Annotated in this window: 99 protein-coding genes and 1 pseudogene (2 of these 100 cut by a window edge); 39 read left to right on the top strand and 61 right to left on the bottom strand. The window is 64.2% G+C overall.

Annotated elements, in window-relative coordinates; translation table 11 throughout:
- The 3 genes from WH303_RS02930 to WH303_RS02940 form a co-directional block, all read left to right on the top strand.
- On the top strand, positions 1–510 hold the end of the coding sequence (locus tag WH303_RS02930; RefSeq protein WP_312988040.1) for a solute carrier family 23 protein. It extends 783 nt beyond the left edge of the window; only the last 510 of its 1,293 coding nucleotides appear in the window; its start codon lies beyond the left edge, outside the window; the stop codon is at positions 508–510.
- Between the two features lie 237 nt (positions 511–747).
- Positions 748–2,268 carry an acetyl-CoA hydrolase/transferase family protein gene (locus tag WH303_RS02935; protein WP_339516875.1) on the top strand — a complete coding sequence of 507 codons (1,521 nt, stop codon included), beginning with the start codon at positions 748–750 and terminating at the stop codon, positions 2,266–2,268.
- Positions 2,269–2,499: 231 nt separating this feature from the next.
- Entirely contained in the window at positions 2,500–3,801 is a 1,302-nt protein-coding gene (locus WH303_RS02940) for an MFS transporter (RefSeq protein WP_339516877.1), read from the top strand.
- A 68-nt stretch (positions 3,802–3,869) separates the two neighbouring features.
- Here WH303_RS02940 and WH303_RS02945 read toward each other — a convergent pair whose 3' ends face one another.
- Complete coding sequence (locus tag WH303_RS02945; protein ID WP_339516879.1) at positions 3,870–4,850, bottom strand: YihY/virulence factor BrkB family protein; 981 nt, start codon at positions 4,848–4,850, stop codon at positions 3,870–3,872.
- A gap of 102 nt (positions 4,851–4,952) precedes the next feature.
- On the bottom strand, positions 4,953–6,800 hold the full coding sequence (locus WH303_RS02950; protein WP_339516881.1) for a flavin-containing monooxygenase: 1,848 nt from the start codon (positions 6,798–6,800) through the stop codon (positions 4,953–4,955).
- 281 nt (positions 6,801–7,081) lie between these two features.
- Between WH303_RS02950 and WH303_RS02955 the strand changes: the two genes are divergently transcribed.
- Positions 7,082–9,046, top strand: coding sequence for a sigma-54-dependent Fis family transcriptional regulator (locus WH303_RS02955; protein ID WP_339516883.1), 1,965 nt, complete (start codon positions 7,082–7,084; stop codon positions 9,044–9,046).
- A gap of 118 nt (positions 9,047–9,164) precedes the next feature.
- Positions 9,165–9,425, top strand: a complete 261-nt coding sequence (locus WH303_RS02960; protein WP_339516885.1) for a DUF7661 family protein — start codon at positions 9,165–9,167, stop codon at positions 9,423–9,425.
- Between the two features lie 180 nt (positions 9,426–9,605).
- Here WH303_RS02960 and WH303_RS02965 read toward each other — a convergent pair whose 3' ends face one another.
- Entirely contained in the window at positions 9,606–10,442 is an 837-nt protein-coding gene (locus tag WH303_RS02965; protein ID WP_339516887.1) for an aminoglycoside phosphotransferase family protein, read from the bottom strand.
- 300 nt (positions 10,443–10,742) lie between these two features.
- Between WH303_RS02965 and WH303_RS02970 the strand changes: the two genes are divergently transcribed.
- A complete protein-coding gene (locus WH303_RS02970; protein WP_339516889.1) occupies positions 10,743–13,145 on the top strand; it encodes a glucose/quinate/shikimate family membrane-bound PQQ-dependent dehydrogenase in 2,403 nt (800 codons plus the stop codon).
- Between the two features lie 107 nt (positions 13,146–13,252).
- Here WH303_RS02970 and WH303_RS02975 read toward each other — a convergent pair whose 3' ends face one another.
- The 6 genes from WH303_RS02975 to WH303_RS03000 all read right to left on the bottom strand — a co-directional run bounded on the left by WH303_RS02975 (position 13,253) and on the right by WH303_RS03000 (position 19,943).
- Positions 13,253–14,977 (bottom strand): acetyl/propionyl/methylcrotonyl-CoA carboxylase subunit alpha, encoded by a 1,725-nt coding sequence (locus WH303_RS02975; protein ID WP_339516891.1) that lies wholly within the window; start codon positions 14,975–14,977, stop codon positions 13,253–13,255.
- 179 nt (positions 14,978–15,156) lie between these two features.
- Positions 15,157–16,749: a 5-oxoprolinase subunit B/C family protein gene (locus WH303_RS02980; protein ID WP_339517146.1), complete on the bottom strand. Its 1,593-nt coding sequence runs from the start codon at positions 16,747–16,749 to the stop codon at positions 15,157–15,159.
- Positions 16,750–16,763: 14 nt separating this feature from the next.
- On the bottom strand, positions 16,764–17,540 hold the full coding sequence (locus WH303_RS02985) for a LamB/YcsF family protein (protein WP_021027881.1): 777 nt from the start codon (positions 17,538–17,540) through the stop codon (positions 16,764–16,766).
- Positions 17,541–17,562: 22 nt separating this feature from the next.
- A complete protein-coding gene (gene pcp / locus WH303_RS02990) occupies positions 17,563–18,231 on the bottom strand; it encodes a pyroglutamyl-peptidase I (protein ID WP_339516894.1) in 669 nt (222 codons plus the stop codon).
- 24 nt (positions 18,232–18,255) lie between these two features.
- Complete coding sequence (locus WH303_RS02995; RefSeq protein WP_339516896.1) at positions 18,256–19,212, bottom strand: DUF979 domain-containing protein; 957 nt, start codon at positions 19,210–19,212, stop codon at positions 18,256–18,258.
- The gene (locus WH303_RS03000) at positions 19,209–19,943 is read right to left on the bottom strand and encodes a DUF969 domain-containing protein (RefSeq protein WP_021027884.1); all 735 of its coding nucleotides are present in this window, start codon (positions 19,941–19,943) and stop codon (positions 19,209–19,211) included. Before WH303_RS03000 ends, WH303_RS02995 begins: the two co-directional genes overlap by 4 nt.
- A 315-nt stretch (positions 19,944–20,258) precedes the next feature.
- Here WH303_RS03000 and WH303_RS03005 point away from each other — a divergent pair, with 315 nt between their 5' ends.
- Positions 20,259–20,933, top strand: coding sequence for a GntR family transcriptional regulator (locus WH303_RS03005; protein ID WP_312987154.1), 675 nt, complete (start codon positions 20,259–20,261; stop codon positions 20,931–20,933).
- A 42-nt stretch (positions 20,934–20,975) separates the two neighbouring features.
- On the opposite strand, the gene WH303_RS03010 is transcribed toward WH303_RS03005, so the two are convergent.
- Positions 20,976–22,040 carry a homocysteine S-methyltransferase family protein gene (locus WH303_RS03010; protein ID WP_027011114.1) on the bottom strand — a complete coding sequence of 355 codons (1,065 nt, stop codon included), beginning with the start codon at positions 22,038–22,040 and terminating at the stop codon, positions 20,976–20,978.
- A gap of 354 nt (positions 22,041–22,394) precedes the next feature.
- Between WH303_RS03010 and recQ the strand changes: the two genes are divergently transcribed.
- The 8 genes from recQ to WH303_RS03050 all read left to right on the top strand — a co-directional run bounded on the left by recQ (position 22,395) and on the right by WH303_RS03050 (position 31,671).
- Positions 22,395–24,326 carry a DNA helicase RecQ gene (gene recQ, locus WH303_RS03015; protein WP_339516904.1) on the top strand — a complete coding sequence of 644 codons (1,932 nt, stop codon included), beginning with the start codon at positions 22,395–22,397 and terminating at the stop codon, positions 24,324–24,326.
- A 113-nt stretch (positions 24,327–24,439) separates the two neighbouring features.
- A complete protein-coding gene (locus tag WH303_RS03020; RefSeq protein ID WP_339516906.1) occupies positions 24,440–25,288 on the top strand; it encodes a hypothetical protein in 849 nt (282 codons plus the stop codon).
- A 140-nt stretch (positions 25,289–25,428) separates the two neighbouring features.
- Positions 25,429–26,058 carry an ABC transporter ATP-binding protein gene (locus tag WH303_RS03025; RefSeq protein ID WP_339516908.1) on the top strand — a complete coding sequence of 210 codons (630 nt, stop codon included), beginning with the start codon at positions 25,429–25,431 and terminating at the stop codon, positions 26,056–26,058.
- On the top strand, positions 26,055–26,858 hold the full coding sequence (locus tag WH303_RS03030) for an ABC transporter permease (protein WP_339516910.1): 804 nt from the start codon (positions 26,055–26,057) through the stop codon (positions 26,856–26,858). The genes WH303_RS03025 and WH303_RS03030 overlap by 4 nt, the downstream gene beginning before the upstream one ends.
- A 61-nt stretch (positions 26,859–26,919) precedes the next feature.
- Positions 26,920–28,650: an acyl-CoA dehydrogenase family protein gene (locus WH303_RS03035; protein WP_339516912.1), complete on the top strand. Its 1,731-nt coding sequence runs from the start codon at positions 26,920–26,922 to the stop codon at positions 28,648–28,650.
- A gap of 13 nt (positions 28,651–28,663) precedes the next feature.
- Positions 28,664–30,055, top strand: coding sequence for an L-serine ammonia-lyase (locus WH303_RS03040; protein ID WP_339516914.1), 1,392 nt, complete (start codon positions 28,664–28,666; stop codon positions 30,053–30,055).
- An 83-nt stretch (positions 30,056–30,138) separates the two neighbouring features.
- A complete protein-coding gene (locus WH303_RS03045) occupies positions 30,139–31,095 on the top strand; it encodes a LysR family transcriptional regulator (RefSeq protein WP_339516915.1) in 957 nt (318 codons plus the stop codon).
- Positions 31,096–31,242: 147 nt separating this feature from the next.
- Positions 31,243–31,671, top strand: a complete 429-nt coding sequence (locus WH303_RS03050) for a hotdog fold thioesterase (protein ID WP_339516917.1) — start codon at positions 31,243–31,245, stop codon at positions 31,669–31,671.
- Positions 31,672–31,679: 8 nt separating this feature from the next.
- Here WH303_RS03050 and WH303_RS03055 read toward each other — a convergent pair whose 3' ends face one another.
- Both WH303_RS03055 and WH303_RS03060 read right to left on the bottom strand, forming a co-directional pair.
- The gene (locus WH303_RS03055) at positions 31,680–32,411 is read right to left on the bottom strand and encodes an aspartate/glutamate racemase family protein (protein ID WP_339516919.1); all 732 of its coding nucleotides are present in this window, start codon (positions 32,409–32,411) and stop codon (positions 31,680–31,682) included.
- A gap of 79 nt (positions 32,412–32,490) precedes the next feature.
- Positions 32,491–33,375 carry an amino acid ABC transporter substrate-binding protein gene (locus tag WH303_RS03060; RefSeq protein WP_021027896.1) on the bottom strand — a complete coding sequence of 295 codons (885 nt, stop codon included), beginning with the start codon at positions 33,373–33,375 and terminating at the stop codon, positions 32,491–32,493.
- 224 nt (positions 33,376–33,599) lie between these two features.
- Here WH303_RS03060 and WH303_RS03065 point away from each other — a divergent pair, with 224 nt between their 5' ends.
- Positions 33,600–34,817 carry a D-amino acid dehydrogenase gene (locus WH303_RS03065; protein ID WP_339516922.1) on the top strand — a complete coding sequence of 406 codons (1,218 nt, stop codon included), beginning with the start codon at positions 33,600–33,602 and terminating at the stop codon, positions 34,815–34,817.
- A 29-nt stretch (positions 34,818–34,846) separates the two neighbouring features.
- On the opposite strand, the gene WH303_RS03070 is transcribed toward WH303_RS03065, so the two are convergent.
- Positions 34,847–35,746, bottom strand: coding sequence for a LysR family transcriptional regulator (locus WH303_RS03070; RefSeq protein WP_021027898.1), 900 nt, complete (start codon positions 35,744–35,746; stop codon positions 34,847–34,849).
- A 17-nt stretch (positions 35,747–35,763) separates the two neighbouring features.
- Positions 35,764–36,375, bottom strand: a complete 612-nt coding sequence (locus WH303_RS03075) for a cob(I)yrinic acid a,c-diamide adenosyltransferase (RefSeq protein WP_339516925.1) — start codon at positions 36,373–36,375, stop codon at positions 35,764–35,766.
- A 154-nt stretch (positions 36,376–36,529) separates the two neighbouring features.
- Here WH303_RS03075 and WH303_RS03080 point away from each other — a divergent pair, with 154 nt between their 5' ends.
- Positions 36,530–36,754 carry a hypothetical protein gene (locus WH303_RS03080; RefSeq protein WP_312987182.1) on the top strand — a complete coding sequence of 75 codons (225 nt, stop codon included), beginning with the start codon at positions 36,530–36,532 and terminating at the stop codon, positions 36,752–36,754.
- Between the two features lie 136 nt (positions 36,755–36,890).
- Complete coding sequence (locus WH303_RS03085; RefSeq protein ID WP_339516928.1) at positions 36,891–38,312, top strand: FAD-binding oxidoreductase; 1,422 nt, start codon at positions 36,891–36,893, stop codon at positions 38,310–38,312.
- Between the two features lie 108 nt (positions 38,313–38,420).
- Here WH303_RS03085 and WH303_RS03090 read toward each other — a convergent pair whose 3' ends face one another.
- Positions 38,421–39,725: an MFS transporter gene (locus WH303_RS03090; protein ID WP_339516930.1), complete on the bottom strand. Its 1,305-nt coding sequence runs from the start codon at positions 39,723–39,725 to the stop codon at positions 38,421–38,423.
- Between the two features lie 136 nt (positions 39,726–39,861).
- Between WH303_RS03090 and WH303_RS03095 the strand changes: the two genes are divergently transcribed.
- Complete coding sequence (locus tag WH303_RS03095) at positions 39,862–40,773, top strand: AraC family transcriptional regulator (RefSeq protein WP_339516932.1); 912 nt, start codon at positions 39,862–39,864, stop codon at positions 40,771–40,773.
- A 55-nt stretch (positions 40,774–40,828) separates the two neighbouring features.
- On the top strand, positions 40,829–41,443 hold the full coding sequence (locus WH303_RS03100; protein WP_182344297.1) for a flavin reductase family protein: 615 nt from the start codon (positions 40,829–40,831) through the stop codon (positions 41,441–41,443).
- 15 nt (positions 41,444–41,458) lie between these two features.
- Here WH303_RS03100 and WH303_RS03105 read toward each other — a convergent pair whose 3' ends face one another.
- From WH303_RS03105 to WH303_RS03120, 4 genes are all read right to left on the bottom strand, one after another.
- The gene (locus WH303_RS03105; RefSeq protein WP_339516940.1) at positions 41,459–42,088 is read right to left on the bottom strand and encodes an N-acetyltransferase; all 630 of its coding nucleotides are present in this window, start codon (positions 42,086–42,088) and stop codon (positions 41,459–41,461) included.
- Positions 42,089–42,233: 145 nt separating this feature from the next.
- Positions 42,234–45,233 carry a beta strand repeat-containing protein gene (locus WH303_RS03110; protein WP_339516942.1) on the bottom strand — a complete coding sequence of 1,000 codons (3,000 nt, stop codon included), beginning with the start codon at positions 45,231–45,233 and terminating at the stop codon, positions 42,234–42,236.
- A 118-nt stretch (positions 45,234–45,351) separates the two neighbouring features.
- Positions 45,352–46,728: a CsgG/HfaB family protein gene (locus tag WH303_RS03115; protein WP_339516944.1), complete on the bottom strand. Its 1,377-nt coding sequence runs from the start codon at positions 46,726–46,728 to the stop codon at positions 45,352–45,354.
- Positions 46,729–46,747: 19 nt separating this feature from the next.
- Positions 46,748–47,323 (bottom strand): hypothetical protein, encoded by a 576-nt coding sequence (locus tag WH303_RS03120; protein ID WP_182344305.1) that lies wholly within the window; start codon positions 47,321–47,323, stop codon positions 46,748–46,750.
- 368 nt (positions 47,324–47,691) lie between these two features.
- On the opposite strand from WH303_RS03120, the gene WH303_RS03125 reads away from it, so the two are divergent.
- The 3 genes from WH303_RS03125 to WH303_RS03135 all read left to right on the top strand — a co-directional run bounded on the left by WH303_RS03125 (position 47,692) and on the right by WH303_RS03135 (position 52,030).
- The gene (locus WH303_RS03125) at positions 47,692–48,345 is read left to right on the top strand and encodes a response regulator transcription factor (protein WP_021027159.1); all 654 of its coding nucleotides are present in this window, start codon (positions 47,692–47,694) and stop codon (positions 48,343–48,345) included.
- 83 nt (positions 48,346–48,428) lie between these two features.
- Positions 48,429–49,937 carry an ABC transporter substrate-binding protein gene (locus tag WH303_RS03130; RefSeq protein WP_339516950.1) on the top strand — a complete coding sequence of 503 codons (1,509 nt, stop codon included), beginning with the start codon at positions 48,429–48,431 and terminating at the stop codon, positions 49,935–49,937.
- Between the two features lie 17 nt (positions 49,938–49,954).
- Positions 49,955–52,030 (top strand): ATP-binding response regulator, encoded by a 2,076-nt coding sequence (locus tag WH303_RS03135; RefSeq protein WP_339516952.1) that lies wholly within the window; start codon positions 49,955–49,957, stop codon positions 52,028–52,030.
- A 75-nt stretch (positions 52,031–52,105) separates the two neighbouring features.
- On the opposite strand, the gene WH303_RS03140 is transcribed toward WH303_RS03135, so the two are convergent.
- The 7 genes from WH303_RS03140 to mnmG all read right to left on the bottom strand — a co-directional run bounded on the left by WH303_RS03140 (position 52,106) and on the right by mnmG (position 59,217).
- Positions 52,106–53,146: a peptidoglycan-binding protein gene (locus WH303_RS03140; protein WP_021027161.1), complete on the bottom strand. Its 1,041-nt coding sequence runs from the start codon at positions 53,144–53,146 to the stop codon at positions 52,106–52,108.
- Positions 53,147–53,355: 209 nt separating this feature from the next.
- A complete protein-coding gene (locus tag WH303_RS03145; protein WP_021027162.1) occupies positions 53,356–54,273 on the bottom strand; it encodes a ParB/RepB/Spo0J family partition protein in 918 nt (305 codons plus the stop codon).
- A gap of 3 nt (positions 54,274–54,276) precedes the next feature.
- Complete coding sequence (locus WH303_RS03150) at positions 54,277–54,840, bottom strand: RBBP9/YdeN family alpha/beta hydrolase (protein WP_445228250.1); 564 nt, start codon at positions 54,838–54,840, stop codon at positions 54,277–54,279.
- A gap of 175 nt (positions 54,841–55,015) precedes the next feature.
- Positions 55,016–55,789: a ParA family protein gene (locus tag WH303_RS03155; RefSeq protein WP_021027164.1), complete on the bottom strand. Its 774-nt coding sequence runs from the start codon at positions 55,787–55,789 to the stop codon at positions 55,016–55,018.
- Between the two features lie 22 nt (positions 55,790–55,811).
- Positions 55,812–56,426 carry a LysE family translocator gene (locus WH303_RS03160; protein WP_021027165.1) on the bottom strand — a complete coding sequence of 205 codons (615 nt, stop codon included), beginning with the start codon at positions 56,424–56,426 and terminating at the stop codon, positions 55,812–55,814.
- Positions 56,427–56,584: 158 nt separating this feature from the next.
- Entirely contained in the window at positions 56,585–57,241 is a 657-nt protein-coding gene (gene rsmG / locus WH303_RS03165; protein ID WP_339516958.1) for a 16S rRNA (guanine(527)-N(7))-methyltransferase RsmG, read from the bottom strand.
- Positions 57,238–59,217 (bottom strand): tRNA uridine-5-carboxymethylaminomethyl(34) synthesis enzyme MnmG, encoded by a 1,980-nt coding sequence (gene mnmG / locus WH303_RS03170; RefSeq protein ID WP_339516960.1) that lies wholly within the window; start codon positions 59,215–59,217, stop codon positions 57,238–57,240. The genes rsmG and mnmG overlap by 4 nt, the downstream gene beginning before the upstream one ends.
- 221 nt (positions 59,218–59,438) lie before the next feature.
- On the opposite strand from mnmG, the gene gstA reads away from it, so the two are divergent.
- From gstA to cueR, 3 genes are all read left to right on the top strand, one after another.
- Entirely contained in the window at positions 59,439–60,041 is a 603-nt protein-coding gene (gstA, locus tag WH303_RS03175; RefSeq protein ID WP_339516962.1) for a glutathione transferase GstA, read from the top strand.
- A gap of 154 nt (positions 60,042–60,195) precedes the next feature.
- The gene (locus WH303_RS03180; RefSeq protein ID WP_021027169.1) at positions 60,196–60,390 is read left to right on the top strand and encodes a heavy-metal-associated domain-containing protein; all 195 of its coding nucleotides are present in this window, start codon (positions 60,196–60,198) and stop codon (positions 60,388–60,390) included.
- A gap of 2 nt (positions 60,391–60,392) precedes the next feature.
- Positions 60,393–60,869: a Cu(I)-responsive transcriptional regulator gene (cueR, locus tag WH303_RS03185; protein WP_339516965.1), complete on the top strand. Its 477-nt coding sequence runs from the start codon at positions 60,393–60,395 to the stop codon at positions 60,867–60,869.
- A 75-nt stretch (positions 60,870–60,944) separates the two neighbouring features.
- On the opposite strand, the gene WH303_RS03190 is transcribed toward cueR, so the two are convergent.
- On the bottom strand, positions 60,945–62,024 hold the full coding sequence (locus WH303_RS03190) for a recombination-associated protein RdgC (RefSeq protein ID WP_339516966.1): 1,080 nt from the start codon (positions 62,022–62,024) through the stop codon (positions 60,945–60,947).
- A gap of 311 nt (positions 62,025–62,335) precedes the next feature.
- Here WH303_RS03190 and WH303_RS03195 point away from each other — a divergent pair, with 311 nt between their 5' ends.
- Together WH303_RS03195 and WH303_RS03200 are read left to right on the top strand one after the other, a co-directional pair.
- Entirely contained in the window at positions 62,336–62,890 is a 555-nt protein-coding gene (locus tag WH303_RS03195; protein WP_339516967.1) for a Spy/CpxP family protein refolding chaperone, read from the top strand.
- Positions 62,891–63,097: 207 nt separating this feature from the next.
- Positions 63,098–63,628, top strand: coding sequence for an acyloxyacyl hydrolase (locus WH303_RS03200; RefSeq protein WP_312987206.1), 531 nt, complete (start codon positions 63,098–63,100; stop codon positions 63,626–63,628).
- Positions 63,629–64,297: 669 nt separating this feature from the next.
- Here WH303_RS03200 and WH303_RS03205 read toward each other — a convergent pair.
- The 4 genes from WH303_RS03205 to WH303_RS03220 all read right to left on the bottom strand — a co-directional run bounded on the left by WH303_RS03205 (position 64,298) and on the right by WH303_RS03220 (position 69,002).
- Positions 64,298–64,606 carry a hypothetical protein gene (locus WH303_RS03205; protein ID WP_339516970.1) on the bottom strand — a complete coding sequence of 103 codons (309 nt, stop codon included), beginning with the start codon at positions 64,604–64,606 and terminating at the stop codon, positions 64,298–64,300.
- 2,608 nt (positions 64,607–67,214) lie between these two features.
- Complete coding sequence (locus WH303_RS03210; RefSeq protein ID WP_021027174.1) at positions 67,215–67,577, bottom strand: HPF/RaiA family ribosome-associated protein; 363 nt, start codon at positions 67,575–67,577, stop codon at positions 67,215–67,217.
- 278 nt (positions 67,578–67,855) lie between these two features.
- Entirely contained in the window at positions 67,856–68,416 is a 561-nt protein-coding gene (locus tag WH303_RS03215) for a GNAT family N-acetyltransferase (RefSeq protein ID WP_339516973.1), read from the bottom strand.
- Positions 68,417–68,531: 115 nt separating this feature from the next.
- A complete protein-coding gene (locus tag WH303_RS03220; RefSeq protein ID WP_021027176.1) occupies positions 68,532–69,002 on the bottom strand; it encodes an FKBP-type peptidyl-prolyl cis-trans isomerase in 471 nt (156 codons plus the stop codon).
- A 199-nt stretch (positions 69,003–69,201) separates the two neighbouring features.
- On the opposite strand from WH303_RS03220, the pseudogene WH303_RS03225 reads away from it, so the two are divergent.
- The 3 genes and pseudogenes from WH303_RS03225 (at position 69,202) to WH303_RS03235 (ending at position 73,476) form a co-directional block, all read left to right on the top strand.
- A pseudogene (locus WH303_RS03225) lies at positions 69,202–69,974 on the top strand (3-hydroxybutyrate dehydrogenase).
- A gap of 311 nt (positions 69,975–70,285) precedes the next feature.
- Entirely contained in the window at positions 70,286–72,961 is a 2,676-nt protein-coding gene (locus WH303_RS03230) for a transglycosylase domain-containing protein (RefSeq protein ID WP_445228252.1), read from the top strand.
- Between the two features lie 41 nt (positions 72,962–73,002).
- The gene (locus WH303_RS03235; protein ID WP_339516975.1) at positions 73,003–73,476 is read left to right on the top strand and encodes a lysozyme inhibitor LprI family protein; all 474 of its coding nucleotides are present in this window, start codon (positions 73,003–73,005) and stop codon (positions 73,474–73,476) included.
- Between the two features lie 13 nt (positions 73,477–73,489).
- Here WH303_RS03235 and WH303_RS03240 read toward each other — a convergent pair whose 3' ends face one another.
- The 7 genes from WH303_RS03240 to WH303_RS03270 form a co-directional block, all read right to left on the bottom strand.
- Positions 73,490–74,332, bottom strand: coding sequence for a siderophore-interacting protein (locus WH303_RS03240; protein WP_339516977.1), 843 nt, complete (start codon positions 74,330–74,332; stop codon positions 73,490–73,492).
- 285 nt (positions 74,333–74,617) lie between these two features.
- The gene (locus WH303_RS03245; protein WP_339516979.1) at positions 74,618–75,328 is read right to left on the bottom strand and encodes a hypothetical protein; all 711 of its coding nucleotides are present in this window, start codon (positions 75,326–75,328) and stop codon (positions 74,618–74,620) included.
- Positions 75,329–75,438: 110 nt separating this feature from the next.
- A complete protein-coding gene (locus WH303_RS03250; protein WP_339516981.1) occupies positions 75,439–75,843 on the bottom strand; it encodes a VOC family protein in 405 nt (134 codons plus the stop codon).
- Between the two features lie 129 nt (positions 75,844–75,972).
- On the bottom strand, positions 75,973–77,688 hold the full coding sequence (locus tag WH303_RS03255; protein WP_339516983.1) for an FAD-dependent oxidoreductase: 1,716 nt from the start codon (positions 77,686–77,688) through the stop codon (positions 75,973–75,975).
- A gap of 45 nt (positions 77,689–77,733) precedes the next feature.
- Entirely contained in the window at positions 77,734–79,221 is a 1,488-nt protein-coding gene (locus tag WH303_RS03260; RefSeq protein WP_339517148.1) for a polyamine aminopropyltransferase, read from the bottom strand.
- Between the two features lie 353 nt (positions 79,222–79,574).
- Complete coding sequence (locus tag WH303_RS03265; protein WP_021027983.1) at positions 79,575–79,793, bottom strand: DUF350 domain-containing protein; 219 nt, start codon at positions 79,791–79,793, stop codon at positions 79,575–79,577.
- Positions 79,794–79,861: 68 nt separating this feature from the next.
- Positions 79,862–81,421, bottom strand: coding sequence for a DUF4178 domain-containing protein (locus tag WH303_RS03270; RefSeq protein ID WP_339516987.1), 1,560 nt, complete (start codon positions 81,419–81,421; stop codon positions 79,862–79,864).
- Positions 81,422–81,774: 353 nt separating this feature from the next.
- Here WH303_RS03270 and WH303_RS03275 point away from each other — a divergent pair, with 353 nt between their 5' ends.
- Both WH303_RS03275 and WH303_RS03280 read left to right on the top strand, forming a co-directional pair.
- Entirely contained in the window at positions 81,775–82,035 is a 261-nt protein-coding gene (locus WH303_RS03275; protein ID WP_339516988.1) for a DUF2061 domain-containing protein, read from the top strand.
- Positions 82,036–82,103: 68 nt separating this feature from the next.
- Positions 82,104–82,403 (top strand): hypothetical protein, encoded by a 300-nt coding sequence (locus WH303_RS03280; protein ID WP_339516989.1) that lies wholly within the window; start codon positions 82,104–82,106, stop codon positions 82,401–82,403.
- Here the strand turns inward: WH303_RS03280 and WH303_RS03285 are convergent, their stop codons facing one another.
- From WH303_RS03285 to WH303_RS03325, 9 genes are all read right to left on the bottom strand, one after another.
- Complete coding sequence (locus WH303_RS03285) at positions 82,404–83,210, bottom strand: peptidoglycan DD-metalloendopeptidase family protein (protein ID WP_339516990.1); 807 nt, start codon at positions 83,208–83,210, stop codon at positions 82,404–82,406.
- Complete coding sequence (locus tag WH303_RS03290) at positions 83,207–83,842, bottom strand: FMN-binding negative transcriptional regulator (RefSeq protein ID WP_339516991.1); 636 nt, start codon at positions 83,840–83,842, stop codon at positions 83,207–83,209. The genes WH303_RS03285 and WH303_RS03290 overlap by 4 nt, the downstream gene beginning before the upstream one ends.
- A 12-nt stretch (positions 83,843–83,854) precedes the next feature.
- Complete coding sequence (locus WH303_RS03295; protein WP_339516992.1) at positions 83,855–85,291, bottom strand: amidase; 1,437 nt, start codon at positions 85,289–85,291, stop codon at positions 83,855–83,857.
- A gap of 89 nt (positions 85,292–85,380) precedes the next feature.
- A complete protein-coding gene (locus tag WH303_RS03300; RefSeq protein ID WP_339516993.1) occupies positions 85,381–86,943 on the bottom strand; it encodes an ABC transporter substrate-binding protein in 1,563 nt (520 codons plus the stop codon).
- Between the two features lie 51 nt (positions 86,944–86,994).
- Complete coding sequence (locus WH303_RS03305; protein ID WP_339516994.1) at positions 86,995–87,858, bottom strand: alpha/beta hydrolase; 864 nt, start codon at positions 87,856–87,858, stop codon at positions 86,995–86,997.
- Positions 87,859–87,886: 28 nt separating this feature from the next.
- Positions 87,887–89,563: an ABC transporter ATP-binding protein gene (locus tag WH303_RS03310; RefSeq protein WP_339516995.1), complete on the bottom strand. Its 1,677-nt coding sequence runs from the start codon at positions 89,561–89,563 to the stop codon at positions 87,887–87,889.
- On the bottom strand, positions 89,560–90,378 hold the full coding sequence (locus WH303_RS03315) for an ABC transporter permease (protein ID WP_116925370.1): 819 nt from the start codon (positions 90,376–90,378) through the stop codon (positions 89,560–89,562). The genes WH303_RS03310 and WH303_RS03315 overlap by 4 nt, the downstream gene beginning before the upstream one ends.
- Positions 90,375–91,319, bottom strand: a complete 945-nt coding sequence (locus WH303_RS03320; protein WP_182326223.1) for an ABC transporter permease — start codon at positions 91,317–91,319, stop codon at positions 90,375–90,377. Before WH303_RS03320 ends, WH303_RS03315 begins: the two co-directional genes overlap by 4 nt.
- Positions 91,320–91,324: 5 nt before the next feature.
- Entirely contained in the window at positions 91,325–92,476 is a 1,152-nt protein-coding gene (locus WH303_RS03325; RefSeq protein WP_339516996.1) for a C45 family peptidase, read from the bottom strand.
- A gap of 242 nt (positions 92,477–92,718) precedes the next feature.
- Here WH303_RS03325 and WH303_RS03330 point away from each other — a divergent pair, with 242 nt between their 5' ends.
- Positions 92,719–93,594: a GntR family transcriptional regulator gene (locus WH303_RS03330; RefSeq protein ID WP_339516997.1), complete on the top strand. Its 876-nt coding sequence runs from the start codon at positions 92,719–92,721 to the stop codon at positions 93,592–93,594.
- A 9-nt stretch (positions 93,595–93,603) separates the two neighbouring features.
- On the opposite strand, the gene WH303_RS03335 is transcribed toward WH303_RS03330, so the two are convergent.
- The 12 genes from WH303_RS03335 to WH303_RS03390 form a co-directional block, all read right to left on the bottom strand.
- Positions 93,604–94,350, bottom strand: a complete 747-nt coding sequence (locus WH303_RS03335; RefSeq protein ID WP_339516998.1) for a siderophore-interacting protein — start codon at positions 94,348–94,350, stop codon at positions 93,604–93,606.
- Between the two features lie 150 nt (positions 94,351–94,500).
- Positions 94,501–95,490: a 2-hydroxyacid dehydrogenase gene (locus WH303_RS03340; protein ID WP_339516999.1), complete on the bottom strand. Its 990-nt coding sequence runs from the start codon at positions 95,488–95,490 to the stop codon at positions 94,501–94,503.
- Between the two features lie 23 nt (positions 95,491–95,513).
- Positions 95,514–96,464, bottom strand: coding sequence for a sugar kinase (locus tag WH303_RS03345; RefSeq protein WP_339517000.1), 951 nt, complete (start codon positions 96,462–96,464; stop codon positions 95,514–95,516).
- A gap of 49 nt (positions 96,465–96,513) precedes the next feature.
- Positions 96,514–97,326 carry a sugar phosphate isomerase/epimerase family protein gene (locus tag WH303_RS03350; RefSeq protein WP_339517001.1) on the bottom strand — a complete coding sequence of 271 codons (813 nt, stop codon included), beginning with the start codon at positions 97,324–97,326 and terminating at the stop codon, positions 96,514–96,516.
- A gap of 191 nt (positions 97,327–97,517) precedes the next feature.
- On the bottom strand, positions 97,518–98,273 hold the full coding sequence (locus WH303_RS03355; protein WP_021027999.1) for an amino acid ABC transporter ATP-binding protein: 756 nt from the start codon (positions 98,271–98,273) through the stop codon (positions 97,518–97,520).
- Between the two features lie 142 nt (positions 98,274–98,415).
- Complete coding sequence (locus WH303_RS03360) at positions 98,416–99,207, bottom strand: transporter substrate-binding domain-containing protein (protein ID WP_373449255.1); 792 nt, start codon at positions 99,205–99,207, stop codon at positions 98,416–98,418.
- A 181-nt stretch (positions 99,208–99,388) separates the two neighbouring features.
- Positions 99,389–100,030 carry an amino acid ABC transporter permease gene (locus WH303_RS03365; RefSeq protein WP_116925378.1) on the bottom strand — a complete coding sequence of 214 codons (642 nt, stop codon included), beginning with the start codon at positions 100,028–100,030 and terminating at the stop codon, positions 99,389–99,391.
- Positions 100,031–100,046: 16 nt separating this feature from the next.
- Positions 100,047–100,718, bottom strand: coding sequence for an amino acid ABC transporter permease (locus tag WH303_RS03370; RefSeq protein ID WP_116925379.1), 672 nt, complete (start codon positions 100,716–100,718; stop codon positions 100,047–100,049).
- Positions 100,719–100,836: 118 nt separating this feature from the next.
- Entirely contained in the window at positions 100,837–101,955 is a 1,119-nt protein-coding gene (locus WH303_RS03375) for a LacI family DNA-binding transcriptional regulator (protein WP_339517002.1), read from the bottom strand.
- Between the two features lie 313 nt (positions 101,956–102,268).
- Positions 102,269–103,255, bottom strand: a complete 987-nt coding sequence (locus tag WH303_RS03380; RefSeq protein WP_116925381.1) for a LysR family transcriptional regulator — start codon at positions 103,253–103,255, stop codon at positions 102,269–102,271.
- 214 nt (positions 103,256–103,469) lie between these two features.
- Positions 103,470–104,642: an NADH:flavin oxidoreductase/NADH oxidase gene (locus WH303_RS03385; protein ID WP_339517003.1), complete on the bottom strand. Its 1,173-nt coding sequence runs from the start codon at positions 104,640–104,642 to the stop codon at positions 103,470–103,472.
- Between the two features lie 321 nt (positions 104,643–104,963).
- Positions 104,964–105,869, bottom strand: a complete 906-nt coding sequence (locus WH303_RS03390) for a hypothetical protein (RefSeq protein WP_339517004.1) — start codon at positions 105,867–105,869, stop codon at positions 104,964–104,966.
- A gap of 426 nt (positions 105,870–106,295) precedes the next feature.
- On the opposite strand from WH303_RS03390, the gene WH303_RS03395 reads away from it, so the two are divergent.
- The 4 genes from WH303_RS03395 (at position 106,296) to WH303_RS03410 (ending at position 110,440) form a co-directional block, all read left to right on the top strand.
- Positions 106,296–106,838: a cysteine hydrolase family protein gene (locus WH303_RS03395; RefSeq protein WP_339517005.1), complete on the top strand. Its 543-nt coding sequence runs from the start codon at positions 106,296–106,298 to the stop codon at positions 106,836–106,838.
- Between the two features lie 249 nt (positions 106,839–107,087).
- The gene (locus tag WH303_RS03400) at positions 107,088–108,044 is read left to right on the top strand and encodes a sulfurtransferase (protein ID WP_339517006.1); all 957 of its coding nucleotides are present in this window, start codon (positions 107,088–107,090) and stop codon (positions 108,042–108,044) included.
- 91 nt (positions 108,045–108,135) lie between these two features.
- The gene (locus WH303_RS03405; protein WP_339517007.1) at positions 108,136–109,407 is read left to right on the top strand and encodes a YeeE/YedE family protein; all 1,272 of its coding nucleotides are present in this window, start codon (positions 108,136–108,138) and stop codon (positions 109,405–109,407) included.
- Positions 109,408–109,576: 169 nt separating this feature from the next.
- A complete protein-coding gene (locus tag WH303_RS03410) occupies positions 109,577–110,440 on the top strand; it encodes a methylglyoxal synthase (RefSeq protein ID WP_312414666.1) in 864 nt (287 codons plus the stop codon).
- 18 nt (positions 110,441–110,458) lie between these two features.
- Here the strand turns inward: WH303_RS03410 and WH303_RS03415 are convergent, their stop codons facing one another.
- Together WH303_RS03415 and WH303_RS03420 are read right to left on the bottom strand one after the other, a co-directional pair.
- The gene (locus WH303_RS03415; protein WP_339517008.1) at positions 110,459–110,863 is read right to left on the bottom strand and encodes a VOC family protein; all 405 of its coding nucleotides are present in this window, start codon (positions 110,861–110,863) and stop codon (positions 110,459–110,461) included.
- 150 nt (positions 110,864–111,013) lie between these two features.
- Complete coding sequence (locus tag WH303_RS03420) at positions 111,014–112,621, bottom strand: alkaline phosphatase D family protein (protein ID WP_339517009.1); 1,608 nt, start codon at positions 112,619–112,621, stop codon at positions 111,014–111,016.
- Positions 112,622–112,926: 305 nt separating this feature from the next.
- On the opposite strand from WH303_RS03420, the gene WH303_RS03425 reads away from it, so the two are divergent.
- A protein-coding gene (locus tag WH303_RS03425; RefSeq protein WP_339517010.1) for an aspartate aminotransferase family protein crosses the window boundary here: on the top strand, positions 112,927–114,257 show its 5' portion. The gene runs 31 nt beyond the window's last position; 1,331 of the gene's 1,362 nt are visible here — the first part of the coding sequence; the start codon lies at positions 112,927–112,929; its stop codon lies off the right edge, out of view.

The raw sequence follows: 114,257 nt of genomic DNA on the forward strand, positions 1-114,257 counted from the left end.
AACCTGGGCCACATCAAGGCCGTGACGGCCATGACCGGCCGCAACCTGGACCAGTACATGGGCCGGGCCTTCATCGGTGACGGCGTGGCCACGATGGTCAGCGGCGGCGTGGGCGGCACGGGCGTGACCACCTATGCAGAAAACATCGGTGTGATGGCGGCCACCCGCATCTACTCCACCGCGGTGTTCATGGTCGCAGGCCTCATTGCACTGCTGCTGGGCTTCTCGCCCAAGTTTGGCGCGCTGATCCAGGCGATTCCGCTGCCCGTCATGGGCGGTGTGTCCATCGTGGTGTTCGGGCTGATTGCGGTGGCCGGCGCCAAGATCTGGGTGGAAAACAAGGTGGATTTCTCGCAGAACAAGAACCTGATCGTCGCGGCCATCACCTTGATCATCGGCACCGGTGACTTCACCCTGAAGTTCGGCAGCTTTGCGCTGGGCGGCATCGGGACCGCGACCTTTGGCGCGATCATCCTCTACCAGCTGCTCAACCGCAGCGACAAGCGCTGAGCGGCACGCCAACGCCTCCCCAAGCCCGGTTGTCCCGGGCTTTTTTGTTGCGCTAAATTGTTGCAGTGCAACAATAAATTGCCAATGCAGTAGCACTTATCCACAATCGGGTATTCCCGGATCCTCAATGGTTTCGGGTGCAACGACTGCTAAGATTTGCCCGCCTCGCAGCCCGGCCATTGCCGCCGGGCAGCATCTGTAGACAATAACGAAAACACCTTCCTGGAGTCTCCCCCCATGTCGTTGAATGACCGTGTGCGCTGCAGCGCGCTGCACTCCCGCATCATGTCCGCAGCCGACGCGGCCGCCCTGATCCCTGCTGGCGCCAATGTAGGCATGAGCGGCTTCACCGGCGCAGGCTATCCCAAGGCCCTGCCCCAGGCCATCGCAGCCCATGCCAAGGCCGAGCATGCCGCCGGCCGGCCCTACAAGATCAATGTCTGGACGGGCGCCTCCACCGCTGCAGAATGCGACGGCGTGCTGGCCGAGGCCGCTGCCATCGGCCAGCGCCTGCCCTTCAACACCGACCCGATCGCGCGCAAGTCCATCAATGCCGGCGACATCGACTTCATCGACATGCACCTGTCCCACGTCGCCCAGCACGCCTGGTTCGGCTTTCTGGGCCACATGCATGTGGCGGTGGTCGAAGTGCTGGGCATCACCGCCGATGGCCTGCTGATCCCGTCAACCGCCGTGGGCAACAACATGACCTGGCTGGAGATTGCCGACAAGGTGATCCTGGAGGTGAACACCAAGCCGCCCGCCAAGATGGAAGGCATGCACGACATCTACTACGGCACCGCCATCCCGCCGCGCCGCGTGCCCATCCGCATGACCCATGCCGATGACCGCATTGGCGAGGGCTACCTGAAGGTGGACCTGGACAAGGTCGTCGCCGTCGTCGAGACCCACAAAGGCGACCGCGACAATGTGTTTGCTGCGCCGGACGCCAACTCCAACACCATTGCCGCCTCCATCATCGACTTTCTCTCGCACGAGATGAAGATGGGGCGCCTGCCCCAGGAGATGCTGCCCATCCAGTCGGGCGTGGGCAATGTGGCCAATGCGGTGCTGGCCGGCCTGCTCACCGGCCCTTTCGACAACCTGCTGGGCTTTACCGAAGTGCTGCAGGACGGCATGCTGGACCTGCTGCGCACGGGCAAGATGGCGCGCGCCTCGGCCACCTCCATCTCGCTGTCGGCTGCTGCCTACCGCGATTTCGAGGAGAACATCGACTTCTACCGCGAACGCATCATCCTGCGCCCGCAGGAGATCTCCAACCACCCCGAGCTGGTGCGCCGCCTGGGCGTGATCGCGATGAACTCGATGATCGAGGCCGACATCTACGGCAACATCAACTCCACCCATGTGATGGGCTCGAGCATGATGAACGGCATTGGCGGCAGTGGCGACTTTGCGCGCAACGGCTACCTGTCGTTCTTCGTCACGCCCTCGGTGGCCAAGAACGGCCATATCTCCTGCATCGTGCCCATGTGCTCGCATGTGGACCATACCGAGCACGACACGCAGATCATCGTTACCGAGCAGGGCCTGGCCGACCTGCGCGGCCTCTCGCCCCGGCAGCGCGCCAAGCTCATCATCGAGCGCTGCGCGCACCCGGACTTCCGCCCCATGCTGCAGGACTATGTGGACCGCGCGATGCACCAGTCGGCCGGCCTGCACACGCCCCATATCCTGACCGAGGCGCTGTCCTGGCACCAGCGCTACCTGGATACCGGATCGATGAAAACCGCCTGATTCCGGACCCTGACCCCGTTTCCATGCCCTGCCAGCCCTCGCTGCGCGGGGCTTTTTGCATCTGTCTCCGACGCAATAGCGGCAGCGGGCGCTGCGGCGCACAATAGCGGCGATCCATGGCATATGCTATGGAAAATACCGCAGCAGCCGTTGATAAAGCTGAACATACAGCTATCAAAAGCGAAGCACCTTAGCCACCCGTCCTACCCATAACAGCATCGGAGACCAAATATGGACACCCTGGAACAGCGCACCATCTCCAAGATCAGCTGGCGGCTCTTGCCGCTGCTCATGGTCTGCTACTTCATCGCCTACCTCGACCGCGTCAATATCGGCTTTGCCGGGGCCAGCATGTCCAAGGACCTGGGGTTCTCGGCAGCGGTCTTTGGCAGCGCGGCCGGTATCTTCTTTCTGTCGTACTTTCTCTGTGAAGTGCCCAGCAACCTGGCGCTGGAGAAGTTTGGCGCGCGCAAATGGATTGCCCGCATCATGTTCAGCTGGGGCGTGCTGTCGGCCGCGCAGGCCTGGGTGGACAGCGCCACCAGCTTCAATGTGGTGCGCTTTCTGCTGGGGATTGCCGAGGCGGGTTTTTTCCCCGGCGTGATCTTCTACATCACCCTGTGGTTCCCGGCCGCCTACCGGGCGCGCATCGTTGGCTGGTTCATGTTCGCCATTCCTATCTCCACGGTGATCGGCGCGCCCATCTCCGGCTTTATCCTTGATATGGACGGCATGGGCGGCATGCACGGCTGGCAGTGGCTGTTCATTCTGGAGGCGCTGCCCGCCATCTTCCTGACCTTTGTCGTGCTGTTCTACCTGCCCGATGGCCCGCAGGATGCCAAGTGGCTGAGCGATGAAGAGCGCGCCTGGCTGGCCCAGACCCTGACGGCCGAGCGCCAGAACCGCGAATCCATCCACAAGATCTCCTGGAAGCAGACCCTGCTCAACCCCAAGGTGATCGCGCTGGGCTTTGTCTACATGGGCATCACCGTGCCGCTCTACGGCCTAGGCTTTTTCCTGCCGCAGATCATCAAGGGCTTTGGTGGCCTGTCCAATGTGCAGGTGGGCTTTATCAACGCCTTCCCCTACCTGGTGGGCGCGATCGCGATGATCTTCTGGACGCGCGGCTCCGACCGCATGAAGGAGCGCAAATGGTTTGTGCTGATTCCGCTGGCCTGCATCGTGGCCGGCCTGCTGATCGCCGCCAACACCGCCGCACCGGTGCCCAAGATGGCGGCGGTGACCCTGGCTGCCTTTGGCATCTTCAGCGCGCTGCCCACCTTCTGGACCCTGCCCACCGCCTTTTTGAGCGGCACCGCCGCCGCTGCGGGCATCGCCTGGATCAACTCCATCGGCAACCTGGGCGGCTACATCGGCCCCACGATCTTTGGCACGCTCAAGGACAAGATGGGCAACGATGTCTACGCCGTCATGTTCCTGGCATCGCTGGCCGTCGTCGCCTTTGCGCTGGTGTTCTTCATGCGCCATGACACCCGCGCCGAAGGCTTTGATGTGAAGGCCCAGGCCCACTGAAGAACGGCCGCGCCGCACCCCAAAAAACAATGCGCCCTCGGGCGCATTGTTGTTGCTGCGGTGGATTCTTAAATCTGGAAATCCACGGTGGCGGCCTGCCCCGCCGATGGCCGCAGGCGCGTACTGTCCTCCTCGGCCCCGCCTCCGCCCTTGCCATGCAAGGCAATGTCTGCGCTGTTCAGCGCGCGGGCGCAGCTGGCGGCAAACAGCAGGATGGCCGACGAGAAATAGATCCACATCAGCAGCACCACCAGCGAGCCGGCCGCGCCATAGGCCGAGACCACGGCAGCGGTGGACAGATACCAGGCCAGCACCTGCTTGCCAATGGTGAAGAGGAAGGCGCCAATCGCAGCGCCGGCAATCAGAAAACGCAGCCGGGGCTTGGTGCCGGTGCCGATGCGCATCATGCCGACAAACAGGGTGACGGTGATCAGGAAGGACACTGTTTCGTTGATGACGCCCAGCAGCATGCCAGGGGCTTCGACATGCAGCACGGCACCCGCCCAGCGCGTGGTCATGCTCAGCATCGTCGTGAGGACCAGCGATATCAGCATCAAAAAGCCCAGCACCAGGATATAGCCCAGGCCCCGCACGCGCTGCACCAGCGAGTACCACCAGGGCGTGCCGCTCTTGTCGACCTTCTCGCCATGGTTCCACAGGCGCTCGAGCGAAGTCTGCAGTTCCACAAACACGCCGGTCGCGCCCGACAGCAGCATCACAAAACCAATCGCCGAGGCGATCAAGCCCTGCGACTTGGTCTGCGCGCTCGACAGCGCACCGCGCACCACATCGGCCACTTGCGAGCCCATGATGTCTTCGACCTGGTGGATCAGGTTGCTCTCGATATAGGACCGATCGAGCCACCAGCCCAGCACCCCCACCAAGAGCAGCAGCAACGGCGCCAGGCTCAGCATGCCGTAGAACGACATGGCCGCGCTCATGCGCAAGCCATCGGCTGCCAGCCATTGCTCGGCCGCATGGTAGAAGGGGCGGAAAGGATTGAGCTTGCGTTGCACCCGCTGGGCGAGCGTCGAGTCTTGTGTCACCATCGCCCGATTCTGGCATTGATGGGCGGCCCGCCGGTGTCAGCCATCGGCCATAGCTGGCACCCGGTGCCAATTCCTGACATTCTGCGATCCGCCCAGGCACCCTCAGCGCAGATGGTGCACCGGCTGCAGGCCATAGACGGGGGTCGCCAGCCCTTCCTGCCGCGCCTTGAGCTGCAGCGCCAGGTACAGCGAATAGTGGCGCGACTGGTGCAGGTTGCCACCGTGGAACCACAGCTGCGGCTGCTGGGTGGGCTTCCACATATTGCGCTGCTCGCCCTCCCAGGGGCCCGGGTCCTTGGTGGTGTCCGATCCCAGGCCCCAGACCTTGCCCACCTTGTCGGCCACCTCCTGGCTGATGAGCTCGGCCACCCAGCCATTCATCGAGCCGTAGCCGGTGGCATAGACCACCAGATCGGCGGGCAGCTCGGTGCCATCGCTCAGCACCACGGCGTTCTCGGTCAGGTGGCTGATGCCCTTGTTCTCGCCCGCCTGCAGCTTGATGCTGCCGTCGATCACCAGGTCGCAGGCGCCCACATCGATGTAGTAGCCCGAGGCGCGGCGCAGGTACTTCATAAAGAGGCCCGAATCGTCATCGCCAAAGTCCAGCATGAAGCCCGCCGCTTCGAGCTGGCGGTAGAACTCGGCATCGCGCTCGCGGATACGCTCATACAGCGGCACCTGGAAGTCGGCCATGATGCGGTAGGGCAGCGAGGCAAAGACCAGATCCGCCTTCTTCGTGGTCATGCCGCTGGCCACCGCGCGCTCCGAGTACAGATCGCCCAGGCCAATGTCCATCAGCGAATCGGAGCGCACGATGTGCGTCGACGAGCGCTGCACCATGGTCACCTCGGCGCCATGCTCCCAGAGCGCCGCGCAGATGTCGTGGGCCGAGTTGTTGGCGCCGATCACCACCACCTTCTTGCCGGCATAGGCCTCGGGCCCGGAATGCTGCGACGAGTGCTGCTGCTCGCCCCGAAAGCGCTCCTGGCCTTCGATGCGGGGGATGTTGGCCTTGCCCGACATGCCGGTGGCAAACACCAGCTGTTGGGGGCGCAGCACCATCTGGCGGCCCTCGCGCTCCACCGTCACTTCCCACTCCTGGGCCGCCTCGTCATAGCGCGCACCCAGGCATTGGGTGGATGACCAGTAGTTCACCTCCATCACCCGGGTGTACATCTCCAGCCAGTCGCCAATCTTGTCCTTGGGCGCAAACACCGGCCAGTGCTCGGGAAAGGGGATGTAGGGCAGGTGGTCGTACCAGACCGGGTCGTGCAGGCACAGCGATTTGTAGCGGTTGCGCCATTGGTCTCCCGGGCGCGGCTGCCGGTCGATGACGATGTGCGACACGCCCAGCTGGCGCAGCCGCGCGCCCAGCGCAATACCGCCCTGGCCGCCGCCAATCACCAGCACATAGGGCTGGCGGCTCTCGCCCAGGGTCTCGGCCTCTTCCTGCTGCCGGTCTAGCCAGGTCTTGCGGCCCCGGCGTATGCCGTGCTCGGCCCCCATCGGCCGGCGCAGGCCTTGCGCCTCTTCAAAGCCCTTGAGCTCCTGGATCGTGGTCAGCAAGGTCCAGATACGCCCATCGCGAACACGCAGGTGGCCCAGGCCCCGCGCGTGGCGCGCATCAACCACCAGCCAGGCGCTCAGCACGCCATCGGCCTCGGTCACTTCCTCCTTCGGATCGAGCTGCAGCACCAGGGGCGCGGCAGCATCGAGCTGCGCGGCCAGCATGTCGGCCACCTGCGCCGGGCCCTCGCAGGTCTTGAGGTTCCAGGTCAGCAGTACCAGGTCGCGCCAGAAGCAGTCCTGGGCAAACAGCTGGCTGGCCGCCGCAAAATCGCGGGCGGCCAGCGCCTGGTTGAGCTGGTCCAGCAGGGCCTGGGCGCGGGCGGTGGGGGTGCCGGCCTCAGCGGGCCTGGCATTCGGGGCAGCGGTGGTAGCGGTTGTCATGGCTTGTCTCCTTTTTTTGGGGATATCGCAGCGGCTGAGCGGCCGCAGCTGGGCTGTTTTTGCAAGCCCCATGCCAAGCGCCCATGCTGCACTGCAACCTCCTTCCACCAGGGGCGCGCGTTGCGGGTTTGCCAGCAGCGGGCTGGCAGCGGCACTGCCGCAGCCGATGCAACACCTGTTGCATGCGCCCTTTTGCACTGCAGCATCTGTTGCGGGTTAGCCTGATTGGCAGCGCCGGGGCGCGGGCACAGAATCAGCCCGGTGATTGCAGGAGACCCGCCATGCCCATCCACAGCTATACCGCCCATGTCCAGGAGCTCGAAGCCTTTGGCATGGGCTACCCGCTGCAGGGGGAGGCGCGCGACCGGGCCGTGCTGGGCAGCTGGCGCCGCTGCATCGACCAGCACCGGCTGGACCCGAGCCGCACCAGCGAAGCCCATATCGTCCCCGCCGGCCAGCTGCGCGCCCACCGCGAAGAGTCCGAGCCGCTGATCCGCATTGCCCGCAGCGGGCTCGAGCGCCTCTACCAGCAGCTCAAGGGGCTGGACTATGTGCTGCTGCTGGCCGACCGCCATGGCGTGGCGGTGGATTTTCTGGGCCATGACAGCCACGCCAGCGACCTGCGCAGCGCCGGCCTCTACCTGGGCGCGCAGTGGCGCGAGGATGTCGCCGGCACCTCGGCCGTCGGCACCTGCCTGGCCACCGGCGAGGCGCTGACGGTGCACCAGAGCGACCATTTCGACTTCACCCACACGCACCTGTCGTGCACCGCCGCGCCCATCTACGACCTGCAAGGCCAGCTCGCTGCGGTGCTGGATCTGTCCTTGCTGCGCTCGCCCGCCGCCCGCGCCAGCCAGCAGATGGCGCTGCACCTGGTCACCGCCGCCGTGCGCCGGGTGGAGCTGGCCAACCTGATGGCCCAATCGGGTAGCGACTGGGTGCTGCGCCTGGCGCAGTCGCCAGACTTTCTGGATGTCGATGCTGACGCCGCCCTCAGCATCGATGCGCGCGGCCGTATCCGCGCCATGACCCATGCCGCCAGCCGCATGCTGGCCGCCATTGCCGGGCTAAACTGGCGCCAGCACCCGCTGCTGACCGGCCAGCCCCTGGGCCGCTTTTTTGACACCGACCTGCAGGCCCTGCCACAGCTGATGCGCAACCGCCCCGCGCAAGAGCGTATCCTGCGCGCCCGCGACGGCAGCATCTGGTTTGCCCATGCGCTGCCGCCCCAGCCGCGCAGCAGCGCGCAGCCCATCCCGCGCCCCACATTGCCAGCGCCGCTGCAGGCGCTGAACACCGGCGATGCCGCCATGGGCCGGGTGCTGCACAAGGCCGCGCGGCTGGCGCCGCAGGACCTGCCGGTGCTGCTGCAGGGCGAGACCGGCAGCGGCAAGGAGTTTCTGGCCCGCGCGCTGCATGCGGCCAGCGGCCGCAGCGGTGCCTTTGTCGCCATCAACTGCGCAGCCATCCCCGAGGCGCTGCTCGAGAGCGAGCTGTTTGGCTACCTGCCCGGCACCTGGACGGGAGGCGCGCACAAAGGCCGCACCGGGCTGATCGAGGCCGCCCACCAGGGCAGCCTCTTTCTCGACGAAATCGGCGACATGCCGCTGGCCCTGCAGGCCAAGCTGCTGCGCGTGCTGTCCGAGTCGGAGATCACACCCTTGGGCGCGCGTGCGCCGCGCAAGGTCGATATCAGGGTCATCTCGGCATCGCACCGGCCACTGGCCGAGCTGGCCCGCAGCGGCCAGTTCCGCGCCGACCTGCTCTACCGCCTGAACGCCGCCGAGCTGCCGCTGCCCGCCTTGCGCGAGCGCAGCGATCTGCCGGCCCTGGCCGAGCACATGCTCACCGCCATGGGCTGCAGCCTGCGCCTGAGCGAGGCCGCACAGGCCGCCCTGCGCGCCCACCCCTGGCCCGGCAATCTGCGCGAGCTGCACAATGCGCTGCGCTATGCCGCCGCGCTGGCCGAGCAGCAGATCGACCTGGAGCACCTGCCCGATGCGCTGCAGCGCAGCCCCGCTGTGGCGCAGGGGCGGGACACGGTCAGCGATGGCGCATTGGCAGATACCGCGTTGGATGGCCCTGCCTTGCGCAACGCCACGCTGGAGCAAGTCCTGGCCCAGTGCCAGGGCAATGTCTCCGAAGCCGCCCGCCTGCTGGGCGTCAACCGCTCCACCATCCACCGCCGCATCCAGCGCCAGCAGCTCAGCCGGGTGTTTGCCAGGCAGGACGGAGAGCGGCCTTAGGCCCTTGTTCACAGCCTCATCGCGCCCCGCACGCAACACGCAAGAGCCCCGCTACGGCAACGGCCTGCGCCGCCTCGGTTAGGCTGGTGCCACCACCCCCTTTCCGCATTGCCTGCCCATGCCCCGATACCGCTTTAATGTCTTTGGCCGCATCCTTGATCTGGAACCCGTCAGCACCGGCTGGCGCTGCTATGCCGTCGGGCAGGACGGCAAGCGCGCACCTGTGCAACTGGCCGTCCCCGCCGATCTGCCCGCCAGCGAGCTGGCCCAGTACCTCTACGACATCTACCATGAGATGGCGACGGGCAGCAGGGGCGATGTGACGGAGATAGGGGTGACGGGTGCGGGGGATGCATCCAGGAACGCAGGCACTCCCTGAATGGGTTTGTCCGCAGCCACCGGGAATAGGGCTGGCATTCTGGTTGGCATTCGGGCGGTGCCCGAAGGGATGGCCTGCCACCCCACACCATCACGGCGCTTGCCTGGACAGCTGCGCAGCAGCTTCAGCACCTGCAACGATGCCACTGCGGTGAGGCGCGAGCTGCCCACCCTGAAAGCCTCAGGCCAAGGCCTGGCGAGCGAGATGCGCCACGGCCAACTCCTGGCGGGCCTGGCTGCGCAATCCATCCTCTAAAAACCAGGCAGCAGATAAAGCGGCGTGGGCCATCACCCATCGGAGCAGGCGCTGGCGCTCCAGTCCCGCCACCTCGACAATGACCGCCAACTGGCGCGCAAAGCGCAGCGGGTCGGTGCAGCTTGGCAGCTCCGGGTTGCACAGCACATTCACATAGTCGTAATAGCGTTCACCGCTGACGCGCTTGGGATCTATCGCCAGCCATCCGCGCTGCCCGAAATCAAGAATATTGCGGTGGTGCGCATCGCCATGCAAAACGACCTGCTCACGCTGATCTAGCAAGAGCGCCTGGGCGACCATGGCGCAGTCGGCCATCAGCCCCCCTTCCCGCTGCGCCATCGGCGCCAGCGACCTGAAAAAATCCGCCAGCGGCAGCAGATGTTCAGGGGGGTCCGATGCGCGGTGGGAATGCAGCTGGGCCAGGGTGTGGCAGATGCAGGCCGTCGCAGCATCATCCTCGCCTGCCAAGGCCATGCGCAGCAAATCCTGGGAGCCCATGGCACGCTCCATCAGCAGCGCGCCTGACGCTGGATCACAGGCATAGACCCGCGCCGCGCCATGGCCACCCCACCATTGCAGCACCTGGCCGCCGATGCGTTCGTCAACATCTCGCGCCACCTTGATCATCGCCGGCAGGCCTGCTTGTGACCCGCTCAGGCTGACCGGCAGAAGATCACTGGTCGCCGTGACCACGGGCTTGCCAGCAGCGCTTGCACCCCAGCGCTGGAGATAGATATTGAAGGGTTCGAGGTCGGAGGACATGCACCGCATTGTCATAGACGTCCATGTGCCTGCCTGGAAATCCTGGCGCACCACCCTGGCCGGCCGCTGATGGCTGCTGCGCACATCAAAAGCAAGACGGCGCCTATTCGGGTGCCCGGGCTTTTCAGCTGCTGCGAGGAAAACACCGTATTTGGCTGACAGACACTGCCATCGTCTGGTGCTGCAATGGTTGCCGACTCATCCAATTCAGCGGCCCAGAGACGAGAACGTTTAGCGACTGCTCCAATGGGTAGAAGTCTTCCGTTCAACCTTGGGCCCGATGGCCTGAAAGTGGAAGCAATGACGCAATCGCATGGCAAACCCATCGCTAGAAACATCACCGTAGCGATCCTGGTCCTGGTGACCTTGTTTCTGGTGGCGGGCGGGGGGTGGCTGATCGCACTGGGGGGCTCGGCCTACTACCTGGTCGCAGGCCTGGTGATGGTCGTCATCACCTGGTGGTATGCGCGCGATCGCGTAGCTAGCCTGTGGCTCTATGCCGTGCTGCTGCTTGCCACCATCGCATGGGGCATCTGGGAGTCGGGGACCGATTTCTGGGCGCTGACGCCGCGACTGGATATCTGGTTTGTGCTGGGCCTGTGGCTGCTGCTGCCCTGGGCGAGCCGGCGGCTGGGCCAAAGCGCGGGCGCGAAATCGCTGCTCTCGCTCGGCCTTGTGGCGGTGCTCGCCGTGCTGGGCACGAGCTGGTTCAATGATCCGCAAGAAGTCAATGGCAGCCTGGCGCGCGCGCCATCGGCGCAGAAGACGCCGGTCGCCGGCGTGGCCGATGCCGACTGGCCCGCTTATGGCCGCACCCAGGCGGGTGTGCGCTACTCGCCGCTGGCGCAGATCAACGATGGCAATGTGAGCAAGCTCCAGCTGGCCTGGAAGTACCAGACCGGCGACTTCAAGGGCGATGACGACTCGGGCGAAACCACGGCGGAGCTCACCCCTATCAAGGTGGGCAACCGCATGTTCATCTGCACCACGCACCAGTTCCTCGACGCGCTCGACCCCGCAACCGGCAAGCGCCTCTGGCGTTTTGACCCCCAGCTCAAAGCCGACCGCACTTTCCAGCATCTGACCTGCCGAGGCGTGTCCTACTACGACAGCGCCAACGTCGAGGGCAATAGCGCCAGCGTGCAAAAGAACCTGACCCAGGCCTCTGCCGAGTGCCCCCGCAAAGTGATCCTGCCGGTGAACGATGGGCGCCTGTTCGCGGTGAACCCGGACACCGGCAAGCCTTGCAGCGACTTTGGCAACCAGGGCCAGGTCGACCTGCAGGCCAATATGCCGTTCCCCTACCGTGGCGGCTACAACCCCACCTCGCCCCCGGTGGTGACGGGCTCGACGATCGTGATTGGCGGCTCGATCACCGACAACCTGTCCAACGCAGAGCCCTCGGGCGTGATCCGCGGCTATGACGTCAATACCGGCGCGCTGCGCTGGGTGTTTGACACCGGCGCCGAGGACCCGAACCAGATGCCGGGCGAGAAAGGCGAGTTTGTGCACAACTCCCCCAATGCCTGGGCACCGCTGGCCTACGACGCCAAGACCGACATCGTCTACGTGCCGACCGGCGTGGGAACGCCCGATATCTGGGGCGGCGACCGGACCGAATTGAAAGAGCGCTATGCCAACTCGATGCTGGCCCTGGATGCCAGCACCGGCAAGCTGGTCTGGAACTTCCAAACCACCCACCATGACCTCTGGGACATGGATGTGCCCTCGCAGCCCTCGCTGGTCGACCTCAAGCGCCCCGATGGCACCACGGTGCCCGCCATCTATGTGCTGACCAAGACCGGGCAGCTGTTTGTGCTCAACCGGCTGAACGGCGAAGCCATCCTGCCGGTGACCGAAAAACCGGTGCCGCAAAGCGTCAAGCGCGGCCCGCAAACCAAGGGTGAGCATTATTCGCCGACGCAGCCCTTCTCGCCGTTGAACATGGGCCCGCACGAGAACCTGACGGACAAGAACATGTGGGGCGCCACCATGTTCGACCAGCTGATGTGCCGGGTGATCTTCCACCGCCTGAACTACGAGGGCATCTACACGCCGCCGTCGGAAAACGGCACCTTGGTGTTTCCCGGCAACCTGGGGATCTTTGAATGGGGCGGCATGTCGGTGGACAGTGATCGCCAGGTCGCGTTCATGAACCCGCTGGGCCTGCCCTTTGTCTCGCACCTGATCCCTGCAGACCCGAACCGCCCACGCACCGAAAAAGGCGCCGGCACCGAGCAAGGCGTGCAGCCCATGTACGGCACGCCGTATGGCGTGGAGCTCAATGCCTTTCTGTCACCGCTGGGCCTGCCCTGCAAGGAACCCGCATGGATGACCGTCGCTGGTGTGGATCTCGCCACCCATGACGTCGTGTGGAGAAAGCGCGTGGGCACCATCCGCGACAGCCTCCCCAAGCTGATGCAGCTGCCGCCCATCAAGGCCGGTGTGCCCGGCCTGGGCGGCCTGATCTCCACCGGCGGCAATCTGATGTTCATCGGTGCAACGCAGGACAACTACCTGCGCGCCTTCAACGCCAGCAATGGCGATCTGCTCTGGCAGGCACGCCTGCCAGCGGGCGGCCAGGCCACCCCCATGACCTACGACATCGGCGGCAAGCAGTATGTGGTCATCATGGCCGGCGGGCATGGCTCGTTCGGCACCAAGATGGGCGACTCGCTGATGGCCTATGCGCTGCCGGATTGATGGGCAGACGGATGGGGAGCCGTCGCCAAAAGCAGCGCTCCCCAACGCATAAAAAAGGGCCGCGCAACCCATGGCTGCGCGGCCCTTTGCATTGGTAAAAATGCGGCTTAGTCGATCCGTGCAATCACGGCACCGGCCGCCTGGTAGCTGCCTGCGTCCACCTTCAGGCTGATGCGGCCAGCGCGGGGGGCGTTGATCTGCATTTCCATCTTCATGGCTTCCATCACGGCGATCAGCTCGCCCTCCTGCACGCTGGCGCCATCAGCGACCTTCCAGGTCGTGAGGGTGCCGGCGGAGGCGGCGGTGACGGCCTTCTCATCCACGGCCGCTTCCACAGGCGCTGGTGCAGCGCCAGGGGCCGACAGGCCCGACAGCAGGGAAGCGGGCAGGCCCAGCATCACGCGGCGGCCGTCGAGCTCAATGGCGACGCGTTGCAGGCCAGCGGTGGCGGCAGGCTGGGGACGGGTTTCGGGCTGGGCATCCCACTGGGGCATCAGCTGGGTTTCGATCCAGCGGGTGTGCACGCCAAAGTGCTCGCCGTTGATGAAGTCGGCATGCGCCATCACCGCTTCGTGGAAAGGCAGCACGGTAGGCACGCCTTCGATCTTGAACTCCTTGAGCGCGCGGCGTGCGCGTTGCACGGCCACTTCGCGGCTGGGGCCCCAGACGATCAGCTTGGCCAGCATCGAATCGAACTGGCCCGCCACTTGCGAGCCGGATTCCACACCGCTGTCGACGCGCACGCCGGGGCCCGATGGGGCTTCGAAGCGGGTCACTAGGCCAGGGGCGGGCAGGAAGCCACGGCCCACGTCTTCGGCATTGATGCGGAACTCAAAGGCATGGCCGTGGGGTGCAGGCACCGTGGTGTCGGCCAGCACTTCGCCTTCGGCCACGCGGAACTGCAGGCGCACCAGGTCGGTACCGGTGGTCTCTTCGGTCACCGGGTGCTCCACCTGCAAGCGGGTGTTGACCTCCAGGAACGAGATCGCGCCGCTTTGGCTCAGCAGGTATTCCACCGTGCCGGCACCCACGTAGCCCGCAGCCTGGCAGATCTCGCGGGCCGATTGGTGGATGCGCTCGCGCTGCGCATCGGTCAGGAATGGCGCTGGTGCTTCTTCGACCAGCTTCTGGTTGCGGCGCTGCAGCGAGCAGTCGCGCGTGCCCAGCACCCGCACATTGCCGTGCTGGTCGGCCATCACCTGGGCTTCGATGTGGCGGGGCTTGTCCAGGAACTGCTCGACAAAGCATTCGCCACGGCCAAAGGCGGTGACCGCCTCGCGCACCGCCGCACCATACAGCTCGTCGATGTCCTCGGCCTTCCAGATCACCTTGATGCCACGGCCACCACCGCCGAACGCGGCCTTGACCGCAATCGGCAGACCATGGTCACGCGCAAAGGCATGCACCTCGGAGACATCCTTGACCGGCTCGGGCGTGCCTGCCACCAGCGGGGCCCCGACGCTCAGCGCCAGCTTGCGCGCCTGCACCTTGTCGCCCAGCTGCTCAATGGCCGAAGGCGGTGGTCCCACCCAGGTCAGGCCGGCACCGATCACGGCGCGGGCAAAGGCGGCGTTTTCGGACAGGAAACCATAGCCCGGGTGCACCGCATCTGCGCCGCTTTTTTGCGCCACTGCAATCAGCTTGGCGATGTCCAGATAGGTCTCTGCCGGGCGCTGGCCTTCGAGCGCATAGGCCTCATCGGCCATGCGCACATGCAGGGCGTCGATATCGGCATCGGCATACACCGCCACGCTCTTGAGGCCGTGGTCCGTGCAGGCACGGATGATGCGGACGGCGATCTCGCCACGGTTTGCAATCAATACTTTTTTCATGGCTGAGACTCCGAGCAACCAAACAACGACAGGGAAGCGAGATCGCCGCAGCCTGCTGCGCAGGCACTGCAATGTAGAGAAACCGCCGCTGCGCGTCGGTTTTCGCCACGGTTTGCAATCAACACTTGATTCATAGCTATATCCATTCAAGAACGGGGCGCGCAGGCCCTGTTCCACATTCAGCCCACCATGTCCGCAAAGGGCGCCAGGGGGCGGAATTGCAACCAGCCACCGACGGGCACTTGCGCGGCCAGGTCCAGGTGGTAGGAAGCAATGCAGGCGATGACCGGGTAACCACCGGTCAAGGGGTGGTCGGCCAGAAACAGCACGGGCTGGCCACTGGCGGGCACCTGGATGGCGCCCAGGGCCGTGCCCTCGCTGGGCAGCTCCTGGGTTTGGCTGCGCACCAGAGCCGCTTCACCGGCCAGGCGCAAGCCCACGCGGTTGGACTGGGGGGTAACCTGCCAGCGCTGCGCAGCAAACAGGGCCACGGCCTCGGGGGTGAACCAGTCGGTGCGCGGGCCCATGACGACATCGAGCACCACGGTCTCACCGGCCTTGGGCAGCGCAGGCGGGTTCTCATCAGCGGCTTCCACGGCTGCGGCATCGCGCGCATCGCCCACGGCCAGGGTCTGGCCGGTGGCCAATGCGGCGGGGCCAATGCGGGCCAGGGTATCGGTGCTGGTGCTGCCCAGCACGGGCTCGACCAGCCAGCCGCCGCGCACTGCCACATAGCTGCGCACGCCGCTGTCGGGCTCGCCCAGCTGCAGCACATCGCCATCGTTCAAGGCAATGGCCGCATTGCGTGCGGCCTGCCAGGCAGCGCCGCTGGCGCTGCGCACGGTCAAGGGGCCGGTGGCGCCAGTAACGGCCACCACGGTGGCACCCAGGCTTTGCAATTGCAGGCCTGCGGCGACCGATTCGAGCACCGACAGCCGCGCAGCGTTGCCCACCAGGCGGTTGGCACGGCGCATCGCGCCCTGGTCCAGCGCACCGGCGGCCGATACGCCCTGGCCGGCCTGGCCGGCACGGCCGGCATCCTGCACCAGGGTTTGCAGGCCGGTGGCACGCACGCGCATGCCGGCGCCGGTGTGCTCCGTCGCTGCCGGGACCTGGGCTTGCACAGCGGATTGCTGCTGGAGCAAGGCCTGGCCCGCAGCGGTGCTGGCGTCGACAAAGCGCACCAGCATGCCCGGCTGTAGCAACGCAGGCGGGTTGCGCAGCAGGTCCCACATGGGCACATCGGTGCGGCCCAGCAGCTGCCAGCCGCCGGGGGTGTCATTGGGGTAGACGGCGCTGAAGGTGCCGGCAATGGCCACCGAGCCCGCAGGCACCTTGGTGCGCGGCGTGCTACGGCGCGGCACGTTCAGGCTCGGGTCGCCCCCGGTCAGATAGGCAAAGCCGGGCGCAAAGCCGCAAAAGGCCACGCTGTAGTCGCTGCCGCTGTGGCGGCGAATCAGCTCGGGCACATCAATGCCCAGGATCTGCGCCACATCGGCCAGGTCCTCGCCGTCGTAGTGCACCGCAATCTCGACACGCTGGCCGGCGCTGCGCGCCTGGCGGCCCAGCTGCAGCGCAGCCATGTGGCGCTGCAGGTCGGCCGCGCTGGTCTGCCAGCGGTCAAAGGCGATCAGGATCGTGCGCGCAGCGGGCACCAGCTCCTGCACGCCAGCGGGCAGCTCGGCCTGCAAAGCAGCCAGCAGGTCCAGGGTGTGCTCCAGGTCCTGCAGCTCCACCAGCATGCTCTGGTCGCTCACCGGCAAAAAGCGCATCGTGCGTTCGTCGCTCATGCGCCCGCCTTGTCCATGAAGGAGCGGATCTGCACGCCAGCGGCCTGCAGGTGCTCACGCACCGCCTGGGCCATCGCCACCGCGCCGGGGCTGTCGCCGTGCACGCAGATGGAATCGGCCTGCACCTCGACCACCGAGCCATCATTGGCCTGCACCGTGCCCTGCTGCACCAGCTGCAGCATGCGCTGGGCAACCATCTCCGGGTCGTGCAGCACGGCACCGGGCTCGCGGCGCGATACCAAGGTGCCTTGCGGGGTGTAGCCCCGGTCGGCAAAGGCCTCGGCGATCACCGTCAGACCTGCGTCACGCGCCCATTGCATCAGCGGCGAGCCTGCCAGCACCACCAGCGCCAGCTGGCCGCCCACGGCCTGCATGGCCTCGATCACGGCAGCGGCCTGGCGGCGGTCCTGGGCGATGGTGTTGTACAGCGCGCCATGGGGTTTGACATAGCGCACCGTCGTGCCTGCCGCAGCGGCCAGGCCTTGCAGCGCGCCAATCTGGTAGATCACATCGCTCACCAGGTCGGCATGAGCCACATCCATGTTGCGGCGGCCAAAACCGACCAGGTCGCGGTAGGCCACATGGGCACCAACCACGACATTGTTGGCCTTGGCTTTTTTCAAGGTATCGAGAATGCCAGCCGGATCGCCTGCATGAAAACCGCAGGCCACGTTGGCGCTGCTGACGATGGACAGCATGGACGCATCGTCGCCCATGGTCCATGCACCCAGGCTCTCGCCCAGATCGCTGTTCAAATCCATGGTGAGGGACATGGTGCTACCTTTCTTGTTTCTATCAATGGAGTTGGCCTGCGCTCAGCTGCAGATCCTGCTGCTCTGGATCATGCCGCAGCACGGCCGCAATCAGCGCTTCAATACCCTTGCACTGCGTCTCCACCGCCATGCTGGGGGCGCCCGGCAGCGCTGCGGCCATCTCGGGCAGGTAGGGCACATGCACAAAGCCGCCGCGCGTCTGTGCCCAGGCGGGCACGGTGTTCAGGCGGTGCATCAGGCCGTAGAAGACATGGTTGCAGACAAAGGTGCCTGCGGTGTTGCTCACCTCGGCGGGCACACCGGCTGCGCGCATCGCAGCCACCGCCTGCTTGATGGGCAGGCGCGCAAAATAGGCCGCAGGGCCATCGGCGGCCACCGCCACATCAATGGGTTGCTGGCCGGCGTTGTCGGCAATGCGGGCATCATCGACATTGATGGCCACGCGCTCGATCGACAAGGCCGTGCGGCCGCCAGCCAGGCCCAGCGCAATCACCAGGCTGGGCTGGTGCTGCTGCAAGGCGGCGTCCAGCGCCTCCAGCGCTTTGCCAAACACACAGGGCAGCTGCACGCCGACGATGCGCGCAGCGCCGATTGCCTTGCCATCGAGCCTGCGGGTCACTTCCCACGCGGGGTTGAGGGGGGCTTTGTCAAAGGGCTCAAAGCCCAGCACCAGTACGGTTGCGTCAGTCATGCAGAAGTCCTGTGGTTGCGGCGATCAGTGGTTCATCAAAAAGTACAGCAAAAACACATTGCAGACCAGGATGCCCAGTGCCGTGGGCACCTGCGCCTTGATCACCGCATTGCGGTCCGGCAGCTCCAAGAGCGCCGCCGGCACAATGTTGAAGTTCGCCGCCATCGGGGTCAGCAAGGTGCCGCAGTAGCCCGAGAGCATGCCAATGGCCGCCATGATGGCCGGGTCACCGTGGTACACATTGATCAGCACCGGCACGCCCACGCCGCCCGTCATCACCGGGAAGGCGGCAAAGCCATTGCCCATGATGACCGTGAACAGCGCCATGCCGACAACGTACACCACCACGGCCACAAAGCGCAGGTCCATGTTGATGTAGGTGGTGGTCACATGGGCCACGGCCTTGCCAACGCCGGCGTCCGAGAACACCAGACCGAGCATGCCCAGCATCTGCGGCAGCACCATGGCCCAGCCCATCGCATCGACCAGGCGGCGCGATTCGCGCAGCGATTGCACCGGCGATTCGCGGGTCATCTTGCAGGCCATGGCCGCACCGATGATGCAGCCCAGTGCCAGGCTTACCAGGGTGGCGTTCTTGGGGTCGATCAGGAAGTTGCCGCCGATCTTGAAGTCCTTGAGCAGCACGCTGCCGATCACGGTCACCACAGGGATGGCCAGCGCCGGCACAAACAGCTTGTTCTTCAGGCGCAGAGCGCTTTCCTTGTTCTCGGCATCGCTGCGCACTTGCGGCTTGCCGCCGCCCACGCCCTTGACCAGCACGATGAGCGCCAGCACGATCACGCCGGCACCGACCACTTCAGGCGGCATCTTGTCGCCCAGCAGGAACATGACCGCGTACAGGCCCCAGAACAGGCCGGTGGTCCAGCGCTTGGGGTTGCTGGCATCGAGCAGGTTGAAGACGGCCACGGCCGCCATGACCAGGCCGGCGAGCCAATAGACTTGGGTGATGCTGAAAATCATGCTGCACCTCCTTCACGGGTGGTCGATGCTGCGGCAGGCGCGTTGGCCATTTCCTTGGCGATGTACTGGTCCAGACGACGCAGGCGGTAGGCATGGATCAGGAACGCGCAGATCGCCGTAGGGATGCCCCAGACGGCCACATGGATCGGCTCGACATCGATGCCCGCTTCATGCAGGAAGGTGGTCATCAGCACAATCGCACCGAAGGCCACAAAAATGTCTTCACCAAAGAACAGGCCGACGTTGTCGGTGGCGGCGCTGAAAGCGCGCAGGCGGTAGCGCAGCGCTTCGGGCAGCTTGCCGTAGCGGGTTTCGGTCGCACCTTCAGCCATGGGGGCCAGCAGTGGGCGCACCATCTGGGGGTGGCCACCCAGGCTGGTCAGGCCGATGGCGGCGGTCAGCTGGCGCGCGCCCAGGTAGACGATCAGCAGGCGGCCGGTGGTGGCCGACTTGATGTGGCCGATCCAGTTTTGCGCATGTTGGCGCAGGCCATGGCGCTCCAGCAGGCCGATCACGGCCAGCGGCAACACCAGGATGAGCGGCAGGTTGCGGGTTTTGACAAAACCCGTGCCCAGCTCGGCCAGCACTTTTTGCAAGGGGAAACCCGCCAGCGCAGCGGTGACGAGCGCCGTCACGACCACCACCACAAAGGGATTGAAACGCAGGACGAATCCCACGATGATGACGGCTACCCCGAGGAGCGGCCAGAGGTTGACGATTGAGCTGTCCATGACAATACAAGGTTTGTTATAGGCACGGTTCCCAAGGACTGGGTACCGCATAGTTTTTGTTCAACAACCCATCAATTTCATCAATGCGAAATTTTAGTTTGTTGAACAATACAAAAGTTTAGCCAAACAAAACAAGCTTTCTTATCGGGAAAACCCGTACACATCTGCTTTCAAATAGCGATGTAGGCGAAATTCTCGTCTTTATGGCGAAGAAAATCGCCACAGTGACCGATTCAGGCGCTGGGGGCAATACGCTGGGCCGGGCCACAGGCCGCCGCTATCATGTGTGTCAATCTCTGACTACCTGCGATCGCCATGAATGTTGCACTGCCTACTCTCTCGCTCAATGACCGCGTGGCCGAGCAGATTCGCGACCGCATCGTGCGTGGTGAATTCCAGCCCGGATCACGCCTCTCGGAGGTGGCGCTGAGCGAAAGCCTGGAGATCTCGCGCAACACCTTGCGCGAGGTGTTCCGCCTGCTGACCAAGGAAGGGCTGCTGCGCCATCTGCCCAACCGGGGCGTGTTTGTCGCCATACCGTCGATGGCCTCGATCATGGACATCTACCGCGTGCGCCGCATGATCGAGTGCCAGGCGCTGCAGCAGGCCATCCCGCAGCACCCGGCGCGCAAGGAAATGCGCGAAGCCGTCGCCGCGCAAAAGCAGCTGCGCGAGGCTGGCCGCTGGGTGGAGGTGGGCACCGGCAATATGCGCTTTCACAAAGGGGTGGTGGCGCTGGCCGACAGCGAGCGGCTCAACACCATGTTCTCGCACCTGCTGGTGGAGCTGCGCCTGGCTTTTGGCATGCTGGGCGATGCCGAGTTCATGCATGCGCCCTACATCGACCTCAATGCCCACATCCTGGAGCGCTTCGAGGCCGGGGAAATGGAGCAGGCGGCCAAGCTGATGCATGACTACCTGACCCACTCCGAGCGTGTGCTGCTCAGCGTCTATGCCCGCCGCATGAGCGATGCGGGCATGGTGCTGTAAGCACAGCCGCTTTAAAAGCCGCCCCTGGGTGGGGCGCCCCGTTCAGGCCTCTGCAGGGTAGAACAGCTTGCGCGCCGTGGCGCTTTGCACCGCCTGGGCGATGGCGCCAATGTGGTCGGGCGTGGTGCCGCAGCAGCCGCCCACGATGTTGACCAGGCCTTCAGCGGCAAACTCGTGCACCAGGCGGCTGGTGATCTCCGGCGTCTCGTCAAAGCCGGTATCGCTCATCGGGTTGGGCAGGCCGGCATTGGGGTAGCAGCTGATGAAGGTGTCGGGCGCGGCCTTGGCCAGCTCCTGCACATAGGGGCGCATCAGGGTGGCGCCCAGCGCGCAGTTCAGCCCGATCGACAGCGGGTTGGCATGGCGCACGCTGTGCCAGAAGGCCGTCACCGTCTGGCCCGACAGAATGCGGCCCGAGGCATCGGTGACGGTGCCGCTGATCATGATCGGCAGCAGCTCGCCGGTCTGCTCAAAGGCCTCGTCCACCGCAAACAGCGCTGCCTTGGCGTTGAGCGTGTCAAAAATCGTCTCGACCAGGATCACATCGGCGCCGCCTTCGATCAAGGCCAAGGTCTGCGCCAGGTAGGCCTGGCGCAACGCCTCAAAGGTCACATTGCGCGCGCCCGGGTCGTTCACATCGGGGCTGATGGAGGCGGTCTTGGGCGTGGGGCCCAGCGCGCCGGCCACATAGCGCTTGTGGTCCGGGGTGCTGTACTTGTCGCAGGCCGCACGCGCCAGCTGGGCGCTCTTGAGGTTCATCTCATAGGCCAGGTCGGCCATGTGGTAGTCCTCCTGGGCAATCGTCGTCGCACCAAAGGTATTGGTCTCGATCAGATCGGCGCCAGCGGCCAGGTATTTCTCGTGGATGTCGCTGATCACATCGGGGCGGGTCAGCGACAGCAACTCGTTGTTGCCCTTGACGTCGTAGGCAAAGTCCTTGAAGCGCTCCCCCACGCTGCCCGGGCCGCTATAGCCTTCACCCCGGTACTGGGCCTCGCCCAGCTTGAAGCGTTGGATCATGGTGCCCATCGCGCCATCGAGAATGACGAGGCGCTTGGCCAGGGTGGCGGGCAGTTCTTGGGCTCGGGTATAGCGGGGCAGTGACATGGCGGCCATTGTAGGGCGGCCGCCCGCCAGGCGTGGCGCCCAGGCGTTATTTGCCATACCGGCGCTGGTTGTATGGCGCCCGGTTGCTGCGGGGCCTCTACAGCACATCTACAGCACATCTACAGCACATCTACAGCACATCTACAGCGCAATTGCAGGGCATCCGCGCCACAAAACCGCCCGTTACCGCCCCACAAACCCCGCCCTGCCGTTGCTGCGCCCCAAAACGCGCACAATAGCGCTTTGCGCCTGCGCCCGGGCTCCGTGTCTGGGCGACTGCTTCTGGCCCGTTGACGATACCCCGCTTGCGCGGCCCTCCCAGGGGGCTGGCACAGCTGCCTTCTCTAGCAATTTGTGACTTCCCTCGCCCACACCGTCTTGCAAGATGCCTTTGGCTATGCGCATTTTCGCGGCTCGCAGCAAGCCATTGTTGACCATGTGATTGGCGGCGACGATGCGCTGGTGCTGATGCCCACCGGCGGCGGCAAAAGCCTGTGCTACCAGATCCCGGCCATCGTGCGCCAGCAGCAGGGCCACGGCACCACCATCGTCATCTCGCCGCTGATCGCGCTGATGCACGACCAGGTCAGCGCCATGCACGAGATCGGTGTGGACGCGGCCTTCCTCAACTCCACGCTGGATTACGACCAGACCCGCGATGTGGAGCTGCAGCTGATGTCGGGCGGCATCACCTTGCTGTATGTGGCGCCCGAGCGGCTCAACACGCCGCGCTTTCTGGGCCTGCTCGATGAGCTGCATGCCATGGGCAAGCTGGCCCTGTTCGCGATTGACGAGGCCCACTGCGTCAGCCAGTGGGGGCACGACTTTCGGCCCGAGTACCGCGAGCTGACCGTACTGCACCAGCGCTATGCCGGCGTGCCGCGCATTGCGCTCACCGCCACGGCCGATGCGCTGACCCGCGCCGACATCGTCGAGCGCATGCAGCTCGAATCGGCGCGCGTCTTCATCAGCAGCTTTGACCGCGCCAACATCCGCTACACCATCGTCGAGAAAAAGGACGCCACCGCCCAGCTGCTGCGCTTTATCGAGCGCGAGCACGATGGCGACGCCGGCGTGGTCTATTGCCTCTCGCGCAAGAAGGTCGAAGAGGTCGCGCAATCGCTGTGCGATGCCGGCATCAACGCCCTGCCCTACCATGCCGGCCTGGGCGCCGAGCTGCGCCAAAAGAACCAAAGCCGCTTTCTGCGCGAAGAAGGCATTGTGATGGTCGCCACCATCGCGTTCGGCATGGGCATCAACAAGCCCGATGTGCGCTTTGTTGCCCATGTGGACATGCCCAAGAACATCGAGAGCTACTACCAGGAAACCGGCCGGGGCGGGCGCGACGGCCTGCCCGCCGATGCCTGGATGGCCTATGGCTACCGCGACGTGGTCAGCCAGCGCAGCATGATCGACGAAAGCCCGGCGGGCGACGCCTTCAAGCAGGTGATGCGCGGCAAGCTCGATGCGCTGCTGGGCCTGGCCGAAGCCACCGACTGCCGGCGCGTGCGCCTGCTGGCCTATTTTGACGAGGTCTACGGCCAGGGCGGCGACTACGACTCGGCCCACCCCGAGGCCTCCGCCGCATCCGCCGAGAAGGCGCCGCGTTATCGCTGCGGCAACTGCGACAACTGCCTGAGCCCGCCCAAGACCTGGGACGGCACCGATGCCGCGCGCAAGCTGCTGTCCACCATCTACCGCGCCCATTCGGCCAGCCAGATCACCTTTGGCGCCAGCCATATCCTCGACATCGTGCGCGGCAAGGAAACCGACAAGGTGCGCCAGTTCGGCCACCAGCAGCTGAGCACCTTTGGCCTGTGCCAGGACTACACCGAGCCCCAGCTGCGCGGTGTGCTGCGCCAGCTGCTGGCCATTGGCGCCCTGGCCACCCACAAGGTGCAGACCGAGGCTGGCTACAGCTTCGAGACCCTCACCCTGTGCGACGGCTCACGCGCCGTGCTGCGCGGCGAGCAAACCGTGGAGCTGCGCGAAAGCACCGCCGAGCGCAGCCCCAGCAAACGCCAGCGCAGCACCAAACCCGCCGTCGCCGCGCAAAACCTGGGCCCCGACGAGCAGGTCCGCTTCATCAACCTCAAGGCCTGGCGCACCGAAGTGGCCAAGGAGCACAACGTGCCCGCCTACGTGGTCTTCGCCGACGCGACCTTGGCGGCCATCGCCCAGCGCAATCCGCAGAGCCTGGATGAGCTGCAGGGGGTTAGCGGGATTGGGGTGAAGAAGCTGGAGGCTTATGGGGAGGCGGTGTTGCGGGTGTGTAGCAGCCTCTAATCTCAAACATTGTTGTTGCAATGCAAACAAAGTAAAACCCAAGCTTCCATTTTGTAAAGCCATGCTCTAATGCCGTTTTAATTGTTGAAAACTATTAACCAACGGACGGACATATGCTGAAAAAATGGATTGCGATCGGCGCCCTGCTGGGCTCCAGCCTGGCCCAGGCCTATATGCCCCAATCGGGCACCTGGGTGGTTACCAGCGAACTCAATGGCAAGCCCGGTCGCGGCCTGGCCATCGATGTGCAGAACCAGACCCTGGTCATGCAAATGTATGCCTACGACGCCAGCGGCAATGCCACGTTCTACCTGACCTCCGGCGCCTACAAGAACAACCAGTATTCCGGCACCTTGAACAAATACCGGGGCGGCCGCTACCTGGGCAGCAACGAACGCATCGGCCAGGACAATGGCAACGATGGCGTCGTGTCGATGCGTTTCGAGTCTGGAACCAAGGGCTACATCAAGTTCCCGGGCGAAGCAGAAAAGGAAATCTCGCGCTTTAGCTTCGGCTATGACAACAGCCCGCAGAGCCTGTTTGGCATGTGGCTGTTCACGCCGTTGGGAACCAGCAATCCCCGCTCGGATGTCGTCTATCTGGAAAAGCAGGCTGCAGGAAGCGGCTACGGCACCGGCTTTGTCACGACCGCCGACAACCGTTTCGCTTGCGAAAATGTGACCAGTGGCCCGAATGCAGGCTTGGTGGTGTGCATCAAGTTCAACATCGCCGATCGCGTCGAACAGGTCTATTACTTTGATTACAAGGTCAATGACGGCGAGGGCTATACCGGAACCTCGGCAGCCACCGCAACCAACCTGCTGATTGTGCGCCGCCTGACCACCAGCAATGATGACGGTACCGGGATCACGTTCAAGAACGCAGAAAGCACGGCACCCGCAGATCTCGATGCACTGCGCCAGGCTTTTGAAGCTGTCGTGGCTGAGCCTATCGAGCAATAATTCCCAACAGCACTTCTCATCTTAAGAAGCCAGCAGCCACCCAGGCAGGGTGCTGCTGGCTTTTTTGCTGGCGAGCAAATCGCTCATCCATCGCATCGCGATGACTCGCGACTACCAGCCCAGCGCTACACTCAGCCCCCATGCCCCCCACCGCCCCTGCCCGCCTGTCCATCCGCGCCCTGGAAAGCCCCATCAGCGGGCCCTGCTCGCTGGAGCTGGCAGCCGGCGAATGCGTGGCGGTGATGGGGGCATCGGGGGCGGGTAAATCGGTGCTGCTGCGGCTGATTGCCGACCTCGACCCGGGCAGTGGCGAGGTGCTGCTCAACGGCCAGCCGCGCAGCGCCTTCAGCGGCCCGGCCTGGCGCCAGCAGGTGATGTACCTGGCAGCAGAGCCCGCCTGGTGGGGGCCAACGGTGATGGAGCATTTCCCGCCGGGCTCGCAGGCGGCGCTGCTGGAGATGGCCAGTGCGCTGGGGTTGCGCCAGGGCTTTGTCGATATTCCGCTGACCCAGCTGTCGACCGGTGAGCGCCAGCGCCTGGCCTTGCTGCGCGGGCTGTTGCGCAGGCCCCAGGTGCTGCTGCTCGATGAGCCCACGGCGGCGCTCGATGAAACATCGGTGGCTGCGGTAGAGCAACTGCTGCAGCGCTGCCAGCAGCAGGGCCTGAGCCTGCTGTGGGTGACCCATTCGCAGGCGCAGGCCGCGCGCGTGGGCCAGCGCTGCATGCAATTGCTAGACCACCAGCTGCGGCCGATGGAGGCCGCGCAATGAACACGGCGATCCATCTGCAACCCAGCGATTTGCTGGTGGGCGCAGCACTGGTGCTGGCCGCCGCTGCCGCATCCTGGGCCATGCGCCTGCAGCTGCAGCGCCAGGTGCTGTGGGCATCGCTGCGCATGGCCGTGCAGCTGCTGCTGGTGGGCTATGTGCTGCGGCTGGTGTTCCAGCAGGCGCACCCGGGCACCACCCTGGTCGTCGTGCTGGTGATGATTGCCGCTGCCGCGCGCGAGGTGGCGGTGCGGCCGCACCAGCGGCTGGCCGGCGGGGGCAACTACCGCATTGCCGGGCTGGTGGTGGCGCTGGCCAGCCTGTCGACCGTGGTGCTGGCGCTGATGACCGCCGTGCGGCCCGATCCCTGGTTTGATGCGCGCTATGCAATACCGCTGATGGGGATTGTGCTGGGCAGCGTACTCAATGCCGCCAGCCTGGGGCTGGACAGCTTTTTTGATGGTGTGCGCACGGGCCGCGCTGCGATCGAGGCCCAGCTGGCATTGGGTGTGTCCTTCCGCCGCGCCCTGGCACCGCACACCCGCGCCGCTATCCGCCGGGGGCTGATCCCCATCATCAACCAGATGTCGGCTGCGGGATTGATCACCTTGCCGGGCATCATGACCGGCCAGATCCTGGGCGGCATGGACCCGCTGGAAGCGGCCAAGTACCAGATCCTGTTGTTGCTGCTGCTGACCTTTGCCGGCGCGCTGGCCGCAGGCGGCAGCGTGCTGCTGGCCGCCCGTGCGCTGGGCGATGAGCGCCAGCGCCTGCGGCTGGACCGGCTGAACACCACGCCCTGATCGGCTTTGCCATGGGCTGGCTCCATTCATAGAATGGGCAAGCACATCTGGGAGAGCAGCCATGGCAGAGCGCGACAAGGACAACCTGGTGGATGAGCTGGTCGACTACGACCCGCTGGGCAGCGATCCGGCGTTGCAGGCCGCCCTGGCACGCGCGCAGGCCCAGGCCTGGCTGCCGGGCCTGCAGCAACACGCCCGCACCGTGGGCAGCAGCGCCTTTGCGCAATGGGCCGACCAGGCCAACCGCCACCCGCCGCAGTTGCAGCCCTGGGATGCACGGGGCCGGCGCATCGGCCAGGTGGAATTTCACCCCGCATGGCACCAGGTGCTGGCGCACTACCGCGCGCAGCAACTGATCGATATGCCATTTGCCGGCACACCCGATGCCGATTCACCTGCAGCCGCCCCACGCGGCCGCTGGAGCGCCTGGGCCGCCGGCTTTTACCTGCATGGCCAGGCAGAAGCGGGCAGCCTCTGCCCCGCAACGATGACGACGGCGGCGATCCCGGTACTGCGCAAGGAACCGGCACTGTGGGCGCAGATAGAACGCGGCATCACGAGCGCCAGCCATGACGCGCGCGATGCGCCGCTGGCAGACAAGACGGCCCTGTGGGTGGGCATGGGCATGACCGAAAAACAAGGCGGCTCGGACGTGCGCAGCAACACCACCGTGGCCTACCCGCTGGATGCCACAGGTGGCGGGCGCGGCGCGGCCTACCGGCTGCAAGGCCATAAATGGTTTTATTCGGTGCCCATGGCCGATGCGCACCTGGTGGTGGCGCGCATGGCCAGCAGCGCCGCCGACGCCCAGGCACTGCAGGCACCGCTGGCCTGCTTTTGGGTGCCGCGCTGGCAGCCCGATGGCACACGCAACCATGTGCTGGTGCAGCGCCTCAAGGACAAGGTCGGCAACCGCAGCAATGCCAGCAGCGAGGTGCTGTTTGACGACGCCTATGGCGTGCTCGTGGGCGAGGAAGGCCGGGGCATTGCCACCATCATGGAGATGGCCACGGTCACGCGGCTGTGCTGCGTGCTGGGCAGCAGCGCGCTGCTGCGCCAGTCCACTGTGCAGGCGCTGTGGTCGGCCCGGCACCGCCAGGCCTTTGGTGCGGCTTTGGTGGAGCAACCGCTGATGCAGTCGGTGCTGGCCGACCTGGCGCTGGAGAGCGAGGCAGCGCTGCTCTTGGCCATGCAGCTGGCGCAGGCCTTTGAGGGCAGCAGCGCCCCGGGCCAGACGACCGCACAGGCCTGGCAGCGCGCCATGACGCCAGCGGCCAAGTTCTGGGTCTGCAAACGCACCATTGCCTGCAGCGCCGAGGCCATGGAAGTGATGGGCGGCAATGGCTATATCGACAGCTCGGCGCTGGCGCGCATCTACCGCGAAGCGCCGGTCAATTCGATCTGGGAGGGCTCGGGCAATGTGATGTGCCTCGATGTGCTCAAGGCCCTGCAGCGCGAGCCTGACATGCGCGACGCGCTGTGGCTGGACTTGCAGCGCATGGCAGCCGATGACGCCCCCATCCAACAAGCGCTGGCGCGCCTGCAAGGCCAGTGGCAGGCGATGGCGCAAGACGCCTGGGCGCAGCAGGCGCAGGCGCGCCAATGGGTGCAGCAGCTGGTGCTGGTGGCGCAGGCGGGCCTGATGCGGCAGCACGCAGCGCCCGCCCATGCCGATGCCTTTGTCGCCAGCCGCCTGGGGCCGCATGCCTGTTTGGGCGTGCTCGGTGCTTCTCCGCTTGCCAGGGCGCAAATCAGCGCTATCCTCAGCGCCAGTCTGCAGTTGCAAAAATGATCGGAAAGTAGCCATGGCAGTCAGCGTGTTTGATTTGTTCAAGATCGGTATCGGGCCCAGCAGCTCACACACGGTCGGCCCGATGCGCGCCGCGCATGCCTTTGTGCAGCGCCTGCAACGCCAAGGCCAGCTTTCGCAGGTGGCCCGCCTGCGCTGCCAGCTGTTCGGCTCCCTGGGCGCCACCGGCATCGGCCACGCCAGTGACCGTGCGGTGATCCTGGGCCTGGCCGGCCATGCGCCCGATACGGTGGATGTGAATGCCATCGATGCGCTGATTGCCGAAGTCCACAGCACCGGGCAGCTGCTGCTCAATGGCGAGCAGCGCATCGTGTTTGACCCGGCCACCGACCTGCTCTTGATTGGCGAGGTCAGCCTGCCCTTCCACCCCAATGGCATGCGCTTGGAGGCCTGGGATGCGCAGCATGGGCTGGTCGACGCGCAGGCCTACTACTCGGTGGGCGGGGGCTTTATCGTCAGCGAAGAGGCCGCCTACGATGCCGAGCGCCAGCAGGCGATTGCGCCCGACACCGAGGTACTGCCCCTGCCCTTTCACAGCGCCGCGCAGCTGCTGCAGCTGGCGCAGGACCAGCAGCAGCCGATTGCGCAGATCATGCGCACCAATGAACGCCACTGGCGCGCCGATGCCGACATCGACAGCGGCCTGCTCAAGATCTGGCAGGCCATGCAGGACTGCGTGCAACGCGGCTGCCGCACCGAAGGGCGGCTGCCCGGGGGGCTCAACGTCAAACGCCGTGCGGCCGGCTTTTACCAAGGCCTGACCCAGCATGCCCACGGTGCCAGCACCGATCCGCTGGAGGTGATGGACTGGGTGAACCTGTTTGCACTGGCCGTGAACGAGGAAAACGCCGCCGGCGGCCGGGTGGTGACCGCGCCCACCAATGGCGCCGCAGGCATTGTGCCGGCCGTGCTGCACTACTACTGGCGCTTTGTGCCCGGCGCCAGCGAGGCCGGCGTGGTGGACTTTTTGCTGACCGCAGGCGCGATCGGCATGCTGTACAAGGAAAACGCCTCGATATCGGGCGCCGAAGTGGGCTGCCAGGGCGAGGTGGGCGTGGCCTGCTCGATGGCGGCAGCGGGCCTGTGCGCGGTGATGGGCGGCAGCCCAGCGCAGGTGGAGAATGCCGCCGAGATCGGCATGGAGCACCACCTGGGCCTCACCTGCGACCCGGTTGCCGGCCTGGTGCAGGTGCCCTGCATCGAGCGCAATGCGCTGGCCGCCGTCAAGGCCATCAATGCCGCCCGCATGGCCTTGCGCGGCGATGGCTCGGATGTCGTGAGCCTGGACAACGTGATCGCCACGATGCGTGCCACCGGCGCCGACATGATGAGCAAGTACAAGGAGACCTCGCTGGGCGGGCTGGCCGTGCACATCGTCGAGTGCTGATCTCAAGCGACGGGCACCAACCTGGGTGACAAGCCGGGCCTTGCGCACGGGGGGTGGCCGACCCCAGCGCCTACAATCGCGCCATGGCTATGCATTTTGACTTGGTAGATCTGCGCCTCATGGTGCATGTGGCAGACGCGAACAGCATGACGCGGGGGGCCGAGCTGTCGTTCATCTCGCTGCCGGCGGCCAGCACCCGCATCAAGAACCTGGAAGAGAGCATGGGCGTCAAGCTCCTGTACCGCACCAGCCAGGGCGTGACCCTGACCCTGCCGGGCCAGGCCTTTGTGCAGCATGCGCGCACCGTGCTGGGCCAGATCGAGCACTTGCGCGGCGACATGCAGGAGTACGCGCGCGGCATCAAGGGCCATGTGCGCGTGTTTGCCAACACCACGGCGCTGGGCGAGTTCCTGCCCCCGGTGCTGCGCGCCTACCTGCGCAAGCACCCCGATGTGGACATCGACCTGCGCGAGCGCCTGTCCAACGACATCATCCGCGCCGTGGGCGAAGGCCAGACCGATATCGGCATCGTCGCCGGCCAAGTGCGCACCGAGAGCCTGGTCGCGATGCCCTACCGGCGCGACCGCCTGGTGCTCGTCGTCTATGCCGACCATGCCCTCGCCCGCCGCAAGGCGGTGGCCTTTGGCGACACCCTGGAGTACGACTACATCGGCCTGCATGAATCGAGCGCCATCCACGCGTTCTTGCGCCAGCACAGCGACCTGCTGCACCGCCCGATCAAGCAACGCATCCAGGTGGGCAATTTCGAAGCGGCCTGCCGCATGATCGAAGCGGGCGTGGGCATCGGCATCCTGCCCGAATCGGCTGCCCGCCGCCATGCGCGCAGCATGGACATCCGCATCATCAGCATCTCGGACGAATGGTCCAACCGCGAGATGCAGATCGTCGTGCGCAACCTCGAATCGCTCCCCTCCTTTGCGCGCGAGCTGGTGGAGCTGCTGGTCGAAGATGGTGCCAGCGGCGACGAAGGCCTGGGCGATACGGACAGCGACAACGAACAGGTGCCCACCAGCAACTAAAAGGGCGCAAGGGGCCCGCACTGCGTCAAAAGCTGCCACAAAGCTCACGCCAGTGCGCGGCTTCGCCTGGCGCGTCATGCAGGCGGTAGGCAGCGGGCCTGCGCAGCGCTATGCTGTGGCATCCCTTTTGTTGAGCCTGGACACCCCATGACTGCTATCTGGAAAAAGCCCATTTCGCTGGATGCGCTGCGCGACAAGGCGCGCAATACGGCGATTGAACACCTGGGCATCGAATACCTGGAAATCGGCGACGACTACCTGGTCGGCCGCGTGCCGGTGGACCACCGCACGCACCAGCCCTTTGGACTGCTGCATGGCGGCGTCAGTGTGGTGCTGGCGGAGACGCTGGGATCGGTTGGCGCGCTGTTCTCGTCGCCCGAAGGCTGGCGCTGCGTGGGGCTGGACATCAATGCCAACCATATCCGCGGTGTGCAAAGCGGCTGGGTCACCGGCACCGCCAAGCCGGTGCATATCGGCCGCATGACCCAGGTCTGGCAGATCGACATGGTCAACGATGAGGGCAAGCTGACCTGCGTTTCGCGCATCACGATGGCGATGCTCGAAGACGCCGCTTAAGGCCTTCTTCAGTTGCGGTAGGCCACGCGCGCCAAGGCCCGCGCCAGCTCCCAGGCCGGGTCGACCAGCGGCAGGCCTTGCACGCTGGCCGCGCCTGGCAGCGCCAGCGGTATTTCGGTGCAGCCCATGATGAGCGGCACATCGCCATGGCGGGCGCGCATGGCCTGGGCCACGGCGGCAAAATCGGCGCGCGCCTGGTCCATGCGGTCGGCCTTCACACCCTGGTAGATGCCGCGCATCAGCAGTTCGCGCTCAGCCTCTTGCGGCAGGTGTACGGTGATGCCGCAGGCGGCCAGCGCCTGGTCGTACAGGCCGATGCGGTAGGTGCCTTGTGTGGCCAGCAGCATGCAGGCCTGCTGGCCTTGCTGTTGCAGGCCCTCGGCCACTACGCGCGCAATGTGCAAGAGCTGCAGCTGCGGGTAGGCCTGCTGCAGGCGCCCATGCCAGGCATGGGCAGTATTGCAGGCCACGGCCACCGCCTGGGCGCCCACCGCCTGGAGCTTGTCCAGGCCCTGGCACATCATCGCGAAGGGGTCTTCTGCAGACTCGGGCGCCAGCAGCGCGGCGCTGCGGTCCGGTACCGGCAACTGGGCCAGCCAATGCGTGGGGTAACCCTGGTCGGTAACAGCGGCGCCGCTGGCCCGCAAATGGTCTGCGCAGGCCTGTACAAACAGGCGCACAAAATCAGCGCCCGCTGCCGGGCCCATGCCGCCCAGAATGCCTACGGTGGAAAGCGTCATGCCGAACTCCAGAGAAAATGAAAAATGGCCCGTTGCCGGGCCATTGCAGTGCGTGCCGTGCACGACACGGGATTGTCCATCAGATCGCAGGCTTGTCGCTTTGCGCCGTCAGATTGTCCTTGAGTTCCTTGTTCATCGGCAGACCCAGCGCCTGGTTCTTCGGTGGGATGGGTTGCATGAACCACTTGTCGTACAGCTTGGTGAACTCACCGGACTTCATCATGCCGCCGATGACGCCATCGACGATCTTCTTGAAGGCAGGATCGTCCTTGGGCAGCATGCAGGCATAGGGCTCGACTTGCAGCGCATCGGCCACCACTTCGTAGGCAGCAGGGTCCTTGGAGTTGGCCTTCAAGCCGTACAGCAGGATGTCATCCATCGCAAAGCCGGCAGCGCGGTCGTTTTCCATCAGCAAGAAGCCGTCGGAATGGTCCTTGGCCAAGGTGATGTTGATGTCCAGCTTCTGGTCGGCGCTGTACTTGCGCACCACAGGCAGGTTGGTGGTGCCGGTGGTGATCGCCAGCGTCTTGCCCTTCAGGTCGGCCCAGCTGTTGATGCCCGAGCTCTTCTTCACCGCCACGCGGGTGCCGGTGTAGAAGTAGTTGATCGCGAAATCCACGTCCTTGTTGCGGGCGCTGTTGTTGGTGGTGGAGCCGCATTCGAGCACGATGGTGCCGTTCTGGATCAGCGGAATGCGGTTGGCCGAGGTGACCGACTGCCATTTCACTTTCAGGTCGGGCTTGCCGATTTCCTTGCGCACGGCATCGGCCACGGCGTTGGAGATGTCCACCGAGAAGCCAATGGCGTTCTGGCCACCGGAGAGGTAGCTGAACGGCACCGAGGATTCGCGGTAGGCGAACGTGATTTCGCCCGAATCCTTGGCCTTGGCCAGCACATCGGCAAAGGCCGAGGGCAGGCAGGCAACGGCAGCGGCAGCACAGACCAGCGACTTAACAAACTTCATGGTGAACCTCCTTGAATCAATCAATGCAAACAGTGTAGAAACCAGCGCTTTGTTCCAACAATGCCTTTTTGGGACAGGCCCATAACGCTTGGTTATGGTGCATGGCATACCGCAAAGGTGAAGAACCGCTGTACCTATAAGCAAACGGCATGCCTGTTGCCCATTTTGCTATGCGACAGCCTGAATTCAAGCGCCTATATTTAAGGGTTTTCAGGGGGTGTTCCATGCAGGTATGCATTCTGGGTGCGGGAATTGTGGGTTTGGCGGCCGCCTATGAGCTGCACCAAGCTGGGCACCAGGTTACGGTGGTTGACAAAGCCTCACATGCGGGCAGTGGCACCAGCATGGGCAATGGTGCGCAGCTGAGCTACAGCTATGTGCAACCCTTGGCCGACCCTGCCATCTGGAAGCAGCTGCCCAAGCTGCTGTTCAGCAGCGACTCGCCGCTCAAGTTCCGCCTGCAGGCCGATCCCCAGCAGTGGAAATGGGGCCTGGCTTTTCTGGGTGCCTGCAATGCCGACCGGTCTGCGGCCAGCACCCGCACATTGCTGCAGTTGGCGGCCGTCAGCCGCCAGCGTTTTGAGGCCATGCAGACCGAGGTGGGCGGCGACTGGGACTACAGCAGCACCGGCAAGCTGGTGCTCTACCCCAGCGATGCCGCCGTGCAGTCGGCGCGCCACCAGCTCGAGGTGCAAAGCCAGCTGGGCAGCGCGCCCCAGCGCATCGTCAGCGCCGATGAAGCTGTGGCGCTGGAGCCCGCGCTGGCCGCCTACCGCAGCCAGTTTGCCGGCGCCGTGCACACGCCCAGCGAGTGCGCCGCCGATTGCTACCAGGTCTGCCGCCAGCTCGAAGACTGGCTGCGCCAAAAAGGGGTGAAGTTCATCATGGACACCTCCATCCAGCGCCTGCGCCGTGAGGGCGACCAGATCGTCGCGCTGGAGACGGCGCAGGGCGACATCGTGGCCGACCACTTCATCGTGGCGCTGGGCGTGGACAGCGTGGCGCTGTGCAAGCCGCTGGGCGTGGATCTGCCGGTCTACCCGCTCAAGGGCTACAGCATCACCCTGGATGTGGCAGCAGCCGGCCACAAGGCACCGACGGTGAGCATCACCGACAGCGCACGCAAGGTGGTGTTTGCGCGCATTGGCGAGCGCCTGCGCGTGGCCGGCATGGTGGAGCTGGTGGGCCACGACCTGCGCATTCCGCAGGACAAGATCCAAAGCCTCTGCGCCTCCACCGAAGCGGTGTTTCCCGGCTGCAGCGATTTTGTGCAGGTCCAGCCCTGGGCCGGCCTGCGCCCTGCCACGCCGACTGCCGTGCCGATTGCGCAATCGGCAGGCGCGGGCAATCTGTGGATCAACACCGGCCACGGCGCGCTGGGTTTTACCTTGGCGTTTGGCACGGCGGCACAGCTGGCTTACGAGATCGGCCAGGCTGCCTGAACCGCACAATCGCGCAATGGCGCTGCGGCCTACAGCTGCGCCGCCAGCACCTTCTGCATCTCGCGCGTGATCGCCTTGACCAGCAGTGATTGCGGCTGCGAGACCGCGCGGATCGCATTGACCGGCACCTGCAGGCCGGGCACCAGCGGCAGCACATCGACCTTGCTCGCATCGGCCGACAAGGCGGTGCAGCCATCGACCATGGCCACACCCAGGCCGTGGTGGGCCATGGCCAGCGCCGTGTGGTAGGTCTGCACGGTCACATAGTGGTTCAGGCCCGCGCTCGATTCCCGCGCCAGCTGGCTCAGCAGCATGCCAATCGGGTCCTGCGCATCGAGGCTGATGGTGGGCACACCGGTCAGGTCATCGAGCGAGAGGCTGCCCGCGCGCAGCTTGAAGGGCGGCAGCATGCCCTTGGGCACCACGCAGACCATGGGCACGCGGGCGAGGTTCTCCTGCTGCAGGCTGGCCTGCTGCACATTGCTCAGCACAAAGCCGACATCGGCCTCCTGCATCATCAGCGCCGAGACGATCTGCGGCGAATGCAGCGACTGCAGGCTGACGCTGACATGCGGGTGCTTTTGCTTGAACTGCGCCAGCGCCCGGGGCAGCACCTCGTGGCCCAGCGCCAGCACGCTGGCAATGCGCAGCGAATCGCTGTCGCGGCCCTGGCGCAGGCTGTCAGCGAGGCGCTGCACCTCTTCGAGCTGGGCAAACAGCTTTTCCATATGCGGCAGCAAGGCCAGTGCTTCGCTGGTCGGCGCCAGCCGCCCCTTGCTGCGCTGGAACAGCGCAAAGCCCAGCTGCAGCTCCGCATGCTGCAAGGTGCGGCTGACGGCCGGCTGCGAGATGTTGATGAGGCGCGCCGCAGCGCTGACGCTGCCGGTGTGCATCACCGCGTTGAAGACTTCGATATGGCGCAGGCGCATGGGCGGGGCCTCGGGGGTCAGCGGCCCGCGCCGATGTTGTTGTCGCCGTGGCTGCCGTGGCCATCATCGGCCTGCATGCGCGCCAGCCGTGCGCTCTTCCAGTACACATCGTCACCGCCATCAACGCGGTTGAGCACGCGGGCCAGCACGAACAGCAGATCGGACAGGCGGTTGAGGTACTGGCGCGGCGCGGGGCGCATGGCCTCGCCCTGCTCCAGCGCCACCACCATGCGCTCGGCGCGGCGCGCCACGGTGCGGCAGACATGGGCCTGCGCCGCCGCACGCGTGCCGGCGGGCAGGATGAATTCGGCCAGGCGCGGCAGCTGCGCGTTGTAGTGCGCCAGTGCAGTGTCGAGCTGCAGCAATGCATCGTCCTTGAGCAGCTCGTAGCCGGGCATGGACAGCTCGCCGCCCAGGTTGAACAGCTGGTGCTGGATATCGATCAGCAGCTCGCGCACATCGGCGGGCAGCGGCTCGCACAGCAGCAGGCCGATGTGGGAGTTGAGCTCGTCGACATCGCCCATCGCCTGGGGCCGGCCGCTGGCCTTGGAAACGCGGCTGTTGTCGCCAAGACCGGTGCTGCCATCGTCACCGGTTCTGGTCGCAATTTGGGAGAGACGGTTGCCCATGGGTAATCCTTGTAAAGCAGCGGTGAACCAGCGCCTATTTTCTGTTACCGGCACAGGAAATATGTAGCCGAGGCAACACTAAGCAAAAATGATAGCAAAACCGGCCGATTCCGGGTTCAATAGAGCCATGTCTGAATGACGAAAGGATCTACAGATGTCTGGCAAGTTTTTCGCCCATTCCTTTGACGCCCGCAGCGTGATGCTGTTTGCATCGATTGCGGTCACATCGGCGATGGCCAGTGCCCAGCCGCTCAATAGCAGCCAGCAACGCATCGGCCAGGCCGCCAGCGGCAGCCGCATTATCCAGGTTGAGCGCCAACTGGGCACCCATGACCCACGCCGCCACCAGGCGCGCCAACCGGTCAAAAAGGCGCTCTGATCCGGCAGCCACTGCCGGTTTTTCCGAACTCTCCCCCTCCCCGCTACGGCGGGGTTTTTTCATGCCCGGCTGCAGCGCAGCGGACAGCCATGAAAAGCCGGCGGTGCTATTCTTGGCTCCCGCCCTGGAGAACCCGATGAACGCGCCCACCTCCCCCCACATTCTGGCTGCTGCGCAGCGCCCCATTCCCGATGCCTTCATGGCAGCGCTCAGTGCCCGTTTTGGCAGCCAGTGCGTCACCTCGCAGGCCGTGCGCGAGCAGCATGGCCGCGACGAAGGCTCCATCACTGCGCCGCCTCCGGCCGCCGTGGTCTATGCCCAGTCCAGCCAGGATGTGCAGGATGCCGTGGCGCTGTGCCACCAGTACGAGGTGCCCGTCATTGCCTACGGCGCCGGCTCGTCGCTCGAAGGCCATCTGCTGGCCGTGCAAGGCGGCATCAGCATCGATGTGAGCCGCATGAACCAGGTGCTGTCCATCGACACCGAGGACCTGACCATCACCGTGCAGCCGGGCATCACCCGCAAGCAGCTCAACGAGGCGATCAAGGACACGGGCTTTTTCTTCCCGATCGACCCGGGCGCTGACGCCTCCATCGGCGGCATGGCATCGACCCGTGCCAGCGGCACCAATGCCGTGCGCTACGGCACCATGCGCGAGAACGTGCTGGCGCTGGAGGTGGTGACCGCCAGCGGCCAGCTGATCCGCACCGGCAACCGCGCCAAGAAAAGCGCAGCCGGCTACGACCTGACGCGGTTGATGGTGGGCAGCGAAGGCACGCTGGGCATCTTTACCGAAATCAGCCTGCGCATCTACCCGCTGCCCGAAGCGGTGAGTGCCGCGATCTGCTCGTTCCCGACGATTGAAGCGGCCGTGCGCACCGTCATCGAGACCATCCAGATGGGTATCCCGATTGCGCGCGTGGAGCTCATCGATGTGAATGCGGTGCGCATGGTCAATGCCTACAGCAAGCTCGATTTGCGCGAGGAGCCGATGCTGCTGATGGAGTTCCATGGCTCGCCCACCGGCGTCAAGGAGCAGGCCGAGATGGTGCAGGACCTGGCGCGCGAGCATGGCGGCAATGCCTTTGAATGGGCCGAGCGCCCGGAAGACCGCACGCGCCTCTTCACCGCCCGCCACAATGCCTACTTTGCGGCCGTCTCCAGCGTGCCGGGCTGCCGCTGCATTACCACCGATACCTGCGTGCCCATCAGCCGCCTGGCCGATGCGCTGCTGCAGTGCGTGACCGAGGCCGATGCCAGCGGCATCCCCTACTTTCTGGTGGGCCACGTGGGTGACGGCAACTTCCACTTTGGCTACCTGATCGACCCGGACAACGATGCCCAGCGCGCGCAGGCCGAGCAGCTCAACCACCAGCTGGTGCAGCGCGCCATTGCGCTGGGTGGCACCTGCACCGGTGAGCACGGCATCGGCGTGCACAAGCAGGGCTTTTTGCTGGAAGAGGCCGGCGAAGGCGCCGTCGCGATGATGCGCGCCATCAAGCAGGCGCTGGACCCCAAGAATATCCTCAACCCAGGCAAGATCTTTCAGCTGGGCTGATCGCCACCATCCCCTTAGCCAAAGGCCCGTGCAACCAAGCGGTTGCGCGGGCCTTTTTACGCCTTGTGGCGGGTTTTCTGCGGGAGCCCAGGGGGTACAGCGTCTTGCTCAGGCAGGCACCACAGCGGCCTTTTCCTTTTGCTTGCGCGCGGCCACTCCGGCGCCGACAAAGCCGGCCGACACCACGCTCAGCACCATGCCCACGGCCGCACCAAAGAACACACCGGCGTTCATGTGGTGGTCCAGCATGTAGCCAAACACCGGGGCGGCCAGGCAAAAGCCCAGGTCCAGCCCCGAGTAGACGGTGCCATAGACGCGGCCGGTGGCGCCCGGCGGCGCGGCGCGCTTGACCAGCATGTCGCGCGAGGGGCCGGCCAGGCCGGTGCCGATACCGGCGAGCGCCGCCACACCCAGGGCCACATAGCCGGGCAACCAGCCGGTGCCCACCAGCGCCAGCAAGATGCCGGAGAACAGCAGGCAGGCGGAGATGACTTTCTCCAGCCGCTCCACCCGGCCCACCAGAAAGCCGCCTAGCACCATGCCGGCGGCGCCAAACAGCATATAGCCGGTGACCACATAGGCGGTGATGCTGGCCGGCAGCCCGTAGAGCTGCTGCAGCGCCGGGCTGGAAAAGGACTGGATGGCGCTCATCGCGCAGGTGGTCCAGAAAAAGAACGAAAAGCACAGCCAGACCGAGGGCAGCTTCAGGAAGGCCATCGGGTGCTCCTGCTTGCCGGCTACCGCCGCCTTGGCAGGGGCCGCGCCAGGCAGGCTGACACGGTCATCGAGCGCATCGCGGTTGATGACCATGATGGCCAGGATGATGGCCGCCAGCGCGGCGCCGCAGAGGCAGGCAATGCGCCAGGAGCCGGTGGCCGAGGTGATGCCGGCCATGAACACCGGCGCTGCCGCCCAGCCCAGGTTGCCCGAGAGCCCATGCACCGAAAACCCATGGCCCAGGCGCTGGGGCGAGAGGCGCTTGTTGAGGATGGTGAAATCCACCGGGTGGAAGGGCGCGTTGCCCAGGCCCGCAAAAATGGCGGCCAGCATCAGCTGCGCATAGCTGTTGGCGGTGCCGGCAATGACACCGGCCACCGCAAAGCTGCTGAGCGCGGCAAACATGATGGGGCGGGCGCCAAAGCGGTCGACCACAAAGCCGGCCAGCGCCTGGCCCACGCCCGAGACGATGAAAAAGGCCGACACCAGCACGCTGAGCTCGGAGTAGCTGAAGCCGAAGTCCGCGATCAGCCAGGGAAACAGCGGCGGCAGCAGCAGGTGGAAGAAGTGCGAGGAGCCATGGGCCAGGCCCACCAGGCCGATGGTGCGTGAATCCTGCCGCAGGCTGCCCAACGCTTTCGGGTCGGGTGCGCCAGGGTCCGGTGCGGCAGTCGATGTTGTTGTGCTGGTTGTCATGGCAGCGATGTTAGCCAAAGCCCTGTCGGCATGTATGCGACAGAGAGACGATTACTATCGCCAATGTGCCAAGCTGCGATGCTTGGCCCCTTCTTGCGCCACCATTACCGCCGCCAACCGCCTAGCCCCTGCCGCCATGCCTTCTGCCGTGACTGCCCCCTTGCCCCCACCGGCACGCGCTGCCGCCGGTGGCGACGCTGCCAGTGCCCGCCGTGCCTGGCAGTATGTTGATTCGCTCACCCCGCATCTGTTTGTGCCCACCGCCGAGCGGCCGGTGCGCGCCAAGCTGCGCGAGCTCAGTGGCGACACCCGCGTGCTGCCCCACCAGCATGCCTGGGCGCAGCTGGCCATCTCGGTCACCGGCACGGTGCACCTGCGCGTGCCATCGGCCACCTTTGTGGTGCCGCCCCGGCGTGCGCTCTGGATTCCGCCCGGTGTCGAGCATGCGGTGACCCTGGTGGAGACGGCCGAGCTGCGCACCCTCTACATCTACCAGGCCGAGGGCCAGTGCGGCCCCGGCCCGGGTGACAGCGCTGCCAACCTCTGGCGCCGCTGCCGCGTGCTGGAGGTCTCCGAGCTGATGCGCGCGCTTGTCTGCGATCTGCCCACCCTGCCCGACGATGCACCCGCGCCCAGCGCCGCGCAGCTCGCGCGCGAGCGCCATGTCAGCGCGCTGCTGCTCGATGAGCTGCGCCAGGCCACCCAGCTCGATCTGCGGGTGGACATGCCGCGCGACAAGCGCCTGCACAGCCTGTGCCAGGCCGTCCTGGACGACCCGCTGGCCCATGACAGCCTGCAGGCCTTTGCCCACAACAGCGGCGCCAGCCCACGCACCATTGCGCGCCTGTTCCGCCAGGAGCTGGGCTGCACCTACCTGCAGTGGCGCCAGCAGGTCATTCTGGCCAAAGCGGTGGAGCTGGGTGCCAGCGGCCTGGCCATTGGCCAGATAGCTGCCGAGCTGGGCTATACGCCCAGCGCCTTCAGCGCCATGGTGCAGCGTGCCTGCGGCCTGTCACCGGTGCGTTTTCTGGGCATGCAGACCCGCTAGAAATCTGCGCAATCTGCCGCCGTCTACCGCTTTCCCACTCAGTCATTGCCCCACCATGCCCCTGCACAGCTACGAACCCCGCCAAGGCCACCGCCTGCCCCATGACCCCTTCAATGCCATCGTCGGCCCGCGCCCGATTGGCTGGATCTCCAGCACCAGCAGCAGCGGCGTGCTGAACCTGGCGCCCTACAGCTTTTTCAACGCCTTCAACTATGTGCCGCCCATCGTCGGCTTTGCCAGCGTGGGGCGCAAGGACAGCCTGAACAACATCGAGGCGACGGGCGAGTTTGTCTGGAACCTGGCGAGCGAATCGCTGGCCGAGGCGATGAACCAGAGCTGCGCGGCCGTGGGCCCCGAAGTCAATGAATTCGAGCTGGCCGGCCTGGCCACCGAGCCCTCGACACTGGTGCGCCCGCCGCGCGTGCAGGCCAGCCTGGTGACGATGGAATGCCGCTGCACCCAGATCGTGCAGCTGCAGACCGCGCAAGGCACGCAGGTGCCCACCTGGCTGGTGCTGGGCGAGGTGGTGATGGTGCATATCGACGAGCAGCTGCTGCAAGGCGGCGTGTACCAGACGGCAGCGGGCAAGCCGCTGCTACGCGGCGGCGGGCCAGGCGACTATTTCACGATCAGCGAGGCGGGCAAGTTCGTGATGCGCCGGCCCGCGTGATGCCGCGCGGCATCGTCAATCGCAGCGCATGCCGGTGGCTGCGGCAAAGCTGCCCAGCGACCAGCCCTGCCCCAGCAGAAACATGCGGGTGCTGAGCGGATCGAGCCGCTCGGGCGCCATGCGCTCGCCCAGGTAGTGCATTTTCTTGTTGTGGATATCGACATAGCCCAGGCGGTGGCTGGCAGCGAGCTTGTGCCACAGCGCATGCGCGCCCGGTGACTGGCGCGCGCCTGTGACCAGGCACAGGCCGGCATCGAGCGCCCAGCGGTAGATGCAAGAGGCCAGGCCCTTGCGCTGGTAGGCGGGGTCAAAGCGGCTGTGCGGGCCGCGTATGTAGCGGTCGGCGCGCTTGTCCAGCTCGATCAGGCGGTTGAAGACGGTAAAGCCCGCAATGCGGTGCTCCAGCTGGTCTTCGACATAGACATAGAACTCGCCATCGGCGCTGCGGTAGCGGATGGCAAAACGGGGGTCGGACAAAGGAATCTCGGGCAGGCCATGGAGCCGGTCGCCGGGGGTGTGGATGCGATCGTGGATGGAGGCGCATTCGCCTTCGATTTGATGGGGTGGAATCGGGCTCACATCGATGCGCAACTCCACCGGCCGGTACAGCCAGGATGCCCAGAAGGGGGGTATCGCGAGGTTCATACCAAAACTCCTGCAGTTGAAAACCCGGCAGGTTAGCCCCGGCAGCATTTCGCACGCAAAGGGTGCGATATGCCCCGCTGCTGGCAGACACAAAAAAGCCCGCCTGGGGGGCCAGGCGGGCTGTCAAAGTGCAAGGCCTTACGGCTTATTGCACACCCAATGTCATCGACGAAGTGGCACGGTTGCCAATCGCCACGGCAGACGAGCGGTTGCCCGATACGTTGATGCCGCTGGTGCTTGGTACACCGGAGGCGCTGTAGCTGCCGCTGACCACCGCCGATACGTTGCCGCTGTTGATCTGGGTGGAGGTCAGCTGCGCGCTGGCCATTTGCTGGCCAGGCAGAGCCGACACGTTCACGACGTTCTCCGCGTTGTTGCCCACGGCCGTGGCGCTGGCCGTGTTGCCGCTCAGGTTGAGCGAGCTGCCACGGCTGAAGCCATCGGCGTTCAGGGTTGCGGTGGCCAACACGTTGCCGCTATTGGCCTGCGCGTTGAGCAAGCCCACGCCCGAGCCGCTGTTGAGCGCCGTGCCGGCACCTACCTGCACGCTGTTGAGGGACGTATTGCCTGCCGCTACGGCCAGCGCCTGGTTGCCGGTGGTGGTGATGTTGCCATCAAGCCGGTTGGCGGCACTGCCACCGGCCAGCAGGCTGGTGGTCGAGGTGACGGCACCCACGTTGCCCTGGGTATTGGCCAGCAAGGCGAACTGGTCGCTCGCCTGCGTGCCGGCAGCCAGGGTCAGCTGGTTGTTGGCGACGTTGGCACGCGCCATGCTGCTGGCCTGGTTGCCCGTGATGGTGGTATTGCCGCTGGCATCGGTAGCCACACTGTTGCCGCTGAGGATGTCCATCCGCGTGGTCGCCGAGGTGTCGCCTGCCGAGGTCTGCACGCTGCCCAGCAGTGCCGGCTGCAGGCCGCCCGTTCCCAGCGTGCTGACGGCGTTCATCTCCAGGCTGTTGACGGCCTGGTTCTGGCTGGCATTGGCGCTGAACTGGTTGTTGCTCACCACCAGCTCATGGCCACCGGCACGCGTGGTGTCTGCCACGGTGTTGCCATCTACCCCCAGGTTGACCCAGGTGAGCGATTGTGCATTGCCCGACGACACGTTTTGTGCGTTGTAGAGAATGGCCGCGGAGCTGCCATCGATGCGGCTGCCGGCCATCGAGACCTGGTTGTTCGCCTGGTTGACGATGGCATCCGAGGCGCCCTGGTTGCCGGTGACGGTGAGGCTGGCGCCCGAGGCCGTGTCGGCACGCAGGCCGATCAGCATCGGGGCTGGCTGAGGCGAAGGGCTGACGTTGATGAAGTCTGCGACCGTGGCACCGACATTGCCGGCCTGGTGGTCCTGCACATTGACCACGATGGCGCCAGAATCAACCACGCCATTGGTGGCATTGATGCGGGCCAGGTTGTCGGCCTTCTGGCTGGCAGCGCTGGCGCTGAACTGGTTGCCGCTGACCACCAGGGTGGCATTGGTCGCGCTGGTAGTCGCTGCGCCCACCAGGTTGGAGCTGGCGCTGGCCTCCACTGGGCCAGTGGCATGGCCCTGCGTGTTCATCACCACGGCGGCCGATTGCGTCACCGTATTGTCGGCACCCAGTTGGGCATCGTTGGTGGCGGAGGCGGCCGTGGCCTCTGCGCTGACCTGGTTGCCGCTCACCGTCAGGCTGCTGCCCGACAGGCTGGTCGAGCTGCTGCCGATGCGCGCTGCGCCTGCACCAGCCGAAACGGCACCGCCCGCATTCACCTGGGTATTGGCCGTGGTGGCCAAGCTGCCAGCAATGTTGCTGGCCCCTGCACGGGTCTGGTTGCTGGCGCTGGAGCCCTGGGCCTGGGCTTGTACCAGGTTGCCGCTGACGCTCATGGTGTCGTTGCTGCTGTCCAGGGTCTGCACGCCCAGCGATAACACACTCGCACCAGCGGTGACGACGGGCGAGACCAGGGTCTGGGAATTCGTGGTCTCCAACACCGCACCGTCGATACTGCCTGCAGCAGCCACAGCCGTGCGGTTGCTGCCGCTGTTGCCATCGGCTTGGGCGCTGACGCTGTTGCCCGCGACGCTGTAGCTGTTGTTGGCCGAGCCAGGCTTCTGGTTGTCGATGCCCAGGGTGGTTGCCGAGCCCGAGGCGATGACAACACCGCCATTGCCCTGGGTCGCCGTGGTGGCCAGAACCGTACCGGGCGCCTGCACCACATCACCCGATGCCGTGATCTGCAGGTTGCTGGTCTGTTGGTTGCCGCCAGCGGAGGCTTGCACCTGGTTGCCGCTCACGCTCAGGGTGCTGTCCGTCATGGGCTGGTTGGGGGTGCCCTGAACCCGGATACCCAGCAAATTGCCGACCGAGCTGATGCCAAAAACAGGGCCCGTGGCCACTTGGTCAACGGTACTGCTGGCATCGGCCCCCACATTGACGCTGCTGCCCTGCACCTGGATACCCGCCTGGGTGGTATTGGCCTGGGCACTGGCATCGATCTGGTTGCCCGAGACACTCAGCCCCAGGTTGTCCATGGCATTGGCGGGGTTGGCGCCGCCGGTCTGGTTCAGGCGGATACCTACCTGGGTCAGGGAGGTGGTGCCAAACACCGCGCCCGTTGCCGTCTGGCTAACCGCCGCCGTCGCCGGGGTGCTCATGTCCACCGCTGTGCCGGTGATCTGCATGGTGCCTACCGCCGTGCTGCCGATCGCGGTGGAGGTGGCTTCGTTGTTGCTCACGCTGGCGGTATCACCATCGTGGTTGCCGATCACATTGGCGGCATTGACGCCGATCAGTCCAGAGGTGGTGCTGATGACGGTGCCGCTGACCTGCTGGGCAATATCCACCGTGGGCTGCGTCAGCGGCTGGTTGTTGATGGTCAGGGCGGCAGCCGCACCGGTGGCAAGCCGGTGCTGGTTGCCAATGGCCAGCGCATCCACGCCATTGCCGTTCACCACGCCATTGCTGGGGAAGTTGGTGTACTGCGCATTGCTGCTGTTTTGGGCGTTCACCACCCCGTTGCTGGTTTGGTTGGCCGAGGGTCCGGCCACCGGAGCGCTTCCATTGCTCTGCGCCAGCGCCACACCGGAGGTGGCAGCGATCAGCGCAGCCGCAGCGGCCAGCGGAGCCAGGCGTGCCCGGCGAAGAAAGGTTGGGTGCTTGTGGGACATGACTGTCTCCTAGTCGTACAGGGAGAAAAACTAGACGTGATTTGGGTGTTTTATGCTCTTAGTGCCCGTCTATAAAGCGCTACAAGCTATGAAATTGGTAGCTTTGGAACGATGCCGGTCAAGGCTTGACCTGCAGCCGCGCCAGCAGGCGGTAGCCCGCGCCGTAGCGGTGCACCGTGGTGTCGCCGGGCGTGGGGCGCCACAGCACCTGCACCTGGCCAGGCGGGATGCCGTGCTGGGCCAGTTCAGCGCGCAGCGCCTGCAGGCGCTCGTCGGTCAGCGCATCGCGGCGGGCGGGGTTCTGGTCGTTCTCGTTCTCGCGTGCCAGCAGCGCCATGCGCACGCCCTGGCCGGCGCGCAGGCGCGTCGCCACGGTCTCTGCGGCGGTGGCCGATTGCTGCGCGATACGGGTGTTGTTCTCTTCAAAGACCACGTCCAGCGAGGTCATCGCGGCCTTGGTTTTTTCGGGCATCGGCTCGGTGGCTGCAGCGACAGGAGCAGCTGACGGTACAGGCGCAGGTACCGGTGCTGCAGGTTCGGCGGGAGCAGGCGTTGGCGGTACGGCAGCGGGCTCGCCTGCTGCCGTCTTGGCGCCTTCCATGCAAGGGCTGGCCGGGGTCTGCGTCACCGTGCTGATCAGCTCGAGCACGCCCTGCTCCAAGGTGGTACGCACGCCCAGTTGCACGGGCTCCAGGTCCTTGCTGCCGGCGTTGATGTCAAACAGGTTGCTGCCAAAGAAGCGGAAGATACCCGCACCAATCTCGCGGCCCACGATCTGCTTTTGCAGGCTGACGGCACGCACCACGCGCAAGGTCTTGGTCTCGACGATGCGCAGGTCGGCGCCCACGTTCATCGTGAAGACGCGGTAGCGCGGGCCGATCTGGTTGACCTGGGCTTCGATGCCGCCGGACTGGATGTTGTAGTTCACCTCGGTGAGGCCACCGATGATGTAGTAGTCCGAGCGCAGGATGGAGCCGCCGTAGTACGGCAGCCAGGGCACCGCGCGCTGGCCCTTCTCATCGGCCAGCGCATGCTGGTTGCCATCGCCCAGCTGGCGCCGGTCGGTGTAGGCCAGCTCCAGCTCGGCCACGCGGGTGTCAAAGCGCTCGCGCACATCGATGGCGCCGCCGAGCTTGCCCAGCGCCGAATAGACCATCAGCGATCCGCCCTGGGTGACGACATTGCCATCGCCCTGGGAGTACTTGCCGGTGTAGTCCTTGATGTCGCCCACGGCAATCGACAGCGGGGCGCGGCCATTGCGCTGCTCGACGATGCGGTGCGACAGGCAGGCAAAGCTGTTGTCCAGCGGGGTGCCATTGTGGCGCGGGCCGGGGCCTTGCATCACGGGCGCTTCGTCATCGGCCATGCGCACCTGCTGGTAGGTGGGCAGCGCGCAGCCGCTCAGCAGCAAGGTGGCGGCCAGGGCCGACAGGGTCATCGTGCGGCGGGGCAGCGGACCGCGCGCGAACAGGGGGTAAAGGTTCAGGGCGTGCATGGTGTCCTCCGTCCGCGCTTTAGTTGATGGCACCGCTGGCGCCGAACTGGCAGGCCGAACTGCCGCTCACGTTGGTGCTTTGGTTGCCGCTGTTGTTCTGCGCGACCTGCATGTCCTGCTGGCCATGGGCGTTTTCGCTGTTGATCGGCGCCATCGTGGTCGTCGATGGGCTGCCCTGCACGCCACTGCTGATGGCGCCGCTGTTGCTCTGGTTGTTGTTGGCCACGCCACCACGGCCCAGGTTGTCGCTGCTGTCGCTGGCGCTGCCGGTGCTCGATGCGCTGTTGCCTGCCGATGCATTGGTCTGCGGAGAGGCGACCTGGTTGGCCTGGTCGGCCGAGCTGCTGTTGCCGGCGGCGGTGGGCTGGAAGTTGCAGTTCACCTGGCGCTCGATATTGGTGATGTAGGTGCTTTTGAAGGCGTCGTAGTAGCCGCCTTTTTTCTTCTCTATGAGGTCGTTGGTAAGGGCCCGGTTGGCCCGGTCGGCGCTGGTCTGGAACTGCCAGGGCACCGATTCGCCAAGCCAGCCCTGGGCATGGCTGGAAGCGGCTGCCGTCAGCAGGGCTGCGGCAAGGTAAATGGCGCTGTGTTTCATGTCGTCCTCACAGTTGGGTGTTGTGCTGTTCATGGGCAAAACAGATGGAGCGACGACAGGCATCCCATGGCGGCCAGCCATCGCATGGAAGGCATGTTCGGCTGGCAGTAAGCAATTGTAAATAGACCAAATGTACTAGCCTAGAGACCGTTTTGCGGCCTAAGACCTCTGAAAAACAGAGCCTTGAATTCTCAATAAATCCATAAAAATCATTGGACTTTTTTCAACACAAGCAGATACTCCGAAACTATCAAAGCGGCGGTGAGGCGCACTAGTTCATATGGACTATTGGTTGCTTCGGTAAATAGATGTAAGGTACGGGCCATGAAGAACTGCGCCCCCCATGCCGCAAGAAGGAGCCTGCGGATATGACACTGCCCCTGCCATCGGTCATGCTGGTGGATGACCATCCCCTGTTCCGCCAGGGCCTGCGCATGATGCTGCTGAGCAGCAACATGCTGCAGGCCGATATCCACGAAGCTGGTTCGGTCACCGATGCGGTGGCGCAGGAACACTGGGTCAACCTGGTCATGCTCGACATCAGCATGCCCGGCTGCGATGGGCTCGAAGGCATTGGCCAGATCCGCAAACGCTGGCCCGGCGCCTATGTGGTGATGCTCTCGGGCCATGACCACCCCGAGCTGATGCGCGATGCAGTGCGCCAGGGCGCCTCGGGCTTTATCTCCAAGGCGCTGGAGCCTGAGGCCATCTGCGCGCAGGTGCAGCACTGGTTGCTGCGCAGCCTGGGCATGGAGCACAACATCCACAAGGCCAGCGGCCGCAGCCTGGAGCCCGCTGCCAAGCCCAGCGCCGAGGTGCTGCCGCTGCGCCAGTACGAGGTACTCAAGATGCTGGCCAAGGGCTTTAGCAACAAGGCCATTGCCAAGCATTTCGGGCTGAGCGAACATACGATCCGCAACCAGGTGGCGTCCATCCTCAAGCACCTGGGGGCCGATACCCGCACCCAGGCGGTGCTGGTGGCGCAGCGCAACGGTATCCTGCCCGCTACGGCCATCAAATAAAGCTGCCGCTGTCGCCGCCCAAGCGCCAGCGCCATGCCACCAGCCGGCCCGATGCCAGGCAGGTGCACAACGAGGAAGCCATGATGGACACAGGCCCCCAAGACAAGCCCCAGTGGATGCGCTGGGCACTGGCCGTTTTGCTGCTCTGCTGCCTGGTGGGCCTGGCGCCCGCCAAGGCCGCGTCCGAGCGCCTGCGCATCGGCATACCGCTGGAGCCCGCGTCGTTCGACATCACCAGCACATCGGCGGCCACCGCCAGCGAGATCACCTACGCCAATGTGTTCGAGGGCCTGACCATCATCGACGGGCAAGGTCAGATCAAGCCGCGCCTGGCGCAGAGCTGGACCGTGAGCCAGGACGGCAAGCAGGTCGATATGGTGCTGCGCCGCCATGTGCGCTACCACGATGGCAAGCCCTTCAATGCCGCCACGGCCGCCTTCAGCCTGCAACGCCTGCTGCAGATGAAGAACACCAATGCCTACCTCGAATGGTTCGACAAGCTCGTCTCCGTCGAGGCCATGGACGAGTACCTGCTGCGCATCCGCCTGAGCGAGCCCGATGCGCTGCTCAGCTATGCGCTGGCCATGCCCGGCGCGGTGATGGTCCACCCCGACAGCGCCGCGAGCAATGCCAGCGCGCCGGTGGGCACCGGCCCCTACCAGGTCGAAAAATGGACCAAGGGCAAATCGATCACCTTGCTGCGCAACGAGCAGTGGTGGGACAGCAAGAAGCCCGCCATCCGCATGGCCGATTTCCTCTTCATGTCGAGCGCAGCGGAGACCGAGAACATGCTGGCCGAAGGCCGCATCGATGCGCTCAGCTCGGTCACGCGGCTGACGGCCTCGTTCATGGCGCGCACCGACTATGTGATGGGCCAGCGCGGGGTGGAAGGCAAGCTGCTGATCGCGATGAACAATGCGCGCGCGCCCTTGAACGATATCCGCGTGCGGCGCGCCATCAACCATGCGCTCGACCGCAGCCGCTACCAGGACATCTATGGCGGCTCCATCGAGGTGCTGCCCATTGGCAGCCACTTCTCGCCCCACCACCGGGCCTATGTCGACCTCGTACAGCGCTACCCCTACGACCCGGCCCAGGCCAAGGCCCTGCTCGCCCAGGCCCAGGTGGCCCCGGGCACCAGCCTGCGCCTGGCCGTGCCGCCCACCGACTATGGGCGCTACGGCAGCCTGATCGTGGCCGCACAGCTCGAAGCCATTGGCCTGCAGGTCGAGATCATCCGCATGGACTGGCCCACCTGGCTGGACCAGGTGATGAAGCGCAAGGACTATGACCTGAGCCTGATCATGCATGTGGAGCCGATGGACATCGGCATCTATGCGCGCGATGACTACTACTTCCAGTACAACAACCGCGTGTTCAAGAAGATCTGGGAAAAGCTGCGCGCCTCCGCATCGCCCCAGGAGCTCGATGACTGGCTGGGCCAGGCGCAAAGGCAGCTGGCCGAGGATGCGGTCAACGCCTTCATCGTCGTGCGGCCCGAGCGCAACTTCATGCGCAAGGGCCTAGTGGGCATGTGGTCCCAGTGCCCGATCCCGACCTTTGCGCTGGAAGACCTGCGCTGGCAGAACTGAGAGCGATGGCAGACCCTATGGCAAACAGCCCATCACCACCAGCAGCGCCTGCCGCGCAGGCCGCACCGGACAAGCGCAGCTTTCCGATGTCGGTGACCTCGCGCATCTTGCTGATGCTGGTGATTCTGGCCGTGGGCATTGCCGTGGTGTTTGCCTTGACCTTGCAGGGCCTGCGCCGCACCAACCAGGCCCTGCAGCAGCTGTCCAGCGTGGAGATGGAGCAGCTCATTGCCAGCACGCGCGTGATGCAGCAAAGCGAGATGATCGGCAGCTATGCGCGCCTGGTCGCCATCACCAATGACATGGGCGAGCGGCGGCTGAACATGGTGGAGCTGACCGACCGCATGGGCTGGCTCGACAAGCTGCTCGGCGAGATGACGCAGACGCGGCTCGATGGCGCGATCGACCCGCTGATGCAGTCCAAGCGCAATGCGCTCAACGCCAATGTGCAGCAGCTGAGCCAGGCAATCTTTCAGCCCGCGCAGCATGGCCTCGATGACCGCGCCGTCTTCCACCTGGTGGCCGAGAACCAGATGCTGGCCACCGACATGTCCTTGCTGGCCAGCCGCGCTGCGGCCGACCTGCGGCGCCAGCTCAACGAGCGCAGCGTGCAGCTCTCGCGCGATGTGGCCGCGCAGCAGACCAACCTGAACTGGCTGGTGGCCGTGCTGATCCTGTGCGTGGCGATGGCGGGCATCTACATGCATGCCTCGGTCTCGCGCCGCCTGGTGGCGCTGCGCCGCGAGGTCAGCAATGACGAGTTTGGCGGCATCTACGCCGTGCCCCAGCAGTGGGGCGACGAGATCGACCAGCTGGGCCGGGCCATTGCGTCGTACAAGAAACATCTGAGCGACCATGCCCGCTCGGCCCAGAACGCGGTGCGGGCCAAGAACCGCTTTCTGGCCGGCGCCAGCCATGACCTGCGCCAGCCGGTGCAGGCGCTCAACCTGTTTCTGGAGACCTTGCGCGGCTCGGGCCTCAACAGCCAGCAGGCGGTGGTGCTCGAACACGCACGCGCTGCGCTATCGGCCAGCCGCGAGATGCTCGACACCTTGATGGATTACTCGCGCATCGAGGCCGGCGTGCTGGACCCCAAGTTCCAGCCGGTGGCCATTGCCGGCTTCTTGCGCCGGCTGGAGAAGGAGTTTGGCCCGCAGGCCGATGCCAAGAACCTGGTCTTCCGCGTGCGCGACAGCGAAGACTGGATCTACACCGACCAGTCGCTGCTCTTTATGCTGCTGCGCAACCTGGTGTCCAACGCGCTGCGCTACACCGACCACGGTGGCGTGCTGCTGGGGGTGCGCAAACGCGGCCTGCAGCGCGTGATCGAGGTCTGGGATACCGGCGTGGGCATCGATGACGAACACCACGACCTGATCTTTCAGAAGTTCCGCCAGGTGGCCGAAGACCAGCACATGGGCACCAAGGGCCTGGGGCTGGGGCTGGCGATCGTGCGCGAGCTGGCCGATATCCTGAATGTGAAGGTCGCGCTGTCATCGATCCCGGGGCGCGGCAGCGTGTTCCGCGTCAGCCTGATGGCCGAGGCCGTGCCTGCCGGCGGCTATGGCCTGGTCACCGGCCTGTGGGAGCAGCCCGACGATGGCGACTACTCGTCGCTGCACGGCCTCAAGGTGCTGGTGGTCGATGACGAGCCACTGGTGCGCGTGGGGCTGGCCAGCATGCTCGAGCAATGGCATTGCCAGGTGATGAGCGCGGCCAATGTGGACCAGGTGCGGCGCCTGATCGACCACATGCAGGAGAGCAACAGCAAGCCCTTCGATGTGGTGCTGACCGACCTGCGCCTGTCGGCCACCGAGGACGGCAGCATGGTCGTCATGGCCGTGCGCGATGCCACGGCCGAGCATCTGCCCTGGCAGCAGATGCCGCCCCACTACGTGATCCTGACCGGCGACACGGCCCCCAAACGGCTGCAGATGGCCAACAGCCTGGGGGCGACCTTGATGCACAAGCCCATCGATCCGCGCCAGCTGCACAAGCTGCTGGCCCGGGAGCTGCAGCTGCGCTGCGACATCGAGGAGTTCATGGAAACCCAGCCGCCTGCCGATATCGACGAGGCCATCGACAGGGCATGAAAAAACCCGCCGGGGTGAGCGGCGGGTCATGCGGCGGATCGGTGGCCTGGCAAGGCTGCGATCAACGCAGAAGGTTTATTCCGCCAGCTGGCGCATCGTGGCCTGGTCCAGGCGCCCCGTCACCGACAGGCCCTGGTCCTGCTGGAAGGAGCGCAGCGCGTTCTGCGTGCGTGGGCCGGAGGCGCCATCGGGGGTGCCCACATCGTAGCCCAGCTCGTTGAGGCGCTGCTGCGCTTGCTTCATGCTCAGGCGCACATTGGTCTTGGCGCCAGGTGCCGAGGTCTGGCTGGGCGCTGCAGCGCCATCCACACCCAGGCGACCGCCACCGCCCAGGCCCTGGCCCTTGACGGATTGCGCGCTGTAGTTGCGCAGCGCCTGCACCATCTGGTTGTAGGCATCGACGAAAGCGGCCGACACGACCTTGCCTTGCGAGGTGTTGGAGTAGCCACCCATGCCGGCACCGGCTGCGCCACCGAACAAGGTGCCAAAGCCACCCCAGTCGGTCTTGCTGGCGTTACCGGTCGACGAGGACACCTGCACGCCCGAGCGGTTGTCCACCAGGGTCAGCATGGCCGAGGCTTCACGGGTCTTGCTGCTGGCAGCCACTCCGGCCACCGCGCTGCCGCCACGGCCGCCCAGGATGCCGCCCAGCGCCGCGCCAAAGCCGCCGGCATTGTCTTCGCTGAAGGTCACCTCAGGCGTCAGACCGTAGTCCGATGCGACGACCTGGCCCTTGCCGAAATTGCTGCCCTTGCGCATTTCGCCGTTGTCCATCATCGCGCGCTCGCGGTTCATCGCGTTCATGCCGGCAGCGCTGCGCTCCACCACCACAAAGCAGTTCGATTGCTGGATCAGCACGCGCAGCAGATTGGCGGTTGGTGGCAGGCGGTATTCGTTGCGCAAAATGGTGTACCAGCCCGCTTGCTGGTTCTCGACCAGGGACACGGTACCCACGGGCGAATCACATTTTTCGAGTTGGCTGTTTTCGCCCTGGCTGCTGCCCCCTGCTGCGCCACCGGTCACCATGTTGTTGGTGCCGCCGCCCAGCTTCATACCGGTGCTTTCGCAGCCTGCCAATGCCAAGACGGCCAGTGCCGCCAATGCTGCCTTTTTCATGTCGCTCTCCCGCAAATCATTCAGTTGTTCATTCAAAGCGAGCCCGGAATTCCTCCCAGGCTCGATTACTTCGATTTCGTATTTTTGCTTTGCGCTGCTGACACGGGAATCACCTGCTTCCAGGAACCTCGGCGGAGCGTTGTCTGCTCTTAGGCGAAGTTGTTAGTAAATGTCACCCAAATCACGACGTGCAGCACATGGCCGGTGCATTATCCACGTAATTTATCAATCAATCCATTCAGGGCATCCAGTGAACCAAACTGGATTACCAATTCCCCCATCTCTTCGAGTTTGCCGGCGCGTTTGACGCGCTTTTTCACGCGCACTTCCACTTCAGCCATCAACAGGTCTGACAGCTCTTCTTCGACGCGCTTCAAATCGCGCGATTTCGCTGGTTTGGCCTTGACCGGCGTTTCGCCCGAGAACTCGGCACTGACCTTTTTGACCAGGCTCTCGGCCTCGCGCACGCTCAGTTTGCGGGCATTGATCTGGTTGGCGGCGGTGATCTGCGCGGCGCGGTCCAGCGCCAGCAAGGCACGCGCGTGGCCCATGTCCAGATCCCCTGCCATCAGCATGGTTTGCACGGGTTCGGCCAGGTTCAGCAGGCGCAGCAGGTTGGACGCTGCCGAGCGCGAGCGGCCCACCGCCTGCGCGGCCTGCTCATGCGTCATCTGGAACTCACCCACCAGGCGCGAGAGGCCCTGGGCCTCTTCCAGCGGGTTGAGGTCTTCGCGCTGGATGTTCTCGATCAGCGCCATCGCCGCGGCCGACTCGTCCGGCACATCACGGACCAGCACCGGCACCTCGGCCAGCCCGGCGATACGCGCGGCGCGAAAGCGCCGTTCGCCGGCGATGATTTCGTACTTGCCGGCGTGGTCGCCCGAGGCCAGCTTGCGCACCAGGATGGGCTGCATGATGCCCTGGGCCTTGATGCTTTCGGCCAGCTCGTACAGCGCGCCCTCGTCCATGCGCGTGCGCGGCTGGTAGACGCCGGGCACCATGTCATCGAGCCGCAACTGGTGGGGCAGCTGGCCCTTGTCGTCGCTGGCGGGCGCAGCGTCCTCGACCTTGGGGCCCAGCAGTGCTTCGAGGCCGCGTCCCAGACCCTTGGGTTTCTTGGTAACCATGTCTTAATTCACCTTTGTTGGTTCGGCCATCAGCTCGGCCAGCAGCGCCTGGCCCAGCGGCCAGTCGCCCAGCCCCGATTCGGCATTGATATGGCCGCAGGCGCCCTGGTCCACCCAGCGCGCGCCCCAATTGCTGGCCAGCCACTGCGCGCGCTCGGCGCTGCAATAGGGGTCGTTTTGGCTGCCCACCAAGATGGCGGGAAAGGGCAGTTTTTGCAGCGCGATCGGCGACCAGCCAGGGATCTGTTCGGCCAGGTCGGCGCGCTCGACATCGCCCGGTGCCACCAGCAGCGCGCCGCGCACCTTGCTGGCCGCCTGGGGCGAATGCGCGGCCCACCAGGCCGTCAGAATGCAGCCCAGGCTGTGGGCAACCAGCACCACGGGCTGGGGCGCATCCAGCACCACATCCTGCAGGCGCGCCGTCCAGTCACCGCGTTTGGGGTGCATCCAGTCGTGCTGCTGCACGCGCTCATACCCCAGTTGCTGCTCCCACACCGTTTGCCAATGGCCCGGCCCGCTGTTTTGCCACCCCGGCAGCAGCTTGATGGACGAGGATTCAATGCTCATTTTTTAATAGCAAAAAAGCGCCACCGTACTGCGCTGTTTCAAAGAAATGCAAACCCTTATTGTGCCCGAATGCTTGCCATACGCAACGCGGGCGCCCGCAGCGCGCAGGCCGCCATGAAAAAGACCTCCGCATGCCAGGCAGCGGAGGTCGGTCGGGCAGCGGCGGGGCCGGCTGTCACTTCATGCGTTTGATGCGCTTGACCATCTCTTTGGCGAACTCGACAAAGGCCTTGCTGCCCTTGGCGGCCGGGTCGAACACGACGCCGGGCAGGCCGTAGCTGGGGGCTTCGGCCAGGCGCACATTGCGGGGAATCACCGTGTCGAACACCTTGTCGCCGAAATGCTCGCGCAGCTGGTCGCTCACCTGCTGCTGCAAGGTGATGCGCGGGTCGAACATGACCCGCAGCAGCCCGATGATCTCCAGATCGCGGTTCAGGTTGGCATGCACCTGCTTGATGGTGTTGACCAGGTCGGTCAGGCCTTCGAGCGCAAAGTACTCGCACTGCATCGGCACGATCACGCCATGGGCCGAGCACAGGCCGTTCAAGGTGAGCATGGACAGGCTGGGCGGGCAGTCGATGAGCACAAAGTCAAAGTCGGCGTCGCTCGCCTCCAGCGCGGCCTTGAGGCGCTTTTCACGGCGCTCGAGCTCGACCAGCTCCACCTCGGCGCCCGACAGCTCGCGGTTGGCGCCCAGCACCCAGTAGCCGCAGCGCTCGGAATGGACAGCCGCCTCCTTGATGGTGCTCGATTCGAGCAGCACGTCGTAGACCGAGGTCTCCAGTGCGCGCTTGTCGATGCCCGAGCCCATGGTGGCATTGCCCTGGGGATCCAGGTCAACCAGCAGCACACGCTGCTTGATCTTGGCCAGACCGGCCGCCAGATTAACTGCGGTGGTGGTCTTGCCGACGCCGCCTTTTTGGTTGGCGATACAGAAAATTTTTGCCATGAGAACTCGCTTGTCCACTAACTTATTTGGTCAGGGCCAGCTTAAGGCCAAAACCAATCAAAAACACACCCGCCGTTTTCTCCAGCCATTTGACCAGGGCCGGATTGGCGCGCAGGCGCTCGGCCAGCATCCTGGTGAGCAGCACCACGACCGTGCAATAGGCCAGGCTGATCACCGCAACGGTCGCTGCCATCACTGCAAAAGTGGGCAGGCCCCGGTGGGTGGCCGGATCAACAAACAGCGGGAAGAACGCCATGTAGAACACGATGGCCTTGGGATTCATCATGGTGATGAGAAAGCCTTGCCTGAAATAATGCCGGGGCGCAATCTTGATGACCGGCTGGTCGCCAGGTCGGGCTGTTATCAGCTTGTAGCCAATCCAGGCCAGGTAGGCTGCGCCCAGCCACTGCACCGCCTGAAAGGCTGCCGGGTACGCGCTCATCACCGCGGCCACGCCGGCAACGGCCAGCCACATCAGCACCTGGTCAGCGGCCATGCAGCCCGCGCATACGGCCAGACCAGCCTGGATGCCGCCCTTGCCCGTGGAGGTGATCAGCGCCAGGTTACCGGGCCCGGGAATCATCAAGAACAGGAGCACGGCGAAGACAAATGCACCATAGTCAGAAATGCCAAACATGTGCCGCCTCTGCGATGGAAACTTTGAGTGTAAACGACGGCCCTGCTTGCAAGCCAGCAAAAGCGCGTTGTTACCGGCGCAAGCGTCAGCAAAAAGCCCCGAAAAATCGGGGCTGGTAGATGGTCGAGGTGACGCGGCCTGCGATCCGCAATGCAGCGCTATGCCGCCTGCTGCCGCATCCAGACAATGCAGCGCTCGGCATCGAGCCCGGGCACCTGAAGCGGCTCGATGTTCAGCACCTGCACCGAGGCGGGCAACAGCGCCAGCTCGTCGTCAGGCCGCTTGGCCTTCATCGCCAGCCAGATGCCATCGGCCTTCAAGGTCTGGGCCGACCAGGCGGTGAAATCCTGCAAGGCGGCAAAGGCACGGCAGCTGACCACGTCGTACTGCTGGCTCAGCTGCTCGACGCGCGACTGGATGCCATGCAGGTTGCGCAGGCGCAGCGCGGCAGTCGCTTGCTGGATAAAGGCCACCTTCTTGCCCACGGTATCCACGCAGCTCACATCCAGCTGCGGCAGGCAGATGGCGAACACCACAGCGGGCAGACCGCCACCCGAGCCGACATCGAGCAGCTTGGGGGCTGGCAGGCCAACCCCCTCCAGATGGCGCACCAGCGGCGGCACCGCCGCCAGGCTGTCGAGCAAATGGTGGGTCAGCATCTCCTGCGGGTCACGCACCGAGGTCAGGTTGTAGACCTTGTTCCACTTCTGCAGCAGATCCAGAAACGCCATCAGCTGAGCAATTTGCTCATCGCTCAGCGACAGGCCCAGTTGTTGTACGCCGTCACGCAGTGGGACTTCCAATGGTGCGCTCATGCAGTCGTTACCTCTTGTGCAGTGCTGAAGCCTTTGAAGCCACCTTTTTTCAGGTGAACCATCAGCAAGGAAATGGCAGCGGGCGTGACACCGGAAATACGCGATGCCTGGCCCAGGGTTTCGGGGCGGTGGGTCTGCAGCTTCTGGCGCACCTCAAACGACAGTGCCGTTACCTGCATATAGTCCAGCTCGGCGGGCAGGCGCAGTTTCTCGTAATGGGCTGCGCGCTCCACTTCGTCCTTTTGGCGGTCGATATAGCCCGAGTACTTGGCACCGATCTCCACCTGCTCAACCACGGACTCGCTCAGTGCACCCAGTGTTTCACGTGAAACGTCGCTGGTCTGGTAGGCGCCTTCGTTCATGCTCATCAAGGTGGCGTAGTCCACACCAGGGCGGCGCAGCAGATCGAACAGGTTGTACTCCCGCTCCATGGCCTTGCCCAGTACACGTTCGGCTTCTTGCGCAGCGACGATGCGTGGGTTCACCCAGGTGGCCTTGAGGCGTTCTGTTTCACGTGAAACAGCATCGCGCTTGCGGCTGAAGGCATCCCAGCGTGCATCGTCAACCAGGCCCATTTTGCGCCCCTCTTCGGTCAGGCGCATGTCGGCATTGTCTTCACGCAGCTGCAGGCGGAACTCTGCCCGGCTGGTGAACATGCGGTAGGGCTCGGTCACGCCCTTGGTGATCAGGTCATCGACCAGCACGCCCAGGTAGGCTTCATCGCGGCGCGGCGTCCAGGGGCCTTCGCCCCGGCATTGCAGTGCGGCGTTCAGGCCGGCAAACAGGCCTTGGGCTGCCGCTTCTTCGTAGCCGGTCGTGCCATTGATCTGGCCGGCAAAGAACAGGCCCTGGATCTGCTTGGTCTCAAAGCTGTTCTTCAAGGAGCGCGGGTCGAAGTAGTCGTACTCGATCGCATAGCCCGGGCGCAGGATGTGGGCGTTCTCCAGGCCCTTCATGCTGCGCACCAGTTCGTACTGCACGTCGAACGGCAGGCTGGTCGAGATGCCGTTGGGGTAGTACTCGTGGGTGGTCAGGCCTTCGGGCTCCAGAAAGATCTGGTGGCTTTCCTTGTCGGCAAAGCGGTTGATCTTGTCTTCCACGCTTGGGCAGTAGCGCGGCCCTACCCCTTCGATCTTGCCGGTGAACATCGGGCTGCGGTCAAAGCCGCTGCGGATGATCTCGTGCGTGCGCGCATTGGTGTGGGTGATGTAGCAAGGCATCTGCGCCGGGTGCATCTCTGCATTGCCCATGAAGCTGAACACCGGCAGCTGGCCTTCGTTGACGCCGCCGGGCATGCCGTCGCCCGGCTGGGTCTCACACTGGCTGAAGTCGATCGAGCGGCCATCGATGCGCGGCGGGGTGCCGGTCTTCAGGCGCCCCTGGGGCAGCTTCAGCTCTTTGAGACGCGCCGACAGGCTGACCGCTGGCGGATCACCGGCACGGCCGGCAGCATAGTGGTTCAGGCCCACATGGATCTTGCCGTCCAAAAAGGTGCCCGCCGTCAGCACCACGGTGCGGCTGCGAAAACGGATACCCACCTGGGTGACGGCGCCCACCACGCGGTCGCCCTCCACCATCAGGTCATCGACCGCTTGCTGGAACAACCAGAGGTTGGGCTGGTTCTCCAGTGTCTCGCGGATTGCTGCCTTGTACAGGATGCGGTCGGCCTGGGCACGGGTGGCGCGCACGGCCGGGCCCTTGGAGCTGTTGAGGATGCGGAACTGGATGCCACCCTTGTCGGTGGCCAGCGCCATGGCGCCGCCCAGTGCATCCACTTCCTTGACGAGATGGCCTTTGCCAATGCCGCCAATGCTGGGGTTGCAGCTCATCTGGCCCAGGGTTTCAATATTGTGGGTCAGCAGCAGCGTCTTGCTGCCCATGCGGGCAGCGGCCAGCGCTGCCTCGGTGCCGGCATGGCCGCCACCGACAACGATGACATCAAATTCTTGCGGATAGGTATAGGGGGTTTGGCTCATACGGCCTCGTTCCAGGGCTCGCAAGGCAGCTGCCTTGCATGCAGTCATGCCCTTCTGCAGCCCTTTGACAGAATGGCGAATAGTCGGTTTTGCCCGCTATTTTAATGACTTGGGGGTTTACACGCGGTCAGCCGTGTTATTGCGCCGCAGCCACCTGGCTGCAAAGCTTTGTCAAAAGAGATAGCATGGTTTGGCTTTCACCTTTCACTGGAGATTTGTTGATGAAGCTGTATTTCTCTCCCGGCGCCTGTTCGCTGTCGCCCCATATCGCCCTGCTGGAAGCCGGTCTGCCTTTCACCCTGGAGATGGCCAGCACCAAGACCCACCAGCTCAAGGACGGCACCGACTTCTACACGATCAACCCGCTGGGCTATGTGCCGGTGCTGGAGCTGGACAATGGCCAGCGCCTGCGTGAAGGCCCGGCCATCGTGCAGTACATCGCCGACCAGGCGCCAGCCTCCAAGCTGGCTCCCGCCAACGGCACCTTCGAGCGCTACCAGCTGCAAGAGTGGCTGGGCTTTATCGGCACCGAGATCCACAAGGGCTTCTCGCCGCTGTTCAACCCCAATATGCCCGACACCGTCAAGGACATGGCCCGTGGACAAGTGCTTAAGCGCCTGACCTGGGTGGATGCGCAGCTGGCCGGCAAGGAATTCCTGATGGGCGCGGACTTTAGCGTGGCGGACGCCTACCTGTTCACCGTCTGCGGCTGGAGCAAGTTTGTCGGAGTCGACATCAGCGGCCTTCAGAACCTGGCTGGTTTCCTGCAGCGCGTGGGCGCTCGCCCATCGGTGCAGAAGGCCATCGCAGACGAAAAGCAGTAAGCGCAGCTTCGGCCCAGGAATGCTGTTTCACGTGAAACACATCCGGGCCGGTGCAGTTCTGATGGCTTGTTCCTGGCGAAAGACCCTGCTCTTGACCTTCACACCGTGTCAGCTTTCAAGATCAGGCCATCAACCACAGGAAAAGGAAACTCTGATGCAAAACACCTTCCAAGTCCAAGGCATGACCTGCGGCCACTGCGAGCGTGCCGTCACCCAGGCTGTGCAGCAGCTCGACGCCCAGGCCAAGGTAGCGATCGACCGCGCCCAAGGCAAGGTGGTGGTCGAGTCCAGCCAGCCCGCTGACAAGATCGCAGCGGCCATTGCGGCCGAAGGCTACCAGGTCCAGTAAGCATGGCCAGCCCGTCACGCAAGCCTGCCGCTGAGCAGTCCATCGCCTGGCCGGTGTCCATCAGCCAGGCAGCCCAGCTGGCGGGTATTTCTGCGCGCATGGCGCGCCACTATGAGTCGCTGAACCTGCTGCCCCATGTGCACCGAACCGACAGCGGCTACCGGCTGTATACCCAGTCCGATGTGCATACGCTCTCCTTCATCCGCCGCAGCCGCGATCTGGGCTTCTCGATGGAGGAGATCGAGAACCTGCTCAATCTCTGGCACGACAAGCAGCGCGCCAGCAGCTCGGTCAAGGAGATTGCGCAAAAGCATATTGGCGCCTTGCGCGAGCGCATTGCCGCGATGAAGGCGATGGAGCGCTCGCTGCAGGCGCTGGTGCACAGCTGCCACGGCGACCAGCGCCCGGACTGCCCTATTCTGGACAGCCTGTCCGACCCGCATGCTGACCCTGACGCAGCCAGCTGCTGCAAGCACTAAAGCCCTGTCCAAGCATTGCACAGGCATAAAAAACGCGCTCCTGGAGCGCGTTGTCGTTTCTGTGGTTGGCCCAGATCAGAAAGGGCTGGAGTCCGGATCCTGGTCCACCGGTGCCGATTTGGGGCCGGTCTGCATGCCGCCAGGCTTGCCAGACGCCTGGAATGGCTTGGCAGCGCCTACCCCCTGGCTGATCGGCTTGGCGGGCGCTGCAGCCCCTTCCCGGGCCGCTGCGGCGGGTTTGTCGCCCCGGTCGGGCAGCTGGCCCAGTTCGGTGCGGCCTTCGCCGCCCAGCGCCTGGATCAGGTCGGGAATCAGCTGGCTGAACTCCCCGGTGGCAATGGCTACGTCGGCATCAAAGCCGCCATCTTCACTGGCCCCTTCCATCACCACATCGAGCAAGGCCACCTTCTTGAGCTGCAGGCCCTCGGTCAGCACAAAGCTGACCCGGTCGTCCCAGGTCAGCGCCAGCTTGGTGGGCAGCTTGCCCTGGTCGATATGCTCGCGGATCTCGTCGATGCCCAGCGGATGGCGGGCATAGCGCACCACGGCCTTGGATTCATCGGCGCTCTTGAGCTCGCACTCCTGGTCAATGCTAAAGCCCGCCGGCGCGTCGTAGCTGTGCAGCCAGGCAGACATCGCCCCCTGGGGGCTATTCTGGGTGTCGATCAGTGCCACGGCAAAGCCGGGCGATGCCTCCACCAGCATCGTGATCACTTCGTCGGCACGGCCCTGGCTGCTGGTGTCCAGCACCAGGAGGCGCGCCTGCGGATCAATCCAGATCCACAGCCCGCCCTGCTTGGTAAAGGCCATTGGCAGCAGATCGAGCTTGCACTCGTCCTTGAGCTCCTGCTTTTCCTTCTTGCCGGGCTTGCGGCCTTCCTGGGCTTCGATATGGGCGAGCTTTTCATCGACCTTGCGGTTGAGCACGCTGGCGGGCAGCATCTTGCTCTCGCTCATCAGCCGCAAGATCCACTGGCCGCCCACCGACTCGACCATCGCGCCGTGCTCCTCGCCGCGCGGAGGCACCCAACCGGTGGACTTTTCCTGGGTGGCACCGCACTGCTCAAACTGCTGCTTGGCCAAGGCCGTATCCAGCGCGACCAAATCCGGCTGCCAGGTTTCGGAGATGCGGTAAAAAATCATGTTCTTGAACATGCAATTCCTTTGTTCTGGGGGGCTGCAGTCTTGCGCAGCAGCCCTTTAAAAAACACAAGCGGCCCTGGTGTGCCGCACTGATCTGCTGTCCATTGTGCCGCGAATCGGGCCCGCCCCAGAGCGATGCAGCGGGCAAAAAGCCGGGGTTTGGACTTGTTGACCCAGGGGGCCAGCAACACACACAATCCCCAGCCCAACAACCAAAATTGCTAATTCTTTACACAGCCATACCGGCCAGTGACGGGGCTATTACATGGCAGGCGGACACTGCAGACATCGCACAAGACATCACAACCCGGAAAGGAACCACCATGTCTCTCTTGCAACGCAGCGCCATCGTGACCGCCATGCTGGCCAGCCTGTCGGTTTCCAGCTTCGCCCAAACCCCGGCTGCCCCCGCAGCAGCCCCCACCACACAAAGCGCCCCCGCCCCAGCCAAGAAGGCCCATGGCCCCGAAGCACGCGAGGCCCACATGGCCAAACGCATGCAGACACTCAAGGCCTCGCTCAAGCTCAATGCCAGCCAGGAAGCCGGCTGGACCAGCTACATGGCAGCGGTCAAGCCCCAGCGCCCAGCGCCGGGCGACCGCCCTGAGCGCCCCGACTTTGCCAAGATGACCACGCCGGAGCGCATTGACGCGATGGCCGCCATGCATGCCAAACACCAGGCGGCAATGGACCAGCGCAACCAGGCCACCAAGGCTTTCTATGCCAGCTTGACGCCTGAGCAGCAAAAGACCTTTGATGCAGAAACCTTGAAGATGCATGAGCGCCGCGGACGCGGCCCGGACGGCAAGGGCCCGCATGGCCAGCGCCATCAAGGCCCAAATCCGAAACAGACTGTTCCGCCGATGGACAGTAAATAAGGCCGGAGCGCTCCTGCACCCTTGGATCGCCCTCTCCATCCCCTCCTGCGCAGCCTCACACGCTGCGCTTTTTTGTGTCCGTGCCAATGTCCTTGGCGGCGTCAGCGGTTGCATACAGACAACATCCTGCTTTTGCTGACAGAAGTGCCTGTAGTCCAGGTGTAACATTATTTAATGCAATACCGCCCTCTCCTCTCCGCTCTCGGCTTGTGCGCGCTGACTGTCTGGAGTGCCTCTGCCCAAGCGCAGTTTGCCGACAAGCGCAACAGCCCCACCCTGTACTTGCAAGCTGGGGTTGCAGAGCGTGACGCACGCAGCGTCACCATTGGCTCCACGATCCCGATGGACTGGAAGACCTATTGGTGGGGCCATGCAGTCACCGCCCACTGGGACATGAGCCTGTCCGCCTGGAACTCCGACCGCATGGAGCAAGAAGGCAGCCGCACCATTGCGGTGGTCGGCCTCGTGCCCACGATGCGCTTTCACAGCAAGAGCCAGTACCCCTGGTTTGTTGAAGCGGGCCTCGGCGGTTATGTCTCCAGCAAGCTCTACGAAAGCCGCGACAAGCGCTTCTCGACCGCTTTCAATTTTGGCACCCATATCGGTGTGGGCTACTTCACCGGCATGCGCCGCGAGAATGAATGGTCGGTTCGTCTGGAGCATCTGTCCAACGCCTCGATCAAGCGCCCCAACCCTGGCGAGAACTTTGTGCAGCTGCGCTACGCGCGCCACTTCTGATCGCCCCATAACCCCCCTCTTCCCCTTCATACCGCCGTCTGGCGGTATTTTTTTGCCTGTATGAGGGGTTATGGGCTGGATGCGCCGTTCGGGGCTCTAGACAGCCTTAGCGGCGCTTGAGAGGCTGGCAGAGTGGAATGAGGTACAGGCCAGAGGTGCTGCGGCAAGGAACCATGCTAGAGACTGTATAAAAACACAGCTATGGCGAATGAGGGCCCAGGTCCTTGATCCATTGCGCAACCAAAGCGTGCTGAAGACACCATGGCTGTAGAAAGCTCACACGGCCATGCACGGCCCGCAGAGACGGTTTAAGCCATCCTTGGCCCCAACCACTCCCAACCCTCCTCCGCCCTCTCTACCCAGCTCCAGTCAAAGCCTGGGCAGCCTCCAGCAGCTTGGTGGACGGATCTGCAGGGCCGGCCTGGCAATCCGCTGTGATGCGTTCCCTACTGCGCAGCGACACCGAGATGGCAGCGGCACCAATCAATACCGCCTTCTCATCCGGCCATATGCCTGCAAAGCGGCATCCGCACTCGCCACGCCTATCCAAAAGTATAGCGAACACCTATGCAAGGCTGTGCATTTGCGCACAGGGACCCTCTCTGTGTGATCGAGCTCTGGGTCAGAGCAACAGCGCTGCCACCAAGCACTCCAAGGTCTGAGATGCCCTCATCCAAATGGGAGAGGGATTCTGAGGTGATGTGCTGCGTATTTTGAGAGCTGCTCTGCCCCGCTCCCTTCTTGCAAAGCGTTTTGAAATTTCACAGTCTGAAAAATTTCAACATATGAAACTTTGCCGAGCTTGCCTTTGGTTTTTCTTTTATTTTCTTTAAAAGAATAGTAGATAGTAGTAGAAGGGCGCCACCATCTGTGGATAAGTGCATTAAGCCCAGAACATTCAATTGCTTGAAATTTTTCTAACCATGTTGATGGTACCCCTCCATGGTTGTCACTGCAAAGTGGATAAGTAGCACTCATGGGATATTTCTGTGGATAAGTTGATTTGTGCGTCTTCATTATCCACAGTCATTCTGCAGGCTTGAATTTGAATCAAGCTATTGATAAATAATGAATTATCCACAAATACCCGGCCATCAGCACAAAATGGCCGTGCGGATTGCGTTGCTGTGCGTAGGAAAGCCTGCCACGCAAATATTGCCCACAGGGCCTAGGCAGGAATCCGCTTCTTTAGCTGTCTGAACTATTTGCCATCAAAGCTGTGGATAAGTTTTTTATGCATATAAAACAAATAGCTGCCTTGCTATTGCACTGTGTACACGGGGCGCTATTTCCGGTGCATGGTAGTAGTACAAGTTCTCCATTTGGCGTTTGATTGTGGATAAATAAGGGGTTGTTGTGGGCTTATTCCGCATGTTATCCACAGATCTTTTGGGGTGTGCTATGAAGTGCTTGGATGAGGGGTCGAGAGGGGTGGGCGTCGATTCAGTAAAATATTGAATAAAAACAATGTCTTGTAGACATCTAAAGGACAGGCTGGGCACACATCGCCATCTGCCAGGCGCCGGCTGTTAAGCAAAACCCACGTTTGCCAGGCCAAAAAATCTGCATGTGCAAAACCAGCGCTGCAGCCTCATCTGCGCTGGCATCTGTACGACCCACACCCCACCATGCCGGCCGCAGCCGCCCCGAGCTGTTCTTGCCTGTGGACATCTCGTTTGCATGGGCGTCGGGGCCTCGCGCTGGGTTCGCTATCCAGCGTTAAAACTTGCCGCGCTCGCTGGTTGTCAGCATGGTTGCACTCCGATCTCTAGCCCGGTAAGCGTCTTTTACGCTCCGGCTTTTCCAGTTGATCCAACGACGCAGTCAACGGTACTTGCCAGGCCCACCAGGCTTGGCGCGGTCGGCGTGCTTTCCGAAGGGTGGTGGGCGTAGATTCCTGGGCTGTTCACGCAATGCCTTGGCTCGACCGGCTATGGCGAACGCCATGGGTAGCCAATAAGCAAATCCGGGGCGGGCCTTCTGATATCAGAGCGAAGCGACAGATGGTGCTGGGTCAATTTCTGCCATTGGCCCAGTGCCTGGCTTCTGGTGTGGCGATGGGGACCTGCGGCATTTCAAACGAAACGGAACCACGGCTTTGACCCGCCATCCAGAAAGCCAGAATTTCAATTTGAATGATTCAAATAAACTGAAATCAGAATCGGGTCAATTCAAATCACCCGCAACGATGGAGTGCAGAGCTGTATGGCTGAATGCTGATTTTTTATGCAAAATTGATGAAGAGCTGCCATGTCTTTTCAACAAGTTATCCTTTATGCGCTTGTGCATAATTTTCCATATCATGATAAATTTCACGATATGAGAGTTCGTGTCTTGAGAGTTATGCACATTGCGGCATAAACAGCCTCCCTCTACGATGGCGCAAATTTGTGGATAAGTAAAGGACTTATGCGGTAAAACGACAGACACCTGCTTGTGCTGAATTTATCCACAATTCCACCTAATTGGAGATCTGCGGCATGCATTGTGGATAAGCTGGCTCGTGCATCGTCTGGTTATTCACAAAAAAAAGGCTGTTTGTTGTTTGAAACAAGTCATTTGCATATTTATGCACAGGGAAGCACGAATAACACTCAGCCATAGACTTGCTTAAAAAATAGGCGAGAATAGCTAGAAATTTGTGGAAAAATTTGTGCATAAGTCTCTATGGGTGTTGAGATCTCTCGTGCCAGCAACGCGGAACGATTGTTGAAAATTGCTAGCCATTTGGCGATATATGGAGCAGATATCGCTAAGTTGACGCGATGACGTCACTTGACAATCACTGTTGGAAGAAGTGCATTGATCTGTGGATATCTTTCTTCCAACGGAAAAAGGCAGAGAAATTTGTCACATGTGCATAACTTGTGCATGAATCCATCGATTGAACGCATGAAGATATCCACTGGTTTTTGAGCACCTGATCGTCCGGTCTGCGCGGGGCATTCAGCGGATTTGAATGCCCGCCATTCCGCATTGGCTTGTGCGCGGCCGGGCGTTCAAGCTTGTTGCAGCTCGGTGGGCGGTGTGGAACGGCGGAGGGCCGTTGGAGGAGGCGCGTACCAGCAGCGGGGGACGCAGGCGCTGGTCTATGTCTGCCTTGCGTTCTGCCCTGGGTTTTGTGCAAGCGCAGCGATGCGCGCTGAAGCGTGATAAGAGTCGCTAAAACGACCCAGCAAACCGAAGGTTTGCGGTTGAGACTAGGCGTCCCCGACTAGGCGCCAAGCCGCAGGCAGTACAGACGTACGACAAGGCTTGGTGCGGCCGGCCAGGTAACGACGTATCAAGGGTTGTGTTGGCGACTCTAAGTGCCCCTGCCCTGGCGGCTGGGCGCTGGATGCAGATTGCGAGGCATGCGCAGCACGGGCGCTTACCCAGCCAGCCCGGCGCTGACTGCGTGTCCGTCTGGTTTGCGGCTGCCTCTCGCTAGCGGGTGCGCTGCAGCTGCCTACAGCGCGTCTCCCGCGCTGCAAACCACGCAGCTGCTGGGACAAAGGCCGTGAAAACAGCAAGCCTCAGACGCAAAAAAGCACCGCCAGGCGGTGCTTTGCTCAGGAGGATGGGCGGTGCTGGCCCGTCTTAGCGCTTAGGCTTCGACATCCTCGTCGGTGCCGGTGCGAATGGTTTCGCGGTTGCTCTTGTCGCGCATCTTGGCGATGTCGGTGTCCAAAGCACGGTGCAGTTTTTCCAGTGCTGCGTTGAAGGCTTCGGCGACCTTTTCGGCCTCGGCATTGACGGCCAAAGGTTGGCGGCCGGTGGCACGTGTTTCCATCACACAGCGCTTGCCTTTGCCGCCGTTTTTCAGGGCGTCCACATCGGTGAGGTAAACCTCCACCCGGGTCACATATTCGCGGAAGCGCGAAAGCTTGTTTTGTACCTCGGTTTGTGCCCATTGGGAGAGGGATTCTCCGCCTTGAACATTGTCACCAGCGTGCACTTGAACTTGCATGGATGTGCTCCTTTCTCGAACATGCTGGGCGGCAGCCCAGCTATAGCAACCGGATGCAGCGAAGGCCATCGCCTTGCGGCACCTTGTTGATCACATCCTAACTCGCAAAACTGCAACAAAGCCTGCGACATGGTCAATATGCGTAAAAGCCCTGAGAAAGATCAAGCGTCCTACAGCCGGCTGGGTGTGCAATCGGACGGCGGGGCAGGGCGGCGGTTGGCTTGAAACGCGGCAAGCCATCCCCATTGGCCGGTCATCGCAGCCGCGCAGTGCGAGGCCTAGGCTGCTGCAAATTTTGCAGCGGACAAGCGATACAGCACATGGGCTTGCAGCGGGTGGCCCTCAGGCAAGGCAGGGTGCGCAAAATCGCCTGCCAGGTCGCGCTCCATGCCCAGGCGCTGCATCAGTGCCTGCGATGGCAGGTTGCTGGTGGTGGTGAAGGCGACGATTTCAGCCAGCTGCAACTGGCCAAAGCCCACGGCGAGCGCTGCCTGCGCGGCCTCGGTGGCCAGGCCCTGGTGCCAGGCATGGCGTGCCAGCCGCCACATGATTTCGACGCAGGGAGAAAAAGGCAGCTCGGCCTGGGGCACATGCAGACCGACGATGCCGATGAATTGCTGGTCCTCCAGCCGCTCCACCGCCCAGACGCCCCAGCCGCGCTCGGCCATCAGCGCCTCGCAGCGGTCGGCCATCGCGTCGCTCTGCGCCCGCGTCAGCGGCGCGGGAAAGTAGCGCATCACCTCGGGGTCCGCCGTCATCGCGGCAAAGGCCTCCCTGTCCTGCGGCTGCCATTGGCGCAGCTGCAGGCGGGCGGTTCGGGGCTCGATCAGGGTGGTCATGGGGTCGTTGCTCCAATGAAAAAGCGGCCTGCACGCAAGGCCTTTGCGTGAGCCGCTGGGGTGATCAACAACGCCAAGAGGGCCGTGCACTGCACCGGCCCGCTGCGCGGCAGTATCAATGGTGGTGGCCGTGCGCGCCATGCACATGGCGGTGGGCAATCTCTTCTTCACTGGCCGCGCGCACATCGACGACCTTGCCGCTAAAGCGCAGCGCCAGGCCGGCGAGCGGGTGGTTGCCATCCAGGTGCACTTCCGGGCCCTTGATCTTCTTGACGTAGAAGGCCTGGGGCTCGCCGCGGTCATTGGCGCCGCGCAGCTGGCCGCCCACCTTCACGCCCGGTGGGAATTCGCTCTTGGGGATCACGCGCACGAGGCTCTCGTCGCGCACGCCAAAGGCATCTTCCACCGCCAGATCCACGCTGGTGCTAAAGCCCACGGCCTGGCCTTCAAATGCAGCTTCCACCTTGGGGAAGATGTTTTCATAGCCGCCATGCAGGTAGGCGAGGTTGCCGCTGTCCAGCGGTTTGCCTTGCGCATCGGTCACCTTGTATTGGATGGTGACGGCGCAGTCTTTGGTGATGTTCATGGTCTTGTTCGAAGAGTCTGCCAAAAACGCAAGTGTAGAGGTTCGCACCGGGGGGCCGCCTGGCGCACGTGGATGGCAGGGGCAGCGCCAAGGGTTTGGTGATTGTCATGCAAACGGCTTGCTCTCCTACGGCAGCATGCTGCAGCGCAGCGCGAAACTGGGTATTTGTGACCGCTTTCCCGGTCGAAAGGACGAAGAAATGGTTCAGCAACTCGCAGGCAAGGTGGCCTATGTAACGGGCGCCGCCAGTGGCATTGGCAAGGCCATTGCCGATCTGTATGCGCAGCAGGGCGCCAAGGTGGTGATCGCCGATCTGAAGCAGGAAGCGGCCGAGGCGGCGGCCCAGGATATTGCCAGCAAGGGCGGTACCGCCATGGGGCTGGCTGTCGATGTGACCCAGGAAGACCAGGTCGACGCCTCCGTCGAAGCCGCGGTCAAGGCCTATGGCGGCATTGATATCCTGGTGAGCAATGCCGGTATCCAGATCGTCAAGCCGGTGCAGGACTTTACGTTGCAGGAGTGGCAAAAGATGCTCGCCATCCAGCTCGATGGCGCCTTTCTCACGACCCGTGCCTGCATCAAGCACATGTATGCGCAGGGCCGTGGCGGCAGCATCATCTACACCGGCTCGGTGCATTCCAAGGAAGCCTCCAAGCTCAAGGCGCCCTATGTGACGGCCAAGCATGGCCTCGAAGGCCTGGCCAAGGTCGTGGCCAAGGAAGGCGGCCCGCAAGGTGTGCGCGCCAATGTGATCTGCCCCGGTTATGTGCGCACGCCCCTGGTGGACAAGCAGATCCCCGAGCAGGCCAAGGAGCTGGGCATCAGCGAGGCCGATGTCTCAAGGATACCGTCGACGGCGAATTCACCACGGTGGACGATGTGGCACGTGTGGCGCTCTTCTTTGCAGCCTTTCCCACCAATTCGCTGACGGGGCAGTCGATGATCGTCAGCCACGGCTGGTTTATGGAGTGATGCCGGCCTGCCCCGCGCTTGCCTACGGGGGCGGTGTTGCTGGGGTGGCAAGACCTGCAGGCAATATCCTTCTGCAACTTGCCATTTAATGCTGCCAAAACGCTCGAAATCCGGCTTTATCCAATTTCTATAGCTTTTGGCCACCCCCTACATTTGTTACATGGTTTGCAGTCTGCTTTGCACAGCCGACAGGCGGGGAAACTGCCGCTGCCCGACAATGGCGCCTTGGCCAAGGCAGCGGTGCGGACAGCGCGCTGCCGGCCCAGGCTTTGCAGACTCCTTCCATGGCGATCCCCCTTCTCTCCGGTTTGATGAACACCTTGCGCCGCGCAGCGGGCGCCTTGCCCGGGCTGGCGCGGCGGCTGCGCCCCTGGCTGGCCGCGCGCAGCAAAAAGCAATGGCTGCTGGCAGTCGCGGCCTTGCCGGTGCTGCTGCTGCTCTATGTGCTGCTGCTGATTCCGCTCACCCCCTCGATCGGCGATATCCAGAAAAACAAGGTCGAGGCGCCCACCCAGCTGCTGTCGGCCGATGGCAAGGTGCTGGCGCAGTACAAGCGCTCCAACCGCGAATGGGTGGCGCTCAAGGACATTTCGCCCAACGTCATCAATGCGCTGATTGCGACCGAAGACCACCGCTTTTATGAGCATGGCGCGCTCGATTGGCGCCGTACCTTTGGCTCGGTGCTGCACACGGCGATGGGCCGGCCCCAGGGCGGCTCCACCATCACCCAGCAGTTGGCGCGCAATATGTTCCCCGAGGAAATCGGCCGTGCCCGCTCGCTCAACCGCAAGCTCAAGGAGGCCGTGACGGCCTACAAGATCGAATCGGCCTACACCAAGGACGAGATCCTGGAGACCTACCTCAACACCGTGCCCTTTCTCTACAATGCCTTTGGCATCGAGATGGCTGCGCGTACCTATTTTGACAAGCCCGCCCAGAAGCTGAGCGTGCTCGAGGCCGCGACCCTGGTCGGCATGCTCAAGGGCACCAGCTACTACAACCCCGTGCAAAACCCCGAGCGGGCCCAGCAGCGCCGCAACACCGTGCTGGCGCAGATGAACAAGCACGGCAAGCTCAGCGACCAGGATTTTGAGACCCTCAAAAAACGCGGCATCAAGCTGGATTTTGAGCGCCAGGACGAGGCCGTGGGCATGGCGCCGCATTTTGCGCAGGCGCTGCGCAAGTGGTTGATCGAATGGGCCGATGCCAACGACTACAACATCTATGCTGATGGCCTGGTGGTGCAGACCACCATCGACTCGCGCGTGCAGCAATGGGCCAACCAGGCCGTGGTGCGCCAGGGCCGGCAGCTGCAGGTGACCGCCAATGGCCTGTGGAGCAACCGCAACCAGTGGACGGCCAAGAACCCGCTGGTGCAAAGCTTTGTGCGCGAAAGCGCCGTCTACCGCCAGGCCGTGGCCGATGGCCAGGACAAGGACGAAGCGCTGCAGCGCCTGCTGGCCGATGCCGACTTCATGACCAATCTGCGCCAGGACAAGGTGCGCGTGCAGGTGGGCTTTATGGCCATGGACCCGCGCAACGCCCATGTGCTGGCCTGGGTCGGCAGCCGCGACTTTGCCATCGACCCCTTTGACCATGTTTCGCAAGCGCGCCGCCAGCCCGGCTCCACCTTCAAGCCCTTTGTCTATGGCGCAGCGCTGCAGGATGGCGCGCTGCCCACCGACCAGCTGATGGACGAGGCCGTGCGCATTCCGCTGGGCGGCGGGCAGTTCTGGCGCCCCACCGATGGCGGCCCGCCTTCTGACCAACCGATGACCCTGGCCGACGGCCTGGCCTATTCCAAGAACACCATCACCGCCCAGGTGATGGCCAAGGTGGGGCCCGCCAAGGTGGCCAAGCTGGCGCGGGCGCTGGGTGTGCGTGACAGCAAGCTCGAAGATGTGATGTCGCTGGCGCTGGGCACCAGCCCGGTCACCTTACAAGAGATGGTGACCGCCTATTCCACCCTGGCCAATGGCGGCGGCTACCGCGCGCCCGTCATGGTCACCCGCATTACCGACCGCGAAGGCAAGGTGCTGGCCGAGTTTGAGCCACCCACGACCGAGCTGGCACTGGACAGCGGCGTGACCTACGCCTTGATCGACATGATGCGCGGCGTCATCACCAAGGGCACGGGCCGGGGCGTGGCGCGCTATGGTGTCAGCGGCGACTGGGTGGGCAAGACCGGCACCACGCAAGACAATGCCGATGGCTGGTTCATGCTGGCGCACCCGGACTGGGTGGGCGGCGCCTGGGTCGGCTTCAACGACAGCCGCGTGCAGCTGAACGACTACTGGGGCCAGGGCGCCCACAGTGCACTGCCTGTTGTGGCCGAGGTGGCCGCCGCATCGCAGCGCGCCAAGCTGGTGCAGGCACAGGCCCGCTTCGAGATGCCCGCCGAGAACAACACCTTTGTGCAGCGCCTGCGCAGCTGGATGCTGGGCTTTGGCGACAACAAGCAACCGGTCGATCCGTTTGAGCAGCCGCCTGCGATGCAGCCGCTGCCCGATCGCGGCAACCCCGGTGATGCGCCCGTCATCGACGATCCCGAAGCCCGGCCCATCGGCCAGGGCGGCGCAGGCCCGCGCGGCCCGAGTGGCGACGGCGACTTCCCCGGCTTTCAGAATATCCCCCCTGCCACCCAACAGCCGCAGATGCCTGCGCAGCGCCCGGCCGATCCGAGCCAGCCGCAACCGGGTGTCGTGGTGCCTGGTGCGCCCTCCAACCCGGTGCCGTCCAACTCGGCACCGGCCAGCGCCTCTCCTGCCCCGGCCTTCCCCGGCAGCGCCAGCGCGCCGCAGGGCCAGCCCTCGGGCAACCCACCGCCGATTGAGCGCGGTGTGGTCGTCTCGCCGGTGTCATCCGGTACCGTGGGCCAACCCGTGCCCACGGCCGATGGCGGCATGGTCTGGCGCCGGGCGACGCCGTCTGGCACGGCGACGCCGCAGTCCGGCAATGCAGGAATTGCGGCCAGCGAAATCAATTGAGCCAGCTGCCCATTTTTTAAGCACTCATCAGGAGGATGTTCATGGTCTTCAACCACCGCCGCCAGCCCCGCTGGCTATGGATGCGCGCCGCTTGCCTGGGCGCTGCCATATTGGTATCGACAGCCGCGATAGCCGTGGACAACCCCGATGCCCCCGACCGCCTGGCCGCGTTTGAGCAGCGCATACAGCCCCTGGAGGCCGCCGTTGCCAACCAGAACGCGACGGCAGACATGCTGCGTGCCAGCAGCGCCTATGCCAAGCAGCTCGATGTGGAGCTGAACCAGACCTACCGCGCGCTGATGGCCAAGGTGGGCGCCACCGGCGCGCAAAAGCTGCGCGCCGCGCAGCGCAACTGGCTGAGTTTTATGACCAGCGAGGCCGCCTTTATCGACGGCACCTGGAACGCCCAGGACTTTGGCAGCTCCTCAGCGCTGTCGCGCAGCGAGTACCGCAACAGCCTGACGAAGGCGCGCATCGTCCAACTGCTGGGCTATCTGCGCGCCTATCCTGAATAATGGATGTGTGCGGTCACTCTTCAATGACTTCATGCACGCCGGAGCTGCCGCGCTTCCAGTAGGCCGCTGCCTTGGTCCATTTGGGGTGGGCGCCATGCTCGGCAATCAGCGCCGCGCGTAGCGCCTTGGCGGCCGTTGATTCCAACGCCACCCAGTTGTAGTAATCGCCAGCGGGCGCATCAATCTGGCGCAAAGCCGCTAGCAGCCGCTGCGCGTCGCCAGCCGGCTGGCCCTGGCGGTGCACCCAATGCACCTGCAGATCCGCAGCGCTCTCCAGCGCTTGCTCGTCGGCCGCATCATTCACTTCCACCACCACCACCGCCTGGGTGCCGGCAGGCAGCTCACGCAGGCGGCGCGTGATCGCTGGCAGCGCCGCATCATCACCAATCAGCAGGTGCCCATCAAACGCGGTGGGCACGATAAAGGAGCCGCGCGGCCCCGCAATACCCAGCGCATGCCCGCTGGCCGCCTGCAGCGCCCAGGCCGTTGCCGGGCCGGCCTCATGCACCGCAAAGTCAATCGCCAAGGTCTGCGCCTGCGCATCGTAAGAGTGGGGCGTGTAGTCCCGCATCGCCTCGCGCATCGCCGGCGGCAGGCCTTCGCTGCCGGGCGGCGGCAGTTGCAGCTCGCCATTGGCATCTGGAAACAGCAGCTTCACATGGTCATCAAAGCCCAAGCTGCTAAAACCCGCCAGGTCGGCACCCTGCAAACGGATGCGCAGCATATGCGGCGTCAGCTGCTCCACCGATGCAACGGTGGTACGGCGCAGCTTGATCTCATGGCGTGCCCGCTCAGGCGCACGCGCAGCCAACAGCTCGGGGGAAGGGGAAGTGGGAAGGCTCAGTTGCAAGGGCATGGTGTGTTCAATCCGTGTCTAAGATATATCTTTCATCTTAAATGAGAACCATTCCTGCGGCTAGGGCGGGGTGGCAATCCCTGGTGGGGGTGTGGCTTTGGTGGGGGTGGGGTTGTCAAATGGGGGAGGGTGTGCGCAAAGAGCGGAGCGCACCGGCTGTGATGGGACGGTTTACAGAAGGGTTCGACCGTCTGGCCTGTACATGCACCGTGAATTCACGGTGTTAATGGCTTGATCCTGGAAAAGGGATGACTGCAAACGACCCTGAAGAGACATTCGGTGTAGCTAAAGAAGGTGTTCGTAGAACTTCTCGATTTCACAATGAGTAGTCAAGGCCTTCAGCGGAAAAATCTCCCATGGCGCTTGTTCACGCATGTTCGGAAGCTCACTAGCAATCCTCGCCTCTATGTCGGGCTTGACCCTTTGCCGCCAGTCCAAAACTTGACCCCAAGTAGAAGTCCCATTTAGGTGCACAGGAAACCGAGGCTCCTCAATGGCTGCCACAAAAGCAGCGGGGAATAGACGCTTGTAGGCATTCAAGTTGTAAAGCCAAGAGACACCGCGCACAACTTTTGCACGCGGTTGGAGCAGGCGGATTTCTGCAAACATGGCCTTCAGCTCGCACCTTCTTTCAGCGATTCTTTCCGGAGACAGGGGGCTGCTTTCTTGATTCACCGCCGGCAAAAAATGAATGCGGACAACCCCTTCAACATTGGGCGGTTCGTAGGAAAAACAACCAAAAGCAGAATTGTTGGAGTTGGAGCCATAAAACTCATGAAGGTGAACACACTTGTCCACTATTGCTACCAAACTAGATGAATTCGTATCTGCGAAATTCAGCAAGTTGTTCCAAGCCTTTTCGCCTTCGACTCCCATTAGGTTCAAACGACGGCGCAAGTTCGTGCAACTGGAGATGGCAGCTGCAAACGACATGTGGGCTACCGAAGAGTAGCGGCCTGCAAATCTTAGTTGAAGGGTGAAATAGTCCTCGAACATCGGCTTAAGAACTTCATAGGGCTGCTACCAGGTGGTCGGCAATGAGCACCAAGCACACGCGATTGAAAACGTCTCAATGACTGCACCTGGCCGGATCCTGCCTAAACGCCTCACACATCATCGTGCGTCGGGACATGACAGGCAACGCAGAACTTGTTCCCGTCCGGGTCGCGAAAGTACGCGCCATAGTAGTTGTCATGGTATTGCGAGCGCAGCCCTGGCGGGCCCTCACAGGTGCCGCCGTTCTCCAACGCAACTTGGTAAGCCACCCTGACGGCTGACCTGGAGGCCGCTGCGAAGGCAACCATTTGCCCATTTCCGGGATGGTGCGACTGTTCGTCATAAGGCTTGCAAATGACGAAGAATGGACGCGTCTCACCTGCGCTGTGCCAACCAGCCCACGGTCTTTCTCTCTCGCAGAAGCGCAGTTTAATACCTAGACTTTCCATCACTGCGCTGTAGAAATTCAAGGCTCGCTCGAAATCGCTGACGCTTACAAAGACATGTGAAAACACGTTGACTCCTCAGGCAATTTGGAAGGCAGCTTCGACTGTCTGCTGTTGGCCGATATGTACCATTCAAATACAGCAGATCAGCCATCCGCTTCACTTGCAAGTTTAGGGCTGAGTGCCGCGCAGCACCCATCACCCCACTCCCACCCCCGCATACAACCCCCGCGTAAACGCCTCCTCAAACACCGAATACCCCGACCAATCGCTGTGCGCAAAATGCAGGCGGCCGGTGCTTGGGGTCGGCAGGGCCTGGAGGCGCTCGCCGTTGATCAGCGCTGGGCGCTTGGCGCTGCTAGCGGGTTGGCCGATGCGGCTCAGCACGGTCTGGGTGCCGGGGCGGGGGATGGCCATCGCGTGGCCATAGCGCATGACCTCGACCTGGGTGGTTTTTTCGTAGATGTCGGCGTGTGCGCGGGCGAGCGTCGCCAGGGTTTGGTCGCGGGCGGCTTCCCAGCTTTGGGCCAGCAGTTGCTGGCGTGCGCTGCGGGCGCTGGCGCCGGGCTGGTTGCCGCTTAAGGCGCGGTAGCAGGTCAGCACGGTGGGCAGCTGCTGCATGGCATTGAGGCGCTGGTGGCCGGCGTTGACGTAGCCCAGGCCGCCGTGGGCCACATCGTCGTACAGCACATTGTCCCAGGCCAGTTCGGCGCCAGGGCGGTCGCGCAGCGGCGCGCGGATGTGGACGTTGGTCACCTGCCAGGGCGCCCAGTCCAGCGCCTGCACGGCGGCGCGCAAAAAGTCGGGCGGGTTTTGCACCACATGGGCCGCGATAAAGGTCGGCAGTGCCACGATGCAGTGCGCGGCCTGCCAGCGCTCCATGCTTTGGCTGGCGTGGTTGAAGCTGTCGATCTCCACGCCCTGGCGCGTCTCGGCAATGCGCATCACCGTGTGACCGCTGTGCAGCCAGCCGGCGGCCTGCACCGGCGCGGTGAGCTGCTCGCTGAGCCAGCCATTGCCCTGCGGCCAGGTCAGCACGCTGTCATGCGCGTCGTCTGGCATGCCTGGCGCCTGAAAGCCGTGGCGGCTGGCAAAGTAGTGCAGGCCGGCCCAGGCCGATACCTGGGCGCAGCCGGCACCAAAGTCGTCCTGGCAGGCATAGTCCAGGTACCAGCGCAGGTGCGGGTCGTCCAGCTGCTGCTGGGCCAGCCAGGTGTCAAAACGGATGGCATCCAGCGCCTGGTGGGCGGGCGCCAGGCCGCCTTGGGCCTGCCAGCTGCGCATGGTTGGCATGCTGAAGGGCTGGGCGCGCATGGCGTCATCCACCAGCTGGGCAAAGCGCTGGTACTGGGCGATGGTGCTGGCGGCCACGTCCTGCGTGGGCAGCAGGCCTTCCTGCCATTCGCCATGGATAAAAAGGCGCTCCTGCGGGCTGAAGCACAGGTACTCGTCCTTGTACTGCCAGCGGCCGGCCACGCGCTGGCGCACGCCCAGCTCTTCCAGCAGATCCTGCACCTCGGGGGCCTGGTCGCCAGGCACCGGCAGGTAGTGGGCGCCCAAGGGGCAGCGCAGGCCTTGCACGGTGCCGCCACGGCTGTTGCCGCCGGCCAGGTCTTCCATCTCCAGCAAGGCCACATCGCTGGCGCCTGCCAGGCGCAACGCGCGGGCGGCCGACAGCGCGGCAATGCCGCCGCCGGCAATCAGCACCTGCACGCGGTGGGTTCGGCTGGGCGCGGGCAGCGGCAGGCCTTGCGCCAGGCGGTCCCGCATCGCATGGCCGCGCTCCCAGGCCTGGCCCACAAAGCCGCCCTGGATATGGGCGTTGCTGGTGCTGGGCGGTGCGGGCTTGCAGCCGGCCAGCGCGCTGCTGCCAGCGAGCGCGGCGGCGCCCTTCAGGACGGAACGGCGCTGCATGGCTGGGTGGCTCGCAGGGTGCTGGGGTGGAAGAAGGCCGCCATATCAGTGCGCCACCTTGCCCCATTCGCGCTCATAGGTGTGCACCAGCACCTGGTTGGACAGGCGGTTCACCTCGGTCGGCACCCGCGCCATGTCGGGCGGGAAGTCAAACAACAGCGGCAGGCTGGGCAGGCTCAAAAAGCGCATGCCGTCGGGCAAGGTGGTCGGTAGGCTCCAAGGGCGGCGGCTGGCAATCACAAAGCCCCATTCGCCAAAGCTGGGCACATGGGCGTGGTAGGGCGTGGCCTGCATGCCCACCGATTCGACCGTGGTCACCACGGTCCAGAAACTCTGGCGCGCAATCAGCGGCGAGGTGGTCTGGATCACCGCAAAACCGCTGGCTGCCAGGTGCTGGCTCAGCATCGCGTAAAAGCTGTTGGTAAACAGCTTGCCCACAGCAAAATTGGTCGGATCGGGGAAGTCCACGATGATCACATCGAACACCTCGTCGGCCTTTTGCAGCCACTGGAAGGCATCGGCATTGATGATGCGCACCTTGGGGTCGTTCAAGGCATTGCTGTTGAGCGCCTGCATGCTGGGCACGTTCTGGAACAGATCGGTCATCTGCGGGTCCAGCTCGACCAGGGTCACCGATTCGACCGAGGGGTACTTGAGCACCTCGCGCACGGCCATGCCGTCGCCGCCGCCAAACACCGCCACCTTGCGCGGCGCGCCAAAGCGGCTCATCACCGGGTGCACCAGGGCCTCGTGGTAGCGGTATTCATCGCTCTGGGCAAACTGCAGGTTGCCGTTCAGGTACAGGCGCGCGCCGCGCTTGCCCTGGGTCACCACAATGCGCTGGTAGGGCGTCGTGCGGGTCAGCACAATGGGCTCCTGGTAGAAGTGGTCTTCGGTCAGCGATGTGAGCCGCTCGGCACCCACCAGGCCGCCCAGCAAGGCGGCAATCACCAGGCCGCAGGCCAGCACATGGCTGCCAAAGCGGCGCAGCTCTTCCTTGAAGAGAAACAGCGCCCATACTGCCACCAAGGCGTTCAGCAGGCCAAACACCAGCCCGGTGCGGATCAGGCCCAGGTGCGGCACCAGCAGCAGCGGAAAGGCCAGCGACACCGCCAGCGCGCCCAGGTAGTCAAAGGTCAGCACCTTGGAGACCAGATCGCGCAGCACCACATTGCGCTTGAGGATGCGCATCACCAGCGGAATCTCCAGCCCTACCAGGGTGCCCACCACCAGCACCGTGCCATACAGCATCCAGTGGAAGGCGCTGGGCACATAGGCGTTGATGATGGACAGCACGGCAGGCAAGGCCCCGCCCACCAGCGCCACCATCAGCTCGATGCGCAGAAAATGCGCCGGCAGCTCGCGCACCAGGTAGCGCGACAGCCAGGAGCCGATGCCCATCGCAAACAGATAGGTGCCGATGATGGTGCTGAACTGCAGCACCGAATCGCCCAGCAGGTAGGACGCGAGCGCCGCTGCGGCCAGCTCGTACAAGAGGCCACAGGCCGCCACCACAAAGACGCTGAACAGCATCGCCACTTCCAGCGGGCTGGCGCGCCGCACGCCGCCTTCCGGCAGGGCGGCGTGGCCAAACTCCAGCGCGTCATCGCTGCCTAAAGCGCCTTTGGGGCGCGGGCTGGGCGATGCTGGGGGGGAAGCGTTGGCAGAGGGGTTGTCAGGGCTGGAGGTCGACACGGGCGAACAGTGCAGGGACGGTGCCAGGCGCGCGGGCACCAGCAGCGTGGGCTAACAGGAAAAAAGGGCCAATCGCCCGCGCAGATGCCAGGCGCTGCGGCAGCGGCCATCCGTGGCCAACAGCGGTCATCAACGGGCGACAGCGGTAGTGGCCATGCCAGCCGCAGCAGCTGGCGTGGCACGAACGGGTGCTAGCCGATGGCTGCTGCCACGATGATGCTGATGCCCAGGCTCATCGCCGCCACCACCACGCCCAGCGCGAGGTTCTGCTTTTCCACAATCTCGGCCCACATGTCCACGGGGGTGATCTTGTCGATGATCAGAAAGCACAGCCAGAAGACCACCACGCCCACCATGGCGAACAGGATGGAGCCAAAAAACGCCGCAGGGCGGAACCATTCCAAATCCATCACAACTCTCTCCTTCGTCAAATGCGCGCCCGGGTTGGGCTCTGCGCAGTGCTGTTGCCAGCCATTGTTTATTTGTGGCTGCCGCCGGAGCTGTAGCCACCCCAGGAACCGCTCGATGACCGGCCGCTGCCTGTGCTGGTGCTGCACTTGCTCACATAGGTCGGGTCGGCGGCCAGTTTGCGCCGCTCCAGCGCAGTATCGCAGCCCTTGGGCCACAACCAGATCAGCAGAAAGAACAGCAGGAACAGGCCGATGATGATGGGCATGCAGCCCAGCTTGGGCACCGAAAAGCTGCTGGTCTCGGGCTTGAACAGCGCCAGCTGGTCGCTCATGCCAAAGGCGGCTGCGACCGACTCGGGCGTCATCTTGCGCCCCAGCGACCAGCTCAGCTCGCGTGCGCTTTGCTCCAGGTTCAGCAGCTGCGCGCCATCCTTGCCTCGGGCAAAGTCCACATTGTCGGTCTTGTCGCCCCGGGCCACCGGCCAGTAGAACTCGCCCAGCACATAGGTGGTCTCGGCGCGGTAGCGCGATTGCAGCTGGTAGGTCTGCTGCTTCCAGGTCGCCGTGTTGCGGCCTGCGCGGTAGTCGGGCGCGCCGGTCAGCGTCTTGACCAGGCTCCAGCCTTCGCTGCTGTTGACCAGGAACTGGAAGCCCTGCTGGCTGTGGTAGAGCAGGTATTCGTCCCAGCCAAAGTATTCGTCGTCATCGGGTTCGATCCCCATGCGGTGCTGAAAGCCCACCAGCTGCCATTTGCTGCCGGCCAGCGTCGCTATCTTGCCCAGCGGCACCAGGGGCTTGACGGGGTCTTTCTGTATTGCCGCGCGCAGCTCGCCGCCAATGCCTTGCGATACATCGATGAGCGAGCCGCAGCTCGGGCAGGTGAGGGCCTGGGTCGTGTCCAGCTTGATGTCGACACGCGCCGCGCAGCGCGGGCAGTTGAAGTGCCGGCCCTGGTCCTTTTTGGTGGACGTGGGCCGCAGCCCTGCAATCTTGAGCGAGCCCAGCAGCACCGGCGCGCCCAGGTAGACGGCAGGGGGCTGCTCGCTGTAGTCGATGGACAGCACCTTGTCGTCTTCGGTGCGCAGCTCCACCACGGTAAAGGGCTTGCCCAGCTCGGGCTGGTGCGGCATCTCGCCCTCGGCCGCCATCAGCTGGGCCAGCACCACGCTGGTCACGCTGTACTGCACGCCGCTGATCGCAATGCGCTGACCCGGTTGCCAGCGGTCGGCGGGCGGCAGGTTCTTGGTGGGGGCCTGGCTCGCGCGGCTCAGTACAAACTGGCCGTTGTCCTCGCTGATAACGGCGGTCTCGCCGCTGTCGCCCAGGGCCAGCCACTCGTTCCAGCTGCCGGTCTCGCCCTTGTACTGCAGCCGGCCCACCAGGCGAAAGCCCTCCGGCTTGCCCTGGCTGCCCTTGGCAAACTGGCCGGTCTGGTTCAGCTTGAGCGGGCTGTAGTCGTTGAAGACCTCGGCCATCTTGCCGATGCGCTTCAAGATATCGCCATTGCGCACGATGGCGCTTTGGCAATACGGGCAGACGGCGAAGGCGGACTGGGCGCTGGCAAATTCCACAGGCGCACCGCAACCCGGGCAGGGTGCCGTATAGCTGCGTTGCTGGTCCGTCGTCATAGGTCGTCTGGCTTGTTATGAAGGTGTTTTTGTTGGCGCCCGGTCGGCAACCGCACCGCATCATAGCGCAGGCCTTGGCGCGCGGGTCGTCTGCCTGTGACGGCAGGCATTGCGCTGACCTATGCTGTTTTTAGCGAGGATTCATTGGCTTTTGTCATTGCTAATAAATATCATTTACAGCACTGTCATTGATTTAGGGCCGCTAACACGACCCAGCAAACCAAAGGTTTGCGGTTGAGACTAGGCGCCAAGCCGCAGACAGTACAGTAGTACGGCAAGGCTTGGCGCGGCCGACCAGGCAACGACGTATCAAGGGTTGTGTTAGTGGCCCTCATTGCAAGAAAGAACCCGCCATGTCCTCTATCCGCCGCAGCCTGCAGAACAACCGCCAAACGCTGAAGAAGACCGCCAGCTACTACCTGATCCACATCACGGTGGCCGCGATGGTGGCCTATGCCGTCACCGGCAACCTGATCGCCTCGCTGACCCTCAGCCTGTTGGAGCCCACGGTGCAGGCCTTTGCCTTTTTCTTTCATGAAAAGGCCTGGCAGCGCTGGAATGCGCGCTCGGCTGCCGCTGTGGCAACCGCGCCCGTAGCCGTGCAAGGCAGCTGACACGCCCCCTGACAGCTGGGTCAGGATGTGCGACAGTAGCGCATTGCCGCTACCCACAGGATGCACCGATGACCCCTTCCATCTCGCGCAAGCGCTTGTCCTTCGCTGCCTGGCCCGCCCTCTGTGTCGCCGTGCTGGCCGTGCAGGGCTGTGATGTGGTCGCACCCATTGGCAGCAATGCCGTGCTGTCGGACCAGATGATTGCCGAAAAAACCGCCAACTACTTCAGCAGCACCGAGGCCCATGTCCAGGTCTTTGGCTTTGACCGCCAGCGCGAATCGACGCGCTACCAGGCGAGCTTTCAGGGCAATAAGTACAACTGCTCGATCTATATGAACCAGGTGCGCTGCGACCCAGCCGCTCAGTAATCAACTGCGCAGCGCCTCATCATCGGCGCGCAGCAGCGGCGCCGGGTTGGGAAAGATGTCTTGCCAGACCGGCGCAAAGGCCTGCTCGCCGACACCGGGCGCATCGCTGAAGTCGGGTAAGCGCAGTAGGCACAGCTGCAGGTGCAGATGGGGCAGCCACCAGCCGTTTTCGGCAAAGTCGCCCAGCTGGGCAAACTCGGTACCTGCGGCAATCTGATCGCCTGGCTGCCAGCGCCGGGCCGATGCATGGCTCAGATGCCCCCAGATGCTGAAAAACTCAGGGTGCGCAGCGCCCTGGTGGCGCAGCACCAGCATGCCGCCATAGTCCAGACGGATATCACGCACTTCAGCCACCACCACCTCGGCGGCCAGCGGCAGCCGCAGCGCGGTGCCCGCTGGCGCAAACAGGTCCAGGCCCAGGTGGCAGTCGCGCATCGCGCCTTCCAGCCGGGTCGATGCGTAGTTGCTGCTTTGGTACACACAGCGCTGCTCCATCCAGTGGCCCACACCCATCTCAAACCCCTGGCTTTGCTGCAGGGCCTCATAGGCGCGGGTGGCGCCTTCGCGGTCCATGCTGGCGCTGGTGGCGGCCACGGCCGAATCGGGGCTGCGGAAATCGACGTGGCCCATGCGCGCCTGTGCCAGGCCGGGCAGCAGCCCACTCCAGCTGCCGCGCTGCTGCGCCATCCAGGCATGGAAGGCAGCAGCCTCCGGCACGGCGCTGAGGCCGCTGTGGTGGCGCGCAATGGCCTGGGCGATGGGGTCGGTCTGTGTGGCGCTGGAACTGTAGGTGGGGGCGGTGGTCATGGCTGTTGGAGTTGGCAGTGCTGCTCTATGGTATCGGCCAGCGCGTGCTGGTTCTGCTCGCGCAGGCGCTCGACAGCGCCGCGCATATCGGCCGGGCGCTCGTCCTGGCCGAGCTTGAACTTGGCTTCACAGCGCGCCACCGGCATCTCATAGCCCACAATGCCGGGCAGGCGCCGCTCCATGCCGCCGGGGCCCAGCTCGCTGCTGTCCCAGGGGCAGCGGCGGCCGCGCTCCATATGGCCCACCAGGTCCTGCAGGTGGGCGACGAGTTCATCTTCTTCGAGCATGCGCGGCGTGCCATGCAGGTGCACCACCTGAAAGCCCCAGGTCGGCGCGCTGTCGCGCTGCGGGTAGTTGGGGTACCAGGACGGCGAGATATAGCTGCCCGGGTCCATCAGGATGGCGATGCTGGGCAGCCCTTGGCGCAGAAAGCGCACATGGTCGCTGGCCGATGCCACGTGCGACACCAGGGTACCCAGCGCGCCACGCGTGGTGTCGAGCCGGAACACCGGGTGGGACAGCGCCACGCCTTCGCTGTGCGGCGTAATCAAGGTGCCCAGCACTACGCGGTCGACCAGCTCCTTGATCTGCGCGGGCTGCTGGGGTTGGTAATAGGGTTTGGTGTAGAGCATAGGGGTCTGGAATCAAGCGTGGACGGGGGGCAGGCGCTGGTCCCAGGGCAGGGCCTGCTCCAGCTGCGCGGCCAGCTGCAGCAGCCGGCTTTCTGCGCCATAGGGGGCGATGAACTGCATGCCAACAGGCAGGCCGCTGGCGCTTTGCCACAGCGGCACGCTCATCGCGGGCACGCCGGCCGCATTGGCCGGGCGGGTGAAGACGGTGGCATCCATGAACTCCTGCATGAAGTGATGCGCATCGGGCTGGCGCACATCCAGCGCCTGCAGGCCCTGGGGCAAGGTGGGCATCACCGGGCAGAGCAGCAGGTCATAGCGGCCAAACATCTCGCCCAGGCGCCGGGCGATGCTGTTGCAGGTATTGCGCGCGGCCAATAGCTCGACAGCGCCCAGGCGCCGCCCTTGCTCGGCCAGGCCCAGGTTCACCGGTTCAAAGAACTCCGCCGTGGCGGGCTTGCCGGTGCTGCGCACCAGGTCATCCACCTCCAGCGCGGTATAGGCGGCAATGATGCGGCTAAAAGCAGCGGCCAGATCGCTGTGCGAGAAGTTCCAGTGCGCCTCTTCGGTCACATGGCCCAGTTCCAGCAGCAGGCGGCTGGTGTCATGCAGGCCTTGCAGGACGCTGCTGTCCAGCACCTGGCCCGGGCCTGCATCCTGCAACACGCCAATGCGCAGCCGCCCTGGCGGGCGCAGCAGCGCCTGGCTGAAGTCTTCCGCCTTGGCCGGCGCGGCATAGAGCGAGCCGGGCTCCAGCGCATCAGTGAGGTCCAGCATCAGGGCCGAGTCGCGCACGCTGCGCGTGAGCACATGGTGGCTCACCAGACCGCCCCAGTTCTCGCTGGAGACGGGGCCGCAGGCCACACGGCCGCGCGAGGGGCGCAGGCCAAACAGCCCCGTGCAGGCTGCCGGAATGCGGATCGAGCCCGCGCCGTCATTGCCATAGGCCAGCGGCACCATGCGCGCTGCCACTGCCGCAGCCGAGCCCCCCGAGGAGCCGCCCACATTGTGCGCAGCACTCCAGGGGTTCAGGGTGCGGCCATGCAGGCTGGGCGCGGTGGCCACATTGGCCGAGAACTCGGGCAGATTGGTCTTGCCGACGATGACCATGCCCGCCTGCTGGTAGCGCCGTACCAGGGTGTGGTCGGTGGTCGAGACATGGCCCAGCGCCGCGCGCGAGCCATAGGACATCGCCGCGCCGGCATAGCTGGGGCAGTCGTCCTTGAGCAGCACCGGCACGCCGCGCAGCGGCGCGTCGGCCGGCAGCTGGCGCAGTTGTTCTTCTGCCTGCGCGCGCATGGTCAGGATCACGGCATTGAGCTGGGGGTTGCAGCGCTCGATGGCGGCAAAGGCATGGTCCACGGCTGCCTGGGGTGTGAGCGCACCAGCGCGGATGGCCTGGGCCAGTGCCGTGGCATCGGCCAGGCGGTAGTCGGTTGCAGAAAAAGACATACAGGGTGTGAAACGCAGAGAGCGGAATGCGGGGAAAGAGGCGGGCGCGTGGCAGAACCAGGCAATTCTGGCCACGCGCAGAGGCGGCTTTAGGGCGCGGCGCGGGTCACGCCCCAGAAGCGGTGCGTGCCGGCGGGCCAGCCCTTGTAGCCCTTGATGCTGGGCGCCATCGCGGTGACCACGGGCAGGTTGTACAGGCCGATGATCGGCACCTCTTTGGCCATCAGCGCATGGAGCTGGTTGAACAGGTCCTTGCGGCGGGCCGGGTCGCGCTCCATCGCCACCTGCTTGAGCAAGGCCGAGGCCTGCGCATCGTCCCACTGGCGGGTCGGTTCGGCCTTTTTGTCGCCAATCAGCGATTCATACATCAGCAAGGGATCGAGCCGCGCCGAGTAGGCAAAGATGGCCAGCTCGTACTGGCCCTTGCCATACAGATCGAGCTGCGAGGCCCAGTCACGCACCTTGATGTCGATGTTGATGCCGGCCGAGCCCAGCAGCGCCTGCAGGATGGTGGCCAGCTGCACGCGCTCCTGGCGGTTGGCCACCAGCAGCGTGATGGGCTGGCCCTTGTAGCCCGCCTGCTTGGCCAGCGCGCTGGCGCCCACCGGGTCATAGCCCGGCCAGGCCTTGCTGCGCTGGTCGTAGTAGGGGCTCAGCGGCGATATCACCGAGGGGTTGGGTGTGAACAGGCCCTTGCCGGCGGCCTCGGCCACATCGGGCAGGCTCAGCGCTTTGGCAATGGCCTGGCGCATGCGCATATCCTTGAGCGCCGGCGCCTCGGTCTGCAGCTGCAGCACCACCCAGCTCGGGGTGGGTTGCACCTCCACCTGCACGCCCTTGTCCTTGAGCACCTTGATGGTGTCGGGGTCCACATCGTCGATGACATCCAGGTCGCGCGAGAGCACGCCGTTGGAGCGGGTGCTGGCATCGGGCACGGTCACAAAGCGCAAGGTGGCAATGCTGGCCTGCTTGCTGCCGGCATAGCCATCGCGCGCTCCGGGCAGCGCACTGTAGTCGGCAAAGCGCTTGAGCTCGGTGTAGCGGCCGGTCTGCTTCTCGGCAAAGCTGTAGGGGCCGGTGCCGATCACCTGGCTGACGCTGCCGTTGGCAGCTACCGAGTCGGGGTGGATGATCCAGGGCGTGCACTGGATGGTCGCCAGGGTCATCAAGAAGTTGGGCGCGGGCGCCGAGAAGCTAAAGCGTACGGTCTGCGCGTCGACCGCCTTGACGTCTTGCAACGCCGGGCCGATCTTGCCGTTGTAGCGGTTGATGCACTGGAAGTTGGTCTTGGGATCGAGGTAGCGCTTGAAGTTCCACACCACATCGGCGGCCGACAAGGTCTTGCCATTGTGAAAGCGCACATTCGGGCGCAGCTTGAAGTCGTAGCTGGTGCTGTCGTCGTTCGCCTTCCAGCTGCTGGCCAGCATGGGCTTGATGCTCAGGTCCTCGCCATAGGCCACCAGGCCCTCGACCACATGGGCCATCACCATGTCGGAGTTGGCGTCGCGGTTGACGCCGGGGTTGACGCTGGCGATATCGGCATGCAGCGCGACGCGCAGCATATCGGGGGCGCCGGCGGCCTGGCTGTGGGCACTGAGCGCGCAGGCTGCGGCAAGCAGCGCGGGCGACCAAAGAGAGCGGCTGGTGGGCATGGTCTTCCTTGTGGTGGTGGGGACGGTGGCGTGGGGGCTTTGGACAGGTTCTTACACCGGGGCAGCTTGCGGCGCGCGCAGGCACTGCTGCAAGAAGGCCTCGACCGGCTCGATGACCTTGAAGGGCTCGTGCGCAATGCCGGGCACGGTGTCGCGCTGCACGCGAATGCCATGCGCGGCAAAGCTGTCGGCCAGCGCGGTGATGCGCTCGATGCGGTTGTCGCCCTGCAGCTGGGCACCATCCATCCACAGCGCGCTGTCGCGCGGGATGGTGATCTCCCAGGTGGCGGTGTCGGCCGTGCCGATGATGGTCTGCACGGCTACCTCGCGCATCGCGGCCAGGTTGAGGCTGCGGCCAAAGCGCTGCTCGATGTCGCGCACGCCCACCCACCAGTCGTAGTCGGTGTTGAGCAGGGTGACCACGCCCGGCGCGCCGATCGAGACGGCCTGCAGGCGCTCGGGGTGCAGCAGGAAAAAGCGCTGGCAGAACTGCCCACCGCCCGAGAAGCCATACATCAGAAAGCGCTGGCTGCGCAGGCGGTACTTGGCCGCCACCTCATCGACCATGGACAGCAGCACCTGGTCGTAGCGGATGCCATGGAACAGAATGCGCTTGTAGTTGGCCAGGTCGCCCGCCACGCCAATGCCGGCGGGGAAAAGCGGCGCCAGCACGATGCAGTCATTGCGGTCGGCAAAGTCGGCAAAGCGGTCGCGGTACTGGCTGGCGGTGCGGCCGGTGCCGTGCACGATCACCGCCAGGTCATAGCGCTTGTCCTCGCTCTCGCTGTAGTTCTTGGGCACATAGAGGCAGTAGCTGAAGCGCTGGTCGAACTGGCTGGCAAAAAAGGTGGTGGCGCCAAAGTCGTAATAGCTGAGCTTGATGCCGTGGCCCTGGCGGGCGGGAGGGGATGACATAGAAGACTCCTGAAAGGTTGCTTAATTTTTAGGCAGGGCAGGCAGCGCCGTTTGCAGAGGCGGAGGCCTTGTCCTCGGCATGGCGCCAGCGCAGATGCACGCCGCCATCGGGCGTCGCCTGTAGCATCGGGATGGCATCGAGCAGCTGGCGCGTATAAGGGTTCTGCGGCTGGTCAAACACGGCGTCGCGCGTGCCCTGCTCGGCAATCAGGCCGCCTTGCACGACGATGACCCGGTCGGCAATCTGCTCGACCACGCCCAGGTCGTGGCTGATGAAAAGGCACGAGAAGCCATAGCGCTGCTGCAGTTCGGCCAGCAGGTCCAGCACCTGGGCGCGCACCGTCACATCCAGCGCAGAGACCGCCTCGTCGGCAATCATCAGCGCCGGGCGCCGCACCAGCACCCGGGCAATGGCCACGCGCTGGCGTTGGCCGCCCGAGAGCTCATGCGGGTAGCGTGTCGCAAAATCGCCGCCCAGCCCCACATCGGCCAGCGCCTGCTGCACGCGCTCGCGCTTGCCGCTGGCGCTCAGGCCATCGGCCATGCGCAGCGCCTCGGCCACCAGGGCCTGCACCGTCATGCGCGGGTCGAGTGACGAGTACGGGTCCTGGAAGACCATCTGGCAGTTGTAGCGGTAGTCCTTGAAGCCGGGGCTACCCGGCAGCAAGGGCTGGCCCTTGTAGCGCAGGCTGCCGCTGGTGGGCTGCAGCAGGCCCGACAGAATCATGCCCAGGGTGGTCTTGCCCGAGCCCGATTCGCCGACCACGGCCACCACTTCGCCGGGGAAGATATCCAGGCTGATGCCCTTGAGCACGCGCGCCGGTGCCCCCTTGCGGAACCAGCGCTGGCGGCCGCCAAACTCCAGCACCAGGTCGCGGGCCGACATCAGCGGCGTTGTACGGTCGATCTGGCGCGGCGCGCGGCGCTGGGGCAGGGTGCGCAGCAGCTGGCGCGTGTAGTCATGCGCAGGGGCGGCCAGCACCTGGGCGGTGGGGCCTGTCTCGACGATGTCGCCCTGCTTCATCACCACCATGCGGTCCGCGTAGCGGGCCACCATCGGCAGGTCATGGCTGATCAGCAGCACGGCGGTGCCGTTCTCGCGCGTCAGCTCCAGCATCATCTCCATCACCTCGCGCTGCACCACCGCATCCAGCGCCGTGGTGGGCTCGTCGGCAATCAGCAGGGCGGGGCGCAGCAGCATGGCCGAGGCGATCATGATGCGCTGGCGCATGCCGCCCGAGAACTCGTGCGGGAAGGCGCTCAGGATGCGCTGGGTATCGCGCAGGCCGACGCGCTCGAGCATCGCATGGATGCGCGGCATGTGCTCATCGCGCGCCTGGGGCAGGTGCATGCGCAGGCCTTCGAGCAGCTGCTCGCCAATGCTCAGGGTGGGTGTGAGCGAGGTCATCGGCTCCTGGAACACCATGGCCACGCGCGGGCCGCGCACAGCGCGCAGCTGGCGCTCGTTCATCGCGTAGAGCGACTGGCCGTCCAGCAGGATGTCGCCTGCGCTGCGGCTGATGGCATGGGGCGTGAGCCGCATCACGGCGCGGCTGAGCATGGTCTTGCCCGAGCCCGATTCGCCGACGATGCCGACAATTTCGCCAGCGGCCAGCTGCAAGGATGCATGGCGCACCACTAGTTTGCCGGCGCCGGCCGAGAGGCTCAGGTTCTGGATCTGCAGCAGGGTAGGGGATGGGGTCATACGCGCCTCCGCATGCGTGGGTCGAGCCGGTCGCGCAGGGCGTCGCCGAGCAGGTTGATGCCCAGCAGTGCCAGCGAGATCGCCAGCCCCGGGAAAATTGCCAGCCAGGCCGCCTGGCTGACATAGGATCGGCTGCCCGCCAGCATGTTGCCCCAGGTGGGTGCGGGGGGCGCCACGCCCAGGCCCAGAAAGCTCAGCGAGCTCTCGGCCAGAATGATCCAGCCGCACATCGAGGTGGCCATGACGATCACCGGTGCAATGCAGTTGGGCAGCACATGGCGCAGCAGGGTGTAGGTCTCGGAGTTGCCCATGACGCGCGAAGCACGCACAAAATCACGCTCGCGCAGGCCCAGCACCGTGCCACGCACCACCCGCACCACCGATGACGCATAGGCCAGTGCCAGCGCGATGATGATGCCGCTGGTGCTGGCGCCAAACACCGCCAGCAGGCCCAGCGCCATCAACAGGCCCGGGAAGGCCAGCAGCGCATCGTTGATGGCCATCAGAATGCGGTCGGGCCAGCCGCGCAAGTAGCCGCTGAGCGCGCCAATCAGCACACCAAAGAAGGTGGCCAGAAACACGGTGCTGAGGCTGATGCGGATGCTGGTAGCGGTGCCGCGCATCAGGCGGCTGAGCACATCGCGGCCCAGCTCGTCGGTGCCCATCCAGTGCTGCCAGCCGGGCGCTGCCAGGCGGGTCTTGAAGTCGAGCTTGAGCGGGTCATACGGCGTCCAGAACGTGGCCAGCAAGGCCACGACGACCACCACGGAGACCAGGCCAGCGCCCAGCCAGAAGGAGAGGGAGCGGCGGTTCATGATGCGGCCACCCTGGGGTCAAAGATGGGGTAGAGCAGGTCCACAAAGAGATTCACCAGGACATAGATGCTGGCGATGAAGAGCAGGCAGCCCTGGATCAGCGGGTAGTCGCGGGCAAAGATCGCATCGACCAGCAGACGGCCAAGACCGGGAATGGTGAACACGGTCTCAATCACCGCCACGCCGGCGAGCAGGTTGCCCAGGATCAGGCCCAGCAGGGTCCAGGTCGGGCCAAAGGAACTTTTGAAGGCATGGCGCAGCATCACCGTCATCTCGCTCAGGCCCTTGGCGCGGGCATGGGTGATGTAGTCCAGGTGCAGCACTTCCAGGGTGGAGGCGCGGGTCATGCGCAGGATCACGCCGATCTCATGGAGCAGCAAGGTGGTGATGGGCAGCACCAGGTAGAGCAGCGCCTGCTGCGGGTTCTCGCCAAAGGCGACAAAGCCGACCACCGGAAACCAGCCCAGCTTGAGCGCAAAGAACATCAACAGCAGCAGCCCCATCCAGAACGCGGGCAGCGACAGCAGCAAGGTGGCGGTGGCGACCAGGGCCAGGTCGGTGAGGCGGCCTTGGCGCCATGCCGCCAGCATGCCCAGCGGCACGGCCACCAGGGTGGCCAGCAGCACGGCAGGCAGCACGATCTGGGCGCTGACGGCAAAGCGCTGCCAGATCAGCGCGGCAACGGGTTGGCGGTTGGAGATGGACTGGCCCAGGTCGCCCTGCAGCACATGGCCGGACCAGACCAGGAACTGCGTGGGCAGGCTGGCGTTGAGGCCCAGCTGCTCGCGCAGGGCCGCCAGCGATGCGGCATCGGCCGAGTCACCCAGCATCAGCGCTGCCGGGTCGCCGGGGATCAGGCGCACCAGAATGAAGACGGCCAGTGCCACGATCACCAAGGTCGGAATCGCCATGCCGATTCGGGTGGCAGCGAATTTCCACATGGCGCTCAGTGCTCCAGCGCAGCTGCAGCGGCTGCAGACGGTTCAGCCGCACCATCGCCATGCAGGCGGTAGGTGGTGAACTGGCGGTTGATGGCCGGCAGCGGTGCAATCTCCATGATGCCCAGCGCTGGCTCCATCACGATCATCGCGACGGTGGCAGTCAGGTTGCCGCCATCGGCGGGGCGCGGTGGGCGGCAGACCGCGTAGGGCGAGAGGAAGTCGTCAAACAGCGCCTTCTTCAGCGATTCGCGCGTCAGCAGGCGGCCTTGCTCCTGCAGGATCTTGCGCACCCGCCAGTCGCGGTAAAAGCTCTCGGGCACATGGGGGATGCCGGTGTCGCGCAGCTTGGCCAGCGCCACGGGGCTGACCCAGTGGTTGGCGTGCACGATCATGCCTTCCTCGGGGTAGAGCGGGAAGGCCTCGTCGGGTGCACATTCAAAGTCAATGCCAAAGCCCGCGGCCGATGCCACCATGATGTTGTTGGAGCAGGACTTGGGCGTGGTGGCCACGGCCTTGGCGGCCAGCGCAAAGTGTTCCTGCTCTAGCACCTTGCGGCGGATCAGACCCAGCGGAATGCCCAGCTTCGTGTAGTCGCGCTCGCACTCGAGGTAGTTGGCGGTGATCGAGATGCCTGCGGCGTTGAGGCCGCTGCGGGCCAGGCCGCCGGCTTCGACAAAGGTCAGGTAGTCGGGGCCATGGTCCTGGCGCACACGCAGCACCACGCCGGTCTCGGCGCATTCGGCGCGCCAGTCCCAGTTCTGGCCATGGATCAGGTTGCCCGAGGCGCTGCGCTCGGGCAGCAGCATGGCGCCGGTGCAGCCGTCGTCCAGCTCGTCATCGACGGGCTTGGTGGACTGGGCGCGCGCCAGGGCCACCACCTCGGTGCGGGCATTGATCATCACGATGTCGTCCAGCGCGACGCCCGAGCCCTCGGCAATGCCGCGCATTTCTTCGAGGTAGTTCTCGTCAAAGGCGGCGATCTTCTGGGCGTACTCGGCGATCAGCGCGGCCTTGTGCGCGGCACTGATGCCGTACTTCTCCAGCGCGCCGCCGTAGAGCGCTGCGCTGCGGGCAATGCGGTCTTTGAGCGCCGCGCCATACTGGCGCCCTCGGGCTTGGGGGGCGCCAGACAGCGTGACGAGTGGAAACGGCGACATCTTTTTCCTTTTGTGTTTTGTGAACTTTTAATACATTAATTTCCTGGTCATTGACTGTCAATTTGTTTTTTATAGAATCAAACAAAACTTAGGGAAACTACGATGAAGGATGCTGCCAAGACGGGAAGCCTGGCGCGTATGCTCGGGGCTGGCCGGCAAAAACAAGATGCTGCGCGCCGCCGCCATTGCCACCGGATTGCGCAGGCGCGGGCCGCAGCAGCACAACCAAGGGGAGAATCGGTTTGAAGCAATCGCTGAGTTCTTTGCAGATCGACGTCGCGCGCAAGCTGACGGCGCTGATGCATGGTGGCCGCTGGCGCGTGGGCGACCGCATCTCCGACCTGCACCTGGCCGATGAGCTCAAGGTCTCGCGCACGCCGGTGCGCCAGGCGCTGATGCTGCTGACGGCCCAGGGCCTGGTGGCCTACCACCCGGGCCGGGGCTTTCGGGTCGAGCGCGTGCCCGATGGCGACGATGCCCTGGAGCAGCTGGTGCCCCCTTCTGAGGCCGAGGCGCTGTACAGCCAGATCATGAACCACCGCGCCAGCGGCCAGCTGGCCGGCGAAGTCTCCGAAGCGCAGCTGGTGGAGCTGTTTGGCGTGACCCGGGGCGCCGTGCGCCGCGTGCTGATGCGCTTTGCCGCCGAGGGCCTGACCGAGCGCCTGCCCGGCCACGGCTGGCGCTTTACCGAGAGCCTGGACAACCCCCAGGCCGTGCACGAGAGCTATGACTTTCGGCTCATCGTCGAGTGCGGCGCGCTGAAGATGGCGGACTTTGCGCCCGATCCCGAGCAGCTCCAGCAGCTGTTCCGCGAGCAGTCAGACATCTTGCAGATGCCGGTTGAGCAGCTGCGCCAGGATGTGTGGTTCAAGGCCAATGCGAATTTTCATGAAACCCTGGTGTCCTGGTCGCGCAACCGCTTTTTGATCGAGTCGGTGCGCCGGCAGAACTCGCTGCGCAAGATCTCGGAGTTTGCGCATTTCAGCCACCTGAGCGAGCAGCACATCCGCCAGGCCTGCACCGACCACCTGGGCATTCTGAAGGCGCTCAAAGAAGGCGATGCCGACTATGCCGCGGCGCTGCTGCGCCGGCATATTTCGCGCTCGGCGGAAATCTAAAAACAGGGCCTAGGCTTTTTCCAGCTCGGGCTTGGGCGCGCGCAGCTCGTTTTCGCTCATGCCCCGGCGCCAGTAGGCCACGATCAGCTGCTCCTGCTTGCCCAGACCCAGGCTGTCCACGGCCCATGCGCGCAGCGCCTGCGCGGTGGCAAATTCGGCGCCTACCCATAAAAAGCGGCTGGCGCCTTCGGTGGCTTGTGCGGCGCTCCAATCCAACGCTCGTACCGCCCGCTGCAGCTGCTCGCCGCTGCCGGCTGCTGCGCCTGCGCGGTACAGCCAATGCCACTGCATGCCGGCTGGCAGGGGTATGTCGATGGCGTCCTGCGGGTCCGCTATTTCGCAAACCACATGGCCGCGTGTGCTGGCGGGCAGCTGTTCTGCAATGCGGGCCAGCGCGGGCAGCGCGCTGTCGTCACCGGCCAGCACCATCCAGTCGGCAATGCGGGCCGTGCGGCCACCGGGCTTGAGAATTTCGACACAGTCGCCGACCTGCGCCTGCTGGGCCCAGCAGGCACCCGGGCCGGCATCGGCATGCAGCAAAAAATCAATCTCCAGCCATTGCGCATCGGCATCGAAGGCGCGCACGGTGTAGACGCGTGTGCTGCTGGCGCCGTCGCGTTGCGGCGATGGAAACACCAGGCGGCAGTGGATGTTGTCGTGCTGGCAAAAGGGCGCCAACTGCGCGCCGGCAAAGCGGATGCGGCGGTAGCCGGCAGAGGGGGAGGCGAGGGAGAGAACCTGGAGCGTGGAGGGCATACCGCAGTCTAGAGACGGTACGAGATCGTACGAAAGAGGTGGCCGCTGGCCACCAGCAGGCGGCCAGCATCGGAAGGTCTGGCGGCCATTATGCGGGCGCGCCCTCCCTCATCCCGTCTCGCGCGGCGCAGCCCATGGCGCCGCTGGGGCTCAGGCCTGGCTCAGATCAAACCCACCCGCTGGTTGCTCACCCGCCAGCACCTGCAGCAGGTTGCTGGTGGCCATCTCGGCCATTGCGTGGCGGGTCTCGTGCGTGGCCGATCCGATATGCGGCAGCGCCACCACCTTGGCATGGGTGCGCAGGGGCGATTCGATTGGCAGCGGCTCGGTGGCAAACACATCCAGGCCGGCGGCGCGGATCTGGTCGGTGTCGAGCGCATGCAGCAACGCAGCCTCGTCGACGATCGCGCCGCGCGAGCCGTTGATGACAATGGCGCTGGGCTTCATCATCGCAAAGGCTTCGGCGCCCAGCAGGTGCTTGGTCTCGGGGGTCGATGGCACGACGGAGACGACAAAGTCTGCCTCGCGCAGCAGCGCATCGCGCGCAACATAGTGCACCTGGCCGGCCAGCGCGCCCAGCTCGCTCTCCGGCACGACGCTGCGGTTGTTGTAGAGCACGCGCATGCCAAAGCCCAGCGCCGCGCGCCGGGCCAGCGCCATGCCGATGCGGCCCATGCCCAGAATGCCCAGGGTCTTGCCATGCACATCCCAGCCAAACAGCTCCTCACCAATATTGCGCTGCCATTGGCCCGAGCGCACATACATTGCCAGCTCCGGAATGCGGCGGCTGGTGGCCATCAGCAGCGCAAAGATGGTGTCGGCCGTCGTCTCCGTCAGCACGCCAGGCGTGTGGCACAGCGCAATGCCGCGCTCGCGCAGCGATGCCAGCGGGTAGTTGTCCACGCCCACCGAGATGCTGGAGATCACCCGCAACTGCGGTGCTTCGTCCAGCAGCGCATCGGTGATCGGGTAGCTCGACCCGATCAGTGCCTGGGCCTGGGGCAGCGCTGCAAAAAAGGCATCGCGCTGCGCGGCGACGCGCGGGTTGGCCACGGTCACGTCATGCGCGGCTTGCAGGCGGGCCAGTTGGTCCTCGGGCAGTTCACGAAAAACCAGAATCTGGTGGCGGGTGCTGCTCATGGCTGCTCCTGGATGCGTTGAAATCAATAGCCGGCGGCGGTCAAGGCTGCGCGGGTCGGCAGGCCTTCGGAGTCGCCCAGCACCTGCACCTGCAGCGCGCCAATCCAGCAGCCGCGCTTGACGGCATCGGGCACCGAGCGGCCATCGAGCAGGCCGCTGATAACGCCCACGGCAAAGGCATCACCAGCGCCCACAGTGTCCACCACCTTCTCGACCGGGCAGCCGGCCACATAGCCGGTACCGGCCTGCGCGTCATCGTAGTAAGCACCTTCTTCGCCCAGCTTGACGACCACCAGGCTTGCGCCCTGGTCGCGGTAGAACCGGGCCACCGCTTCGGGCGTCTTGTGGCCGGTCAGCAGCTCACCTTCGGCCAGGCCGGGAAAGACCCAGTCCGCGCCCGCAGCCAGTGCATTGATCTCGCGGCGCATCGTGGCTTCGTCCTGCCACAGCGTGGGGCGCAGGTTGGGGTCAAAGGAGATGGTGCTGCCAGCTGCGCGGGCGATTTGCAGCGTGCGCTGGGCAGTGGCCAGGCTGGTCTGCGAGATCGCGGCAAACACGCCGGTGGCATGCAGGTGGCGGGCCGAGGCCAGCCAGGGCTCGTCGATGTCGGCCGGGGTCATCAGGCTCGCTGCCGAGCCCTTGCGGTGGTATTCCACCTGCGGGTCGCTGCCATCATCGCTGCGGCCCTTGATCTGGAAGCCGGTCTTTTGCGCCGGGTCCAGCACCACATGCTCGCAGTGCACGCCTTCGCTCTTCATCTGGTTGATCAGGTAGCGCGCCATCGAATCGGCACCCAGGCGGCTGGCCCAGTGGGTGTTGAAGCCCAGGCGTGCCATGCCGGTGGCCACATTGATCTCGGCGCCTGCAATGCGTTTGGTAAAGAACTCGGCGTTCTCCAGCGGGCCGGCGCGGTCGGCAATCAGCAGCATCATCGCTTCGCCAAAGGTGGCGACATCAAAGGTCTTGGTGGTCATGGCCGTGTCTCTCTTGGGTGCTGGTAGCTGTGGGTCTGTTGGGAGCTGATCAGGAGGCCTTGGCCTGCAGTGCCGTGGCATCGCGCAGCACGGCCAGCTCCTGCTGGGTGACGGCGACCAGGTCGTCGCCGATCAGCGGGTACTCGATGGCGCGCGGTGCATCGCTGGGCAGCGCGCGCAAAATCGCGCGCCAGGCGGCGGCCGATTCGGCCAGCGGCACGGCCACCCATTTGGCGGGCAGGCGTTGCACGCCCTTGGCATGCACATAGGCCACGCGGCTGCCAAACAGCTGCGCCGCTTGCAGTGCGCATTCGCCCAGGTAGTGCCAGTTGCCCATGTCAAAGGTCATCGGCAAGTTCAAGCCGGCGGCATCGGCAGCGGTAAAAAAGCGCTGCAGCGCTTGCACGGTGCCGGCGGCCGTGGTCTGGTCGTTCTCGATCAGCAAGGTCAGGCCCGCGCCATCGATGGCGCTCTTGAGCGCCGCAAAGCCCTGGGCCGAATGCGCGACCGATTGGCTGGCAAAGCCGCCGATCGACATCTTGAGCCAGGTGGCCCCCAGGCTGTGGCTGGCTGCTATCGCGTGTTGCACGGCGGCGGTGTTCAGGCTGCCGTCCATCGCAAACAGCGGCTGGGGGCAGGAGTAGACCAGGTCCAGCTGGTGCGCGCGGCCATAGGCGGCCAGCGCGGGCAGTTCCTCAGCGGGGTTCAGCAGCAGCTCTTCGCGCACTTCATAGCCATTGGCGCCTGCGCGGTGCGAGAGCTGGGCAAAGTAGAGCTGGCCGTGGCGGCGCACTTCGGCATTGCCAAACGAGGTGAGGGAGATCAGCGCGGGCGAGCCCGCGTTTTGCAAAGACAAGGCCATGGTTTTCGTATTTTTTGGCCGCTTACGCCCGTATACCAAGCGTTGACAGCTATTGATAGGTGAGCAAACAATCTGCAGTAACTTCGCACGTTCTCAAAAACTGGCGCGGCCCATCGGCGCACACCGAGCAAGGGCCTCGCCGGCCGCACCGCCCCGCAGCTCAGGGACGGCGCGAAGCGCCTCAGGGGGTGTCAGTGATTACTCAGAATTTGGCCCAGGAACTGCTGGGTCTTGGGGTGCTGCGGGTTGTCAAAGAACGCGGCCGGTGGGCCTTGCTCGATGATCTTGCCGTCGGCCATGAAGATCACGCGGTCGGCCACGCTGCGGGCAAAGCCCATTTCATGGGTCACGCAGAGCATGGTCATGCCGTCTTCGGCCAGGCCGATCATGGTGTCCAGCACTTCCTTGACCATCTCGGGGTCGAGGGCCGAGGTGGGCTCGTCAAACAGCATGATCTTGGGGGCCATGCACAGCGCGCGGGCAATGGCTACGCGCTGCTGCTGGCCGCCCGACAGCTGGCTGGGGTACTTGTCCGCCTGGTCCGGAATGCGCACCCGCGTCAGGTAGTGCATTGCGCGCTCCTGCGCCTCGGCCTTGCTCAGGCCGCGCGAGCGCATCGGCGCCAGCATGCAGTTCTCGACAATCGTCAGGTGCGGAAACAGGTTGAACTGCTGGAACACCATGCCCACTTCCTTGCGGATGGTGTCGATCGCCTTGCTGTCACCCGTCAGGTCCGTGCCGTCCACGGTGATCTGGCCCTTCTGGATGGCTTCGAGCCGGTTGATGCAGCGGATCATCGTGGACTTGCCCGAGCCCGAAGGCCCGCAGATGACGATACGCTCGCCGGCACGCACGTCGAGGTTGATATCGGTCAGCACCTGGAAGTTGCCATACCATTTCTCGACGCCTTGGAGGCGAATGATGGGTGCTTGCGAGGGGGTCGTCATAAAGCAGTCGTTTTTCAAGATGATTGCAACACTGGCATGCCCGAGCTAAGAGACAGCCAGCAAGGGCCGCCCCGCAGCGGTGCTGTCGTCCCCCTTCCAGGGGGAAGGCGCGCAGCGCCTCAGGGGGTAGCCCGTTCTAGGGTTAGTCCAGCTTGGGCAGGTCGGCGCCCAACCACTTTTGGTACAGCTTGTTCAGCTCACCATTGGCGGTGTTCTTGGCGATAAAGGCGTTCACGGCTTCGGCCACTTCGTCCTGGCCAGGGCGCAGCGCGACGGCCATGTTCTGCTGCAGCAGCTGGAACTTGTTCTCGAACTGGCCGGCAGGCGCGCGCTTGGCGATCTGGGCAGCCACGGTCACCGAGCAGCCGATGGCATCGACCTGGCCCGACAGCAGCGCTTGCATGGCCGATGCGTCGTCGTCAAAGCGGCGGATTTGCGTGCCTTCTGGCGCAGCCTTGGTGACGGCCACGTCCTGGGTGGAGGCACGGGCCACGCCCACGCGCAGGCCCTTGAGGTTTTCCGGACCCTTGATGGCGGTCTTGGTGGCGCCGTACAGCACGATCGATGCGGCCGAGTAAGGCTTGGAGAACAGCACCTGCTTGGCGCGCTCAGGCGTGATGGCCAGCGAGGCGATCAGCATGTCGACCTTGTTGGTCAGCAGGAAGGGGATACGGTTGGGGCCCGTCACGGGCACGATGTCGGCGGTCACGCCCCATTCCTTGGCCAGCAGCTTGGCCACGTCAGCGTCGTAGCCGTCAGGCTGGTTGCTGCCGTTCAGGATGCCGTAGGGCGGGAAGTCCACCAGCATGCCGATCGTAATCTTGCCCTTTTTCTTCAGATCCGCCAGCGACTGGGCCGATGCGGTCAGGGGCAACAGGGCGCTGGCAGCCAGGGCGGCAGCAGCGGAGGTGAAAGTGCGGCGGGAAATCTGCATGCTCATGTCTCCTAAGGGTTTAATAACGCAGCAAGAAGGGAAAGGGATTAAACAGGCCAAACGTAAGAAGCACTGGCGTCGTTGCAGCAGGGCCCATCGGCGGGACGCCGAGCAAGGGCCGCCCCGCAGCAAGGGCGTCGTCCCCCTGGGGGGAAGGCGCGTAAGCGACTCAGGGGGGTGTTCATCTGGCTTGGCGCTTCTCAAGGCGGCCCGCCCAGAGGGACAGCGGCCAGCACAGGATGAAGTAAACGGCACCGACGACACCGAACACCAGCATCGGCTGGAAGGTGGCGTTGTTGATGATCTGGCCGGCGCGCGTGATCTCGGTAAAGCCGATGATGGCGGCCAGCGACGTGCCCTTGATGATCTGCACCAGGTAGCCCACGGTGGGGGCCACGGCAATCTTCATCGCCTGGGGCAACACAACGGCGCGCATGCGCCAGAAGTAGGACAGCGACAAGGCCTCGGCTGCTTCCCACTGGCCGCGTGGCACGGCCTGGATACAGCCGCGCCAGATCTCACCGAGGAACGCGCCGCTGTTCAAAATCAGCGCAGCAGCGGCTGCCACCCAGGGGTTGATCTCAAAGCCCAGAATGGGCGCGCCAAAGAACACCAGGAACAGCTGCAGCAGCAGCGGCGTGCCCTGAAAAATCTGGGTAAAGGCGGTGGCAATGCCGCGTGCCAAGCCGTTCTCGGAGGTGCGCGACAGCGCAATCACCAGGCCCACCAGGGCGCCGCCGATAAAGGCGATCAGGGACAGGGCCACGGTCCACTTGGCCGCTTCCACGATGAACCACAACTCGGGCCAACCAAAAGTACGCATTTCTTGTTCTCCGAGTTCAGCGACGGTCTGGGTAGTTCAAGGCCATCTGGTAGATGAGCTTGAACAGCAGGTTGAAGGCCAGCGACAGCAGCAGGTAGATGGCAGCCACGACGATGTAGACCTCAAAGCTGCGGAAGGTCTCGGACTGGATGTTGGCGGCCACCGAGGTCAGGTCGTCGGCCGAGATCACCGACACCACGGCCGAGCTGAGCATCAGCAGGATGAACTGGCTGGTCAGCGCCGGGTAGATGGTCTTGAGCGCGGGCTTGAGGATCACAAAGCGGAAGATTTCCCAGCGCTTCAGATCCAGCGCCAGGCCGGCCTCGATCTGGCCCTTGGGGATGGATTCGATACCGGCGCGTATGATCTCGGTCGCATAGGCCCCCAGATTGACCACCATGGCCACCAGCGCGGCGGTTTGGGGCGACCAGCGCAGGCCGATGGCCGGCAGCGCAAAGAAGAAGAAAAACAACTGCACCAAAAAGGGCGTGTTGCGGATCAGCTCAATGTAGGCATTGATGACAAAGCGCAGCGGCGCAGGGCCCGAGGTCTTGCCCCAGGCGCAGACGATGGCGACGGCCAGGCCGATGACCATGGCAAGAAAAGACAGCTGGATGGTCACCCAGGTGCCTTGCAATAGCTGCGGCCAGGCTGCCAGGACCTGGTCGAATTGGAACGTGTAGTTCATGGCGATGCGGCGCTTTTGAAACCGGTTTCAGTAGCGCCGCAGTTTAGCGCAAGGTTACGGAACGATTACTAGGGTTTGCCCTAGTTTGGTGCGTAACGCTGTTTTTAGTGGTTGTGAATCAATGGTTTGGGGATTTTGTCGAGCCGCGCACAATGATGGTGCCTGGTAACTCGACTGTGCGGGCGGGGCTTTGCAGGCCCTGGATGCGCTCGATGAGGCACGTAGCTGCCGCCTGGCCCAGCGCATCGGTGGGCTGGGCCACGGTGCTCAGGCCCGGGCCCACCAGCGCAGCCCAGTCGGTCTCGTCCACGCCGATGATGCCCAGCTCCCGCCCGGGCACCCAGCCCAGCGCATGCACGGCGGTGGCCACGCGCAGGCTGGCCACGGCATTGCCGGCCAGCACGGCGGGGTGGCGGCCCGCTTGCTGCGCCTGATCGCGCCATTGCTGCAGGTGCTGCTGCAAGGCGCTGGCGTTGTGCGGGGTGCTTTCCCACACGCTGCCCTGCATGGCCGCCGGCTTGCCGCGCCCGGTGCTGCCTTGGCCTTGCAGGTAGCGGGCAAAGGCTTGCTGGCGTGCGGTGCGCGAGCTGACATCGGCAATCGGCTCGGTCACCAGCAGCACTTCGTCAAAGCCTTGCTGCTGCAGGTGGTCCATCGCGATCTGGATCACGCCGGGGTTGTCCACAGTCACAAAATCGGCGTCCATGCCTTCCTGGAAGCGGTCCACCAGCACGATGGGCTTGCCGTGCAGCTGTGCGTCCTGCCAGAGCTGGGCGCTGGTGTCCACGCGGTTCAGGATCATGCCGTCGAGCTGGTAGGCCGACAGCGCATGCATGGCATCGCGCTCGCGCCCGGCCTCATTGCCCAGGTTGAACAGCACCAGCAAATAGCCAGCGGCCTGGCAGGCTTTTTCTGCGCCCTGCAGCACCGCTACGGAGAAGGGGTTGGTCACATCGGCTACCGCCAGGCCAATGAGGCGCGTGCGGCCATGCTTGAGCGCCTGCGCCATCGGGCTGGGCCGGTACTGCAGGCTGGCAATGGCCTCCTGCACGCGTTTGGCCATGTCGGGGGTGAGGATGTCGGTGCGGCCATTGAGGTAGCGCGAGACCGTGGCCTTGGAGACCTGGGCCGCCAGCGCCACATCGGCAATCGTGGCCCGGGCCTTGGGGGCGGCAGGCTTGGCTGCGCCGGGCGGGTTGGGGCGCTGGGGAGTGGCGGTGGGCGCAGGCTTGGGCACGGGGCGGTCCAGGGTGGTCGTTACGGTAGCGATGGTAGCGCCGAACCGCCCTGGCCCGGCGCTGGCATGACCGCAGCGCGCTCGGGTCAGTCGCGCAGGTGCGGTGGCGGGCGCAGGGTGCGGTTGCATTGTCCAGGCCCGCTACATCGGCCGGTCGGATCGCCGCACTTGTCAGGATTCTCCGACTTGGCGCCTGTGGATAATTTTGTGCAATGTTGCCGTCGTTGCGCGAGAAACTCCCTGCAATCTCCCTCTAGAGAAGAAATGCACACCGGGAAGCCGGTTTCTGTGGATAAGTTAATTTCATAGCAACTTAGTCAAGTGCTGTGTGGGCGTTGAGGAGGCAGTCGATGAAGGCCTGCGCCACACGGCTCGGCGCGGGCGATAAGCGCCACATGGCCACGAATTGGCAGCGGTATTGGAAGCGTTCTGGCCGCACAGCCCGCATCAAACCTTGGTTTTCAAAACTGGCGGCATAGTGGTCCGGCAGAAATCCCAAAAAACACCCGGACAAAATCAAGGTGGCAATCGACTCCTGGTCAAACCCGGTGGCCGCACGCGGCAGCCGCACGCTGTGGCTCAGCTCCATATTGGGCGAGTGGTAGCCCAGGCCGGCAAAGGGGTAGCTGCGCAGCTGCTCCCAGTCCAGGTCTTCATGCGCCTGCTCCCACAGGTCATGGCCGGCGGCGCAGTACAGCTGCATGTTCTCGGCAAACAGATCGCGGTAGACCAGGCTGGCCGAGCTGCGGTGCGCCGGGATGATGCCCACATGAAAACGCCCATCCATCAGGCCGCGCTCGATCGCGTTGATCGAGCTGACGTGCAGCTGCAGGTTCACATCCGGCGCCTGGCCGTGGAACTGCGCAATCGCGCGGTGGATCTGGGCCTGCGGGTTGCTCACCGTCTTGTCGAAGATGGCGATCTCCAGATTGCCGCCCATGCGGGCATGGATATCGTCAATGCGGCTGCGGAACAGATCGACGCCGCCCAGCAGCTGCAAGGTGGCCTCGTAGACCTGGTGGCCCTCAGGCGTCAGCGCAAAGCCCGCGCGCCCGCGCCGGCACAGCACCATGCCCAGGCGGGTCTCCAGGTCCTTCATGTGGCGGCTCAAGGTCGACGTGCCGATGTTGAGCTCCAGCTCAGCGGCCGACATGCCCCCGCATTCCACCACGCTCTTGAAGACCTGCAGCAGCCGCAAATCCATATCGCTGAGCTGGCCCAGCACCGCGCGGGCGCGGCGGGCAGCAGCTGGGGGGTGGGGTGGGGAGGCAAACACGGGAGGGCGGGCAGGCATCCGCATAGCTTAGCGGCTTTGGGTGCTGCCGCCCTCGGTGTTTACAGAACGTGTTTAGAACCGCTTACACGGCCCAGCAAACCGAAGGTTTGAGGTTGAGGCTGGGCGCCCCCGACTGAGCGCCCCCGACGAGGTGCCAAGCCGCAGGCAGTACAGAAGTACGACAAGGGTTGGCGCGGCCGGCGAGGCAACGACGTATCAAGGTTTGTGTGAGTGGCTTTTAGCGCACGCCTACCGCTGCGCCACGGAAAAGCTTGCTGTACTCACGCGGCTGGCTGCGCCAGTACTGGCGCGGTGCATCCACCTGCGCGCCCAGGCTGGCGGCCGCATGCCAGGGCCAGCGCGGGTCGTACAAGGCAGCGCGGCCAATGGCGACGGCATCGGCCTGGCCCGAGGCCACAATGTGCTCGGCCTGCGCAGGCTCGGTCACCAGACCGACGGCAATCGTGGTCAGGCCCGTGGCCTGTTTGATGGCCTCGGCAAAACCCACCTGGTAGCCCGGCTGCAGGGGGATTTGCTGGGCAGTCGACAGCCCGCCCGATGACACATGGATGGCGCTGCAACCCAGCGCCTTCAGCCCCTGGGCCAGCGCGATCGAGCCATCGATATCCCAGCCGCCCGGCGCCCAATCCGATGCCGAGATGCGCACCCACACCGGCTTGGCCGCAGGCACGGCCGCGCGCACGGCGGCAAACACCTCCAGCGGGCAGCGCAGGCGGTTCTCCAGGCTGCCGCCGTAGGCATCGGTACGGGTGTTCGATAGGGGCGAGAGGAACTCATGCAGCAAATAGCCATGGGCCATGTGGATCTCGATGCCATCGATGCCCAGCGCATCGGCCGCCTGGGCCGCTGCCACAAACGCGTCCTTCACCTCTGCCAGCTCGGCGGGTGTCATCTCGGCCGGCGGCACCTCGCCCGCCGCATGGGCAATCGCCGAAGGTGCCTGCGCCACCCAGCCCCGGGGCGCATCAGGCGCAATTTGCGCAGCGCCTTCCCAAGGCAGGTGGCTGGATGCCTTGCGGCCCGCATGGGCCAGCTGGATAGCGACCGGAATGTCCGAGAGCTTGCGCAGCGACCCCATCAGCCGCCCCAGCGCCTGTTGGTTGTCAGCGGAATAGATGCCCAGATCCGCATCGGTAATGCGCCCCACCGCCGACACCGCCGTAGCCTCCAGCACCAGCATGCCCGCGCCCGATACCGCCAGGCTGCCGTAGTGCATCAGATGCCAGTCATTGGCATTGCCCTCTTGCGCCGAGTACTGGCACATGGGGGCGATGACGATGCGGTTGGGGAGGGTGAGCTGGGACAGGGTGAGGGGCTGGAACAGCTGCGAGGGGGCGGGGTTGCTGGCGGGGGTTGGCGTGGTCAGCGAAGGGGCGGTAGTTCTTTGCATGGGTGGGTGTCTGTTGGGTCAATGCGCCGCAAGTGATGCGCGCAGCGGCAGAGCATGCGCAGCGCGGCTGCATCGACAGGTTGCAGGAACGGGGTACAGCGTAGTCCCATATTCAAACCTGGGTGCGGTGGGGGATAGTGGAGGGTTGACCTGTTGGGGACAGGAGAGAGACCGCAATGCGGGAGGGTGCCGAGCGTTTGAAGGCAGGTTATGCATTCAGCGATGAATTTGTAGGCATGCTGAGCTGCTGCACGGCGGAATACTCGCCAGTAGGCCGCTTGGTGGACGTTGGACTGGAGGCATTCCTGCGTAGACGCGGGTTTACCAATTACCGGAAGACATCAACTCTGCCATCCTGTTCTCGGGATAGCTCGCTTTGTAGGTTGATATGAGAAATTTATATTTTCCAAATGCTGAATTACTGATTTTTCTAGCATAGTTCTTTTCTACAATAATCTCATACAGGCCAAACGCTTCTCGGGGATCTGATATTCTATTTTCAATAAGATCATTGAGATTTTTGACGAAATTTTCTTCGTTAGAAAAGGCCCTGAGTGAACCTACCCAGCTGGTGTATTTTGAAACGCTGCCAACACCCAAGAGACTCATGTCGCTGACCATCTCAGGCTTGTTTTTGTTCAATAAGTCAAAAATATGTTTGCGTTCATTTATGCTCATTGATTTTGCTAATTCATAGTTCTCTTGAAGATTTGATACCATCACTTCAAATCCATAATCATTGTTGGATTTGATGATCTCTGCAATGATATTATGGGCATTCGCAACAGGTGCATAGAGCATGTGTGCAAGCTCGCCGTAGTATTCCTTGTCACTGATCAAACCATCGGCTAATGCATTTTTTAAAATTTGGTGGGTATCTGCGAAGTTGCCTGATCGCGAATAGTCAAAAAGCCTGTCGCGTTTCATTTGTCTAATGGTCTGCAGACCAGGATAGGTCGATGGATCTGTTTCTCGCAAAGGCGTGTCAGCGATCGGGCTAGGGAGTTCATTGGTCAATAGCTTGCTGGCATTTTGAGATGCTCCCGGATCCTGAATAGGTGATTTGTCTTGGAGGCTATCAAGGGTGATAAGTACAAAAATACTTCCCAAAATAAATATTCCTACAATAAATATGAAGGCAAGTGTTGGATTTTTATAATTACGCATAGCTGCCATCGAACCATCTGTATGGAACTGTAAGGTTTTCCGAGTGGTAAATTTTTTCATGGATGTTTGACACGGTTGCAAAAGCAAGTGTACTACCCATTGGTATTATTTCTATGAAATGGTATTGAGAACGTGTGAGGAGTCTGTGCCAAGATTCCTTTTGTATCGAATAGAGTCTTCGTTCATTGTGCATGAAGACGTAATTTTTTCGATGCTTGTCGATATGAATCTGCGCCGAGGAGTGACTGAATTAAGCTATCAATCTGTAATATAAGTATTTGTGAGCTGATGTGATTGTGTAAATTTCCAGTATAAATATAACCATTTTCTAAAAAGGGTTGACGCCGTTGTCTCGATATCTAAGTAATAAGAGCTTTAATTTGGTATCTGCTGGATATCCATAATCCGGATGAACGTATACTTTGGTATGCCAATCATCCTTGGCTGACCTCCACCAGGCCGTTAATGCTGGCCTATCAAAAAACCATGCCTACTGCCCTCCTCCTCATCGACATCCAACAAGCCCTCTGCACCGGCCCCAACGCCGCATGGGACTGCCCCACCCTGATAGCCCGCATCAACCAGGTCACCACCGCTGCGCGCCAAGCCAACGCCCCCATCATCTGGGTGCGCCACGCCGAGCCTGGCCTGGAAGCGGGTACGCCCGGATGGCAATTGGCTGATGGCCTGCAGGTGGACCGCGCTGACCTGACTCTGGACAAAACCACCGGCGATGCCTTCTGGAAAACGGACCTGCTGCCCATGCTGCAAAGCCTGGGCGTGCAGGAGCTGGTGATTGGCGGGATGCACACGGAGTACTGCGTGGATGTGACCACGCGCGCCGCGCTGCGCCATGGCTACCCTGTTGTGCTGCTGGAGGATGCGCACACCACTTGCGGCAATGCCGCCGTCACGCCGCAGCAGGTGATTGCGCACCACAACATCACCCTCAGCAGCACCAGCAGCTTTGGCCCGCGTGCGCGGCTGCAGACGGCGCAGCAGTGGGCGGATTCGGTCAGCGGGGCTTGAGAAACCCGGCTTGGCTGGGGTTGGCCCAAGGCGCTAGAGAGGCGTTCTAGCTCCCAAAGTCGAAGCAGTCCAGCCCAGTGCACGCTGGCACTGCACCGATGTCGTTCATGCTTGGCCCCTGTCAAGCGCGCAGATCACATATGCATCTGCGCATTCCTCAGTTGGAGTAGCTGCTTGCAACATGCACAGTGCAAGCAGGCCCTGCCGTGATGGCAGCCTTTTCTCCCATGACCTGAAGGACGACACAGCATGACTATCCGCACAGCAGCGCCTTGGCGCGTTTTGATTGCCGGCACCATCGCGGCAACCGTTTGGGGCGCGAGCCCTGCCTTTGCCAACACGCTGCAAGCAGTGCCAGCGGGCGCGCTGGTCAGCACCGAATGGCTGGCCGCTAACCTGCAGCGGCCCGATGTGCGGGTGATCGAGGTCAGCGTGAACCCGGGGTTGTATGAGCGGGCGCATATTCCGGGTGCGGTCAACTTCTCCTGGCACAACGACCTCAATGACAAGGTGCGCCGCGACATTGTCAGCAAGGAGGCGTTTGAGCAATTGCTGTCCAAGGGCGGCGTGAGCGACAACACCACCGTGGTGCTCTACGGCGACACCAACAACTGGTTTGCGGCCTGGGGCGCCTGGGTGTTTGATGTGTACGGGGTCAAGAACGTCAAGCTGCTCGATGGCGGCCGCAAGAAGTGGGAGGCCGAGAACCGTGCGCTGAACAACCGCGCACCGGACTACGCCGCCACCACCTACCGCGTGGGCCAGGTCAACACCGATTTGCGAGCCCGCCTGGGCGATGCGCTGGCAGCGGTGGAGGCCAAGGGCGCCACGCAACTGGTGGATATCCGCTCGGCCGACGAATACCAGGGCAAGGTGTTTGCGCCAGCGGGCGTGCCCGAGCTGTCGATCCGTGCCGGCCATATCCCTGGCGCGGTGAATGTGCCCTGGGGCAAGGCGGTCAATGAGGACGGCACCTTCAAATCGCGGGCCGATCTGCAAAAGCTCTATGCCGATGCCGGCATCGACGGCAGCAAGCCCATCATCACCTACTGCCGCATTGGCGAGCGCAGCAGCCACACCTGGTTTGCGCTGAGCAAGATCCTGGGCTACCAGGTGAAGAACTATGACGGCTCCTGGACCGAATACGGCAACAGCGTCGGCGTGCCGATCAGCAACCCGGCCGGTACGATCTGGGCAGCCAAGTAAGCCCAATCCTGAATGTATTGAATGTCTCCGCATGGGCTCGGTCCTGTGTTCACTGCCCGCCTAGCGCGGGCATTTTTTTGGATGGAATGGTATGACTGATTCCAGCTTGGGTTTGGGAGGCGCGGGCGCCGCTGCAGGGCAGCGCCCGGCTGGGGCCATCAGCGCCTATTGGCAGCCGGTGGCAGCCGTGGTGCTGCTGCTGGCGCTATGGCTCTTGCAGCAGGCCTTGCTGCAGCGCGATGGCGGGCGCACCCTGGTGTTTGCGCTGGCCATTGGGCTGGCGCTGGGCGTGGTGCTGCAGCGGTCGCGCTTTTGTTTTTATTGCCATGCGCGCGATTGGCTGCAGCGCGATGACCCGCGCGGGATTTTGGCGATCATCCTGGCGCTGGCCGTGGGGCTTGTGGGCATGACGGTGGTGCAAAGCAGCTGGGTGCCCAACCCGCAGGCGGGGCAGTTGCCGCCGGATATGCACATTGGCCCGGTCAGCTGGGTGCTGGTGCTCGCGGGCCTGGCCTTTGGGGCGGGCATGCTGGTCTCGGGCTCCTGCATCAGCGCGCACTGGTACCGGCTGGCGGAGGGATCGGCCGCATCGCCATTTGCATTGCTGGGCACGGCGCTGGGCTTTACCTTGGGCTTTCAGACCTGGAACCCGCTCTACAGCCTGGCGATGGCCGATGCGCCCGTCGTCTGGCTGCCGCAGCACCTGGGCTATGGCGGCGCGCTGCTGCTGCAGCTGGGCGTGCTGGCGGCTTGGGCGGCCTGGGTGTGGCAGCGCCATGTGCAGCAGCGCCAGCGCAGCCTGCCGTTGGCTACAGCGCCCACAGCAGCGGCGCCGCGCAGCCTGCCCGCGCTGTGGCGCAGCCTCTGGCAAGGGCGCTGGAACTATGCCCTGGGCGGCCTGCTGGTGGGCCTGATCGCCACCGCTGCCATTGTGCGCATGCGGCCTTTGGGCGTGACGGCCCTGATCGGCAGCCAGGTGCGCGGCGCGCTGCAAGGCCAGGGCTGGGTGCCTGAGCGGCTCAATGGCTTGGATGGCTTTGCCGGCTGCGCCACCTTGCCGGCAGCCACCTGGGCCACGCCCAATGCGCTGGTGCTGCTGGGCTTGCTGGCCGGCGCGTTTATCGCCGCTTTTGCCAGCGGCCAGTTCCGCCCGCGTCTGCCCACCGGGCGGGATGCGGGCCGGGGTTTGCTGGGCGGCGTGCTGCTGGGCTGGGGCGCGATGACCGGTATTGGCTGCACCGTGGGCACCTTGCTGTCCGGCGGCATGGCGGGTGCGCTCAGCGGCTGGGTGTTTGGCGCGGCCATGCTGCTGGTGCTGTGGCTGGGGTTTCGGCTGCAGAGCTGGTGGGCGAGCCGGGCTTGATGGGGCAGGGTGCTCATGCCAGGTAAAAGGCGGTTGCTTGGCTGTGACCTGTGGGCTTGATGCTATGGATTTGGTAGTGCATTGAGCCCCTGCGCCAGTCGGCTGTCACACCCGAGCTGTGGTTTTGGCGCTATATTTCCAGTCGCTTGCCACACCCACGGGATCGACCATGCTTTTAGGCCTTGCCGCCAACCGTTTGCACCACCAGAACGAGGATGCTGCGCTGTTCAGCTTTTTGCGCGCCTGCGAGCAGGGGATTCGGGAGCTGAATATCGGGTTCCATGCGGTGGGCCGCACCTATGACGCGATTGCAGCGGCAGAAATGCTCAAGGGCCACAAGGGACTGGTGCGCTACCCCTATGGCCGCGAAGGCGGGCTGATGAAGCTGGTAGCCGAGGTGGTGGGCATGCCCGGTGACAACCGCGTGCTCGACGGCGCGATCTACCTGATCGATCCGGTGGACCCCTCGTCGATCTTCCCCGAAGCACTGGCCTTGAAGCGCCAGTGCGTGATCCACGGCAAACCCTTTATCTCGACGGCAGCCAGCGCGCGCGACTGGGTGGAGATGGAACGCATCCATGCCGGGCTGGCGCCCGACCGCCATGCCGACCGCCTGCACGACTATGGCAACCAGACCCTGGCGCTGATCGCCCACGATGCGATGAAGCCGGCGATGCTGGATTTTTGCGAGCGCAATTTTGCGCTGCTCTCGCGCTACCGCCGCCGCGTGGGCACCGGCACCACCGGCCAAAAGCTCAACGAGCTGGCCTGGAGCAAGGGCTGGCCGGCTGACAAGCCCTGGGTGGACCGCTTCAACAGCGGCCCGCTGGGGGGTGATGCGCAAATTGCCGACCTGGTGCTGGAGCGCCGCTGCCAGCGCGCGATCTTCTTTGAAGACCCGCATGTGGCCCGCCAGCATGAGGCCGATATCCAGCTGCTGGAGCGGGCGGTGACGACCGTGACCCAGGAGGTGGTGTGCATGACCTCGCCAGCGGTGGCCCAGCGCTGGTGCGATGCGGCGGTCAAGCGCTAAGCCCTACCTCGTCAGAAATCAGCCTGCCGGCACCTCGTTGGCCACCTCGATCAGGTTCTCATCCGGGTCGTAGAAATACACCGACTGCAGCGTGGCCTGCGCACCCGTCGCCCGCACCGGGCCTTGCACGATGGCGACCTGCTCGCGCTGCAGGTGGGCGATGACATCGGCCAAGGGCATGCGGGTCAGAAAGCAGATATCGGCAGAGCCAGGGGTCGCATGTTTCACGTTCGGGTCGACGACATGGCCGACCTCGTGCAGGTTGATCTTTTGCCGGCCAAAGTGCAGCGCATAACGGCCTGGCTTGAACTCCTTGGCTTCCATGCCCAGCACCCGCTCGTAAAAGGCAATGCTGCGCGGGATGCTGTGCACGGTGAGCACCAGGTGGTCCAGGGCATCGACCAGAGAGGTGGTGGTAGGCATAGGGCTTGCTCCAAAAGTGGATTTCAGGGGGCAGTATGCGCCCAAGCTGGGCGGTGCTCTGTGCTGCGCGTTGCAACCGCTGCCCCATGCCAAAAAGCCGCAGCGCCCCATGGCGTCTGCGGCTGGCCGTTATGGCGCGTGGCCCGCTGCTCAGGCCTGCTGCGGCGCCAGTGTCTTGGTGTAGAGCGCGGCGCCGTTCAGGTCCTTGAGCACCACGGTCAGCGCCCGGCTTTGGTGGTCAATATCGAGCTGGCCAAAGAACTGGTAGCCCTCGCTGGGGGCGGAGTTGGCCTTGGGCGGCGCCTTGTGGAAGACAACATCGAGGCCAAAGGTCTGGTCGGCCTCGTTGGGCCCAAAGCCGCCGGCATTGAGGGGGCCGGAGACAAATTCCCAGAACGGTGCAAAGTCCTTGAACTGCGCGCGCTCGGGGCTGTAGTGGTGGGCGGCGGTGTAGTGCACATCGGCGGTGAGCCAGACCACGTTGTCGATGCCTGCATCCTTGATGCCCTTCAACAGGCGCGCCATCTCCAGCTCGCGCCCCTTGGGCACGCCGTGCTCGCCATTGGCAATGGCCTCCCACTGGTCGCGGCCTTGGGCGTCCTTGCCGTCGGGCACAAACAGGCCGATGGGCATGTCGGCGGCAATCAGCTTCCAGGTGGCGGTGCTGGCCTTGAGGCCCGCCAGCAGCCAGTCGAGCTGGGGGCGGCCGAGGAAGTCGGTCTCGGCGCTTTCGGCGGCCTGCAGGTTGTGGCTGTTGGGGCCACGGTAGCTGCGCATGTCCAGCACAAAGATATCGGCCAGCGGGCCTTGGGGCAGGTGGCGGTAGACGCGCTGCTGCTCGGCCGCGCCAAAGGGGCGCATGGGCGCGTATTCCATAAAGGCGCGGCGGCCCCGGGCCGTGAGCAGCTGCACATTCTTTTCGGTATAGCGCTTGTCGTTGGCTACGCTCTTGCTGTCCGAGTAGTTGTTGGTCACCTCATGGTCGTCCCACTGCCAGATCTGTGCGACTTCGCTGCCCAGCGCGCGCACGTTGCGGTCCATCAGGTTGTAGCGGTAGCGGCCCCGGTATTCGTCCAGCGTCTCGGCCACCTTGGCGACCTGGGGCGTGACCAGGTTCTTCCAGGTGCTGCCATCGGGCAGCGCGACGGTCTCGGCGATGGGGCCGTCGGCATAGATGGTGTCGCCGCTGTGCAGAAACACATCGGGGTTGGCCTTGCGCATCTCGTCATAGATGCGCATGCCGCCGATGCCCTCGTTGATGCCAAAGCCCTGGCCCACGGTATCGCCGCTCCACACCAGGCGAAAGGGGCGGGTGGCAGGGCCCTGGCTGGCCAGCGGGGTGCGGAAATGCCCCAGCACCGCCGGGCTGCGGGTGTTGCTGCTGGCCAGGTCATCGAGCAGCACGCGGTAGAAGATGTCCTGCCCGGCGGGCAGGCCCTGCAGATCGACGCGGCCGGTGCCATCGCTATCGGGCAGCAGATCGGGCCCGCGCACCAGCGTGCTTTGGGCAAAGCTACTGGTGGTGGACCATTCCACGCGCATGCGCGCCTCGCGGCTGGCCCGCGCCCAGACGATGGCGCTGTGGGCCAGCACATCACCGCTTTGCAGGCCCGACAGCAGCATCGGCCGCGCAGCATCCTGGGTGATGGCGGCAGGGGCCATTTGCGCGCGCAGGATGCCGGGCAGCAGGCCCGTGCCAGCAATGGCGCTGGAAGAGAGCAGAAAGCGGCGGCGGGCTAAAGGGTCGTGGGAGGTCATGGTGGCGGTACCGGTGGCAGCAAAAACGCCACGATAGCCAGGGCCTGTGACACCGGGATGAAGTATGAAACAGCGTGTTAACGCTTTCTGCTTCAGCGATGAAAGCTATAATATTAGTAGCATTTTCTATGCTGGAAAGCAGCAGATGCAGCCACGGCTGGCTGCGTTTTGCGGGCTTGTGTGGACGGTATTACTTGCGGAATTCAGCAAGTGAGCTTTGATATCTCATTCTTTGAATAAGCATCCGCGCACCCCACAATGGCGTATCAACACCGGTAGCCGCTTAGCGGATTCAAGGAGCAGACATGAGCTTTGTGCAGATTGACGATACGACGGGCAGCACGCAGCTGCGCACCGATGCGGCCTGGCTGGACGCACACTGGATGCCCTTTACCGGCAACCGCAACTTCAAGGCCAAGCCGCGCATGATCGTCAGCGGCCAGGGCGCCTACTACACCGATGCCGATGGCCGCAAGATTTTTGACGGCCTCTCGGGCCTGTGGTGCTCGGGCATTGGCCATGGCCGCAAGGAAGTGGCCGAGGCGATTGGCAAGGCGGCGCTGCAGCTCGATTACGCACCGGCTTTCCAGTTTGGCCACCCGGCCTCGTTTGCGCTGGCCAACAAGATCAAGGAGCACACGCCAGCGGGCCTGGACCATGTGTTCTTCACCGGCTCCGGCTCGGAAGCGGCCGACACCTCGCTCAAGATGGTGCGCGCCTACTGGCGCTTGAAGGGCCAGGCCGGCAAGACGGTGCTGGTGGGCCGTGAGAAGGGCTACCACGGCGTGAACTACGGCGGCATCTCGGTGGGCGGCATTGCCGGCAACCGCAAGATGTTTGGCCAGGGCATTGTGGCCGACCACCTGCCCCACACCCAGCCACCGGCTGGCACCTTCCAGAAAGGCATGTCCGATGAAGGCGGCCGCGCGCTGGCCGACAAGCTGCTCGATGTGATCGCGCTGCATGACGCGAGCAATATCGCAGCGGTGATCGTCGAGCCGTTCTCGGGCTCGGCCGGTGTGGTGATCCCGCCCAAGGGCTACCTGGAGCGCATCCGCGAGATCTGCACGCAAAACGGCATTCTGCTGATTTTTGATGAAGTCATCACCGGCTTTGGCCGCTGCGGTGCCTGGACGGGCGCCGAAGCCTTTGGCGTCGTGCCCGACATCATGAACTTTGCCAAGCAGGTGACCAATGGCGCCCAGCCGCTGGGCGGCTGCGTGGTCACCAAGGACATCTACGACACCTTCATGGCCGCCGGCGGCCCCGAGTACATGCTGGAGTTTGCCCACGGCTACACCTACTCGGCCCACCCGGTGGCCTGCGCGGCCGGTGTGGCGGTGATGGACATTCTGGAAAAAGAAGACATGCCTGGCCGCGTCAAGGCGCTGGCGCCTTACTTTGAAAACGCGGTGCACAGCTTGAAGGGCGCCAAGCACATCGCCGACATCCGCAACTATGGCCTGGCTGCGGGCTTTACGATTGCCGCGCTGCCCGGCGAGCCGGCCAAGCGCCCCTATGAGATCGCGATGAAGTGCTGGGAAAAAGGCTTTTATGTGCGCTACGGTGGCGACACCATCCAGCTGGCGCCGCCTTTTATCAGCGAAAAGGCCGAGATCGACCGTTTGATCAACGC

The sequence above is a fragment of the Comamonas sp. MYb69 genome (assembly GCF_037479315.1).
In the GTDB taxonomy this organism is placed as follows: domain Bacteria; phylum Pseudomonadota; class Gammaproteobacteria; order Burkholderiales; family Burkholderiaceae_C; genus Comamonas.

What these genes read in the sequence shown, in the direction of transcription:
- WH303_RS03345 (WP_339517000.1), bottom strand. Translation starts at nt 96,464, where the DNA reads ATGACCACCAAGACCTTTGATGTCGCCACCTTTGGCGAAGCGATGATG.
- WH303_RS03210 (WP_021027174.1), bottom strand. Translation starts at nt 67,577, where the DNA reads ATGCAAGTTCAAGTGCACGCTGGTGACAATGTTCAAGGCGGAGAATCC.
- WH303_RS03145 (WP_021027162.1), bottom strand. Translation starts at nt 54,273, where the DNA reads ATGGTTACCAAGAAACCCAAGGGTCTGGGACGCGGCCTCGAAGCACTG.
- WH303_RS03125 (WP_021027159.1), top strand. Translation starts at nt 47,692, where the DNA reads ATGACACTGCCCCTGCCATCGGTCATGCTGGTGGATGACCATCCCCTG.
- WH303_RS03065 (WP_339516922.1), top strand. Translation starts at nt 33,600, where the DNA reads ATGCAGGTATGCATTCTGGGTGCGGGAATTGTGGGTTTGGCGGCCGCC.
- WH303_RS03275 (WP_339516988.1), top strand. Translation starts at nt 81,775, where the DNA reads ATGTCCTCTATCCGCCGCAGCCTGCAGAACAACCGCCAAACGCTGAAG.
- WH303_RS03100 (WP_182344297.1), top strand. Translation starts at nt 40,829, where the DNA reads ATGCCCCTGCACAGCTACGAACCCCGCCAAGGCCACCGCCTGCCCCAT.
- WH303_RS03350 (WP_339517001.1), bottom strand. Translation starts at nt 97,326, where the DNA reads ATGGCCTTGTCTTTGCAAAACGCGGGCTCGCCCGCGCTGATCTCCCTC.
- WH303_RS03235 (WP_339516975.1), top strand. Translation starts at nt 73,003, where the DNA reads ATGGTCTTCAACCACCGCCGCCAGCCCCGCTGGCTATGGATGCGCGCC.
- WH303_RS03370 (WP_116925379.1), bottom strand. Translation starts at nt 100,718, where the DNA reads ATGAACTACACGTTCCAATTCGACCAGGTCCTGGCAGCCTGGCCGCAG.
- WH303_RS03215 (WP_339516973.1), bottom strand. Translation starts at nt 68,416, where the DNA reads ATGACCACCCTGATCGAGCCCCGAACCGCCCGCCTGCAGCTGCGCCAA.
- WH303_RS02985 (WP_021027881.1), bottom strand. Translation starts at nt 17,540, where the DNA reads ATGTCCCTCACCATGGATTTGAACAGCGATCTGGGCGAGAGCCTGGGT.
- WH303_RS03135 (WP_339516952.1), top strand. Translation starts at nt 49,955, where the DNA reads ATGGCAAACAGCCCATCACCACCAGCAGCGCCTGCCGCGCAGGCCGCA.
- WH303_RS02980 (WP_339517146.1), bottom strand. Translation starts at nt 16,749, where the DNA reads ATGCGCTTTTTGCCGGTGAGCGACCAGAGCATGCTGGTGGAGCTGCAG.
- WH303_RS03140 (WP_021027161.1), bottom strand. Translation starts at nt 53,146, where the DNA reads ATGAAAAAGGCAGCATTGGCGGCACTGGCCGTCTTGGCATTGGCAGGC.
- WH303_RS03090 (WP_339516930.1), bottom strand. Translation starts at nt 39,725, where the DNA reads ATGACAACCAGCACAACAACATCGACTGCCGCACCGGACCCTGGCGCA.
- WH303_RS03385 (WP_339517003.1), bottom strand. Translation starts at nt 104,642, where the DNA reads ATGCAAAGAACTACCGCCCCTTCGCTGACCACGCCAACCCCCGCCAGC.
- WH303_RS03310 (WP_339516995.1), bottom strand. Translation starts at nt 89,563, where the DNA reads ATGACCCCATCCCCTACCCTGCTGCAGATCCAGAACCTGAGCCTCTCG.
- WH303_RS03000 (WP_021027884.1), bottom strand. Translation starts at nt 19,943, where the DNA reads ATGGACAGCTCAATCGTCAACCTCTGGCCGCTCCTCGGGGTAGCCGTC.
- WH303_RS03115 (WP_339516944.1), bottom strand. Translation starts at nt 46,728, where the DNA reads ATGCACGCCCTGAACCTTTACCCCCTGTTCGCGCGCGGTCCGCTGCCC.
- WH303_RS03380 (WP_116925381.1), bottom strand. Translation starts at nt 103,255, where the DNA reads ATGCGGATGCCTGCCCGCCCTCCCGTGTTTGCCTCCCCACCCCACCCC.
- WH303_RS03255 (WP_339516983.1), bottom strand. Translation starts at nt 77,688, where the DNA reads ATGCAGCGCCGTTCCGTCCTGAAGGGCGCCGCCGCGCTCGCTGGCAGC.
- WH303_RS03095 (WP_339516932.1), top strand. Translation starts at nt 39,862, where the DNA reads ATGCCTTCTGCCGTGACTGCCCCCTTGCCCCCACCGGCACGCGCTGCC.
- WH303_RS03280 (WP_339516989.1), top strand. Translation starts at nt 82,104, where the DNA reads ATGACCCCTTCCATCTCGCGCAAGCGCTTGTCCTTCGCTGCCTGGCCC.
- WH303_RS03005 (WP_312987154.1), top strand. Translation starts at nt 20,259, where the DNA reads ATGAATGTTGCACTGCCTACTCTCTCGCTCAATGACCGCGTGGCCGAG.
- WH303_RS03030 (WP_339516910.1), top strand. Translation starts at nt 26,055, where the DNA reads ATGAACACGGCGATCCATCTGCAACCCAGCGATTTGCTGGTGGGCGCA.
- WH303_RS03085 (WP_339516928.1), top strand. Translation starts at nt 36,891, where the DNA reads ATGAACGCGCCCACCTCCCCCCACATTCTGGCTGCTGCGCAGCGCCCC.
- WH303_RS02935 (WP_339516875.1), top strand. Translation starts at nt 748, where the DNA reads ATGTCGTTGAATGACCGTGTGCGCTGCAGCGCGCTGCACTCCCGCATC.
- gstA (WP_339516962.1), top strand. Translation starts at nt 59,439, where the DNA reads ATGAAGCTGTATTTCTCTCCCGGCGCCTGTTCGCTGTCGCCCCATATC.
- WH303_RS03240 (WP_339516977.1), bottom strand. Translation starts at nt 74,332, where the DNA reads ATGCCCTTGCAACTGAGCCTTCCCACTTCCCCTTCCCCCGAGCTGTTG.
- WH303_RS03110 (WP_339516942.1), bottom strand. Translation starts at nt 45,233, where the DNA reads ATGTCCCACAAGCACCCAACCTTTCTTCGCCGGGCACGCCTGGCTCCG.
- WH303_RS03220 (WP_021027176.1), bottom strand. Translation starts at nt 69,002, where the DNA reads ATGAACATCACCAAAGACTGCGCCGTCACCATCCAATACAAGGTGACC.
- WH303_RS02970 (WP_339516889.1), top strand. Translation starts at nt 10,743, where the DNA reads ATGACGCAATCGCATGGCAAACCCATCGCTAGAAACATCACCGTAGCG.
- WH303_RS03410 (WP_312414666.1), top strand. Translation starts at nt 109,577, where the DNA reads ATGCTTTTAGGCCTTGCCGCCAACCGTTTGCACCACCAGAACGAGGAT.
- WH303_RS03320 (WP_182326223.1), bottom strand. Translation starts at nt 91,319, where the DNA reads ATGTGGAAATTCGCTGCCACCCGAATCGGCATGGCGATTCCGACCTTG.
- WH303_RS03315 (WP_116925370.1), bottom strand. Translation starts at nt 90,378, where the DNA reads ATGAACCGCCGCTCCCTCTCCTTCTGGCTGGGCGCTGGCCTGGTCTCC.
- WH303_RS03335 (WP_339516998.1), bottom strand. Translation starts at nt 94,350, where the DNA reads ATGCCCTCCACGCTCCAGGTTCTCTCCCTCGCCTCCCCCTCTGCCGGC.
- WH303_RS02965 (WP_339516887.1), bottom strand. Translation starts at nt 10,442, where the DNA reads ATGTCCTCCGACCTCGAACCCTTCAATATCTATCTCCAGCGCTGGGGT.
- WH303_RS03020 (WP_339516906.1), top strand. Translation starts at nt 24,440, where the DNA reads ATGCTGAAAAAATGGATTGCGATCGGCGCCCTGCTGGGCTCCAGCCTG.
- WH303_RS03295 (WP_339516992.1), bottom strand. Translation starts at nt 85,291, where the DNA reads ATGTCTTTTTCTGCAACCGACTACCGCCTGGCCGATGCCACGGCACTG.
- WH303_RS03300 (WP_339516993.1), bottom strand. Translation starts at nt 86,943, where the DNA reads ATGCCCACCAGCCGCTCTCTTTGGTCGCCCGCGCTGCTTGCCGCAGCC.
- WH303_RS03340 (WP_339516999.1), bottom strand. Translation starts at nt 95,490, where the DNA reads ATGAGCAGCACCCGCCACCAGATTCTGGTTTTTCGTGAACTGCCCGAG.
- WH303_RS03150 (WP_445228250.1), bottom strand. Translation starts at nt 54,840, where the DNA reads ATGAGCATTGAATCCTCGTCCATCAAGCTGCTGCCGGGGTGGCAAAAC.
- WH303_RS03055 (WP_339516919.1), bottom strand. Translation starts at nt 32,411, where the DNA reads ATGACGCTTTCCACCGTAGGCATTCTGGGCGGCATGGGCCCGGCAGCG.
- WH303_RS03035 (WP_339516912.1), top strand. Translation starts at nt 26,920, where the DNA reads ATGGCAGAGCGCGACAAGGACAACCTGGTGGATGAGCTGGTCGACTAC.
- WH303_RS03400 (WP_339517006.1), top strand. Translation starts at nt 107,088, where the DNA reads ATGACTATCCGCACAGCAGCGCCTTGGCGCGTTTTGATTGCCGGCACC.
- WH303_RS03325 (WP_339516996.1), bottom strand. Translation starts at nt 92,476, where the DNA reads ATGTCGCCGTTTCCACTCGTCACGCTGTCTGGCGCCCCCCAAGCCCGA.
- WH303_RS03305 (WP_339516994.1), bottom strand. Translation starts at nt 87,858, where the DNA reads ATGTCATCCCCTCCCGCCCGCCAGGGCCACGGCATCAAGCTCAGCTAT.
- WH303_RS03060 (WP_021027896.1), bottom strand. Translation starts at nt 33,375, where the DNA reads ATGAAGTTTGTTAAGTCGCTGGTCTGTGCTGCCGCTGCCGTTGCCTGC.
- WH303_RS03040 (WP_339516914.1), top strand. Translation starts at nt 28,664, where the DNA reads ATGGCAGTCAGCGTGTTTGATTTGTTCAAGATCGGTATCGGGCCCAGC.
- WH303_RS03420 (WP_339517009.1), bottom strand. Translation starts at nt 112,621, where the DNA reads ATGACCTCCCACGACCCTTTAGCCCGCCGCCGCTTTCTGCTCTCTTCC.
- WH303_RS03195 (WP_339516967.1), top strand. Translation starts at nt 62,336, where the DNA reads ATGTCTCTCTTGCAACGCAGCGCCATCGTGACCGCCATGCTGGCCAGC.
- WH303_RS03395 (WP_339517005.1), top strand. Translation starts at nt 106,296, where the DNA reads ATGCCTACTGCCCTCCTCCTCATCGACATCCAACAAGCCCTCTGCACC.
- WH303_RS03260 (WP_339517148.1), bottom strand. Translation starts at nt 79,221, where the DNA reads ATGCTGTTCAGCGTCTTTGTGGTGGCGGCCTGTGGCCTCTTGTACGAG.
- WH303_RS03180 (WP_021027169.1), top strand. Translation starts at nt 60,196, where the DNA reads ATGCAAAACACCTTCCAAGTCCAAGGCATGACCTGCGGCCACTGCGAG.
- WH303_RS03265 (WP_021027983.1), bottom strand. Translation starts at nt 79,793, where the DNA reads ATGGATTTGGAATGGTTCCGCCCTGCGGCGTTTTTTGGCTCCATCCTG.
- WH303_RS02940 (WP_339516877.1), top strand. Translation starts at nt 2,500, where the DNA reads ATGGACACCCTGGAACAGCGCACCATCTCCAAGATCAGCTGGCGGCTC.
- WH303_RS03070 (WP_021027898.1), bottom strand. Translation starts at nt 35,746, where the DNA reads ATGCGCCTGCGCCATATCGAAGTCTTCAACGCGGTGATGCACACCGGC.
- WH303_RS03045 (WP_339516915.1), top strand. Translation starts at nt 30,139, where the DNA reads ATGGCTATGCATTTTGACTTGGTAGATCTGCGCCTCATGGTGCATGTG.
- WH303_RS03230 (WP_445228252.1), top strand. Translation starts at nt 70,286, where the DNA reads ATGAACACCTTGCGCCGCGCAGCGGGCGCCTTGCCCGGGCTGGCGCGG.
- WH303_RS03155 (WP_021027164.1), bottom strand. Translation starts at nt 55,789, where the DNA reads ATGGCAAAAATTTTCTGTATCGCCAACCAAAAAGGCGGCGTCGGCAAG.
- WH303_RS03355 (WP_021027999.1), bottom strand. Translation starts at nt 98,273, where the DNA reads ATGACGACCCCCTCGCAAGCACCCATCATTCGCCTCCAAGGCGTCGAG.
- WH303_RS03290 (WP_339516991.1), bottom strand. Translation starts at nt 83,842, where the DNA reads ATGCTCTACACCAAACCCTATTACCAACCCCAGCAGCCCGCGCAGATC.
- WH303_RS02955 (WP_339516883.1), top strand. Translation starts at nt 7,082, where the DNA reads ATGCCCATCCACAGCTATACCGCCCATGTCCAGGAGCTCGAAGCCTTT.
- WH303_RS03285 (WP_339516990.1), bottom strand. Translation starts at nt 83,210, where the DNA reads ATGACCACCGCCCCCACCTACAGTTCCAGCGCCACACAGACCGACCCC.
- cueR (WP_339516965.1), top strand. Translation starts at nt 60,393, where the DNA reads ATGGCCAGCCCGTCACGCAAGCCTGCCGCTGAGCAGTCCATCGCCTGG.
- mnmG (WP_339516960.1), bottom strand. Translation starts at nt 59,217, where the DNA reads ATGAGCCAAACCCCCTATACCTATCCGCAAGAATTTGATGTCATCGTT.
- WH303_RS03025 (WP_339516908.1), top strand. Translation starts at nt 25,429, where the DNA reads ATGCCCCCCACCGCCCCTGCCCGCCTGTCCATCCGCGCCCTGGAAAGC.
- WH303_RS03120 (WP_182344305.1), bottom strand. Translation starts at nt 47,323, where the DNA reads ATGAAACACAGCGCCATTTACCTTGCCGCAGCCCTGCTGACGGCAGCC.
- WH303_RS03075 (WP_339516925.1), bottom strand. Translation starts at nt 36,375, where the DNA reads ATGGGCAACCGTCTCTCCCAAATTGCGACCAGAACCGGTGACGATGGC.
- WH303_RS03405 (WP_339517007.1), top strand. Translation starts at nt 108,136, where the DNA reads ATGACTGATTCCAGCTTGGGTTTGGGAGGCGCGGGCGCCGCTGCAGGG.
- WH303_RS03080 (WP_312987182.1), top strand. Translation starts at nt 36,530, where the DNA reads ATGTCTGGCAAGTTTTTCGCCCATTCCTTTGACGCCCGCAGCGTGATG.
- WH303_RS02945 (WP_339516879.1), bottom strand. Translation starts at nt 4,850, where the DNA reads ATGGTGACACAAGACTCGACGCTCGCCCAGCGGGTGCAACGCAAGCTC.
- WH303_RS02950 (WP_339516881.1), bottom strand. Translation starts at nt 6,800, where the DNA reads ATGACAACCGCTACCACCGCTGCCCCGAATGCCAGGCCCGCTGAGGCC.
- pcp (WP_339516894.1), bottom strand. Translation starts at nt 18,231, where the DNA reads ATGACTGACGCAACCGTACTGGTGCTGGGCTTTGAGCCCTTTGACAAA.
- WH303_RS02960 (WP_339516885.1), top strand. Translation starts at nt 9,165, where the DNA reads ATGCCCCGATACCGCTTTAATGTCTTTGGCCGCATCCTTGATCTGGAA.
- WH303_RS03160 (WP_021027165.1), bottom strand. Translation starts at nt 56,426, where the DNA reads ATGTTTGGCATTTCTGACTATGGTGCATTTGTCTTCGCCGTGCTCCTG.
- WH303_RS02995 (WP_339516896.1), bottom strand. Translation starts at nt 19,212, where the DNA reads ATGATTTTCAGCATCACCCAAGTCTATTGGCTCGCCGGCCTGGTCATG.
- WH303_RS03360 (WP_373449255.1), bottom strand. Translation starts at nt 99,207, where the DNA reads ATGCAGATTTCCCGCCGCACTTTCACCTCCGCTGCTGCCGCCCTGGCT.
- WH303_RS03390 (WP_339517004.1), bottom strand. Translation starts at nt 105,869, where the DNA reads ATGAAAAAATTTACCACTCGGAAAACCTTACAGTTCCATACAGATGGT.
- WH303_RS03105 (WP_339516940.1), bottom strand. Translation starts at nt 42,088, where the DNA reads ATGAACCTCGCGATACCCCCCTTCTGGGCATCCTGGCTGTACCGGCCG.
- rsmG (WP_339516958.1), bottom strand. Translation starts at nt 57,241, where the DNA reads ATGAGCGCACCATTGGAAGTCCCACTGCGTGACGGCGTACAACAACTG.
- WH303_RS03050 (WP_339516917.1), top strand. Translation starts at nt 31,243, where the DNA reads ATGACTGCTATCTGGAAAAAGCCCATTTCGCTGGATGCGCTGCGCGAC.
- WH303_RS03365 (WP_116925378.1), bottom strand. Translation starts at nt 100,030, where the DNA reads ATGCGTACTTTTGGTTGGCCCGAGTTGTGGTTCATCGTGGAAGCGGCC.
- WH303_RS03130 (WP_339516950.1), top strand. Translation starts at nt 48,429, where the DNA reads ATGGACACAGGCCCCCAAGACAAGCCCCAGTGGATGCGCTGGGCACTG.
- WH303_RS03190 (WP_339516966.1), bottom strand. Translation starts at nt 62,024, where the DNA reads ATGTTCAAGAACATGATTTTTTACCGCATCTCCGAAACCTGGCAGCCG.
- WH303_RS03245 (WP_339516979.1), bottom strand. Translation starts at nt 75,328, where the DNA reads ATGTTCGAGGACTATTTCACCCTTCAACTAAGATTTGCAGGCCGCTAC.
- WH303_RS03010 (WP_027011114.1), bottom strand. Translation starts at nt 22,040, where the DNA reads ATGTCACTGCCCCGCTATACCCGAGCCCAAGAACTGCCCGCCACCCTG.
- WH303_RS03270 (WP_339516987.1), bottom strand. Translation starts at nt 81,421, where the DNA reads ATGACGACGGACCAGCAACGCAGCTATACGGCACCCTGCCCGGGTTGC.
- WH303_RS02975 (WP_339516891.1), bottom strand. Translation starts at nt 14,977, where the DNA reads ATGAAAAAAGTATTGATTGCAAACCGTGGCGAGATCGCCGTCCGCATC.
- WH303_RS03415 (WP_339517008.1), bottom strand. Translation starts at nt 110,863, where the DNA reads ATGCCTACCACCACCTCTCTGGTCGATGCCCTGGACCACCTGGTGCTC.
- WH303_RS03205 (WP_339516970.1), bottom strand. Translation starts at nt 64,606, where the DNA reads ATGAGTGCTACTTATCCACTTTGCAGTGACAACCATGGAGGGGTACCA.